General features: G+C 55.4%; 107 protein-coding genes and 1 tRNA gene (2 of these 108 running past the window's edge). 54 read left to right on the forward strand and 54 right to left on the reverse strand.

All coding sequences use genetic code 11. The features are described 5' to 3' along the window. The 4 genes from MJ923_RS02450 to sfsA all read right to left on the reverse strand — a co-directional run. Positions 1–649 carry the 5' portion of a polynucleotide adenylyltransferase PcnB gene (locus MJ923_RS02450; protein ID WP_338092211.1) on the reverse strand. Its footprint begins 629 nt before the window's first position, so only the first 649 of its 1,278 coding nucleotides appear in the window; it begins with the start codon at positions 647–649; the stop codon falls past the left edge of the window. A 260-nt stretch (positions 650–909) separates the two neighbouring features. Beyond that, positions 910–1,794, reverse strand: coding sequence for a tRNA glutamyl-Q(34) synthetase GluQRS (gene gluQRS / locus MJ923_RS02455; RefSeq protein ID WP_420854404.1), 885 nt, complete (start codon positions 1,792–1,794; stop codon positions 910–912). 89 nt (positions 1,795–1,883) lie between these two features. Beyond that, positions 1,884–2,327: an RNA polymerase-binding protein DksA gene (gene dksA, locus MJ923_RS02460; protein WP_126165917.1), complete on the reverse strand. Its 444-nt coding sequence runs from the start codon at positions 2,325–2,327 to the stop codon at positions 1,884–1,886. 153 nt (positions 2,328–2,480) lie between these two features. Then, on the reverse strand, positions 2,481–3,200 hold the full coding sequence (gene sfsA, locus MJ923_RS02465; protein WP_240590234.1) for a DNA/RNA nuclease SfsA: 720 nt from the start codon (positions 3,198–3,200) through the stop codon (positions 2,481–2,483). Positions 3,201–3,399: 199 nt separating this feature from the next. Here sfsA and pepB point away from each other — a divergent pair, with 199 nt between their 5' ends. Further along, the gene (gene pepB / locus MJ923_RS02470) at positions 3,400–4,677 is read left to right on the forward strand and encodes an aminopeptidase PepB (protein WP_240589770.1); all 1,278 of its coding nucleotides are present in this window, start codon (positions 3,400–3,402) and stop codon (positions 4,675–4,677) included. Positions 4,678–4,820: 143 nt separating this feature from the next. On the opposite strand, the gene MJ923_RS02475 is transcribed toward pepB, so the two are convergent. From MJ923_RS02475 to MJ923_RS02495, 6 genes are all read right to left on the reverse strand, one after another. Next, entirely contained in the window at positions 4,821–6,668 is a 1,848-nt protein-coding gene (locus tag MJ923_RS02475) for a GGDEF domain-containing protein (RefSeq protein WP_240589771.1), read from the reverse strand. Continuing rightward, entirely contained in the window at positions 6,655–6,900 is a 246-nt protein-coding gene (locus tag MJ923_RS02480; protein ID WP_240589772.1) for a hypothetical protein, read from the reverse strand. The genes MJ923_RS02475 and MJ923_RS02480 overlap by 14 nt, the downstream gene beginning before the upstream one ends. Before the next feature lie 9 nt (positions 6,901–6,909). Continuing rightward, positions 6,910–7,755 (reverse strand): SAM-dependent methyltransferase, encoded by an 846-nt coding sequence (locus MJ923_RS02485; RefSeq protein WP_240589773.1) that lies wholly within the window; start codon positions 7,753–7,755, stop codon positions 6,910–6,912. 80 nt (positions 7,756–7,835) lie between these two features. Further along, positions 7,836–8,339, reverse strand: a complete 504-nt coding sequence (locus MJ923_RS20880; protein ID WP_420854405.1) for a GNAT family N-acetyltransferase — start codon at positions 8,337–8,339, stop codon at positions 7,836–7,838. Beyond that, on the reverse strand, positions 8,336–9,664 hold the full coding sequence (locus MJ923_RS02490) for a pepsin-like aspartic protease (protein ID WP_240589774.1): 1,329 nt from the start codon (positions 9,662–9,664) through the stop codon (positions 8,336–8,338). The genes MJ923_RS20880 and MJ923_RS02490 overlap by 4 nt, the downstream gene beginning before the upstream one ends. Before the next feature lie 111 nt (positions 9,665–9,775). Beyond that, positions 9,776–10,171 carry a rhodanese-like domain-containing protein gene (locus MJ923_RS02495; RefSeq protein WP_240589775.1) on the reverse strand — a complete coding sequence of 132 codons (396 nt, stop codon included), beginning with the start codon at positions 10,169–10,171 and terminating at the stop codon, positions 9,776–9,778. Between the two features lie 246 nt (positions 10,172–10,417). Here MJ923_RS02495 and MJ923_RS02500 point away from each other — a divergent pair, with 246 nt between their 5' ends. Further along, complete coding sequence (locus tag MJ923_RS02500) at positions 10,418–11,425, forward strand: helix-turn-helix domain-containing protein (protein ID WP_240589776.1); 1,008 nt, start codon at positions 10,418–10,420, stop codon at positions 11,423–11,425. Positions 11,426–11,445: 20 nt separating this feature from the next. Here MJ923_RS02500 and MJ923_RS02505 read toward each other — a convergent pair whose 3' ends face one another. Further along, complete coding sequence (locus MJ923_RS02505; RefSeq protein ID WP_220077406.1) at positions 11,446–12,258, reverse strand: helix-turn-helix domain-containing protein; 813 nt, start codon at positions 12,256–12,258, stop codon at positions 11,446–11,448. 270 nt (positions 12,259–12,528) lie between these two features. Here MJ923_RS02505 and MJ923_RS02510 point away from each other — a divergent pair, with 270 nt between their 5' ends. Further along, a complete protein-coding gene (locus tag MJ923_RS02510) occupies positions 12,529–13,950 on the forward strand; it encodes an aspartate ammonia-lyase (RefSeq protein WP_240589777.1) in 1,422 nt (473 codons plus the stop codon). A 149-nt stretch (positions 13,951–14,099) separates the two neighbouring features. Here the strand turns inward: MJ923_RS02510 and MJ923_RS02515 are convergent, their stop codons facing one another. The 3 genes from MJ923_RS02515 to MJ923_RS02525 form a co-directional block, all read right to left on the reverse strand. Continuing rightward, a complete protein-coding gene (locus MJ923_RS02515) occupies positions 14,100–16,961 on the reverse strand; it encodes a valine--tRNA ligase (RefSeq protein ID WP_240589778.1) in 2,862 nt (953 codons plus the stop codon). Between the two features lie 15 nt (positions 16,962–16,976). Next, positions 16,977–17,432 (reverse strand): DNA polymerase III subunit chi, encoded by a 456-nt coding sequence (locus MJ923_RS02520; protein WP_126165928.1) that lies wholly within the window; start codon positions 17,430–17,432, stop codon positions 16,977–16,979. Between the two features lie 115 nt (positions 17,433–17,547). After that, a complete protein-coding gene (locus tag MJ923_RS02525) occupies positions 17,548–18,168 on the reverse strand; it encodes a TetR/AcrR family transcriptional regulator (RefSeq protein ID WP_240589779.1) in 621 nt (206 codons plus the stop codon). Between the two features lie 111 nt (positions 18,169–18,279). On the opposite strand from MJ923_RS02525, the gene MJ923_RS02530 reads away from it, so the two are divergent. Then, complete coding sequence (locus MJ923_RS02530; protein ID WP_240589780.1) at positions 18,280–19,488, forward strand: MBL fold metallo-hydrolase; 1,209 nt, start codon at positions 18,280–18,282, stop codon at positions 19,486–19,488. 98 nt (positions 19,489–19,586) lie between these two features. Here the strand turns inward: MJ923_RS02530 and MJ923_RS02535 are convergent, their stop codons facing one another. Then, positions 19,587–20,324 (reverse strand): helix-turn-helix domain-containing protein, encoded by a 738-nt coding sequence (locus tag MJ923_RS02535; protein ID WP_240589781.1) that lies wholly within the window; start codon positions 20,322–20,324, stop codon positions 19,587–19,589. 465 nt (positions 20,325–20,789) lie between these two features. Here MJ923_RS02535 and MJ923_RS02540 point away from each other — a divergent pair, with 465 nt between their 5' ends. Beyond that, the gene (locus MJ923_RS02540; protein WP_240589782.1) at positions 20,790–21,542 is read left to right on the forward strand and encodes a gamma-glutamyl-gamma-aminobutyrate hydrolase family protein; all 753 of its coding nucleotides are present in this window, start codon (positions 20,790–20,792) and stop codon (positions 21,540–21,542) included. A gap of 74 nt (positions 21,543–21,616) precedes the next feature. Here the strand turns inward: MJ923_RS02540 and pepA are convergent, their stop codons facing one another. Next, on the reverse strand, positions 21,617–23,125 hold the full coding sequence (pepA, locus tag MJ923_RS02545; RefSeq protein WP_240589783.1) for a leucyl aminopeptidase: 1,509 nt from the start codon (positions 23,123–23,125) through the stop codon (positions 21,617–21,619). 222 nt (positions 23,126–23,347) lie between these two features. On the opposite strand from pepA, the gene lptF reads away from it, so the two are divergent. The 3 genes from lptF (at position 23,348) to MJ923_RS02560 (ending at position 28,378) form a co-directional block, all read left to right on the forward strand. Then, positions 23,348–24,457 carry an LPS export ABC transporter permease LptF gene (lptF, locus tag MJ923_RS02550; RefSeq protein WP_240589784.1) on the forward strand — a complete coding sequence of 370 codons (1,110 nt, stop codon included), beginning with the start codon at positions 23,348–23,350 and terminating at the stop codon, positions 24,455–24,457. Then, entirely contained in the window at positions 24,454–25,512 is a 1,059-nt protein-coding gene (gene lptG, locus MJ923_RS02555) for an LPS export ABC transporter permease LptG (RefSeq protein ID WP_240589785.1), read from the forward strand. The genes lptF and lptG overlap by 4 nt, the downstream gene beginning before the upstream one ends. Before the next feature lie 187 nt (positions 25,513–25,699). Further along, positions 25,700–28,378, forward strand: a complete 2,679-nt coding sequence (locus MJ923_RS02560; RefSeq protein ID WP_240589786.1) for a methyl-accepting chemotaxis protein — start codon at positions 25,700–25,702, stop codon at positions 28,376–28,378. A gap of 25 nt (positions 28,379–28,403) precedes the next feature. Here MJ923_RS02560 and MJ923_RS02565 read toward each other — a convergent pair whose 3' ends face one another. Genes MJ923_RS02565 through MJ923_RS02580 form a run of 4 tightly spaced genes read right to left on the reverse strand, consistent with a single transcriptional unit; the run spans position 28,404 to position 31,224 of the window. Beyond that, entirely contained in the window at positions 28,404–28,916 is a 513-nt protein-coding gene (locus MJ923_RS02565) for an RDD family protein (RefSeq protein ID WP_126165936.1), read from the reverse strand. Positions 28,917–28,919: 3 nt separating this feature from the next. Continuing rightward, positions 28,920–29,171, reverse strand: coding sequence for a DUF2960 domain-containing protein (locus MJ923_RS02570; RefSeq protein ID WP_126165937.1), 252 nt, complete (start codon positions 29,169–29,171; stop codon positions 28,920–28,922). Positions 29,172–29,197: 26 nt separating this feature from the next. Further along, a complete protein-coding gene (locus tag MJ923_RS02575) occupies positions 29,198–29,689 on the reverse strand; it encodes a GNAT family N-acetyltransferase (RefSeq protein WP_240589787.1) in 492 nt (163 codons plus the stop codon). Positions 29,690–29,742: 53 nt separating this feature from the next. Then, entirely contained in the window at positions 29,743–31,224 is a 1,482-nt protein-coding gene (locus MJ923_RS02580; RefSeq protein WP_240589788.1) for a carboxypeptidase M32, read from the reverse strand. A gap of 152 nt (positions 31,225–31,376) precedes the next feature. On the opposite strand from MJ923_RS02580, the gene MJ923_RS02585 reads away from it, so the two are divergent. From MJ923_RS02585 to MJ923_RS02600, 4 genes are all read left to right on the forward strand, one after another. Next, positions 31,377–32,006 (forward strand): OB-fold-containig protein, encoded by a 630-nt coding sequence (locus MJ923_RS02585; RefSeq protein ID WP_240589789.1) that lies wholly within the window; start codon positions 31,377–31,379, stop codon positions 32,004–32,006. A 91-nt stretch (positions 32,007–32,097) separates the two neighbouring features. Next, positions 32,098–33,825, forward strand: coding sequence for a flotillin family protein (locus MJ923_RS02590; protein ID WP_420854415.1), 1,728 nt, complete (start codon positions 32,098–32,100; stop codon positions 33,823–33,825). A 172-nt stretch (positions 33,826–33,997) separates the two neighbouring features. Continuing rightward, positions 33,998–34,558, forward strand: coding sequence for a DJ-1/PfpI family protein (locus tag MJ923_RS02595; protein ID WP_240589791.1), 561 nt, complete (start codon positions 33,998–34,000; stop codon positions 34,556–34,558). 47 nt (positions 34,559–34,605) lie between these two features. Next, positions 34,606–34,923 (forward strand): ribbon-helix-helix domain-containing protein, encoded by a 318-nt coding sequence (locus MJ923_RS02600; protein ID WP_240589792.1) that lies wholly within the window; start codon positions 34,606–34,608, stop codon positions 34,921–34,923. A gap of 90 nt (positions 34,924–35,013) precedes the next feature. Here MJ923_RS02600 and MJ923_RS02605 read toward each other — a convergent pair whose 3' ends face one another. From MJ923_RS02605 to MJ923_RS02620, 4 genes are all read right to left on the reverse strand, one after another. Then, positions 35,014–35,736, reverse strand: a complete 723-nt coding sequence (locus MJ923_RS02605) for a transporter substrate-binding domain-containing protein (protein ID WP_240590235.1) — start codon at positions 35,734–35,736, stop codon at positions 35,014–35,016. Positions 35,737–35,815: 79 nt separating this feature from the next. Further along, a complete protein-coding gene (locus tag MJ923_RS02610) occupies positions 35,816–36,451 on the reverse strand; it encodes a DUF2913 family protein (RefSeq protein ID WP_240589793.1) in 636 nt (211 codons plus the stop codon). A gap of 94 nt (positions 36,452–36,545) precedes the next feature. Continuing rightward, positions 36,546–37,139: a peroxiredoxin-like family protein gene (locus tag MJ923_RS02615; RefSeq protein WP_240590236.1), complete on the reverse strand. Its 594-nt coding sequence runs from the start codon at positions 37,137–37,139 to the stop codon at positions 36,546–36,548. Between the two features lie 240 nt (positions 37,140–37,379). Next, positions 37,380–38,678: a DEAD/DEAH box helicase gene (locus MJ923_RS02620; protein WP_240589794.1), complete on the reverse strand. Its 1,299-nt coding sequence runs from the start codon at positions 38,676–38,678 to the stop codon at positions 37,380–37,382. Positions 38,679–38,949: 271 nt separating this feature from the next. On the opposite strand from MJ923_RS02620, the gene MJ923_RS02625 reads away from it, so the two are divergent. From MJ923_RS02625 to MJ923_RS02675, 11 genes are all read left to right on the forward strand, one after another. Next, positions 38,950–40,179, forward strand: coding sequence for an EAL domain-containing response regulator (locus tag MJ923_RS02625; RefSeq protein ID WP_126165948.1), 1,230 nt, complete (start codon positions 38,950–38,952; stop codon positions 40,177–40,179). A gap of 151 nt (positions 40,180–40,330) precedes the next feature. Further along, positions 40,331–41,284 carry a YbgA family protein gene (locus MJ923_RS02630; RefSeq protein ID WP_240589795.1) on the forward strand — a complete coding sequence of 318 codons (954 nt, stop codon included), beginning with the start codon at positions 40,331–40,333 and terminating at the stop codon, positions 41,282–41,284. 27 nt (positions 41,285–41,311) lie between these two features. After that, on the forward strand, positions 41,312–42,742 hold the full coding sequence (gene phrB, locus MJ923_RS02635; protein ID WP_240589796.1) for a deoxyribodipyrimidine photo-lyase: 1,431 nt from the start codon (positions 41,312–41,314) through the stop codon (positions 42,740–42,742). Between the two features lie 3 nt (positions 42,743–42,745). Continuing rightward, complete coding sequence (locus tag MJ923_RS02640; protein WP_240589797.1) at positions 42,746–43,246, forward strand: nuclear transport factor 2 family protein; 501 nt, start codon at positions 42,746–42,748, stop codon at positions 43,244–43,246. Continuing rightward, positions 43,246–44,007, forward strand: coding sequence for an SDR family NAD(P)-dependent oxidoreductase (locus MJ923_RS02645; protein ID WP_240590237.1), 762 nt, complete (start codon positions 43,246–43,248; stop codon positions 44,005–44,007). The genes MJ923_RS02640 and MJ923_RS02645 overlap by 1 nt, the downstream gene beginning before the upstream one ends. 66 nt (positions 44,008–44,073) lie before the next feature. After that, positions 44,074–45,336, forward strand: coding sequence for an NAD(P)/FAD-dependent oxidoreductase (locus MJ923_RS02650; RefSeq protein ID WP_240589798.1), 1,263 nt, complete (start codon positions 44,074–44,076; stop codon positions 45,334–45,336). Beyond that, the gene (locus MJ923_RS02655) at positions 45,333–46,124 is read left to right on the forward strand and encodes a DUF1365 domain-containing protein (RefSeq protein ID WP_240589799.1); all 792 of its coding nucleotides are present in this window, start codon (positions 45,333–45,335) and stop codon (positions 46,122–46,124) included. The genes MJ923_RS02650 and MJ923_RS02655 overlap by 4 nt, the downstream gene beginning before the upstream one ends. 2 nt (positions 46,125–46,126) lie before the next feature. Continuing rightward, on the forward strand, positions 46,127–47,356 hold the full coding sequence (locus tag MJ923_RS02660; RefSeq protein ID WP_240589800.1) for an SAM-dependent methyltransferase: 1,230 nt from the start codon (positions 46,127–46,129) through the stop codon (positions 47,354–47,356). Positions 47,357–47,374: 18 nt separating this feature from the next. Beyond that, complete coding sequence (locus tag MJ923_RS02665; RefSeq protein WP_240589801.1) at positions 47,375–47,884, forward strand: DUF2878 domain-containing protein; 510 nt, start codon at positions 47,375–47,377, stop codon at positions 47,882–47,884. Next, positions 47,875–48,438, forward strand: a complete 564-nt coding sequence (locus MJ923_RS02670) for a chalcone isomerase family protein (protein WP_240589802.1) — start codon at positions 47,875–47,877, stop codon at positions 48,436–48,438. The genes MJ923_RS02665 and MJ923_RS02670 overlap by 10 nt, the downstream gene beginning before the upstream one ends. Continuing rightward, positions 48,426–48,947, forward strand: coding sequence for a DUF3833 domain-containing protein (locus MJ923_RS02675; protein WP_240589803.1), 522 nt, complete (start codon positions 48,426–48,428; stop codon positions 48,945–48,947). The genes MJ923_RS02670 and MJ923_RS02675 overlap by 13 nt, the downstream gene beginning before the upstream one ends. A 197-nt stretch (positions 48,948–49,144) precedes the next feature. Here MJ923_RS02675 and MJ923_RS02680 read toward each other — a convergent pair whose 3' ends face one another. After that, positions 49,145–49,873, reverse strand: coding sequence for a DUF4097 family beta strand repeat-containing protein (locus MJ923_RS02680; protein ID WP_240589804.1), 729 nt, complete (start codon positions 49,871–49,873; stop codon positions 49,145–49,147). Positions 49,874–50,135: 262 nt separating this feature from the next. Here MJ923_RS02680 and MJ923_RS02685 point away from each other — a divergent pair, with 262 nt between their 5' ends. Further along, complete coding sequence (locus MJ923_RS02685; protein ID WP_126165960.1) at positions 50,136–50,474, forward strand: FKBP-type peptidyl-prolyl cis-trans isomerase; 339 nt, start codon at positions 50,136–50,138, stop codon at positions 50,472–50,474. A 63-nt stretch (positions 50,475–50,537) separates the two neighbouring features. Here the strand turns inward: MJ923_RS02685 and MJ923_RS02690 are convergent. From MJ923_RS02690 to rpsU, 5 genes are all read right to left on the reverse strand, one after another. Beyond that, positions 50,538–50,614 (reverse strand) — tRNA-Ile (locus MJ923_RS02690). A 187-nt stretch (positions 50,615–50,801) separates the two neighbouring features. Then, positions 50,802–52,655, reverse strand: a complete 1,854-nt coding sequence (gene rpoD, locus MJ923_RS02695) for an RNA polymerase sigma factor RpoD (protein ID WP_240589805.1) — start codon at positions 52,653–52,655, stop codon at positions 50,802–50,804. Positions 52,656–52,780: 125 nt separating this feature from the next. Next, complete coding sequence (gene dnaG / locus MJ923_RS02700; RefSeq protein WP_240589806.1) at positions 52,781–54,511, reverse strand: DNA primase; 1,731 nt, start codon at positions 54,509–54,511, stop codon at positions 52,781–52,783. 81 nt (positions 54,512–54,592) lie between these two features. Next, entirely contained in the window at positions 54,593–55,036 is a 444-nt protein-coding gene (locus MJ923_RS02705; RefSeq protein WP_240589807.1) for a GatB/YqeY domain-containing protein, read from the reverse strand. A 6-nt stretch (positions 55,037–55,042) separates the two neighbouring features. After that, positions 55,043–55,258: a 30S ribosomal protein S21 gene (gene rpsU, locus MJ923_RS02710; RefSeq protein ID WP_011758943.1), complete on the reverse strand. Its 216-nt coding sequence runs from the start codon at positions 55,256–55,258 to the stop codon at positions 55,043–55,045. Between the two features lie 234 nt (positions 55,259–55,492). Between rpsU and tsaD the strand changes: the two genes are divergently transcribed. Further along, a complete protein-coding gene (gene tsaD, locus MJ923_RS02715) occupies positions 55,493–56,506 on the forward strand; it encodes a tRNA (adenosine(37)-N6)-threonylcarbamoyltransferase complex transferase subunit TsaD (RefSeq protein ID WP_240589808.1) in 1,014 nt (337 codons plus the stop codon). Between the two features lie 93 nt (positions 56,507–56,599). Here tsaD and plsY read toward each other — a convergent pair whose 3' ends face one another. Beyond that, a complete protein-coding gene (plsY, locus tag MJ923_RS02720) occupies positions 56,600–57,181 on the reverse strand; it encodes a glycerol-3-phosphate 1-O-acyltransferase PlsY (RefSeq protein ID WP_240590238.1) in 582 nt (193 codons plus the stop codon). Positions 57,182–57,446: 265 nt separating this feature from the next. Between plsY and folB the strand changes: the two genes are divergently transcribed. The 4 genes from folB to MJ923_RS02740 all read left to right on the forward strand — a co-directional run bounded on the left by folB (position 57,447) and on the right by MJ923_RS02740 (position 60,280). Further along, the gene (folB, locus tag MJ923_RS02725; RefSeq protein ID WP_240589809.1) at positions 57,447–57,806 is read left to right on the forward strand and encodes a dihydroneopterin aldolase; all 360 of its coding nucleotides are present in this window, start codon (positions 57,447–57,449) and stop codon (positions 57,804–57,806) included. A gap of 2 nt (positions 57,807–57,808) precedes the next feature. Continuing rightward, positions 57,809–58,315: a 2-amino-4-hydroxy-6-hydroxymethyldihydropteridine diphosphokinase gene (gene folK / locus MJ923_RS02730; RefSeq protein WP_240589810.1), complete on the forward strand. Its 507-nt coding sequence runs from the start codon at positions 57,809–57,811 to the stop codon at positions 58,313–58,315. Positions 58,316–58,324: 9 nt separating this feature from the next. Further along, a complete protein-coding gene (locus tag MJ923_RS02735) occupies positions 58,325–59,125 on the forward strand; it encodes an undecaprenyl-diphosphate phosphatase (RefSeq protein WP_126165967.1) in 801 nt (266 codons plus the stop codon). A 339-nt stretch (positions 59,126–59,464) separates the two neighbouring features. Continuing rightward, positions 59,465–60,280, forward strand: a complete 816-nt coding sequence (locus MJ923_RS02740) for a putative RNA methyltransferase (protein ID WP_240589811.1) — start codon at positions 59,465–59,467, stop codon at positions 60,278–60,280. 117 nt (positions 60,281–60,397) lie between these two features. Here the strand turns inward: MJ923_RS02740 and MJ923_RS02745 are convergent, their stop codons facing one another. Together MJ923_RS02745 and MJ923_RS02750 are read right to left on the reverse strand one after the other, a co-directional pair. After that, positions 60,398–60,661 (reverse strand): Lpp/OprI family alanine-zipper lipoprotein, encoded by a 264-nt coding sequence (locus MJ923_RS02745; protein WP_011758950.1) that lies wholly within the window; start codon positions 60,659–60,661, stop codon positions 60,398–60,400. Positions 60,662–60,843: 182 nt separating this feature from the next. Then, positions 60,844–62,115: a multifunctional CCA addition/repair protein gene (locus MJ923_RS02750; RefSeq protein WP_240589812.1), complete on the reverse strand. Its 1,272-nt coding sequence runs from the start codon at positions 62,113–62,115 to the stop codon at positions 60,844–60,846. 196 nt (positions 62,116–62,311) lie between these two features. Between MJ923_RS02750 and MJ923_RS02755 the strand changes: the two genes are divergently transcribed. Both MJ923_RS02755 and MJ923_RS02760 read left to right on the forward strand, forming a co-directional pair. Next, positions 62,312–64,126, forward strand: a complete 1,815-nt coding sequence (locus MJ923_RS02755; RefSeq protein ID WP_240589813.1) for an ExeA family protein — start codon at positions 62,312–62,314, stop codon at positions 64,124–64,126. After that, entirely contained in the window at positions 64,126–65,244 is a 1,119-nt protein-coding gene (locus MJ923_RS02760) for a general secretion pathway protein GspB (RefSeq protein WP_240589814.1), read from the forward strand. Before MJ923_RS02755 ends, MJ923_RS02760 begins: the two co-directional genes overlap by 1 nt. A gap of 83 nt (positions 65,245–65,327) precedes the next feature. Here the strand turns inward: MJ923_RS02760 and nhaD are convergent, their stop codons facing one another. Continuing rightward, positions 65,328–66,575 (reverse strand): sodium:proton antiporter NhaD, encoded by a 1,248-nt coding sequence (gene nhaD, locus MJ923_RS02765; protein WP_240589815.1) that lies wholly within the window; start codon positions 66,573–66,575, stop codon positions 65,328–65,330. Positions 66,576–67,084: 509 nt separating this feature from the next. On the opposite strand from nhaD, the gene MJ923_RS02770 reads away from it, so the two are divergent. Next, positions 67,085–67,282, forward strand: a complete 198-nt coding sequence (locus MJ923_RS02770; protein ID WP_126165973.1) for a hypothetical protein — start codon at positions 67,085–67,087, stop codon at positions 67,280–67,282. A 187-nt stretch (positions 67,283–67,469) separates the two neighbouring features. Here the strand turns inward: MJ923_RS02770 and hemL are convergent, their stop codons facing one another. From hemL to MJ923_RS02785, 3 genes are all read right to left on the reverse strand, one after another. After that, positions 67,470–68,753, reverse strand: coding sequence for a glutamate-1-semialdehyde 2,1-aminomutase (gene hemL / locus MJ923_RS02775; protein WP_240589816.1), 1,284 nt, complete (start codon positions 68,751–68,753; stop codon positions 67,470–67,472). Between the two features lie 30 nt (positions 68,754–68,783). Beyond that, positions 68,784–69,803, reverse strand: a complete 1,020-nt coding sequence (locus tag MJ923_RS02780; protein ID WP_126165975.1) for an aspartate carbamoyltransferase — start codon at positions 69,801–69,803, stop codon at positions 68,784–68,786. A 139-nt stretch (positions 69,804–69,942) separates the two neighbouring features. Then, positions 69,943–71,658, reverse strand: coding sequence for a chloride channel protein (locus MJ923_RS02785; RefSeq protein WP_126165976.1), 1,716 nt, complete (start codon positions 71,656–71,658; stop codon positions 69,943–69,945). A 109-nt stretch (positions 71,659–71,767) separates the two neighbouring features. Between MJ923_RS02785 and MJ923_RS02790 the strand changes: the two genes are divergently transcribed. Together MJ923_RS02790 and erpA are read left to right on the forward strand one after the other, a co-directional pair. Continuing rightward, positions 71,768–72,571 carry a DUF6776 family protein gene (locus tag MJ923_RS02790; protein WP_126165977.1) on the forward strand — a complete coding sequence of 268 codons (804 nt, stop codon included), beginning with the start codon at positions 71,768–71,770 and terminating at the stop codon, positions 72,569–72,571. After that, a complete protein-coding gene (gene erpA, locus MJ923_RS02795) occupies positions 72,564–72,914 on the forward strand; it encodes an iron-sulfur cluster insertion protein ErpA (protein ID WP_126165978.1) in 351 nt (116 codons plus the stop codon). Before MJ923_RS02790 ends, erpA begins: the two co-directional genes overlap by 8 nt. A gap of 169 nt (positions 72,915–73,083) precedes the next feature. Here erpA and MJ923_RS02800 read toward each other — a convergent pair whose 3' ends face one another. From MJ923_RS02800 to MJ923_RS02815, 4 genes are all read right to left on the reverse strand, one after another. After that, positions 73,084–73,500: a hypothetical protein gene (locus tag MJ923_RS02800; protein ID WP_240589817.1), complete on the reverse strand. Its 417-nt coding sequence runs from the start codon at positions 73,498–73,500 to the stop codon at positions 73,084–73,086. 12 nt (positions 73,501–73,512) lie between these two features. After that, entirely contained in the window at positions 73,513–73,887 is a 375-nt protein-coding gene (locus tag MJ923_RS02805; protein WP_240589818.1) for a DUF2750 domain-containing protein, read from the reverse strand. Positions 73,888–74,072: 185 nt separating this feature from the next. Further along, complete coding sequence (gene aqpZ / locus MJ923_RS02810) at positions 74,073–74,774, reverse strand: aquaporin Z (RefSeq protein ID WP_240589819.1); 702 nt, start codon at positions 74,772–74,774, stop codon at positions 74,073–74,075. Positions 74,775–74,938: 164 nt separating this feature from the next. Beyond that, entirely contained in the window at positions 74,939–77,563 is a 2,625-nt protein-coding gene (locus MJ923_RS02815; protein ID WP_240589820.1) for an alpha/beta hydrolase family protein, read from the reverse strand. A gap of 227 nt (positions 77,564–77,790) precedes the next feature. Here MJ923_RS02815 and MJ923_RS02820 point away from each other — a divergent pair, with 227 nt between their 5' ends. After that, positions 77,791–79,896 carry a winged helix-turn-helix domain-containing protein gene (locus MJ923_RS02820; RefSeq protein ID WP_240589821.1) on the forward strand — a complete coding sequence of 702 codons (2,106 nt, stop codon included), beginning with the start codon at positions 77,791–77,793 and terminating at the stop codon, positions 79,894–79,896. Between the two features lie 100 nt (positions 79,897–79,996). Here MJ923_RS02820 and MJ923_RS02825 read toward each other — a convergent pair whose 3' ends face one another. Further along, entirely contained in the window at positions 79,997–81,106 is a 1,110-nt protein-coding gene (locus MJ923_RS02825) for an anhydro-N-acetylmuramic acid kinase (protein WP_126165984.1), read from the reverse strand. Next, on the reverse strand, positions 81,103–82,500 hold the full coding sequence (locus MJ923_RS02830) for a peptidoglycan DD-metalloendopeptidase family protein (RefSeq protein ID WP_240589822.1): 1,398 nt from the start codon (positions 82,498–82,500) through the stop codon (positions 81,103–81,105). Before MJ923_RS02830 ends, MJ923_RS02825 begins: the two co-directional genes overlap by 4 nt. Before the next feature lie 127 nt (positions 82,501–82,627). Here MJ923_RS02830 and tyrS point away from each other — a divergent pair, with 127 nt between their 5' ends. Further along, positions 82,628–83,824 (forward strand): tyrosine--tRNA ligase, encoded by a 1,197-nt coding sequence (gene tyrS / locus MJ923_RS02835; protein WP_240589823.1) that lies wholly within the window; start codon positions 82,628–82,630, stop codon positions 83,822–83,824. A 76-nt stretch (positions 83,825–83,900) separates the two neighbouring features. Here tyrS and MJ923_RS02840 read toward each other — a convergent pair whose 3' ends face one another. The 7 genes from MJ923_RS02840 to gltB form a co-directional block, all read right to left on the reverse strand. Continuing rightward, complete coding sequence (locus MJ923_RS02840; RefSeq protein ID WP_240590239.1) at positions 83,901–84,347, reverse strand: nuclear transport factor 2 family protein; 447 nt, start codon at positions 84,345–84,347, stop codon at positions 83,901–83,903. 30 nt (positions 84,348–84,377) lie between these two features. Then, entirely contained in the window at positions 84,378–85,001 is a 624-nt protein-coding gene (locus MJ923_RS02845) for a trimeric intracellular cation channel family protein (RefSeq protein WP_126165987.1), read from the reverse strand. Beyond that, positions 84,998–85,375 (reverse strand): DUF2721 domain-containing protein, encoded by a 378-nt coding sequence (locus MJ923_RS02850; protein ID WP_126169388.1) that lies wholly within the window; start codon positions 85,373–85,375, stop codon positions 84,998–85,000. The genes MJ923_RS02845 and MJ923_RS02850 overlap by 4 nt, the downstream gene beginning before the upstream one ends. A 141-nt stretch (positions 85,376–85,516) precedes the next feature. Further along, positions 85,517–86,506 (reverse strand): cobalamin biosynthesis protein CobD/CbiB, encoded by a 990-nt coding sequence (locus MJ923_RS02855; RefSeq protein ID WP_240589824.1) that lies wholly within the window; start codon positions 86,504–86,506, stop codon positions 85,517–85,519. Beyond that, a complete protein-coding gene (locus MJ923_RS02860; protein ID WP_240589825.1) occupies positions 86,506–87,198 on the reverse strand; it encodes a 5'-methylthioadenosine/adenosylhomocysteine nucleosidase in 693 nt (230 codons plus the stop codon). The genes MJ923_RS02855 and MJ923_RS02860 overlap by 1 nt, the downstream gene beginning before the upstream one ends. Before the next feature lie 132 nt (positions 87,199–87,330). Then, positions 87,331–88,749, reverse strand: coding sequence for an FAD-dependent oxidoreductase (locus MJ923_RS02865; protein ID WP_240589826.1), 1,419 nt, complete (start codon positions 88,747–88,749; stop codon positions 87,331–87,333). 6 nt (positions 88,750–88,755) lie between these two features. Next, positions 88,756–93,204: a glutamate synthase large subunit gene (gltB, locus tag MJ923_RS02870; protein WP_240589827.1), complete on the reverse strand. Its 4,449-nt coding sequence runs from the start codon at positions 93,202–93,204 to the stop codon at positions 88,756–88,758. Between the two features lie 520 nt (positions 93,205–93,724). Between gltB and mnmL the strand changes: the two genes are divergently transcribed. Further along, positions 93,725–94,690, forward strand: a complete 966-nt coding sequence (gene mnmL / locus MJ923_RS02875) for a tRNA modification radical SAM protein MnmL/YtqA (protein ID WP_240589828.1) — start codon at positions 93,725–93,727, stop codon at positions 94,688–94,690. 229 nt (positions 94,691–94,919) lie between these two features. Continuing rightward, positions 94,920–95,285, forward strand: coding sequence for an Hpt domain-containing protein (locus MJ923_RS02880; RefSeq protein WP_240589829.1), 366 nt, complete (start codon positions 94,920–94,922; stop codon positions 95,283–95,285). Here the strand turns inward: MJ923_RS02880 and MJ923_RS02885 are convergent, their stop codons facing one another. Next, positions 95,286–97,007 carry a GGDEF domain-containing protein gene (locus MJ923_RS02885; RefSeq protein WP_240589830.1) on the reverse strand — a complete coding sequence of 574 codons (1,722 nt, stop codon included), beginning with the start codon at positions 97,005–97,007 and terminating at the stop codon, positions 95,286–95,288. It lies immediately after the preceding gene. Positions 97,008–97,179: 172 nt separating this feature from the next. Here MJ923_RS02885 and oxyR point away from each other — a divergent pair, with 172 nt between their 5' ends. Beyond that, positions 97,180–98,091: a hydrogen peroxide-inducible genes transcriptional activator OxyR gene (oxyR, locus tag MJ923_RS02890; protein ID WP_240589831.1), complete on the forward strand. Its 912-nt coding sequence runs from the start codon at positions 97,180–97,182 to the stop codon at positions 98,089–98,091. A 105-nt stretch (positions 98,092–98,196) separates the two neighbouring features. Here the strand turns inward: oxyR and MJ923_RS02895 are convergent, their stop codons facing one another. Then, on the reverse strand, positions 98,197–99,273 hold the full coding sequence (locus MJ923_RS02895) for an adenylate/guanylate cyclase domain-containing protein (RefSeq protein WP_240589832.1): 1,077 nt from the start codon (positions 99,271–99,273) through the stop codon (positions 98,197–98,199). 129 nt (positions 99,274–99,402) lie between these two features. Further along, positions 99,403–100,077, reverse strand: a complete 675-nt coding sequence (mutH, locus tag MJ923_RS02900) for a DNA mismatch repair endonuclease MutH (RefSeq protein ID WP_240589833.1) — start codon at positions 100,075–100,077, stop codon at positions 99,403–99,405. A gap of 695 nt (positions 100,078–100,772) precedes the next feature. Between mutH and rppH the strand changes: the two genes are divergently transcribed. The 10 genes from rppH to MJ923_RS02950 all read left to right on the forward strand — a co-directional run bounded on the left by rppH (position 100,773) and on the right by MJ923_RS02950 (position 109,371). Further along, positions 100,773–101,291: an RNA pyrophosphohydrolase gene (gene rppH / locus MJ923_RS02905; RefSeq protein WP_126165998.1), complete on the forward strand. Its 519-nt coding sequence runs from the start codon at positions 100,773–100,775 to the stop codon at positions 101,289–101,291. Positions 101,292–101,323: 32 nt separating this feature from the next. After that, the gene (gene ptsP, locus MJ923_RS02910) at positions 101,324–103,558 is read left to right on the forward strand and encodes a phosphoenolpyruvate--protein phosphotransferase (protein ID WP_240589834.1); all 2,235 of its coding nucleotides are present in this window, start codon (positions 101,324–101,326) and stop codon (positions 103,556–103,558) included. Between the two features lie 63 nt (positions 103,559–103,621). Continuing rightward, entirely contained in the window at positions 103,622–104,422 is an 801-nt protein-coding gene (locus MJ923_RS02915) for a sulfite exporter TauE/SafE family protein (protein ID WP_240589835.1), read from the forward strand. 27 nt (positions 104,423–104,449) lie between these two features. After that, positions 104,450–105,256 (forward strand): prolipoprotein diacylglyceryl transferase, encoded by an 807-nt coding sequence (gene lgt, locus MJ923_RS02920; RefSeq protein ID WP_240589836.1) that lies wholly within the window; start codon positions 104,450–104,452, stop codon positions 105,254–105,256. Next, positions 105,256–106,050 (forward strand): thymidylate synthase, encoded by a 795-nt coding sequence (gene thyA, locus MJ923_RS02925; protein WP_126166002.1) that lies wholly within the window; start codon positions 105,256–105,258, stop codon positions 106,048–106,050. Before lgt ends, thyA begins: the two co-directional genes overlap by 1 nt. 120 nt (positions 106,051–106,170) lie before the next feature. Then, complete coding sequence (nhaA, locus tag MJ923_RS02930) at positions 106,171–107,346, forward strand: Na+/H+ antiporter NhaA (protein WP_126166003.1); 1,176 nt, start codon at positions 106,171–106,173, stop codon at positions 107,344–107,346. Further along, positions 107,343–107,726 carry a hypothetical protein gene (locus tag MJ923_RS02935; protein WP_126166004.1) on the forward strand — a complete coding sequence of 128 codons (384 nt, stop codon included), beginning with the start codon at positions 107,343–107,345 and terminating at the stop codon, positions 107,724–107,726. The genes nhaA and MJ923_RS02935 overlap by 4 nt, the downstream gene beginning before the upstream one ends. A gap of 16 nt (positions 107,727–107,742) precedes the next feature. Continuing rightward, positions 107,743–108,651: a transcriptional activator NhaR gene (gene nhaR, locus MJ923_RS02940; protein WP_240589837.1), complete on the forward strand. Its 909-nt coding sequence runs from the start codon at positions 107,743–107,745 to the stop codon at positions 108,649–108,651. A gap of 83 nt (positions 108,652–108,734) precedes the next feature. Then, positions 108,735–108,974, forward strand: a complete 240-nt coding sequence (locus tag MJ923_RS02945; RefSeq protein ID WP_240590240.1) for an FAD assembly factor SdhE — start codon at positions 108,735–108,737, stop codon at positions 108,972–108,974. Further along, a complete protein-coding gene (locus MJ923_RS02950; protein WP_240589838.1) occupies positions 108,955–109,371 on the forward strand; it encodes a protein YgfX in 417 nt (138 codons plus the stop codon). The genes MJ923_RS02945 and MJ923_RS02950 overlap by 20 nt, the downstream gene beginning before the upstream one ends. On the opposite strand, the gene nadB is transcribed toward MJ923_RS02950, so the two are convergent. Then, positions 109,349–110,956 carry an L-aspartate oxidase gene (gene nadB / locus MJ923_RS02955; RefSeq protein ID WP_240589839.1) on the reverse strand — a complete coding sequence of 536 codons (1,608 nt, stop codon included), beginning with the start codon at positions 110,954–110,956 and terminating at the stop codon, positions 109,349–109,351. The genes MJ923_RS02950 and nadB overlap by 23 nt on opposite strands. Positions 110,957–111,143: 187 nt before the next feature. Between nadB and rpoE the strand changes: the two genes are divergently transcribed. From rpoE to lepA, 5 genes are all read left to right on the forward strand, one after another. Next, complete coding sequence (rpoE, locus tag MJ923_RS02960) at positions 111,144–111,722, forward strand: RNA polymerase sigma factor RpoE (RefSeq protein WP_126166008.1); 579 nt, start codon at positions 111,144–111,146, stop codon at positions 111,720–111,722. 52 nt (positions 111,723–111,774) lie between these two features. Continuing rightward, positions 111,775–112,371, forward strand: a complete 597-nt coding sequence (locus tag MJ923_RS02965) for an RseA family anti-sigma factor (protein ID WP_240589840.1) — start codon at positions 111,775–111,777, stop codon at positions 112,369–112,371. 10 nt (positions 112,372–112,381) lie between these two features. Next, positions 112,382–113,320, forward strand: a complete 939-nt coding sequence (locus tag MJ923_RS02970; RefSeq protein WP_126166010.1) for a MucB/RseB C-terminal domain-containing protein — start codon at positions 112,382–112,384, stop codon at positions 113,318–113,320. Then, positions 113,317–113,796 carry a SoxR reducing system RseC family protein gene (locus MJ923_RS02975; protein ID WP_240589841.1) on the forward strand — a complete coding sequence of 160 codons (480 nt, stop codon included), beginning with the start codon at positions 113,317–113,319 and terminating at the stop codon, positions 113,794–113,796. Before MJ923_RS02970 ends, MJ923_RS02975 begins: the two co-directional genes overlap by 4 nt. A gap of 96 nt (positions 113,797–113,892) precedes the next feature. Then, positions 113,893–114,156, forward strand: partial view of a translation elongation factor 4 gene (gene lepA, locus MJ923_RS02980; protein WP_126166012.1) — the start only. Its footprint extends 1,527 nt past the window's final position; only the first 264 of its 1,791 coding nucleotides appear in the window; it begins with the start codon at positions 113,893–113,895; the stop codon falls past the right edge of the window.

The following is a 114,156-nucleotide window of genomic DNA, read 5'->3' on the forward strand; positions in this document are numbered from 1 at the left end:
CCTGCATCATTTGCAGGTTCGCCTGGGCCTTGCCGGCGAAGAACAGCTTGAGCACTTCTTCGTACATGCGCGCAGCGGGAATGTCTTTGAGCAGCGGAGCCAGCTTACGGATAGGTGCAGCTGTCACTTCTTCAATCCGCATCCCCAGCTTGGTGGCAAAGCGCACGGCGCGGATCATCCGCACCGGATCTTCGCGGTAACGGGTTTCTGGGTCGCCAATCAGACGCAGCACGCCATCGTTGAGATCTTCCATGCCGCCGCCATAGCTGCGGATAGAGTAGTCGCTGATGTCGTAGTAGAGGGCGTTAACGGTGAAGTCGCGGCGCTCAGCATCTTCATCGATGCTGCCGTAGACATTGTCACGCAGCAGGCGTCCTTCAGCATTGGCCTTGGAAATCTTGTCGCCCGCTTCGTCGGAGTGGTGGCCACGGAAGGTGGCAACTTCAATCACGTCACGGCCAAACACAATATGGGCCAAACGGAAACGACGACCGACCAGGCGGCAGTTGCGGAACAATTTTTTGATGTCTTCCGGGGTGGCGTTGGTCACCACGTCGAAGTCTTTGGGTTCCATGCCCAGCAGCAGGTCGCGGACACCGCCGCCAACCAAAAAGGCCTGGTAGCCGGCTTTGTGCAGGCGATAGAGCACCTTGAGCGCATTTTCACTGATGTTCTTGCGCGAGATGGTGTGGGCATTTCGGGGCGTGATGCTCAGACTCAGGCCTTGTGCCTGGTCGGCACCCTGCTGAATCGATTCTGTCGTTGGATGCTGCTCACCCTCGGTGAACAGTTGCTTACAGAACTGAGTGATACGGCGAAAAATGGTACACCTCTTGAGCTTAACTAGGGGTTAAAAATCTGGCGGCTATGATAACCCCAAATGGGGTCAATTGACAGTGTGCCGCCGCCTTAGCTGCCGCTGCCAATCAGGATTTCGCGCTGAGTTGGGATGCGGTCGAGGGAAAACGCCAATACCGCCTGTGCCAGCAGGCTGTCAGGGCTGGAAGCATCCGGCACCTTTTGCCCCAAAAATGCCAGCGCCGCGCGCAGTGCCGGCATGGGTGCGGCCTTATCAACAGGCGTGGCATGGTTTTGTTTTGACAGCTTAAATCCCACATCGGCGCAGGCCAGTGGCAGGTGAATATAGCCGGGTGCCTTGAAACCAAACTGGGCAAACAGACTGAGCTGACGGCAGCTGGCTTCAATCAGATCGCAGCCGCGCACCACCTCGGTAATACCGGCGTCTGCATCGTCCATTACCACCGCCAACTGATAGGCATAGAGGCCATCGCTGCGCTTGATGATAAAGTCTTCGGCGGCAAACTCATCGGCCACCACAATCTCGCCCATCAAGCCATCGTGAAAATGATTCACCCGGGCGCGATTTTTGATGCGGATGGCGCCGCTGCCGTGACCAAGGGTTTGACAGCGGCCATCATAAACGCCGCCCATGGCCTGAATTTGTTTGCGGGTACACTGGCAATAGTAGGCGTCGCCACTCGCCAGCAGCGCATCGATCTTGGCCTGATAGGCCTCGGTGCGCAGGCTTTGATACACAAGCTCGTCATCCCAGCAAAGGCCAAAGGCTTCCAGGGTGCGCAGAATGTCATCGGCGGCACCGGCGACTTCCCGCGGCGGGTCTATGTCTTCAATCCGCACCAGCCACTTACCGCCAAGCGAGCGGGCTCGCAGGTAGCTGCCAAGGGCGGCGACCAGGGAGCCAAAATGCAGCGCGCCGGAAGGCGATGGGGCGAAACGACCGATATAGGGGCTGGGGGAGATTGAGGATTGCATGGGCGCGGGGGATGCAGTGTTACTCATGATGTAAGGCGCAGAAATACCAAGCGGGGCCTAAGCCCCGCTCAATTGCATGGTGGTTAAGCTTAACCGGCCATCTGCTTTTCTTTGATTTCGGCCAGCGTCTTACAGTCGATGCACAGGTCCGCAGTGGGACGGGCTTCGAGACGGCGGATACCGATTTCAACACCGCAGGAATCACAGAAGCCGAAATCGTCGTCTTCAATCTTCTGCAGGGTCTTTTCAATCTTCTTGATCAGTTTACGTTCTCTGTCGCGGGCACGCAGTTCCAGACTGAACTCTTCTTCCTGAGCGGCTCGGTCGACTGGGTCGGGGAAGTTGGCTGCTTCGTCTTGCATGTGTGAGAGGGTACGGTCGACTTCTTCGCGCAGCTGGTTACGCCAGGCTTCAAGGATCTTCTTGAAATGGCCCATCTGCTTGTCGTTCATATACTCCTCGCCAGGTTGCTCCTGATAAGGCTCAACACCTGCGATAGCGAGTACGCCAAGTTTTTTAGTGCCTTCAGGCATAACGCATCTCCTGTATTCTTTGCGTTGTTCGGGCGTCAATTAGAACGGCCGCTATCTATATCAGAATAACAACGGGGTGGCAAACTTTTTACCCACGGTTCAGCGAATTCTTTGATGATGTGCGCTTATCCTGAACTTTTCAAATTCTAACGGTTATTTTTCGACGATTTGTGGTTGAAAATGCAAGGGGTTCTCAAGCAGCAGCGACTCACTGTTCATGGTGCAACCATAGGCCAGAACTTCTACACCGGCCGCCATGGCTTGCCGAAGCAGGTCACCGTATTTGGCATCAATGTGGTCGGCGGGTGCCACTGCTTTAATGCCTTGATGCTGCACCACAAATAAAAGTACTGCCCGAAATCCCCGGGCTTTCATTTCCATCAGCTCCCGCAGGTGTTTCTGGCCTCTGGCCGACACAGCATCAGGGAAAAAGCCCATTTCTCCTTCCAGCAGGGTACAGCTTTTTACTTCGATGTAGCAGTCGGCTCTGGTATCTGCGCTGAGTAGAATATCTATGCGGCTGTTTTCATTACCATACTTCACTTCACGGCGAATAAGTTGGTAACCGCAAAGCTCGCTGATTGCACCTGTAGCAATGGCTTCTTCGGCAAGTTGGTTGGCTCGGCCGGTGTTAATGCCAATCAAATGGCCCTTATCGTCTTCGGCAAGTTCCCAGGTGCTGGCGTATTTGCGTTTGGGGTTATCCGAGGTGGAAAACCACACCCGTTTGCCGGGGTAGAGGCAGTTTTTCATCGAACCTGTGTTGGGACAGTGCAGGGTAATTTGGCTGCCGTCACTCAGGGTGACATCCGCCAGGAAGCGTTTATAGCGGGTGATAAGTGTCGCCTCGGTCAGCGGCGCCGGGTACTTCATGGGTTGTCCTGGGAAGTTGAAACCAAGGCCGTGAGTGTACCCCATATTCAGTGCCTTTTGGCGCTTGTGTCTGGCCCCTTGGGGCTAGAGGGCCGATGGGGTACACTGATTGGCAGACTTGGCAAGCCCTCTCGATGGCCGCTGCGGCTCCCGGTTTGCCCGCCACCACGATATAAGAACGACATAAGAAGGATGTAAGATGACTCAAGCAATGCGCGTTTGTCTCACCTCTGAAGCCGCTGCCGCCCACTGGGGCAAAGCCGATATCAGTTTCGAAGGTGACATTGCCCGTATCCACCTGCAGGGGGCAGATACCCTGCGTCAAATCCAGATGGCGGCCCGCAAACTGCGTGCTCAGGGCATCCATAATGTCGCGCTGGACGGTGAGGGCTGGGATCTGAGCCGTCAGTGGCAATTCGCCCAGGGTTTCGTGACTGCCAAGGCTGGCTGGAGCATCGACTGGACCGGCGACGCTGCCACCCGCGATGCGCTGGAGCAGCGTATGGAAGCTGCCCGCTTTGTACGTCAGCTCACCAACGAAACCCCGGAAAACCTGCCGCCGGTGAAGCTGGCGACTCTGGCTGCCAATTGGCTGAAACAGCTTGGCGGCGACAAGGTGAGTTTCCGGATTATCGAAGGAGAGCAGCTTCTCGAAGAACAGTGGATTGGCGTGCATGCGGTTGGCCGCGGCAGCGAGCGTCCACCGGCGATGCTGGAGCTGGACTTCAACCCGCTGGGTGATGACGCCCCTGTGTCTGTGGCACTGGTCGGCAAGGGTATTACTTTTGATTCGGGCGGCTATAGCCTCAAAGCCAGTGAAGGCATGCTTAACATGAAGTGTGACATGGGCGGCGCCGCCACTGTTACCGGCGCGCTGGGTTTGGCAATCAAAAGTGGCCTGAACAAGCGCGTGAAGCTGTTTTTGTGCTGCGCCGAGAACCTGGTCAGCGGCCGCGCCTATAAGCTGGGTGACATCCTCACTTACAAAAACGGCGTGACCGTGGAAGTGGTTAACACAGACGCCGAGGGCCGTCTGGTGCTGGCCGATGGCCTACAGGCGGCTTCTGCCACAGGCGCACCTTTCATTATCGATGCCGCCACCCTGACCGGCGCCGCCGTGATGGCAGTGGGCGGTAACTATAACGCTATCTTCTCACCCGATGCCGCCGTGCTTGAGCTGGCCAAAACCAAGGCCAGCGCTGTGGCCGAGCGGGTATGGCCCCTGCCACTGGATCCATGGCACAAAGACATGTGTCCATCTGCCTATGCTGACACCGCCAACAGCCGCCCTGTGAAAGGTGGCGGTGCTGGCGGTGCGTCCAACGCCGCTGGTTTCCTGTGGCGCTTTGTGCGTGAAGATGCCAAGTGGCTGCACATCGACCTTGCCGGCTCATTCGAAGACAGCGCAGGGGCACTGTGGGCCGCCGGTGCCACTACCCACGGGGTGCTGACCATTGCCGAGCTGCTTAAAGACTAAGCCGCTTTTTACTGACATTGCAAAGTACTGCTGCAGAAATTCAAAGGCCGCTCACTGAGCGGCCTTTTTGTACCTTTACTTAGGCAATGAAATCCTTAACGTACTCAAAGTCTTATTCATTAAGTCTTATTGAATTCACTGTTTCAACGTATCGGGCTGTGCCCGAGTTCCGCATCTGCACTTGTTTGGGTTCGCGCATCGCCAGCCTGAGTCTGCTCCTCGTCCGTCTGGTCAACAGACGCCTCATCATGGTCGCGGCTGTAGGCCTTTACCTGATTACGTCCGGCGCGTTTGGCGCTGTACATGGCTCTGTCGGCCTGGGCCAGCAATTGGTCCAGCGAGTAACCCGCCTGTTGGGAGTCGGTCAGGCCGAAGCTTGCCGTCAGCACAAAGTCATTGCCGCTGGCGCTGGTGTCGCAGCTTGCCAGAGTTCGGCGCAGCTTATCGGCAATCACCCGTGCATGGGCACTGTCGCATTCCGGCAGAATAAGGCAAAACTCCTCGCCGCCAATACGGCCAAATATCTCAAATTCCCGCACCTGTTCGCGGCACAGGCTCGCCACCTGTTTCAATGCCCAGTCGCCGGTGGCATGACCGAAACAGTCGTTAATCCGCTTGAAATGGTCGACATCGAACAGCACACAGCTGACCGGTGCCTTGAGGGTTTGGGCATGGGTGAGGGCGCTTTGCGCCACCTGGGTAAAGTGGCCACGGCTAAGGAGGCCCGTCAGGCTGTCGTATTCGGCTAACTGCTTCAAACGCCTTTGATTTTTTAGAGAATGCCAACCCCAGGTAATAAGCCCCAAGATCACACTCAGGAGTGCGCCAATCATCAACCGGCTATTGAATCTCTCGGCGGTGTCGAGCTGCTGTTGCACTTTGAGTAGCTTGTTTTGCTCATCCAGCAGGGCAATTTTGTTTTGCTGCTCCAGGCTCTGATGCTGAGCCAACTGAAACGCCAGAGTCTTGGTTTTCACCTCGTCCAGGTAGGCTTTGTCGGCCTCGGCATACTTGATATAGGCCTCCAGCGCCGCCTCACTGTTGCCGCGGCTGCTGTGATAGTCAAACAGCACCTTGTTGGCACGGATAAGGGCTTCCAGCGCATTGGCCGCCGCTGGCGATTGGCTCACTGCCAATGCCTGTTGATAGGCCTTTTCCTGCTGCCCCAGCTCCCAGTTGGCCTTGGCCTGCAGGCTTTGGTAAATGGCAATGACAGGGGCGTATTTGGCGTTTAATACTTGCGGTTCGTTTTCATCAAGAAGAGATTTGGCTGCTTGGGGGTGATTGTGTGTTTCCAGCAAATATTGAGCGTATAGGCGAATTATTATTGAAAAAGCTACATTTTCTTTGGCTGATAAACACAGAGAACTACCGCTCTCGAACTTGGCGATTAACTCACTATCTTGTGCATGTGATTTAACAAGTGCTTCAAACATTAATTGCTCGGCAACGCACGCATTTCTCGCTGAAGAAGAGATCCGCTTCAATCGTTCACTATAATCTTGTGCCAACTCATACTGGCCAATTTCGTTGTAAAAAATTCCTGACGTTGCAATGGCCTGAATCTTAATTTCAGAATTATTTACCGTAGCTAGAAGTGACTGCACTTGAGCGAGTGTTTCCAGACCTTCATTCCAACGTCGCTGAATTGCATATGCATTCGTAAGAGTCAGAAGGGATCTAACTTTTATCTCGCCACTGGTAGTTGTTTTAGCGAGAGTCTCAAAGGCGGCCATGCCCAGTGCAAATTTACCCTTAAACGTTAACTCATAAGCTTGTAAATACGACAGGTAGTCCCGCTCATAAGGAGACAAGCTACTCAGGTTATCCGAGGTTTCCAGCAATATGCTTTGAAACTTTTCAGGATCACTTGAACGTATTTCATCGGCAGTTTCTAGCTTTTCAAGCCATGACTCTGCATGTGATACGTTGCTGACGACTTGAAATAAACAAGCCGTCAGTAATAGCAGTAAATATTTAAGCAATGGCATAACTCAACCGGTTTGCTTGAGTATCTTTGTCCTCTTCTTGCTCAGTTTCCTGCTGTTCTTCATCTTCAGCGGGGAACAAGAAGCAGACAATGTCAGGTGTCACATCCAGTTCGGCCTTCAGGGCTTCGATGTCTTTAGCTTCGAGCATGGCGGCGATGTGGGCTGGCAGAGTATCGAGTGACACAGTAGTATCTGTGCCAAGTTTTGCCAAAATTTCAACAGCTTGATTCATCTTTCTTCCTTATGGTGAGTTCGCTTTTTTGCGTGAAAAGGGCAGTACAGTGGCGCCCTGCGGGGTTCCTTGTGTTTGCGTGTTTGCCAGCGCTTGCAGCCGGGCACGCATCTGGCTGTTGGGCCTGAGCGGCTGACTTGGAGGCAGCACCAGAGTCGTGTGGAGCTCAAGCCTGGCCTGGGGCAGGGCACTTAATGGCAGGCGCTCGATTCGGGTGTGATGCAGCGCCGTGGTAGCGGCCTCGTAGAGGATGCACTCATGATTAAGCGGGTAGTCCAGGCTTAAGAGTTCCACTAACAGCTCGCGCTCGGGGCTGCCGGTGGGGCGAATGCCCATGCTCAGGTCACCGGCTAATGCCGGTTGCCACAGCACCAGGAGTGCGCTTGGGTCGATTCGGCGCTGATACAGCATCAACTGGGTGGTTTCAAAGTGTTGGCAGCCGGTCTTGCCGGGGTCCAGCCCCAAATCCGCATAGAGGCAATCTTCGGCGGAAATGCCGGGGATCATCCGCGCCTCAAAGCCTTCGGCGCGGGCTGTGGCAATGGCTTCGTGGGGCGCCTTGGCGAAAATACCGGGGTGGCCATAAAAAGCGCCCACTACCTTTTTACCCAAGCGCACCTCAGTGAGCATGGCATCGACCATCTCGTTGTAGGTGAGGTTACGGGATTTGCCGTCGGCGTAGTGCTGTTGCAGGCTGCGGGTATCCTTGGCTAGCCCTTCAATCCAGAGTTCGGTAAAGCCGTCTGACATGCCGCTGAATACCACATCGGCCTGTTCAATCAGGTTTTGGGCGAGGGGGCTTAGGTGTCCGCCCAGCAAGATACCGGTGCCGACACAGACGAGGCTTCCTGACAAAAGACTTTCCTGAAAGTCCAAAACAAATCATGGGGCTAAATTAACAGGCTGAAAGCAAATTGAAAACAGTGAATTCACACTCACGTCGTCCGAAAGCACTCGAGGTATTCAGTCGATGTTTTACACTGTTTGGGTAAGCTGAAGCCTGTTTTTCTGGTTATTGAATAAGAGGCCTGGTGATCCTGCTGAAATTTTGCGTATATTCCGGTTATTTCACTCAGTTTTAGGCCGAATTCACAGACAGTATTCATGGCCTCGGGAATAAAGCCCTTACCATAAAATGCGGGAAAGCTCAGAGCACCTATCTCCAGCATAGAAGGGTAGTCAGCCTTCATTCGCGTCAACGCTATTATGCCTATGGTTTGGCCACTGACTGACTCGAGAATTTTCCAGCAATACATCTTTGGCGGTGTGGTCGCAGTCTGTTTGAATATGATATCCGCAGTGCGATTAGCCTGTATGTCAGTCATGGGGGCTGAGACAAAGCTCATCACATCCGGGTTAGTGTTCAAGGCCACTATGATGTTTCTGTCGTCTGTCTGGATCGGCAGTAGTGTCAGTCTGGGACTGGTAAGCCTGTTCATTTTGCTGTCCCTTGCAGTGCGTGGGGTTGGGGGATAAATCGAATAACGCCCTGCTCGCCAAGGTCGCGGCGAAACACTACCCGGTAGGGATTGAAAAGCGGCAGTCCAAGTACGCTCTGGGCGGGCCAGTGAGGCAACTGCCCCATGAGTTTAAACACCGCCTTGCCATGGCTCGGGGCATTCACTTGCCAGTAGTGGTGGGCATCCACACCAAGGCAGACCTCTTCGCCATTGACGCCCTCAAATACCAACTCAAGCTTTGGCCAGTTTTCGAGCCTGAGCAGGCTGCTGTCGATGCCCTGTTTTTGCGCTGCAATTATCTGGCTGATATCGCCCATAAAAGCCGAAGTCAGCTGCTTGCTGTCTGGTAACAGTGCCCACAGCCGCTGCATCAGCGGGGTAAAGGCCATCTCAGGCAAGCTGATAAGCGAAGCGCCCGAGTCGACAATGGCATTGCTGGAGCCCCGGTGCAGGTGGGCTGCCTGCGCCGTTGGCAGCGCAATATCGATATCGTTTTGCCAGCGCACCGCCTTTAGGTTGACGTTGTAATAGCGGTCGTGCACCACCTTGAGGTCGACCGCACTGCCATGGTTGGGCGCCGCATCTTCTTCATGGCTGCCCAAAATCAACAGCCCCTGATTGAGGGGATCGGCCGCGAGGCTATCCGCGCAGGCATGCTCGCTCGCCACGTGGATGCTGGAGCGGCGGGTTATCAGGGTAAAGCGGTTGGCGCACAGGCCGCGCTCCTCCATCAGGGTAAAGCAGGTGGCCACGTCTTCTTCAGGCAGTTGCGGCATCAGCGCCTTAAAGTCATCCAACTGCTGTTTAACCAGCGGATGCGCCTCATCGGGAAAGGGCCAGGGGAAGGTGCTGGCCGGATTTATGCCATGGCTTGTGAGATAAGTGGTCAGGTCGTAGCCGCGATTGAGCGGATGATAGGCCATGCCCCAGATGCCATCGGCATCCAAAAAGGTGTGCTCGGTCTCGGCGTGCACCAGTGCCAGCGGGGTGTCGGCCATGGCAAGCTCCCCGGCATGTATGCGAGTGTGCACCACGGCGCCAAGCCAGCCACCGAGGCCGTAATTTACTTCCTGCGCCAGGGTGGTGGCTTTAAGCTCAGTGTCCCTGGTCGCCTGATAACCACTTTCGTGCACCACCAGAGTCGAGCTGCCGGTATCTATGATGAGGTTAACGGGCTGGGCTTCACTGCCGATCGTCAGGCTGGCGGTGTAGCCGCCTTCGGCCAGCAGATTGGTCAGCGGCAGTGCCAGAGGCCTGGCCAAAGCAGGGCTTGGTCTGGCGGTCATTGGGGCATTGTCAGGCACAATAAGGTAACTCTGTAAAAATTCAGTATTTTTAGGAGTTTGCCTTTGTCCTGTGCTGCGGGTCAAGCCCGCAGACAGCCGCTCACAGCTGAGCTGTACATAAGCGCTGAGTCAGTCAGCACTCAGGCTGAAACCCTCATCGAGCCATCCCGTTACTCCGCCAATCATCTTTTTCACCGGCCGGCCGAGGCTGGCAAGCTTGAGTGCTGCCTTGTCGGCGCCATTGCAGTGTGGCCCGGCGCAGTACACCACAAACAGGGTATCGGCAGGAAAGTCTGCAAGGGTCGTTTCATTGATGCGGCTGTGGGGCAGACTGAGGGCGCCGGGCAGATGGCCTTCGCCGTACAGCGCCTCGCCGCGCACATCCAATAGCACAAAGTCCTGCCTCCCCTGAGTGATGGCGTGGTTTACATCCCAGCAATCGGTTTCAAAGGCAAGCAGGGCGGCGAAATGGCTGGCGGCTCGGCTTGGCTCGGCGGCGGGAGGGCGGCTGACAACTGATGACATACAAGGCTCCTTGGTCTTGGGGAATGTTGTCAGTTTGAGCCACCCGGGCATCAATCGTGATTGGCTTTATCGCCATTGTTAGATAGTTTTAAGCCAATGCGTTGCAGGCGACTTGTGTCGCCCGAGTGAACCCCGAAAATAACTGCCGGGGCACCAGGCTTCGACGTTTGGGGTCCCAACCCTTAAACCCCTGAATCCAGATCCCAGAATCCAGATCCTAAAATCTGGAAACCGTAAGGAGATGCCATGCGTTCTGGCGTTGTAAAAGTTGATTCCGCTGCTGCTGGCCATCAGTTGATGATTCTGGTGCCGCCGCAGGTGTCGCTGTTCGAGCTTGGCTGCGCCGCCGAGCTGTTTGCGCTGCCAAGGCCCGAACTGCACCACTGGTATCAAACCAGCTTAATGCGCTGGCACGAGGCGGGCAGCCGTGGGGCCAATGCGCCGATTGAGCCATTGCCCGCCACCGGCGGCCTTGGGCTAAGCGTCCAAAGCGGTAATCGCTTCGATGGGGTCGATACCCTGGTGGTGCCGAGCTGGCCTGTGGATGTGGCGCCGCCCCCATCGCTGCTGATGGCCATACAGCGCTTTTTTGAGGGCGGTGGCAGGCTGATTTCATTTTGCTCCGGCGCCTTTTTGCTGGCCGAAGCTGGGGTGCTTGATGGCAAAGTCGCCAGTACCCATTGGCGCTATGGCGCAGCTTTCAGGGAAAGATTTGCCAATGTAACTGTGCAGGATGAGGTGCTTTACACCTTCGATGGCCGTATCGGCTGCTCGGCCGGCAGCGCGGCGGCGCTGGACTTGGGGCTGGCATTGGTCCGCCACGATTTTGGCCGTGAGGTGGCCAATCAGGTAGCGCGTCGACTGGTGCTGTCGCCCCACCGCAGTGGCGGTCAGGCGCAGTTTGTGCAAACCCCTATGCCAAGCCGCCCCGATGCGTTTGCCGCGACCCTGGATTGGGCGTTATCAAGGCTCGATAACGCCATCAGTGTGGAAGAGCTGGCGGCAAAGAGCCATATGTCGCGCCGCAGTTTTGACCGGCGCTTCAGGCTTGCTACTGGAACCAGCCCCAAGCTGTGGCTGTTGCAGCACCGGCTGGATAGGGCCAAAAGGTTGCTTGAGGAAACCAATCTGGGGCTGGATGCCGTGGCAGCGCAAGCAGGGCTTGGTCAGGCGCTGAATTTACGGCTGCATTTTCAAAAGCAGCTGGGCATTACGCCAAGCCAGTATCGACGCCAGTTTTCCCGCTGTGTATAGGCACAGGCATAAAACGCCAGCTAGAAGCTGTGGCGGGCGCGAAAGTGGCGCTCGCCCGGCGCCATATCGTTTTGAATGGCTTCCAGAATTCGAGGGCTTATCTGGCCGCTGTCGGGGTCTAAGGTGGTGCAAAGCTTAAGGGTTTTGCGGATATCCACCTGATGCCCCAGATACTCGAACACCACCCGGGTGCAACTGGGGATCCGCTCACCGCTGGCCGAGGCGCCAAGGCGCAAACCGCTTAAACGGCCAACCCGACTCTTGAAGGTGGGGATAAGGATGGTCTGGGTCAGCTGGTTGCCGGTGAGTGACTCATAATCCATTAAAAAGATACGGTCCGCCAACAGGTGCGCCATACCGAAATACTTGCTGTGATAGACCTTTTCGCCGGGTGCCTGCTGCAGACGCTCGGTGCGTTGGTAATAGACCTTGCCGCCTTGTTTCTCAAGGCAAATAAGATTGCGCAAAATCTTGCCCGGAAAGGCCATCGACAGGTGGTATTCGAAGTAATAGCCAAGGTATTTATCGAGTCCCTGACTCAGGCTTTGCAGCCTGGCCAGATGCTCAAGCTCCGGCGCCTCGCTTACAGGCTCACTGGGGCGCGGCCGCACCTGAATAAGCAGCTGAAACTGGCTGTGGGGCATAAGGATCTCATGCTCTTCCACCCCGAAGAAATCACACAGGCGCCTGAGGCTATGGGCCGAGGGGCGGTATTTGCCACTTAAATAGCGGTTGAACTGCGGCCGGTTGATATCGAGGCGACGACAGACCTCGGCCACCGAGCGGTAGTAGCTGCAAAGGAGGCGAAGATTTTTGGCAAATTCCTGATGCATGGCAGACCTGTGATTATTCTCGGCGGCAATTGGCGCGCGTATCGCTCGAAACTGTTCGTCCAGTGTACCTAAAAGCGGCAAAGTGCGACAGACTGCGTCAGATGCTGTTTGTCGCTAAAGCTGCGTCAATCAGCGCCAATTTGCATCAGTGCGTCAACTCCCTTATTGCAGTGCAGGCTGCTGTAATAGCGCGGAATAATCAGGCTTGCCTAGAACAAGCCCACTTGAAACAAGCCCTGCTCAAACCGCGTCCGGGAGCGCACACATAATATGGATACACGTATTGAACACGACCTGCTGGGGGATGCCCCGGTTCCTGCCCACGCCTGGTATGGCATTCAAACCCAGAGGGCGCTGGAAAACTTCAGCCTGAGTGGCACTCCCATCAGCGCCTTCCCAGAGCTTATCCGTGCGCTCGCCAGGGTAAAGGCCGCTGCCGCCCGCGCCAATAATGGTTTGGGGCTATTATCTGACACCAAGGCCAGCGCCATTGCCGCGGCCTGCGATGACATCGTTCAGGGGGCGCTGCACGACCAGTTTGTGGTGGACCTTATTCAGGGCGGCGCCGGTACCTCCACCAACATGAATGCCAACGAAGTGATTGCCAATCTGGCCCTTGCCAAGCTTGGCCACGGCAAGGGCGAGTATCGCCATCTGCACCCCAACAACGATGTGAACTGCTCCCAGTCAACCAACGATGCCTACCCGACGGCGGCGCGTCTGGCCATGGTGGAAGCGGTCGAACCGCTCAAGACCGCCATCGAGGCAATTTGCTTAAGCCTTGAGGCCAAGGGCCGCGAGTTTGGCCATATCCTCAAGATGGGCCGCACCCAGCTACAGGATGCCGTGCCCATGACCCTGGGGCAGGAATTTGATGCCTTTGCTGCCAGCCTTAAATCGGACTTAGCCCGCATCGATGATGCCTGTAAGGAGCTTTGCGTGGTGAACCTTGGCGGCACCGCCATTGGCACCGGCATTAACACCCATCCGGCTTACGGCGTGCTGGCGGTGAAGGCCCTTGCCGATATCACGGGTCTGCCGGTGACTCAGGCTGACAATCTTATCGATGCCACCACCGACATGGGCGCCTTTGTGACTTTATCGTCTGTGCTTAAGCGCCTAGCGGTGAAGCTCTCGAAGCTCAGTAACGACCTGCGGCTGCTCTCCAGCGGTCCGCGCACCGGCCTTGGGGAAATCCGTTTGCCTGCGATGCAGCCGGGTTCCTCCATCATGCCGGGCAAGGTGAATCCAGTTATTCCGGAAGCGGTGAATCAGGTGGCATTTCAGGTGATTGGCACCGACATGACCATCACCATGGCCGCCGAGGCGGCGCAGCTGCAGCTGAACGCCATGGAGCCGGTGATTGTTTATAACCTTTTGAATAACTGCGCCTTGCTGACCCGCGCCATCGCCTTGCTCGATAGCCGCTGTATTCAGGGTATCGAAGCCAACGAGGCCAAATGCGAGCAGCACCTGAACACCAGCATCGGCATAGTCACTGCGCTGGTGCCGCACATCGGTTATGAGAACGCCACCCGTATCGCAGGTGAAGCCCTGCTGAGCGGCGCAGGTGTGGCGGAGCTGGTGCGCCGCGATGGGCTATTGAGCGACGATGCCTTAAGCCAAATCTTAAGCCCGGCCGCCATGGTCACCCCGGTGGAGCTGACCGGCCTTGGTGCCAAGACGCATTGATTGAGCGCCGCATTGATTAAGCGGCATTGATCAAACGGTGCACTGATAAAGGCTTTTGACCTCAGTAAAAATTAACCAATAAAAAAAGCAGCCTGAAGGCTGCTTTTTTACTGTTTTTTACGGAGTCAGTGACTTGGTTTTATACCGTCTCAGGCTTCCAGCTTGGCAAGCTCGGCTTTCTGCTCGGTCAGCTTGTCCATGTCGCGTTTGATGTCGGCGGCCTTGGCACGCTCTTTCTCAATCACTTCAGCCGGGGCCTTGGCCACAAAGCCTTCGTTGGACAGCTTGCCTTCGATACGGGCCACTTCGCCGGTCAGCTTCTCCAGCTGCTTGTCGATACGGGCCATCTCGGCGGCAACGTCAATCAGGCCTGCCATAGGAATAAGCAGCTCCATTTCACCAATCAGCTGAGTGGTGGCCATGGGGGCGGCTTCGCCTTCAGCGAGGATGGTCATGCTCTCAAGCTTGGCAAGCGTCCCGAAGAAGGCCTGGTTGGCTTCGATGCGGGCCTTGTCTTCATCGCTTACACCGCGCAGCAGGGCTGACAGCGGCTTGCTAGGAGCGATGTTGAGCTCGGCGCGAATGTTACGCACGGCCACAATCACTTGCTTAACCCATTCGAGATCGGCCATGGCCTTGGCATCTACCTTGGCGGCATCGAACTCGGGGAAGGACATCAGCATCAGGGTATCACCTTCAACGCCTGCCAAGGGTTTAACGCGATCCCAGATGGTCTCAGTGATGTAAGGCATCATGGGGTGCATCAGGCGCAGCAGCTGCTCAAGTACAGTCACCAGGGTATGACGGGTGCCGCGCTGCTCGGCTTCAGAGCCGTTTTGCAGTACTGGCTTGGTCAGTTCCAGATACCAGTCACAGAACTGGTTCCAGGTGAACTCGTACAGGGTGTTGGCGGCCAGGTCAAAACGATAGGCATTGATATGCTCGTCGAAGGTCTTGACGGTTTCCTGGAACTTGCCGATGACCCAGCGGTCGGCCAGTGACAGCTTCATATCACCACCGCCTTGGCCACAATCCTGCTCTTCGGTGTTCATCAGCACGTAGCGGGAGGCGTTCCACAGCTTGTTGCAGAAGCTGCGGTAGCCGTCGAGGCGCTTCATGTCCCAGTTGATGTCACGGCCGGTAGAGGCCATGGCCGCCAGGGTAAAGCGCAGCGCATCTGTGCCGTGTGGCTCGATGCCGTTTTCGAACTCCTTGCGGGTGCTCTTTTCAATCTTGGCGGCAAGCTGTGGCTGCATCATGTTGCCGGTACGCTTCTGAACCAGGGATTCAAGGTCGATACCGTCAATCATATCCAATGGATCCAGGACGTTACCCTTGGACTTGGACATCTTGTTGCCCTGTTCGTCGCGGATAAGGCCGGTTACGTATACTGTCTTGAACGGTACCTGTGGCTTGCCGTCTTCGTCTTTGATGAAGTACATGGTCATCATGATCATCCGGGCAACCCAGAAGAAGATGATGTCAAAACCTGTCACCAGCACGTCGGTAGGGTGGAAGGTCTTGAGCTCTGGGGTTTGCTCCGGCCAGCCCAGGGTAGAGAAGGTCCACAGGGCCGAGGAGAACCAGGTATCCAGCACGTCGTCGTCCTGACGCAGTTTTACGTCGGCGCCGAGGTTATGGTTCTGGCGTACTTCCTCTTCGCTGCGGCCAACGTACACCTTACCGGCTTCGTCGTACCACGCAGGAATGCGATGACCCCACCACAGCTGGCGGGAGATACACCAGTCCTGAATGTCGCGCATCCAGGAGAAGTACATGTTTTCGTACTGCTGTGGCACAAACTTGATGTCGCCGTTTTCCACCGCTTCGATGGCTGGCTGGGCGAGTTTTTGCACCGCAACGTACCACTGGTCAGTGAGCAGCGGCTCAATCACTACGCCGGAGCGGTCGCCATAAGGCACCTTGAGGGCGTGTGGCTCGATTTTTTCGAGGAGACCCAGAGTCTCAAACTCTGCCACGATGGCGTCGCGAGCCTTGAAGCGGTCGAGACCGGCATAGCGCTCAGGCAGACTGGCATCCAGCTCGCTGTTATGGCTGCCGTCGGTATTCAGCACTTCGGCCAGGGCACGGATGGTGGCATCCTGAGTGAGGATGTTGAACATCGGCAGGCTGTGGCGCTTGCCCACTTCGTAGTCGTTGAAGTCGTGGGCTGGGGTGATTTTCACGCAGCCGGTACCGAAGTCTTTATCCACGTATTCATCGGCGATGATGGGGATGCGGCGGTTTACGATAGGCAGAATGATTTCTTTGCCAATCAGTGACGCATAACGCTCATCTTCGGGGTGTACCGCTACCGCGCTGTCGCCGAGCATGGTTTCAGGGCGGGTCGTGGCCACTACCAGATAGTCTTTGCCATCGGCGGTCAGCTCGGTGCCGGCCAGCGGATAGCGGAAGTGCCACATGTGGCCTGCTTTTTCTTTGTTTTCCACTTCCAGATCGGAAATGGCGGTGTGCAGCTTGGGATCCCAGTTTACCAGGCGCTTGCCGCGGTAAATCAGTTTGTCGTCGTACAGGCGCACGAACACTTCCTGCACCGCATTGGACAGGCCTTCATCCATGGTGAAGCGCTCACGGTCCCAATCCACGGAGGCGCCCATGCGGCGCAGCTGGCTGGTGATGGTACCGCCGGACTGGGCTTTCCACTCCCAAACCTTTTCCATAAAGGCGTCGCGGCCGAGATCGTGGCGGCTCTTGCCCTGTTCGGCTTCCAACTTACGCTCAACCAGCATCTGGGTGGCGATACCGGCGTGGTCGGTACCCACTTGCCACAGGGTGTTTTTGCCCTTCATGCGCTGATAGCGGATGAGGGTATCCATGATGGTGTCCTGGAAGGCGTGACCCATGTGCAGGCTGCCGGTGACGTTCGGCGGCGGGATCATGATGCAGTAGTTGCCCTGGCTGGAATCACCGTGTGGCTTGAAGTAACCCTTTTCTTCCCAAACGCGGTAGAGGGCCTGTTCGATGGACTGTGGATTGTATGTCTTTTCCATGGGGATCAGATTTTCTCAAACTAGATTAAGGGGTTGTGTCGCCAAATCCTGAGTGGATGGCTCTATGCCAAGGCCGCGAAGCTCGCGAAAGCGCAGCCGTGCCAGTGCCTTGGTGGCCTCGTCACCGGCGACAAAGTCGATAAAGTGGCCAAAGTGTACCGCAAAAGGCGGTACTTTTTCTGCAAGATTTATCAGAATGCCGCGGTTTTTTGACGGCCCGAGGCGATCGTGACCGATTTCCACCGGCGCGCCGCCCTGAGGCCCTTCACCCTTGAGGTTGTGGGGTACAAAATCGTTGGGGTCAAACTGCCAAAGTTGCTCGTCGATGGCAAAGCTTTGGGATTCATCGTTGCAGTGAATATAGACCCAGGCGCCGCGGCGGTAATGAAACGCCGCCAGACGGCAGGCCAGCAGCTCGGCAGCATCCCTCATTTGGGACGGCGGAAGTACGTAAAAAAGTGCCTGGGTCATGGAGTTTCCGGCTAAAGAAAACGAAAGCCGCATTCTAACTTAGATAGACGCCCGACATAAAGCAGTGCGGCTGATCGGTGTGGGGTGCCAACGTTAATAGCGACCTGGCTGCTGATTAGCGGCGGCAGCTTAAGTATTTGAACTCGAAAAAGGCGGCAATATCGGCGCCAAGGCGCTCAAGCTCGCCCTTGGGCAGCGGCTCACACAGCTGCATCAGTGACGGCCAAAAACACACGCCCTTTATCATGCCGTGCAGCGTCGCTTCCACTTCATCCACATCAAGCTTGGGCAGGGCGCCGGACTTGATGCCTTCAGACAGCCAGCGGCGCAGCGCCGATTCGTGGGTGACCCTACTTTCCAGCTCACATTTGAGCGCGCCGGGGTGAAACATAAAGTGGCCAATGGCGACCCGCACCAGCTCGAGATAATCCGGGTTAGTCATGATGGCTATTTCGGCGTTAAGCACCTCAAGCAGCTGCTCTCCCACGGGGGTGTCTTTGGCAAAGCTCAACTGAATATCGGCATTGGCCGATTGCCACAGCTCGGCAACCAGCTCCAGCACCAGCGCCTCTTTACTGGCGAAGTGGTTATACACGGTGCGTTTGGAAACCTCGGCCACCCGTGCCAGCTCATCCATGCTGGTGCCTTGCACGCCCTGGGTCTGAAACAGCTCCTTGGCGGCGAGCATTATGGCTTCACGTTTGATTTCACTGCGATTTCGCTTTGGTGTTTGCACCTGAGTTTTCCAGTTTGAGTGCTCTTGGTGGGGAAATTTTACACTGAGTAGTTTACTTTTCCAAATTCAAATGTAAACTGCACAGTGTAGTTTACATTTGTCGGAGGCTGTATGAACAGCACAAGCCCAGTGAGTTGCAACAATGAAGTAAGCGGCAACAGTGAAGTGAAGGATAGTGTGGCAATGAACAACTTAGGCAAGAGCCCGGCTCAGAACGATGCAGGATTGGTAAGCGAAGCGGTTTCAATCAATGCCAATGGCCCGGTTCATGCGGGTTGCCCGGGCGCCAAACGGCTCAAAAACCGCTTTGTGAACGGCGAAAAAGCCTATAAATCCGGGTTGTCTGACTTGTTTCGCATCATCGCAGCTTACCTCGGTGCCAAGCGTGAGGCGCCTGTCCCTAAAGAGGCAATCCCGCTTGCGCCAATCACAGCAGCCGAACTTGCCGAACCAAGCCCCAGATTGTATCGGCTTGGGCACTCCACAGTGCTGATAAAGCTTGATGGCAAGTACCTGCTGACCGACCCTGTATTTGCCGAACGCGCCTCGCCGTTTCGCGCCTTTGGTCCCAAGCGTTTTCATCAAAGCCCGATTGCCCTTAAAGACTTACCGGCCCTCGATGCGATTGTGCTGAGTCACGACCATTACGACCATCTGGACAGCGATGCCATCCGTTATCTCGCAAAAACCGAGGCCCGTTTCTTTGTGCCGCTGGGGCTTGGCAAGCGGCTCACTAAACTCGGGGTTGCAGCCTCGCGCATTGATGAGCTCGACTGGTGGCAGTCGGTGCGCCTTGGCAGCATAGAGCTTACGGCAACTCCCGCGCAGCACTTCTCCGGTCGGGGCCTGTTTGACCGGGACCAGACCCTGTGGGCGAGTTGGGCAATTCGAGGGGAGCAGGCGCGGGTGTTTTTCAGTGGTGACTCCGGGTACTTCCCCGGCTTTGCCGAGATTGGCAAGCGCCTTGGCCCATTCGATGTGACTCTGATGGAAACCGGTGCCTACAACGAGCTGTGGCGTGATATTCACATGATGCCGGAAGAAAGTTTGCAGGCGCATCTGGACGTGAAAGGGCAGGTGATGGTGCCCATTCATAACGGCACCTTCGATTTGGCGCTGCACGATTGGTTCGAACCGCTGGAGCGTATTCGGGCGCTGGCCTGGGAGCGGTCAGTAAAAATTGCCACCCCCATTTTTGGTGAGGCACTGAGTTTGCAAACGCCCGGACACGGCCGGGAGTGGTGGAATCTCGCCATGGTTGAGCAAGAGGGCGAAATCCCTGACGTTAACACCCGTGGCGAAATCCTGGATGCACGCTGAGTGTTTCGGCCCAGTCTATCGCCTGGTGCGAGGCGCTATCGTTCATGGGCTGGCTGGGAGCTTCGCAGTGAGCCCCTGCGCGAAGGGATGTGCGCCGATTAGCCTTTGGCCATGCGCCCCAGGCGCCACTCGATAAAGAAGCCAAGCAGGCCGAGGCAAAAACCGAAAACGCCCACCATTCTCAACCAGGCGTTGACGGGGCGGGATATCTTTTTGATTCCGTCGAAGCCAAAGGTGCGTTTACCGCCTCCGACTGCTTCTGTAAAGCGCTTGCCCTGGAAAGTTGCCAGCATGCGGGTCTCAAGACTTTCGCGGCTCATCATCTGGGCCCGTGTTACATCCATTTCCTTGCGGTAGTCCTTTGCGTCAGTGGCGCGCACCATTGCCAAAAACACATCCTCATCGAATATGCCGTTGGGCTCGCCCGCCAGCTCAATGCCGCGCGAGCTGTAAATATGCATATCCTCGCTGAACAGCAACTTGCTCTCACCGGCATAAAATAAGGCGCTGCTGATGGCAACCAACAGGCTTGATGCGAGCAAAATACCTTTGCGCTCGTTCAGCCTGCGTCCACGCTGTTGTTTAAGGTTGTCAGCCACCTCCGGCAGCTGCGCCAAACGTTGCTTATCGGTGCCAAGCAGCGGATCGCTGAGCAGTGTCTCGAGATCTATCCCCATGGCACTTAACAGCCGACTGAGCACGTCGGCAGAGGGCAATGACTTATCGTTTTCCAGTTTTGACAGATAGGACTGCTCAATGCCGATTGCCTCGGCAAGCTGTGGCTGGCTCATGCCAGCAGTCTGGCGGAAGTCTTTGATTTTAAGTCCAAGAGACATAATTTTTGCTCCGTGCAGTGTTAGGAAGGTGCGAACAGGTCTTCGCATCGCTTTGGCGCTGATTGCGAAGACAGTCCCGGCTATCCTTGTTGATTCCTTGCGGAATACGAAGCCGAATATTGGTGAATCAGCGGGAATATTCAATGTTATTTAACCAAGGCGCACATTTTTTATCCTCTTTGCGCCGATATTGGCTTCACCCTGTGCTTATTCCTGCGTGGTTACAGTCTGCTGTTGTAAATAATATATTGTTATACGTTTGACATATTGAACACCTTTGGGCATGCTGGATTTGTGATTGCCGTCCTGAAGAGGACGTTGCAGGTACGGGTTTTGCGCATGTCCTGACCAGTTTTTGCAGTAACAGGCTATGCCCAAAACGCGAACTCAAGCGTTTTGAATATCAGGTGATCTATGCCCTTAAAACAAGAAGTTAGTGGAAGAAAGAACAAGCCGGTTATATTGATGTCTATGGGTCAGCAAGACAGAAATGGCCACCCTTACCAGGTCATGACCCACAAATATATGCAGCCAGTGGTAGAGATTTCAGACTGCATTCCTCTGTTGGTACCCACCTGCTTTGGTGCTGAAGATATTGAGCAATATCTGGATATGGCCGACGGTGTCTATCTGTCGGGTGCCGCCTCCAACATCGACCCAACTCTATATGGTCAGGAAAACCTGACGCCGGAAAAGAAGCAGGATCTGGCTCGGGATCTGGTGGATTTGGCCTTGATAAAGGGCGCCGTGGCGCGTGGATTACCTTTGCTTGGTATTTGTCGCGGCATGCAGGAAATGAATATTGCCTTTGGCGGTGACCTGTACCAGAAGGTGTATGCCGAGGAGCATTTGGACGACCATCGTGAAGATCCTGATACGCCACCGGAAGTGCAATATGGCGAAAGTCACAGCATCACCATGGTGAAGGGAACCTGGCTGCATAAGCTGCTGGGCGACACCATCTCGGTGAACTCGCTCCACGGTCAGGGCGTGAATAACCTTGGTGAGGGCGTTGAGCCTTTGGCCCACGCCGAAGATGGCCTGGTGGAGGCTATTCATGTGCCTTCGCTGCCACAGTTCACCTTGGGCGTGCAGTGGCATCCTGAGTGGAAAGCCATGGAAAACCCTGATTCTATCAAGATTTTCAAAGCCTTTGGTGAGGCCTGCCGTCGTCGTGCCGGCAATGATCAGGATCTGCGTATCGACAAGGCTTCCTGATAATCATGGATTGAACACAACAAAAAAGCGAAGCCGAGGCTTCGCTTTTTTATGTGTATTTTTTGGCGAGAGGCTTATTCGCCCTGTTCTACACCAGCGCGGTTTATCAGGAACTGGCTCAGCAAAGGTACCGGACGACCGGTAGAACCCTTGTTGGCGCCACTGTTCCAGGCAGTACCGGCCACGTCGAGGTGAGCCCAGTGGTACTTCTTGGCGAAGCGCGACAGGAAGCAGGCCGCGGTGATAGAACCAGCCGGACGACCACCGAGGTTGGTCATGTCGGCGAATGGGCTATCGAGCATGTCCTGATACTCATCCCACAGCGGCATACGCCAGGCGCGGTCGCCACTCTGCTCACCGGCGCTCAGCAGTTCATGTGCCAGTGGATTGTGAGAAGAGAACAGGCCAGAGGCGTGTTTGCCAAGGGCAATCACACAGGCACCGGTCAGGGTGGCGGTGTCGACTACCAGCTCAGGGTCGAAGCGCTCAACATAGGTCAGCACGTCACACAGTACCAGACGGCCTTCGGCGTCTGTGTTCAGCACTTCCACGGTTTGGCCACTCATGGTGGTGAGGATGTCGCCGGGGCGATATGAATTACCGGAAGGCATGTTTTCACAGCCGGCCAGAATTGCGACTACGTTCAGTGGCAGCTTCATTTCGCAGATGGCTTTCATGGTACCGATAACGCCAGCAGCGCCGCCCATGTCGTACTTCATCTCGTCCATGGCTTCGCCTGGCTTGAGGGAAATACCGCCCGAGTCGAAGGTCAGGCCCTTACCCACCAGCACGATAGGTTTGGCGGTGCTGTCCACGGCGCCCTTGTATTCCATCACAGTCATGATGGATTCGTTGGCGCTGCCGCGGCCCACGGCCAGGTAAGAGTTCATGCCCAGTTCGGCCATTTGCTCTTCACCGATGGTGGTGACTTTCAGGTTCTCATACACTTCAGACAGCTGACGCGCCTGAGAAGCCAGATAAGCAGGATTACAGATGTTCGGTGGCATGTTGGCCACGTCGCGGCACAGGTGCATACCGGAGGCCACGGCTACGCCGTGCTCAATGGCACGCTCGCCCACGGTCAGTTCGCGGCGGGTTGGTACATTAAATACCAGTTTGCGCAGTGGACGGCGGGTTTCGCCTTTGCGGCTCTTGAGTGCATCGAAGCTGTAGAGGCTGTTTTGGGTAGTTTCTACGGCCTGACGGACTTTCCAGTAGGTGTCGCGACCCTTAACGTGCAGTTCAGTCAGGAAGCACACTGCTTCCATAGAGCCGGTTTCGTTGAGGGTGTTGATGGTTTTGGCAATGATTTGCTTGTATTGGCGCTCGTCCAGTTCACGCTCTTTACCACAGCCCACCAAAAGAACACGCTCACTGAGCACGTTGGGGACATGGTGCAGAAGCAGCATCTGACCGGGTTTTCCCTCCAGATCGCCACGACGCAGCAGATTACTGATGTAGCCTTCGCTGATTTTGTCCAGTTGCTCTGCAATGCCGGACAAACGGCGGGGTTCGTAAACTCCCACCACGATACACGCTGAGCGTTGTTTTTCCGGGCTGCCGCTCTTTACGCTAAACTCCATGAGCACTCCTAGATTCTTAAAGACAAATTTTTATATTTATTGGATAATGCCTGCTTGTGCCCAAATTTGGGCCTAAGTTTCCGCGCCAAGGCCTGATATCAGCGCCTTTTTTCAATGGCGCCTTGCGATGGTATTGGTCAGAAAACTATCAAAAGTAGACAGTTTACATGAAAGTTAGGCTGATACCAGCAAAATGATAAGTTTTGATACCGGATCCTGCCTGTGATTGTATTTAGATATCTGTTCCGAGAAGTTTTCAAGGCACAAATCGCGGTACTTTTGGTGCTGTTGACTATCTTTATCAGCCAGCATTTTGTCCGCGTTCTCGCCGATGCATCGGACGGTGAGTTTCCTGCTTCTCTGGTTGTTACCTTATTAGGGCTTAATCTGCCCTATCTTGCGGTACTGGTGTTGCCGCTCAGTCTGTTTCTGGGGATCTTGCTCGCCCACGGCCGCATGTACGCCGAAAACGAAATGGTGGTTTTCCATGGCGTGGGGGTGAGTGAGTGGTATGTCACCCGGGTCACCCTGCTGCTCGCCGTGCTCAATATGCTGTTTACCGGCTATTTATCCCTGTTTGTTACGCCTTGGGCGGAAGAACGTCAAAATCAGGTGCTGGAAAAGGCCCAATCCGAGGCCGGTCTTGCTGCCCTGGTGCAGGGGCGTTTTCAAACCAGTCCCGATGGCCGCGCGGTGCTCTTTGTTGAAAAGATTGGCAAAGACAACGAGCTGGAAAAAGTATTCGTGGCACAGCTGCCGGACCCAGAAGATGAGCAAGGCCAGGTTAATCTGGTGTCTGCCAAGGGCGGTAAGGTTGTGGAAGATGCCAGTGGCGGTCAGCAACTGAAACTCAGTGATGGCGTGCGTTATCAGGGCTCGCCCAGTCGCCTCGATTATCAGGTGCTGGAGTTTGGCGGCTACGGCATGCAAATCAAAGAGCAGGAAGTGGACGAGCGCAGACGTAAAATGTCGGCCTTGCCGTTGGGTCAGCTGATGGATCAGGACACCCCCGAAGCTGTGGCAGAGCTGCACTGGCGATTGGCGATTCCGCTGGCGATTCCGCTGATGACCCTGATAGCAGTGCCCATGGCGCGGGTGAATGTGCGTCAGGGTAAGTTTGCCAAGATGCTGCCGGCGATTTTGCTGTATTTGGGCTATTTCGGCCTGATGGTAGCTGGCCGCAAGGCGCTGGAAGATGAAGTAGTGCCCGCCTTCCTGGGGATGTGGTGGATACACCTGTCGGCCTTGGTGATGGGGATAATGTTGCTTGGCAAGGAGCGGCCTTTGGGTGCCCGTCTCAGTGGTCGCTTCAAACGGAGGGCCGCCGCATGAGTATTCTTGATTGGTATATTGCCCGGGTCCTTATCAGCACTTCGTCACTGTGTTTGCTGGTGCTGACCGGTCTTTCCGGCATTATCAAGTGGGTTGATCAACTGCGTCTGGTTGGCCGCGGTACCTACACCATGATGGATGCCGGGATATATGTGCTGTTTCTTATCCCCCGTGATATCGAAATGTTCTTCCCGATGGCGGTGCTGCTGGGCGCCCTGATTGGCCTTGGCATGATGGCTGCCAACTCTGAGCTGGTGGTGATGCAGGCCTCGGGTCAGTCGCGGCTGCAAATTACCCTGTCGGCGATGAAGACCGCGGTACCCTTGATGCTGCTGGTGATGGCGCTGGGTGAATGGGTTGCCCCTGCGGCAGAGCAGCGTGCCAATGAGCTTAAGGCCACCATGATTTCCGGCGGCAGCCTGATTAAATCTCACCGCGGTATCTGGGCCAAAGACGGCGACCTCTTTGTGAACATAGGTGAGGTGGAAGACCTCAACACCCTGGGCAACATCACCCTGTATGAGTTCGATGCCAGACAGCATCTCACCCACGTGGTTAACGCCCGTCGCGCCGAGTTTGATGGCAAGGTGTGGATGATGCGCGATGTCAGCAAAACCCATATTCAGGACGATAAAATTACCCGCGATGAACTGGCCAGTGAGCCCTGGGAGTCGACCCTGACTCCGGACAAGCTCAGCGTGGTTTCCGTGAAGCCTGAGTCGCTGTCGGTGCAGGGTTTGCTTGGCTATCTTGAGTATTTGAAGGTCAACACCCAGGATCCGAGCCGCTACGAGCTGGCGCTGTGGCGCAAGCTGCTGCAGCCGGTGACAGTTGCCGTGATGATGCTGGTGGCGCTTTCCTTTGTGTTCGGGCCGCTGCGCACTGTCACCATGGGCGCGCGGGTGCTGCTGGGTGTGGTGGCCGGTTTTGGCTTCTATATCTGCAACGAAATCTTTGGTCCCATGACACTGGTATATCAGCTGCCAGCCTTCATCGGTGCGGGCGCGCCCGCGATTATCTTTGCCGGTGCTGCGGTGTACTACATTCGCCGCTGAGACTTGTGAGCAGGATGAGACTTAACGATGAGGGCGCCGGTTGGCGCCCTCATGCTTTTGCATGAACCTCGGCCCGGATAACGCTTTCCTGCGTTTGATAACTGGGCAATTTCCCGCCTTGTACTAGGCTTTGGCTTATCGTCACTCGTTTAACTTGGATTCTGGTTTCACACAAGGAAGTCGTGCCATGAGTATCAAAGCCAAGCTGATCGCCATAGTCGCCTTGATGACGCTGTTTCTGCTTTTTATCGGTGCCATGGGCATGCGCGGCACCGACAGCATGCATAACTCCCTCGGTACCGTCTATCAGGACAGAGTCGTTCCCTTAAAGCAGCTGAAATTGATTGCCGATGCCTATGCGGTGAGCGTGATTGATGCGGTGAACAAGGCCAATGCTGGACTGATGAGTGCCGAGGAGCTGCGCGCCGAACTGACGTCCGCCAGCACCCTGATTGCGAGCGAATGGCAGGCCTACTCGGCTACCCAACTTACCCCCGAAGAAGCCCGGCTTGCCGATGAGGCACGGGTCTTGTTCCAAAAGGCCGATGCCGCCATGGCGCGCCTTGGCCGCTTCGCCGCCAATCTCAGTGGTGACATCAGCGGTCAGCTCGATGACTTTGATGGCGAGCTGTACCAGGATATCGACCCTATCAGTAACAAGATTGGTGAGCTTATCAGTCTGCAACTGGATGTGGCCCGGGCCGAATTTGATGCCTCAGAAGCGGTTTACGCCGAGGTGCGAACCTTCAGCACTGGACTGATGCTAGCCGGCGGTCTGCTTGCCATCGCCGCCATCTGGGTGCTGTTCAGATTTGTGATTTCACCGCTGCAACAGGCGCTGAGATTGGCTAATGCCTTGGCGAGCGGCGATCTGAATAACCAAATCGATCGCAGCGGCAAAGACGAAGCAGGCAAGCTGCTGTCAGCACTCGGTCAGGTGCAGGACGCCGTGAGCGCCATCATCCATGGTCAGCAGGATATGGCCCGTGCCCACCGCGAAGGCCGGGTCAGTGCCGTGCTTGATCCCAGTCAGTTCGATGGTGCTTATGCCGATATCGCCAGCGAAGTGAACGCGCTTGTGGCCTGTCATCTGGATGTGGAAAACAAGCTGGTGGCGGTCAGCCGTGAGTACGCCAAAGGCAATTTCAGTGTCGATATGGACGCGCTGCCCGGCGAGCAGGCGGCGATTACGGAGGCCTTAGCTGAAGTAAAAGCGGCCCTGCTTGGGATAAGTCGCAACATCAAACAGATGGCCGCAAGCGGAGCCGATGGTGACTTTTCCTGCCGGGTGGATGCGTCCGGTTATCAATACCTGTTTCGGGAAACCATTGAAGATCTCAACCGCCTGCTCGCCACCTGCGATAAGGGCTTTGGCGATATTCGCCGGGTGACAGAAGCCCTGTCCGATGGAGATTTAAGCCAAAGCATCGAGGCCCAGTACCCCGGGGTGTTTGGTGCGGCGGCACAGTCGGTTAATCGCACCCTCGCCAGTCTCAGGCAAACGCTGGGTGAGGTCGATACCATGGTGGCTGCGGCCTGCCAGGGCGACTTTGGCAAGCGTATGGCGGAGCAGGGGCTGGCGGGGTATCGGCTGCGACTCGCCGGACAGCTGAACAGCCTCTCGGCTGTGACCGAGTCGGGACTCAAGGAAATCAACGCCGTGGTCAGCGCGCTCTCTACCGGCCGGCTCGACAGGCGCATGGAGGGCAACTATCCCGGACTGTTTGGCGCAACCCAGGCTGGGGTCAATGGCACCGTGGATGCGCTGGCGGATTTCGTCAATGATATAGACACCATGGTCAATGCCACCGCCCGTCACGGTGATTTCAGCGGTCAGATCCCGCTGGAGGGCCGCTCAGGCTTTTTGCTGGAACTCTCGACCCGTCTTAACGAGCTTGCCCGGGTGACCCGTGACGGTCTGACTCAGGTGAAACGCATTGCCAGCGCCATCGCCGACGGCGAGCTGACCACCAAAGCGTCCGGCCAGTTTTCGGGACTGTTTGGCGAAACCCTGAGCGCTCTCGATGGCACTGTGGTGAGACTGAGCAACATGGTTGGGGAAATTCAGGATGCGGCGGCAACATTGCAGGTGTCGGCGCGGGAAATTGCTTCGGGCAATATGGATCTTTCCAACCGCACCGAGGCCCAGGCGCATTCGGTGGAAGAAACCGTGGCCAATTTCCGCGGTCTCAGCGACAGCATAGGTGCCAACACCGACAACGCGGTGCGGGCAGCGGGTCTTGCCAGTGCCTCGGCGGGGCAGGCATCTCTGGGGGCCAAAATTGTTGCCGACGTGGAAAACACCATGAGCAACATAGGTGAAACCTCGGCCCAGATTGCCAATATCACCGGCATGATTGACTCTATTGCCTTTCAAACCAACATTCTGGCACTGAATGCAGCGGTGGAAGCAGCCCGGGCCGGTGATTCGGGTCGCGGTTTTGGTGTGGTGGCCGCCGAGGTGCGAAGCCTTGCGAGCCGTTCTGCCGAAGCGGCGCGGGAAATCCGCGAGGTTATCGACGCAGCCGCCAGTCGTATCGCTGCTGGCAATGAACAGGCCGCCAAGGCGGGGCGCGCCATGAAGGAAATCGATGACAGTGTACAGGCGGTGGCAGGGCTGCTGGAGCAGATTGCATCCTCATCCCAACGGCAGGGGCAGGGCATGGTGCAGGTGCGGGGCGCTATCGATCAGATAGACAGCGTGACTCAGCATAATGCGGCGCTGGTGGAGGAAGCGACGGCTGCTGCTGCCAGTATGCAGTCGCAGGTTGAACGGCTGGCGAAGCTGATGTCGGTATTTAAGTTGGAAACGACCCAGAAGGCGGGTACCAGGCTTGCTTCGGTACCCGCGGGCAGGTTGGCTTAGCTGTATACCAAGGGCTGAGCAGGGGTTAGCTCATGCCGTGCCAGTTGCGCATTTGGTTGGCTTCTGCCGATAACACCACCACTTCAGAGCGGGTCATCTTGTCCTGCAGCGCCAGTTTGTCGGGATTGATAAGGATAAACAGATTACCCAGGCCAAACAGTGACCATACCAGGCGTGCTGCGGCGGCGATAAAGCTGAGATTCTGGCCGTTGGGATGCTGCACCTTCAGGCGCCAGGCACGCATGCCCAGGGTTTGGCCGCCCTTGGTCCAGAACACCACGTAAAAGCTGGCCACGCAAAACAGGATCCAGGCAAAATTGAGGTTACGATACAGCTCGTTACCGTTCAGCACATCAATCACATGCTCATGACCCGCTCGGTCGATAAGCCCCACATTCACCAATACGGCAAACACCACGAAGCTGACGATACCTGCCAGGATCCACACGGCTGCGGCCAGCATGAGGTCGTACACCATAGCACCCAGGCGACGGAAGAATCCGGCGCGGGGAAAGTTGGCATGTTCATGATTTATCATTGTTTAACCCTGTTCTTCGTCTCGCAGCATGCGGATATCTTTAAATCCCATGCGGGCAAACTCATTCAACCGATAGCTTTTCAGCGCGCCCTTGCCCTTGGCAGTCATAGCGACCTGTTGCTCCATGGCCAGAAAGCGGGTGAGGTCCACCCCTTCGGCTGCGGCCGCGGCTTCGTACATGTCGTGGTATTTGTCGTAGGCAAAGTTAATTACCTTGGCCTGACCCTTGTAGGTGTAGGCAACCTGACGCGCCATTGTATGGTCCTTTCGTTGTGTGAAACTTAACAGGCCTCTTCGAGAGGCAAAATCATGTAGCTGGCATCTTCGCTGTAGCTGCCAAGGCATTTAAGGCTTTGGGTATCGGTAAAACCCTGACGGCGCCAGTAGCTGTCGGCGCCCTGCACCGCTACCAGTGACAGTGAGTTTAGCGACCATCTGCGTGCAACCTGCTTGAGCTTGCCAAGGGCCTTGGTGCCGGCGCCCAGGCCCTGAGCTCTGGCGGAAATGGCCATATCGTGCAAATACAGGGTGTTGGGCAGTGGCAGCTCGGTCAGCGCCTGATAAAGAGGTGGCGGCGTGGCTTCCACCCAAGGGTGCGCCAGGCAGTAGCCCAGTACCTGCCCTTCCTGTTCCATCACAAAACAAGACTCGGGAGACACTTCCCATTTGCTTTTCAGCACATGCAATGGCTCCGGATCCACAGCTTGATAACATTCGTCCTGAATATCGAGGATCATCGGCCAATCTTCGGCCCGTATTGCCCTGAGTTGCATCTGCTGCCCTTTGATAAACCACTGCAAAGGGCGCGATTATACCCCAATGCGCCTTACTCGCCCAGATAACGTTGTCTGAGATGGCGCTCAAGAAAACGGGCATTAAGGGGCTCGCCGGTGGCGGCGCTGATAAGGGCATCGGTCTCAAGCAGTGAGCCTTGCGACCAAATATGCGTATTCAGCCAGGTAAACACTTTCTCGAGCTGACGATTGGCAATAAGGCTATCGAGGGGCCCGAGGCTTGCTTCCATGGCGAATCTCAGCTGGGCAGCATACATGGCGCCCAAGGTGTAACTGGGAAAGTAGCCAAGCTCGCCCAGAGTCCAGTGGATGTCCTGCATACAGCCGTTGCGATAGTCGCCGTCGGTGTTTATCCCGAGCAGTTGCTGCATTTGCGCCGACCAGAAGTCGGGCAGGTCGGCCACGCTCAGGCTGCCATCCACCAGGGCTTTTTCGGCCTCAAATCGCAGCAGAATATGGCACGGATAAGTCACTTCATCTGCGTCCACCCGGATAAGCCCTGGTTTCACCCTGGTAGCCTGATGGATAAGCTGCGCCGGGCTGAAGTCGCGCTTCAGGTGATGGTTGATATTGGGGGTAATGAGTTCAACAAAGGCCTGGCTGGCGCCAAGCTGCATCTCGAAAAACAGGCTCTGGCTTTCATGCACCCCCATGGAGCGTGCAGCGCCGGCGGGCTGGCCTCGAAGCAACAGTGGCAGCCCCTGCTCATAGCGGGCGTGACCAGTTTCGTGGATGATGCCAAGCAGGGCGCCGGTGAAGTCATCGTCGCGGTAGCGGGTGGTCAGGCGCACATCGCCGGGCACGCCGCCGCAAAACGGATGGCTGGACACATCGAGCCGCCCCTGCTCAAAGTCAAAGCCGAGAATTTGCATGATTTCGCGGCCAATAGCTTCCTGCGCCTGAATATCAAAAGGGCCTTCGATAGTAGCCTGTTGCTCGTTGGCCTGACGGCTGCACACCTCCTGGATAAGCCCCGGCAGAAACTGGCGCACCTGGGCGAAGGTGGACTCGATTTTGGCGGCGGTCATCCCGGGTTCGAATTTATCCAGCAGGGTATCGTAGGGGGCAAGACCGGTTGCAGCCGCGCGGTGAGCGGCTTCTTCACGCACCAGTCTCATCACGGCCTCGAGGTTGGGCTTAAACCCTTGCCAGTCATTGTCTTTACGTTGACTGCGCCAGGCGTTCTCGCACTGATAGGCGGCCTTGGTTTTGGCCTCAACCAATGCCTGGGGCACGGCGGTGGCTTCCAGGCACTGGCGCTTCATTTCCCTGAGATTTGCCTGTTCTGCCTGACTTAGCGTTTCATCGGCTGCTGCCGCTATGGCGTCCATCAACCAGGGCGCGGTGCGCATGGCGTGGATATGGCCTGCCAGGGTGGCCATGGCGTCGCTGCGGCCTTCACTGCCACCCATGGGCATCATGGTGGCCTGATCCCAATCGCCCAGCGCGCTGAAATGCTCGAAGTGGGCAATTTGGGCAAAGTGTTTGCTAAGTGACTGGTAGTGTTGGCTCATTGGAGGATCTCTGCAGAAAGAATAGCGCCATGATAATCCATCTCCCGGCCGCGGGTAAAAACACTTGGCAAAGACTCAGGCTTTGATATGCTCGTCCCTTGTTAAATACAAAGTTGTAGCCATGGAACAGCATTCTGTACAAGGAGTTGATAATGCTTGGCTTTTTCTTTTCTGATGCCAACCTTCCTTTCAGCATAGTCCTGACAGTTATTTTACTGCTCGGGATTATCGAAGCGCTTGCGCTGGTGACAGGCTTAAGCTTGATGGGGATGCTTAAAGACCTGGATCTGGCCGATGTTGATGCCGATGTGGCCGGTGGCGGCTTGACCGGACTTTTGGGCTGGCTGTGTCTCAATCGCTTGCCGCTGCTCATCTGGCTGGTGCTTGCCATGACCTGCTTTGTCATCGCAGGCTTTACCCTGAACTTTTTGTTTTCGGGGGTACTTGGCTACTTCCTGCCCACCTGGATGTCGGTGCCTCTGGCGCTGCTGGCAGCCGCTTTGGGTTGTCGCTATCTGGGCTCACCGCTGGCACGATTGCTGCCAAAAAATGAAACCAGTGCCGTCTCCATTGACGACCTCAGTGGCTGCATTGCCACTATTACCCTGGGCCGGGCGGTCAAGGGCAATCCTTCCGAAGCCCTGGTGCGCGACCGCTATCAACAAAAACATTATGTGCTGGTTGAACCCGACGAACAGGAGTCGGAGTTTATCCAGGGCACCCAGGTAGTGCTGCTGCGCCGGGAAGGGCGCGTGTGGGCTGCCAGTAAATTCGATCAATAATAATCAATAAGTTGCTGTAAAAATACGTTGCTGTAGATAACAAGGAAGCTACATGGAAAACACTCAATATTTTGCCGACAGTGGCACCTTCATGTTCGTGATGGCCGGTGTGGCCGTGCTCGGCCTGCTGGTCATCGGGCTGATTTTTGCCAAGCTCTATCGCCGCGCCACCAAAGAAACCGCCTTCGTTCGAACCGGTTTTGGTGGTGAGAAGGTGGTCAAGGACGGTGGCGCCATAGTGCTGCCGGTACTGCATGAAACCATCCACGTGAATATGAATACCCTGCGCATTGAAGTGGAAAAGACCCAGAAAGATGCGCTTATCACCAAAGACCGCATGCGGGTGGACGTGAAAGCGGACTTCTACCTGCGGGTGGCGCCCCATGCCGAGGGCATTTCCATGGCGGCGCAAACCCTGGGTACCCGTACTACCCGGGTGGAAGAGCTGAAAAAGCTGATGGAATCCAAGTTTGTTGACGTGCTGCGTGCAGTTGCCGCCGAAATGACCATGACCGAGATGCACGAGCAGCGCGCTGACTTTGTGCAGCGGGTGCAAAACAACGTGGCCAACGACCTTGAGAAAAACGGTTTGGAGCTGGAGTCGGTGTCCCTGACCGGCTTTGACCAGACTGAGCTTGATTTCTTCAATGAAAATAACGCGTTCGACGCTGAAGGTCGTGCGCGTCTGGCCAAAATCATCGAAGAAAAGCGCAAGGAAACCAACGATATTCAGCAGGAAAACCGCATCAAAATCGAGATGAGAAACCTCGAGGCGGAAAAAGAGTCCCTGGAAATCAAAAAGTCGGAAGAAGAGGCCAAGCTGGTGCAGCAGCAGGCGCTGGAATTTAAGCGCGCTGAGCAAAAGGCGGAAATTATCAAGCAGCGGGAGCAGAAGGCCCGTGAAGAGCGCGAAGCTGAAATCGCCAAAGAGCGTGCGGTAGAAGCGGCCGAGATTGAAAAGACCCGCGAAATCGAAACCCGCGAAATTGAAAAGCGCAAAACCATCGAGCAGGCTCGCATTCAGCAGCAGCGCGACATCGAAGTCTCCGAGCAGGAAAAACAAATCGCGGTAGCCGCCAAGTCGGAAGAAGAGTCCGCCGCCCGTGCCCGCGCCGCCGAAGCTGAAAAGCTGAAAGTGGAAAAAGAAGAAGCGGTTATTACCGTGCGTCAGGTAGCCGAGGCCAACCGTCGCAAAGAAATCGAAGTGATTGACGCCCGTAAAGAAGCTGAGCGTGAGGCCGTGGGCGTTACCGTTCAGGCCGAAGCGGAAAAGCGTGCTGCAGAAGACCGCTCGTCTGCCATCCTCACCGAAGCCCGTGCCAATGCCGATGCCAAGAAGCTCAAGGCTGAGGCCGATGAGAAGGTGTATGCGGTGGAAGCAGCCGGTAAGCAGGCCCTGTACGAAGCCGAAAACGTGCTGCGCGACGAACAGATTGAGCTGCAAAAGTCGCTTGCGATTCTGCGCGCCCTGCCGGAAATTGTGGCCAATGCGGTTAAGCCTCTGGAAAACATTGAAGGCATTAAGATTTTGCAGGGTTATGGTGCAAATGGTGCCACTTTGGCTAACGGCGAAGGCGCTGCCAATGGCGGCATTGCCGAGCAGGTGACTCAGGCGGCACTGAATTACCGTGCCAATGCGCCAGTGGTGGATGCCATGCTGCGTGAGCTCGGGCTGGTGGACAAAGACAAAGGCGGCCTGAACGATTTGCTCACCGGCAACAATGTCCTGACCACCCAGGCAATGCAGGTGGTGGAGCAGGCCAAGGTGCACCTCAATGGCCACCAGTCAGAGGTGAAGCTCGACGAGCCGCGTGACTAACCCCCCTGGATTAAACCCAAAACAAAAAGCGCCTGCGGGCGCTTTTTTTATGATGGTTTGCCTTTGGGCCTTGGCTTAATTGCCGCCGTAGTAGTGGGCTGTTACCCGCCTGCAGGTGGCTTGCGTATCTTGGGTGGGGAACCCAGTCCAATTGAAGCTTCGGGAGTTAACTATGGCCAGAGTACTGATTATTGCCGGTGATTTTGTGGAAGATTATGAGCTGATGGTGCCGTTTCAGGCGCTGCAGGCCATGGGGCATGAGGTGATTGCCGTGTGTCCCGATAAACTCGCGGGCGAGACCATTAAAACCGCCATCCACGACTTTGAAGGCGACCAGACCTACACCGAGAAGCCCGGCCATAACTTTACCCTCAATGGCAGTTTTGCCGCTATCAAGGGTGAAGATTTTGATGCCCTGCTGATCCCCGGTGGCCGCGCACCGGAATATTTGCGTTTAAACAGCGCCGTGGTTGAGCTGGTACGTCATTTCGACAAGGCTGCCAAACCGCTGGCAGCCATTTGCCATGGTGCGCAGCTGCTGTGTACTGCCAACGTGATCCGGGGCAAAAAGGTATCGGCGTATCCTGCCTGCGGTCCGGAGGTCAGCTTCGCTGGCGGTGAGTATTGCGATATAGCAGTTACGGATGCCATTACCGATGGCCATTTGGTGACGGCGCCCGCGTGGCCGGCTCACCCCGAGTGGCTGAAACAGTTCAACGCACTGCTGAAATAAGCTCCCGGCCTGTGCTAACGTGGCTACAGGCTTAAGGGAGATAAGTGATGTGTGAAATTTATTCCGGCGCGGAGCCTGAACTGTTTGAGCTCAGGACCCGCTCAATCCGTATCGATGGGGTGGTAACCAGCATCCGGCTGGAAGCTGTTTTCTGGCAGTTGATTGAAGAGATTGCCGAGGATGCGGACATCAGTGTGGCCGTGTTCCTGACCCGCATTTACCGCGAAGTAATCGCCCGGGAAGGCAAGGTGAATAATTTTGCCTCACTGCTGCGGGTGGCCTGTACCACCTGGCTCAATCAGGGCAAGCGCCTGGTGCTGAGGCAGTCGCAGCCGGATTACAGCGAACTTGAACTCCATGACTGAAAAGCCCGGCATTGACGCCGGGCTTTTTGCTCAATAGCCATCCTGTTTATTCGTCCCGGAATGCAGTCGTATTGGGTAAACGACATCATCTCAGTTGCTGCTGTGCTCGCTGGTCTCCAAAGTATGGGTGTACTTGTCTATCAGCCCATCTATGGTGCCGTCAGCCTTCAATGCGGCAATGGCGCTGTTAATGGCGGGCAGTAATTCGGCGCGCTCCTTTCTTAAGCGAAACACCAGGTCGCCGGTTGAATGCTCTGCGGCCAGGGCAATCGGCAGCCCTAACTTGGCTGACCAATAGAGTGCGGTGTAATCGCCACTGATGGCAGCCTGGATCCGCCCCCTGTGCAAGGCCTTAATCAGCTCCTGCTCCGACTTGAAATCCGCCCGGATAAAGTCGCCATCATCATGGTACAGATACCCCATTACGGTACCGATTTCTTTGTCTTTGATATTGGCAATGTCCATCCATCGGCTCTGGTGTTTGGGCAGGGTGATAATGCGCTCTGTGATGGTCATTATTGGGTCTGATTTTACAAACAGTGGCCCAAAATCCCCATGTTCGAACCAGCTGGGGCTGACAATATCGAAATCCAGCGTGCCCTTATCCAGCGCCTGGTTGGTGCGGTTGGGTGGCAGGGGAATGTTTTGCCCCTGAATGTGGGCATGGGCCAACAGCTTGGGCAATAACTCGGAGATAAGCCCCGGGCTCTCGGGGTTATTGGGAATGTAATAAGGGTACCAGCTGCTTGAGCCGGAGACGCTGTATTTCAAAATGGGATGAACAGGACTATTTGCAAACGCGAACACCGGCATCAGCAGAATGCAGAGTAACAAAATGCGATTCATCCACAAGGCTCCTGTCAGAAGTACTGTATCCGACTCTACGCCTTTGTTAATGATTTGTCAGCAGTGCCAGTGATGGAAGCTCGTTGTCCGGATACAGCCGGTATGCCTTGTGATGTTTAATCAAAGAGGCTTTTTTATCGCCTAATGTCAGCATCAACCCATGTTCAAACGCGAGCCTGGCCAGCACCTGTTCGTTACAGCGAACATACAGGCTGATAGGCTTGATAAGCTCGCCGTCGCGGATGTTGGCCTGATATTCGTCGGCGCAGACAATCATGGATGCCTGACCATCGGCATCGAGTTTAAGTTTGGTTTTAATCGGGGTGTCGCTGTAAACGATAAAGTCCTGCTCACGGGCGGCATCCAGCATAGATGCAAGCGCACTGCCAAGGGCGGTTGGCGATTGCATCAGCGCTGTGTACTGACTGCGAATGCGCTCCAGGAGTGAGGTAAGGTTGGCATCGGCGCCCAGGCTTCGTCCCTGGCGTACCCACTGGGTGAGATCGTCGGCGATGCATTTGGCGTAGCGTTTGTCTTTCAGGGCCTGAGCCATCCAACTGCACAGAAAATGGCTTTGCTGGGCGGCGGTGGCGTGGCTGCTACCGGCGCTGGAGGCGGCGAGGGCATCCAGGGCATCGCTGGCCATACTAAGCAGGGTTTGGTTATAACCGGGAGTCGACATAGGCGTATCCAAATTGAAAAGGCGGCCTATTTTAGGAACAGCGACTCCCGGCTGTAAAGCGGCTATTGCACTTAGCCGCGCCGGCGGAGCGGGGTTACTGAATCGTCAGCTCTGCGGCGGTTAAAATGAGCTTGGGCGCAGGGCGTACGCGGAAGTTGGGATTCACGTACTGAAAGTGGATAAGGCCTTCTTTATCGGCGATATACACCGCAGGAACCGGCAGCACCAAACGCTCATCCCCCTCGGGGGTTTTGAACAGTGGGTTTTCAAGCTTCATACGGCTCAAATAGGTTTGGGTGGTTTTCTCGCTGGTGAAAAACGCCAGACCAAAGGCCTTGGCCGCTTCCATGTTGGCATCCGACAACAGCAGGTAGTCGAGCTTGCGCTCACCCGCTGAGGCGGCAAGTTTCTCCGGGCTGTCGGGGCTTATTCCCACTAGTTGATAGCCAAGTTCAATCAGCTTGGGCTCGATTTCTTTCAGCTGTCCGAGCTGATTATTACAAAATGGGCACCAACCGCCGCGATAGAAAAAGAATACCGTGGGTTTGCTCTCGGTGAGGGCTCTGAGGCTGACGGTCTTGCCCTTGCTGTCGCTGAGGCGAACGTCGGGAATGGTTTCACCGTTGAGCAGCGGCGAGACGGACACTTCATCGCTGGCGATAGGATTGGCTGAGGCAGGCATCAGCATACCGAGTGATAACACACCTGCAAGCAGGCTGGAGTTGAGATTGGCTAAAGAGCCAAGGCGGCTTGCCAGACGGCGAAGCGGTTGGGTTAAGGTGCGCATGTAAAAATCCCCTGGGCATGGTTTGTGTTTGCCCAAAAGACCGGCGCTGGCTGGCAAGAGTTTCAGCAGACGGGAAAAAAGCATCCGCGGAAAATAAAAAAGCGGCCCAAGGCCGCTTTTTTATTATAATTTATCAGGCAGTTACTTAATTTTCTTGTCGCTGCCTTTTGAGCCTACCTTCACCTTCACGCGGCGACCGGCCATGCTCTTTTCGGCGGCCACCTGAGCGATGGCATCGCTCTCAACCCGGGTCTTTTTGGCAAAGCTGCGACGCTTTTGCAGTTGCTTGAGCAGCAAGTCGCGGTTTGATACTTCGTAGCCCGGCATTACGATGCGCTTGAGGCGCTGACCGATAAGCTTTTCAATATCGGCCAGGGTGCGCTCTTCTTCGCGGCTGACAAAGCTGATGGCAACACCACTCTTTCCTGCGCGGCCGGTACGGCCCACTCGGTGCACGTAGTCTTCCGGCAGGAAGGGCAGGTCGTAGTTCACCACGTATTCAAGGTCGGGAATATCCAGACCACGGGCGGCTACTTCGGTGGATACCAATACCCGCAGTTTGCCTTCTTTAAAGTCTTTCAGCGCCCGGCGACGGGTGCCCTGGGTCTTTTCGCTGTGGATCACCGCGGCAGGAATGCCGTCCAGATTCAGCTCTTCTGTGAGCTTTTCACAGTCTTCGCGGGTGGCAGAAAACACCAGTACCCGTTGCCAGTTTTTGCGGCCAATGAGTTCAGACAGCAGCTCGCGCTTGCGGCGCTGCTCGACCGGATAAACCACCTGGCTCACAGTAATAGCAGCCGTATTGTGGCGATCGGCGGTCAGCACGCTGTGCTTTTTCATGATCTCATCGGCCAGCTTGCGCACGCCGCCAGAGAAGGTGGCTGAGAACATCAGCGTCTGACGCTCTTTATTAGCGGCCTGAATAAGCTTTTGAATATCGGCGATAAAGCCCATGTCGAGCATACGGTCGGCTTCATCCAGAACCAGATATTCAATGCTTGCCAGTGACAAATTACCCGCCAGCAGATGCTCAAGCAAACGACCCGGTGTGGCCACTATGATGTCCGCTCCCTTACGCAGTTTTTGCGCCTGGGTATCGGTTTTGCCGCCACCGAACACTGTCACAATCGACAGTTCCAGATAATGGGCATAGGCCTGGATATTTTTGGCGATTTGCTCGGTCAGTTCGCGGGTTGGAGCGAGGATCAACGCCCGAGCTTTGGTGGCTTCCAGCGGCTTGGGGTTCTCAAACAGCTTTTGCAGAATAGGGAGGGCAAAGGCTGCGGTTTTGCCGGTGCCGGTTTGGGCAGAAGCAAGCACATCCTGGCCACGGCGTACCGGTGGAATAGCGAGTCGCTGAACCGGAGTCATGGTCTCGTAGCCGCATTCGGCAACGGCCTTCAGAATTTCGGGTGCAAAACTGTAAGATTCGAATTTCATGGTCTTTCCTGGGCGTAAACAGACGATTAACAAGGCGTTTTACGTAAATCCCAGCCTTGGTCGGAATATGCCTTTTCACAAAGGGGCGCGAATTATAGCAGATTTTTTGTTCCCGGCTCGCCCTTTTATCAAGCCTGAGCGTTTGACTTGCCGGGGGGCTGAACTAGGCTTTGCTGTATAAGGTACAGCGTACCTGTTCGTGAGTTCGGGTTTCATGGAAGAAACTGTCCATTCCTGTGGCCCGAGAACAAACCTACAGCGGAGCCGCAGCATGTCGTTAAACGTTCTTATCATTGATGATTCCCTCAGTTGTTGCCAACTGCTTGCCAGCTATTTCAACGCACTTAATGTAGATCAGGTGGATTACTGTCACGACGGTGCCCAGGCGCTGGCCAGGTTGTCGGCTCATCGCGATATGTATCAAATTCTGGTTGTTGACCTGCATATGCCCTGTATGGATGGCATAGAACTGCTGGGGAGGCTGGCACGCCAGGGGTTTCGTGGCGGCGTGATTATCGCTTCCGGCATGGAGAGCCGCATTATCGAGGCGGCGTCTCAGGTGGTGATAGGCTCAAGGCTCAGGTTGCTCGGGGCACTGATGAAGCCTGTGTGTCGCACCCAGTTGCAAATCTGCATCGAACGGCTGCTGATGATGTCTCCTGAACTCGCCAGTCCGAAGCGGCCGATGGAGCTGAGTTCTCTTCGCCAGTCGATTATGCACCGTAAGGTGGTGCCCTATTATCAGCCCCAGGTTGAAATCAGCAGTGGGCGCATTCAGGGCTTTGAGGTGCTGTGCCGGCTTCAACAGGGGGAGCAGCTTAAATTGATGACCCCGGACACCTTTATTGAACTGGCTGAGCAAAACAATTTGCTTAATGCGGTGTCGGAGCAGCTGATCTCCGCCGCGTTAAAAGAGTGGGGCGAAATTGGCCGCCATCCAGATTGCAGCTCAGCCCATATGTCCATCAACCTGACGCCGCGGCAGTTGGGGCAGAGCTACTGGCCAACCAGGCTGCTTAGTTACTGTAACAAGTGGGATATGGACATGAACCGGGTAACTGTTGAAATAACTGAAAATCAGGCACTTGATAAACAATCCCAACACTCGAGTATTTCCCGCTTGCGGCTGCATAATTTTGGTGTAGCCATAGATGACTTCGGTACCGGCTACACCAATTTGTCGCAGCTGTGCCGCTTGCCAATCAGCGAACTCAAGCTGGATATCAGTTTGGTCAGGGGGATCCATATGGATCCGCTGGCGCAGACCATTCTTAAGTCACTGCTCGATATCGGCAATCAGCTGGGGGTCAGTGTGGTTGCTGAAGGGGTGGAAGATCCAAAAGATTTCGCCTTCCTGGAAGGGATCCCCAATCTTATCGTACAGGGCTATCTTGTGTGCCGCCCCAAACCTTTTGGCGAGCTGATGCGCTGGCTCAATGTGCGCCACAAGGTTGATAGCAGCAACAAGGTGGTTCCCCTGCCAAGCGGGCTGACCCATTAGGCCAGCCCTGCTTTTTCAGACTGGTTTCAGCCGCCAAACGGTGCTTTCCAGACACTATTCCCGCAGGGCGTACCGCGGATGAAAAGCTTTCCCTTCAGTGATCTTTTTTTCCTGCGCTGCGTATTACAACAAAAATGCCGGGAGAGACATCATGAACGCATTCAATCCAGACAAAATTCAGATTGGGATCAGCGCCTGTTTATTAGGTCAACAGGTGCGTTTTGATGGCGGCCATAAAAATTCCGCCTACTGTCAGCAAGAGCTGAAGCAACATTTTGAGTTCGTGCCTGTTTGCCCCGAAATGGCCATTGGCCTGGGCGCGCCGCGCAAGAGTATCCGTCAGGTACGGATTGGCACCGAAATCCGGGTTCGCAGTGGTGATGGCACTCTGGATGTCACCGACGCTTTAACCGAATTCAGTGAAAAAAAGAGCGCTGAGCTTGGCGTTTTGGGCGGCTTTTTGTTTTGCAGCAAATCGCCTTCCTGCGGCATGGAGCGGGTAACAGTGTACAAAGCAGATGGCACCGGCGGCTCGAAAGAAGGCACAGGGGTATTTGCCCGCGCGCTGATGAACCGCTTCCCCCACTTGCCGGTAGAAGAAGAAGGTCGACTGCATGACATGGTCATTCGCGAGAATTTCTTCACCCGGGTTTACGCCTTCCATGACTGGCACTGCATGCGCTTAAAGGGGCTAAGTCGCAAGGCGCTGACCGACTTCCATGCCCGCTACAAATATCTGCTGCTGTCACACAGCCCGGCGATTTATCGCACCCTCGGCCCTTTGCTGGCGGGAGAGGGGGAGCTTGATGCCGTGGCTGATGCTTATTTCGATGGCTTTATGATGGCGCTGGAGCATAAGGCGAGCCGCCGCAACCACACCAGCGCGCTGCAGCATATTCAGGGATACTTCAAAAAATTCCTCTCAGGCAGCCAAAAGGCCGAGCTGACCGAAGCGATACTAGCCTACCGTCAGGGACTGCAACCGCTGTTGGTGCCCATTACTCTTATCCGTCATTACCTGCGGGAACACCCCAACGACTACATAGCAGCTCAGGTGTACTTGAATCCGCACCCGGATTCCCTGCGTTTGCGATATGCTTACTGACAAGATACTGAAAAACGGAAAAAAAGAATGAATACACTTGTCTGGTTCAGACAGGATTTGCGCACCCTGGATAACCAGGCGCTGACCTTGGCGTGTGAGGAAGCCAAGGCTCGTGGCGGCAAGGTTTATGCGCTCTTTATTGCCAGCCCTGGTCAGTGGCAACAACATGATATGGGGCAGCGTCAGCAGCGTTTTTTGCTGGCAAACCTTAACGCGCTTGGCGAGGCGCTTGCCAGACTGGGTATTGAGCTGTCCTTGCTGAAGGTGGATTTCTTTAATCAAACCGCGGCGGCGCTGAAGGCATTCTGTAAGGCCAATGGCATTTCCACTATTTTTGCCGGGGCACAAATCGAGATTGATGAGCGTCGGCGTGACCAGGCCTTGCTGGACAAAGGTTTTGTGCTGCAACTGACCGACGAGCATTGCATGCTGCCGCCAGGCAGCGTAGTCACCCAGGGGCAGCGTGGTGAAGGCGGTGCCATGTATCGGGTGTTTACGCCCTTTGCCCGCCGCTGGCGTGACATCGCCGCTTCCCGCCCATTGTGGCCCACCCCGGCTCCCGAGGCTGTTGCCGAGCCGGTAGCGTTTTCCCCTTTTGCGTTTTGGGGCAACCATGCTGTCGCTGACCCGGCGCTCGATAGCTGGCCCGCAGGCGAGGAAGCCGCCCTTGAAAAACTGTCCCGTTTTCGTGAGCTTGCCATGGCCCGCTATGGTGAGCAGCGTGATTTTCCTGCCATCGATGGAACCAGCAGCCTGTCGCCTTATCTGGCGCTTGGGGTAATTTCGCCGCGTCAGTGCCTGGCCGCGCTGCTGCAAGACTTTCCAGATGTGTTTGTAAACGAATCCTCGCCAGGTCGCACCTGGCTCAATGAGCTGGTGTGGCGCGAGTTCTACCGTCATTTGCTGGTGGCCTTTCCTGAGCTCTGCATGGCGAAGAATTTCAATACGCTTGGCGATGGCATTCGCTGGCGAAATGATGAAACTGAGTTTGAGGCATGGAAAAATGGCCGCACCGGTTACCCGCTGGTAGATGCTGCCATGCGGCAACTTAATCAAACCGGCTGGATGCACAATCGCCTGCGGATGGTGGTAGCCAGCTTCCTTACCAAGCATTTGCTTATCGATTGGCGCTGGGGTGAACGCTACTTCCGCGAGCAGCTTATCGATGGCTGCCTTGCTGCAAACAATGGCGGTTGGCAGTGGGCTGCCGGCACAGGTTGTGATGCCCAGCCCTACTTTCGCATCTTTAACCCTATGAGTCAGTCGGAAAAATTTGATCCCGACGCTCGCTTTATCCGTAAGTACTTACCAGAAATTGCGCAGTGGCCCACCAAGTCGCTGCATCAGGCAAGTGGCCCTGGTCTGTTTGATACCAGTGGTTACCCGGCGCCGATCGTTGAGCATGCCAGTGCCCGCAAACGGGCGCTGGAGGTGATGGCAGTGATGAAGAAGGGCTAGGGAATGAATGCAGGTGTGCACAATCCAGGTGATAGCAGTGCGTTTGAGCAGCGTCAGCAGACGAGCGACATGAGTCTGCCCGTGTCGGCGCCAATCGAAAAGCTTATCAGCCTTTATCAAAAGCTCGGTGCCAACAACCTCGAATTGCTTGATGAGGTGTACGGCGCTGGGGTGGTTTTTTGTGACCCTATGCACCGCGTCGAAGGGCTCGCTGCGCTGAAAGCCTACTTTGCCAATCTGTATCAAAACCTTGGCAGTATCGACTTTGAGTTTCATCGGGTGATGGATGATGGCAGGCACGCCATGCTGGTGTGGACCATGACGTTCACCCACCCCAGGCTCGCCGCTGGCAAGCCTATCAGTGTGGAAGGGGTAAGCCAGATTGACTACTGCGACAAGGTGGACTTCCACCGCGACTATTTTGATGTGGGCGCCATGCTGTACGAACATATTCCCGGGCTTGGCGCCTTGGTGCGGCTGGTTAAACGCAGGGCGGGCAAGTGATGACAACACTTTGTGGTCGGGTACTGATTACTGGCGCAAGCTCTGGTATAGGGCGGGCATTGGCGCTTGAATACCTTAAATCCGGCTGGCAGGTCATTGCCTGCGGTCGTGACAAGGCCCGTCTGGACGCCATGCTGAGCGCACATCCGCGCTATGCCAGCCAGCTGTCCTGTCTAACTTTTAATGTCTGTGACAGGCTTGCCTGCCTTGAGGCCGCTTCGGCGCTCGATGGCGAGCTTGATCTGGTCATTCTCAATGCCGGTGGCTGCGAGTATATCGATAACCCCAGGGCCTTCGACGGCAAGCTCTTCGCAAGGGTTATAGAAACCAATCTAATTTCAGTCGGTTTCTGTCTGGAAGCCTTTTTACCGCTATTGGCTGCCAAAGGTAGGGTTGCACTGATGGGCTCGAGTGCGGCGCTGTTGCCACTGCCCCGGGCCGAAGCCTACGGCGCCTCCAAGGCTGCACTGGCGTATCTGGCCAGTACCTTGCGGCTGCATCTGGCACGAACTGGTGTGGGCGTGTCCCTGATTGAGCCTGGGTTTGTGCGCACGCCGCTCACCGATAAAAACGATTTCCCGATGCCGGGGCGGATTGAGGTTGAAGACGCGGCGCGCCGTATCGTCAGCGCGCTCTCAAACGGGAAAGACCGGATCCAGTTTCCGCGCAGACTGCTGTGGCCGATGCGGCTGCTTGCTTTGTTGCCAGATGCGCTCTGGGGGCTGATTGCCAAAGGCAGTGTCAGCCGCCAGTCGGCCTGAAATAAGCCTTGGCGTGATATCCGATGTGGCCCATTTGGGCGTTAGTATTCAACACTGGAACATAAGATGAAAAGAATTGCCGTTATCGGCTCGGGAATATCCGGCCTCACCACTGCCCATTTGCTTTCAGGCCAGTATGAGGTGAGTCTATTCGAAGCCAATGATTACCTCGGTGGACACACGGCCACCGTGGATGTGAGCGTCGATGGCAAAGATTACGCGATAGATACCGGCTTTATCGTCTTTAACGACCGCACTTATCCCAACTTTTTGAAGCTTCTGTCGCGGCTTGCTGTGAATCCTATGCCCACTGAAATGAGCTTTTCGGTGCAAAACCTGGACAGCGGCCTTGAATATAACGGCCATACTCTGGCAACTCTGTTTGCCCAGAAGCGTAATCTGCTTAATCCCCGTTTTTGGGGCTTCCTGAGCGAAATCATCAAGTTCAATAAGCTTGGTAAGGCCTGTATTGAATCCGGTCAATTCCCCTGCAACACCCTGGGTGAGTTTCTGACACAAGAGCAGTTTTCCGAATTTTTCGCCCGCCACTACATATTGCCCATGGGCGCGGCTATCTGGTCATCGAGCCTGGATGATATGGCGGCGTTCGAGCTCAAGTTCTTCCTGCGTTTCTTCCACCATCATGGCCTGCTGAATGTCAGCGACCGCCCTAAATGGTACGTACTTCAGGGCGGCTCACGCAGCTATATTCCGGCGCTGGTGGCGCCCTTTGCCGAGCGCATACATCTCTCAACCCCTATCACGGCGGTAAAACGCCACGAAGATGGGGTAGCGATTGAGATAAATGGTCAGGACTGGCTCGATTTCGATGAGCTGGTTTTGGCCTGTCACAGCGATCAGGCGCTCAGGTTGCTCACCGATGCCACCGAGACTGAGCGCGACGTGCTCGGGGCCTTGCCGTACAGGCGTAACGAGGTGGTGCTGCACACCGATACCCGGCTGTTGCCAACGCGCAGGGCAGCATGGGCCAGTTGGAACTATCGCCTCGATGAAGACAATCAGCGTCCAGCGGCCGTGACGTACCATATGAATACCCTGCAGCGGCTGCCTGCCGGTTCGCCGGACTTTATGGTCACCTTGAACCAGACTGACGTCATCGCCAAAGACAAAATTCTGCGCCAGTTCAACTATGCCCACCCGGTGTTTTCCTCGGCCGCCATGGCCGCACAGGCGCGCAGAGCGGATATCTGCGGCAAGCATCACACCCATTTCGCCGGCGCCTATTGGTATAACGGCTTCCATGAAGATGGTGTAAGAAGCGCATTGGATGTGTGCCAGCGTTTTGGTGTCAGCCTGGAGAGCGCATGAACAGTGGCATCTTTTTTGGCCATGTGAGTCATCAGCGGCTGGGGGAAGTGCGCCACAGCTTCAGTTACCCCATGGCTATGTTGGTGATGGATTTGGACGAGCTGCCACGGCTGGCAAACCTGAGTGGCGTATTTGGTCTGTCGTGGTTTCGGCCGCTGCGATTTCGCGCTGAAGACTACCTGATTGCGAATGGCCCTGCTGAGTCAGCTCGCAAACATACCGGCCCGGAGCAAGCGGTGCTGGCGCTAAAACAAAGGGTGCTCGCCAAAGCCCGTGATCTTGGTGCCCAAGGCGAGCTTAATCGAGTCGTGTTTGCCGGTCAGGTGCGTCATTTCGGCTTTTATTTCAGCCCTGTGAACTTCTTTTTTGTTTGTGATGGCAATAAGCAGCGCTACCTGCTGGCGGAAGTGAGCAATACCCCCTGGAATGAGCGTCATTGCTATCTGGTTGATATCAATGAAGCCCATGACAAGGGCCAGGCGCTGAACGACAAGGTGTTTCATGTTTCGCCCTTTATGACCCTGGATATGCGCTATCGCTGGCAGGTCGAGGTCAATAACGAACGCTTTCACCTTCAAATAGATAACGAACGTGAAGGTGGCGAGCGACTGTTTCGCGCTGGTTTGCAGCTGCGCGGTCAGGCTTTTGATAAGGCCGGCCTAAAATGCTTTTTTAAACGTTTTCCAATGCTTACAGCTTACATCCTGTATGGCATTTATCGGCAGGCCCTGAGCCTGTTTCGAAAAGGTGTGACTTTTGTGGCCCACCCCGGGCCGGTGGAGAAATAACCATGGACAATACCGCAGTTGCCAATAAGAGCACTTCATCGACTCTGGAATCTATGGCTCAGCGTATTCTGCTGACCGCACTTAAAGGCTTGTCTTACGGTGGCCTTCGATTGATTTGTGATGGCGAAACCCTGGTGTTTGGCAGCCATGAGGGGCCTCAGGCGGTGATCCATGTGAAGTCGCCAAGGTTTTTTCGCGAAGTGCTGCTGTCAGGCTCAGTCGGGGCGGGTGAATCCTTTATCGACGGCCACTGGGATAGCCCGGATTTGACCGAGGTTGTGCGTCTCTTTGCCGCCAACCTGCCCTTGCTGGACCGGCTGGAGAAGCGCTTTGCCTTCCTCTCAGGAGTCACCAACCGTATCAGCCATCTGCTCAGCCGTAACAGTATTGAAGGCTCAAAGCGCAATGTTCTGGCGCACTACGATTTGGGCAATGCTTTGTACGAGTGCTTCCTCGATAAGTCGATGTTGTACTCGTCTGCCATCTACCCCGACGTCAACGCGACTTTGGAAGCGGCGCAGCAGCACAAGCTTGCCACCATCTGTGAGCGCCTGAAGCTCAAGCCAGGCATGGAGCTTTTGGAAATTGGTACCGGCTGGGGCGCGCTGGCTATTTACGCGGCCAGCCATTACGGGGTGAAGGTGACCACCACCACCATCTCGGATGCGCAGCACGACTATGCCCAAGCGCGAATTCGTGCGGCCGGGCTCGAAGGTCAAATCACATTGCTGAAAAAAGACTATCGGTTGCTGGAGGGCAAATACGACCGTCTGGTTTCCATCGAGATGATTGAAGCTGTGGGACACGAATACCTGCCGGGGTTCTTCAGCAAACTTGAAAGCCTGCTCAAAGACAACGGTTTGATGTTGCTTCAGGCGATTACCATCGCAGACCAGAGGTACGAGAGCTACCGAAAAGGCTGTGATTTTATTCAAAAATACATCTTCCCTGGGGGCTGCTTGCCCTCAGTCAGCCGGATGGCAACCCTGCTGGCACAGCGGACCGACATGGTGATGCTGAGCCTGGATGATATTGGTGAGGATTACGCCCGCACCCTCAAGCACTGGCACGAGAACGTTGACCGTGAGTTGCCGCAAATTCGCAGCCTGGGCTACGATGAACGCTTCATCCGCTTGTGGAAATTCTACCTGAGTTACTGCGAAGGCGGCTTCTGGGAGCGCACCACCAGTTCGGTGCATCTGGTGGCGGCAAGACCTGGCTGGCGCCCTTAAAAATCAAAGGAGCCCCCTATGACCCGGCAATGGTTTTTGCTTGTCAGTGCAGCCATTTACACCGCCGCATGGTGGCTTGCTGTGCTGTGGCGCGGTGAGGGACTGATTTGGCTGTGTTTATTAGTTTTGGTGCATTTTGCCCTGAGCCCAACACGGCTTAAGGACTTCCAGTTGCTGCCTCTGGCGCTGATTGGCATGACCATGGACACCCTGCTGATGTACTCAGGCCTGTTCCAATTCAGCGCCATGCCGGTGTGGCTGATGTTGCTGTGGCTGCACTTCCTGCTGGCGATGGGGCATTGTCTTGCCTGGCTTGGCAATCAGCCGCTGTGGGTGCAGGCCTTTGCCGGTGTAGTGGGAGGTGCGGGCAGCTACATAGCCGGAGCCGAGCTTGGCGCCGTGGTCCTGCCCCTTGGCAACCTGCTCACCTTTTTGCTATTGGCGCCCCTCTGGGCTGCTGTAATCCCCGGCTTCTTTTGGCTGCAGCAGCGGCTGCCAGGCAATGGAGACTACGCATCATGGCGATAACCTCGGCCGTCAAGGCCATCAGATCCCCTTCAAGGCCCAAGCTGCTGATAGCGCTGATGATGATAACGCTCAGCGCCTTTGCGGCAGCTGACAGCGCTTCAGGTCCCCTCGATGGCATGAGCCGGGTGGGCAAAGGCAAGATGAACTGGCTGTGGCTTGAGCTCTACCATGCCAGTCTCTATACCCAGGATGGTCGCTATCAGATTGGTCGCTATCCGCAGGCGCTTGAAATTCAATACTCGCGGGACATCAAAGCCAAAGATCTGCTCGATGCTACCGGCAGTGAGTGGCAAAAACAGGGGGTGGATGAGGCTCAGGTCCAGTCCTATCTGGCGAAGCTTGCGCCTTTGTGGGTGGATGTGCAGCGCGGCGATACCCTGCTGCTGGTGGCGAACGATGAAACTCAGGGCGAGTTTTTCTTTAACGGCCAATCCCTTGGCAGCGTGAACGACAGCGGCTTGATGCAGGCCTTTTTGGGGATTTGGCTTAGAGATGACACCAGCGAGCCCAGTCTCAGGGCACAGCTTTTGGGAGAGACCTCATGCGACTGCTAGCATTACTGCTGTGTGCAACCCTGCTTTTGGGCTGCGAGAGCGCCGACATCGACGATTACCGCGGCGTAAATAGCGAGCTGAAGCTGGATAGATTTTTCGTGGGAGACCTCGATGCCCATGGCATGGTGCAAGACATCAGTGGCAAGGTCACCCGCCGCTTTGTGGTCACCATGCAGGGGCGACTCGACGGCAATCGCATCATCCTCGAAGAAGACTTTGTGTTTGATGATGGCGAAAAGCAGCGCCGGGTATGGCAGCTCGAACCACAGGGCGGTGGTCGCTGGCTTGGTCGTGCCGATGATATTTTAGGTGTCGCCGAGGGGCAACTGGAAGGCTTTGCCCTGCGCTGGCGCTACGATATGCGGCTTAAGGTGGATGGCAGCGAGGTTGAGGTAGCTTTTGACGACTGGCTCTATCTGATTGATGAAAACACCCTGCTTAACAAGAGTGATATCAATAAGTTTGGCATCACCGTAGGTCAGGTGACCCTGGTTATTCGCAAGCGTTAAGGACCTGGCGCATTCTTTTTGCGCCTGTTACTGCGATTGATTGCCCTTCAGGGTGTTGGAAACAACATCATGGCATCAGTAGATGCAGTCGAGAGCTGCGCCTTGTCTGAGGCAAAGCAAGCAGCGAAAGGGTGGGCCGAAACGGCCAAGGCAAGCCCTGGACCGCTTCAGCGCCGGGAAGGTGGGTTCAGTGAGGGTTAGGGAAGGGTGACACCTTCGCGAATGTTCTTGCTGGTGACCTGGCCTGAGCCAGTTGAATGCAGCAGCAGACGGCCTGCGTCATTCACCTCGATGTCGCCGGAACCATCGGTGATTTCAACCTGTTCCTTCACCTGGCTTACTTCAATATCGCCAGAGCCATCTTTGATACTGACATTGCCCTGAATATCAGATACCTGCATATCGCCGCTGCCGTCGGTTATTTTCACATCCCCCTGAGTCTGGCTAAGCCAAATACCGCCGGAGCCATCGTTGATGGTGACTTTGTTACCGCCCTGGATCCTCAGGTCGCCCGAGCCATCGGTGAGCTTGATATCGCCGTCAAGGCCGCTGATTTCAATATCGCCGGAGCCATCGGTGAGTGACAGATTAAAGCTGGCAGGCACTTTTACTGTGAGGTCGACGTAGGGCGACTTGCCAAACTTAGAGACCGAATCAGGGAACTTCGCCACCAAATAGGCGGTATCGCCACGCTTTTCCAGAGTCAGCTCCGGGGCCTTGTCGCTGGGGTTGTAAACCATGGCCACAACTTCAATGCTGCTTGAGTCTGCCGAGGTTTCCAGGACAAATTTACCGGCGCCGGTGCTGGCATTCAGGGTCGAAAGCCCGGATGTTGGCAGCGTGAGTTCACGGCGCTCTTCATCGGCAGTTGCCAGAGCTGAAGACATGGCCAGCGAGAGGGCGATAACGGAGAGGCTGAGTTTCATGGTGAAGTCCTTGTTCTTAATCTGTTGTCACTGTGTGGGATATTGGTTAGCACAGGCTGTGCCAAGTTTTATGCGCATGATTTTAAAGGGTAATTTATTTTGGTGGTTGGCAGCACTCAATAGCGGACACTAAAATCTGGCCGATTTCACCATTTGTGGACGCTAAAAACTGTCCGCAGTGTCCGGCTGTGTCCGCTGTCTCCGCTTCAGTTAAGGGACTGTGGTAAACTCAGGCCTTTACAGGTAAACGAGTAGATAGAGCATGTCTGAACTTGTGATTGAAGATGTGGTAGAAGGCGAAGGCAAGGCCGCGGTAAAAGGCGCGCTTATTACCACCCATTATCGGGGCTGGCTTGCTGATGGCACCGAGTTTGATTCGTCCCATAAGCGTGGTCAGGGATTTCAGTGTGTGATTGGTACCGGCCGGGTAATCAAGGGCTGGGATCAAGGAATAATCGGCATGAAGGTTGGCGGTAAGCGCCGCTTGCAGGTGCCGGCGCATTTGGCCTATGGCGAGCGCCAGATTGGCAATATGATCCCGCCCAACTCAGATCTGACCTTCGAGATTGAGTTGCTGGAAGTACTGACCCGGGATGATTAGCGTCGACCGCGAAAAACAGAAATAAAAAAGCCCATGATGACATGGGCTTTTTTATTTTGAATTTGGTGGCCCCTCACGGACTTGAACCGTGGACCTAACGATTATGAGTCGTGTGCTCTAACCAACTGAGCTAAGGGGCCTTGCTGTTTTGCCGGGGGCTTTACCCCAAGCGGTTTGCAGTATACGAAGTTTGCCAGGGCTTGTCACGGGGCAATTGGAGCAAAATTCCAGCTTGATGTTCAATTGGTTAATGGGTAATCAGCCTCGGTTGTTGCCCGGAAAAAACAAAGCCACCCTAAGGTGGCTTTGTGTGCCTTGCGCTGACTATCAATCGTCGAGGAACGACTTGAGGATCTCAGAGCGGCTTGGGTGGCGCAGCTTGCGCAGTGCCTTGGCTTCAATCTGACGGATACGCTCACGGGTTACGTCGAACTGCTTACCCACTTCCTCAAGGGTGTGGTCAGTGTTCATGTCGATACCGAAACGCATACGCAGTACCTTGGCTTCACGGGCGGTCAGGCCAGCCAGCACTTCGTGGGTAGCTTGCTTGAGGCTCTCGCTGGTGGCGCTGTCCAGTGGCAACTCGAGGGTGGTATCCTCGATGAAATCCCCCAGATGCGAATCTTCATCGTCACCGATTGGGGTTTCCATGGAGATAGGCTCTTTGGCGATTTTCAGTACCTTGCGGATCTTGTCCTCAGGCATGGCCATGCGCTCAGCCAGTTCTTCAGGGGAAGGCTCGCGGCCCATTTCCTGCAGCATCTGACGGCTGATGCGGTTCAGCTTGTTGATGGTCTCAATCATGTGCACCGGAATACGGATGGTACGGGCCTGATCCGCGATAGAGCGGGTGATGGCCTGACGGATCCACCAGGTCGCATAGGTCGAGAACTTGTAACCACGACGGTATTCAAACTTGTCCACCGCCTTCATCAGGCCGATGTTACCTTCCTGAATAAGGTCGAGGAACTGCAGACCACGGTTGGTGTATTTCTTGGCGATAGAAATTACCAGACGCAGGTTGGCCTCAACCATTTCCTTCTTGGCACGGCGAGCCTTGGCTTCACCTATGCTCATGCGGCGGTTGATGTCTTTGATGGCTTCGATAGACAAACCGGTTTCCACTTCAATGGCTTCCAGCTTGCTGCGACAGCGCTGCACGTCGTCTTCAACCAGTTTCAGATCGGCTGAGTATGGACGACCGGCTTCAATTTCTTTGTGGAACCAGGTCAGATCGGTTTCGTTACCGGTGAAGAGCTTGACGAAGTTCTTCTTCGGCATCTTGGCCTGTTCAACACACAGCTTCATGATCAGACGTTCCTGAACACGAACCTTGTCCATCATCTCGCGCATGCTCTTGACCAGACGGTCAAACTGCTTGGGCACCAGACGGAATTCTTTGAAGATTTCACCCAGCTCGAACAGGGCTACGGTGGACTCAGGGTGAGCACGGCCTTTGACTTCGATGATTTTCAGGGCGTTGTCGTAGGCAATACGCAGGGCAGCAAAGCGCTCACGGGCTACTTCAGGATCTGGACCCTTGGCACCGTCGTCGTCGCTGCTGTCGCCATCTTCGTCTTCGTCTTCTTCTTCGTCCATATCGTCTTCATCTTCCAGCTCTTCTTCTGAAAGTTCGGAACCGATATGGGTCGCAGTGGGGCCTACGTCTTCTTCGTTGGGATCAACGAAACCAGAGATGATGTCAGACAGACGGATCGCATCGGCTTCGAACTGGTCGAATTGCTCGAGGATCATGGCGATAGCCTGTGGGTATTCGGCCACAGAACTCTGAACAGTGTTGATGCCTTCTTCGATGCGCTTGGCGATAACGATTTCGCCTTCGCGGGTCAGCAGTTCAACGGTACCCATCTCACGCATATACATACGCACTGGGTCTGTGGTGCGGCCAAGCTCACTTTCTACTGTGGCAAGCGCCGCAGCAGCTTCTTCGGCTGCATCTTCGTCAGTGTTGTCCTCGGACATCATCATGTCATCGGCATCCGGCGCTTCTTCGAATACGCGGATACCCATGTCATTGATCATCTGGATAATATCTTCGATCTGGTCTGAATCGACCATATCTGCAGGTAAGTGATCATTCACTTCTGCATAGGTTAAGTAACCTTGCTCTTTACCTTTGGCGAGCAACAATTTGAGTTGCGACTGCGGAGTATGATCCATAGATATCATCCAATTTGGGTAAGTGTTACAACGATGGCGGCTGTGGCCGAGCCACAAAGCCGCGCAAATCGTCAATTATAGCCATCTGCCTATGCCTGTGCCAGAGGGGCGGGCGGTTTTTTGCCCTAGTTCATGCCCTTCATCACGACGATAAGCTTTTGGAGTTGCAGCTTTTCTTCCCGGGTGAGGTCGGGCTTGATGCTGAGCTCCTGGTAGCGCTGCTCAATATATTGATTATTGAGCCATATCAGCGCTTTGCGAAATTCCTGTGCCACATTATCTTCGGCTATCTGGTGTTCCCACTGGGCCAGCTTGGTTAGGGGGCTCCAGTGCTCGGTTTCCCGATAGTGTTCCAAAAGTTGCGCTGTGGTCAGCGCCTTGTCCCGGGTCAGTTCGAGCAGCTCTATCAACAGCCCAATTCCAGTCATTCGGATATGGGCCAGAGCAGGTTGCAGTGCCAGACCATGACCCAGCTCGGGGCTTTGCACCAACAGGGCTATCGCCAGTCGCAGCGGCGTGCCGCGTCCTTTGAGTCCCTTTTGGGCCATCACCTTTGCCCCGCCGGTTTGACCGCCAATGCCGAGCTTTTTCTTTAAATCCTCACTGCTGTTCATACCCAATTTGTGGGCAAGGTTTTCAAGCAGCAGATTCGTCAGCACCGGGTCTTTAATTTTTTCAATCAAGGCAATGGCCTGCTTGGCCAGATTACCTTTGTCGGTACCGTATTTCTGCGACAGGGTCTCAAACAGATATTCGGCCAGCGACTGTGCGTTTTGAACGCGAACTTCGAAGGCGTCTTTGCCTTCCTTGCGGACTTGTGAGTCCGGATCTTCTCCCTGAGGGAGGAACATAAATTTTACATTGTCACCGGGTTTGAGCAGTGGCAGGGCTGTTTCCATGGCCCGCCAGGCAGCTTCATTGCCGGCTCTGTCGCCGTCGTAGCAACAGATCACTTCTTTGGCACTGCGAAGCAGCAGTTGGAACTGTTCGGCTGTGGTGGATGTTCCCAGCGACGCCACGGCATAGTCAATGCCGTATTGTGCCAGTGCCACCACGTCCATATAGCCTTCGACAATCATCACCCGTTCGGGGTCGCGATGCCTTTGCTTCAGCTCATAGAGACCGTAGAGTTCCTGCCCCTTATGAAATATGGGCGTTTCCGGCGAATTCAAATATTTTGGTGTGCCGTCACCCAGCACCCGGCCGCCGAAGCCGATGACCCGCCCGCGCCGGTCGCGGATTGGGAACATTAAGCGATCGCGGAAACGATCGTAACGCTTGCCACCGTCATTCTCGATAAGCATGCCGGCGGTGAGCAGTTTGTCCTGAGCATCCTGGCTCTGGCGGTAACGGCCGAGCAAACCGTCCCAGCCATCGGGCGCAAAGCCGATGCCGAAATCTTCGATAACCTCTTTGGACAGACCGCGAAATGCCAGATAGTCTTCCACCTTCTGCTTGTCGGCATGTTGGCGAAGCTGTGTCTGGTAGTATCGGGCCGCTTCTTCCATCAGCTGGTATAAATCGCGGGCCAGCCCTTCATCCCGGCGCGGGCCTGTGCCCTGTTCCCGGGGGACTTCCAGCCCCAGCTGACCAGCCAGGTCCTCAATGGCGTCGACAAAGTTCAGCCGGTCGTACTCCATCACGAAGTCGATGGCATTGCCGTGCGCGCCACAGCCAAAACAGTGATAGAACTGCTTATCTCTGCTGACAGTAAATGAGGGTGATTTTTCGCTGTGGAAGGGACAACAGGCAGAGTAGTTCTTACCTGCTTTTTTGAGCGGCACTTTACGGTCGATAAGCTCGACTATGTCCGTTCTGGCTATCAGATCATTGATGAAATCACGAGGTATGGCCACGTTGCTTGCTTCAATTCCCCAAAAGCTCAGTTAAACAAACAAGCCGTGCAAATGCACGGCTTGTTCATACACATAAGTCGATTATTGCAGTTTGGCGCGGATCTTCTGGCCTATGGCCCCCAGATCGGCACGTCCTTGAACTTTCGGCTTAAGTGCTCCCATTACTTTACCCATGTCCGCGATGGAGGCGGCTCCGACTTCGGCGATGGTTGCCTCAATCAGTGAAGCAACTTCGTCTTCACTCAGTGGGGCTGGCAGGAAGGTTTCGATAACCGAAATTTCCGCCGCTTCGACCTCAGCCAGATCGTTGCGACCCGCAGCCTCATATTGGGCAATCGAGTCGCGACGCTGCTTAACCATCTTGGTCAGGACAGCCAAAACTTGCTCGTCATTCAGCGTCTCGCGTGTATCCACTTCGATCTGCTTGATGGCGGCCAGTGCCAGACGAATAGTACCGAGGCGAGCCTTGTCTTTGGCGACAAGGGCCTTTTTCATTTCGTCTTTAAGCTGCTCTGTCAGGTTCATAAGGGATTAGTATAAACGTACGCGACGTGCGTTTTCGCGAGAAAGCTTCTTGGCCAGACGCTTAACCGCAGCGGCCTTGGCGCGCTTACGGGCAGTAGTTGGCTTCTCGTAGAATTCACGAGCACGCACGTCGGCCAGGATACCTGCTTTTTCACAAGAGCGCTTGAAACGACGCAGAGCTACGTCGAATGGTTCATTTTCACGTACTTTAACGATTGGCATACGCCATCACCCCTTAGGTGTAAGTTGCATTGGATTGGTCATGCCCGTTTTGGCCACAACTTCTCCAAGTAAGGATTAAAATGGTGCGGAATTTTAAACCGAACCCGTATTTAATGTAAAGCCCTACCCGCCTTAAAAAGGATCGCAACAGGATCTGAAGCGCGGCTTTACTGGTGTAATAGTAGCTTAGCAGGTAGAATTGGCCGCCCTTTTATGCGGAGGTAAAGACGGAAAATGCGGGTTCTGGGAATCGAAACATCCTGTGATGAGACAGGTATTGCCATCTATGACGAAGAGAAAGGCCTGCTGGCCCACACCCTCTACAGTCAGGTAAAACTGCACGCCGATTATGGCGGTGTGGTACCCGAGCTGGCGTCCCGTGATCATGTCCGCAAGATAGTCCCGCTTATCCGCGAAGCCATGAAACGCGCCGATACCCGCATCGAGGATCTGGATGGGATCTGCTACACCAAGGGCCCTGGGCTGATTGGTGCCCTGTTGGTGGGGGCCTGTGTGGGGCGCTCGCTGGCGTTTTCCTGGAATTTGCCCGCCGTGGGTGTACACCATATGGAAGGGCATCTGCTGGCACCTATGCTGGAAGACGATGTGCCCGAGTTTCCGTTCGTGGCATTGCTGGTTTCCGGTGGTCACTCCATGCTGGTCAAGGTTGATGGCATAGGTCAGTACGAAGTGCTGGGCGAGTCCATCGACGATGCGGCCGGTGAAGCTTTCGATAAAACAGCCAAGTTGATGGGCCTTGACTATCCAGGCGGTCCGAGGCTTGCCAAGCTGGCCGCATCCGGTCAGCCTGCCAACTACAAGTTCCCGCGCCCCATGACCGACAGACCCGGACTGGATTTCAGTTTCTCCGGTCTGAAGACCTTTGTTGCCAACACCATTGCTGCCGAACCTGACGATGAGCAGACCCGCGCCAATATCGCCCGCGCCTTCGAAGAAGCCGTGGTGGATACCTTGTCTATCAAGTGTCGCCGCGCGCTCGAGCAAACCGGCTACAAGCGCCTTGTTATTGCCGGTGGCGTGAGTGCCAACGTGCGTCTGCGCGCAGGTCTGGCGGAACTGATGGATAAACTGGGTGGCAAGGTGTATTACCCCCGCGGTGAGTTTTGTACCGACAATGGCGCCATGATTGCCTACGCCGGTCTGCAGCGCCTGAAAGCCGGTCAGGTTGAAGATCTGGCGGTAAAAGGTCAGCCCCGTTGGCCGCTGGACAGTTTACCGGCGGTATAATTCAAGCCGTTCAAGCTCAGGCTAATTGCTCATATCAAAATGGCGCCCTCGGGCGCCATTGTTATTTTTACCTTTTGCAGGCACCTGCCGAGCTCAGTCTTTGGGCTTTTTCTTGCGTGATACTTTTGACTCTTCGCCTTTGAGCAAGCGGTTAATGTTGTCTTTATGGCGGATAAGGATCAGAGTCGAGAGCATGGCCACTGGAATGGTAAACCTGTCATCAAGCCACCAGGTGTACACGGGGGCGAGCAGGGCGGTCGCAAGCGCAGCCACCGATGAGTAGCGGGTCAGCAGCAGGGTCAGCACCCAGGTGGCAATCAGCAGTAATGTCAGGTAGCCATCGATGGGCGCAATAGCGCCATAGGCGGTAGCTACACCTTTGCCGCCTTTAAAGCCGAAGAAGACAGGGAAGATATGTCCAAGACAGGCGGCGATGGCAATCACCCCCAGCCATACCGCATCGATACCCAGCTTAAAGCCGATATAGGCGGGCACGGCGCCTTTGAGCATATCAAACAGCAGTACCATGGCCGCCGCACTGGCGCCACCGATGCGCAGCACGTTGGTGGCACCGGGATTGCCCGAGCCCTGAGTGCGGGGATCCGGTAAGCCGCGCAGCTTGCAAACCAGCACGGCACTGGATACTGAGCCTGCCAGATAGGCGCACAGGATCATAAAAGCCGTCAATGCAAATTCGCTGGTCAAATTGGTTTCCTTACGCGTCTTAAGGTATTATCGCCGCCAGTCCCCGGACAGCGAAATATGTCCGGTGATGGACTCGATTCATTATTGGGCACGCATGCCGGTAAATATTGATTCTTAAGGCGTTATCCTAACGCCCTTGGCGCCAATGAGAAAGAGCAATCCATCGATTGCCCTCATCGGCGAGCGGATTATACCGGGAAAGCGGGCCAAAGCTTGTCAGACCTCAGGAAATACCATGGATAAAGTGCTGATCCGCGCCCTGCGTATCGATACTGTGATCGGTATCTACGATTGGGAAAAAGCCAGGCAGCAGACCTTGCTGCTGGATTTGGATATGGCGTGGGATATTGCCCCCGCAGCGGCAACCGATGATTACAGCCACGCCCTGTGCTACGAGACTGTCTCAAATCGTCTGACAGCCCTTATCACCGAAAAGCCCATTGAGTTGATTGAAACCGTGGCCGACATGGCCGCCCGCTGTGTGATGGATGAATTCAATGTGTCCTGGGTGCGGGTGAGAGTGATGAAACCCGGCGCCGTGAAAGCGGCCGAAGCCGTGGGCGTTGAAATCGAGCGCCGCACCGGGGGGCGCTGAGCATGGCCCGGATTTATATCAGCGTCGGCAGTAACATAGAGCCGGAAAAATACTTAAGAAACGCCCGCACAGCCCTTGAGGCGCAACTGGGGGCGCTCAGCCTGTCGCCTGTGTATCAGTCGGAGGCCGTGGGCTTTGAGGGCGAGCATTTCCTCAATATGGTGATTGGTGCCGACACCGACCTCGATATCGCTGCTCTGGTTGCCCTGTTCAAGCAAATTGAGCTCGATAATGGCCGCAAGCCCGGCGCCAAAAAGTTCAGCGCCCGGACGCTGGATCTGGATTTGCTGCTTTATGGCGCCCGGGTTTGTCAGGCGCCGATTGAATTGCCAAGGGCCGAAATTCTGCACAATGCCTTTGTGCTCTGGCCTCTGGCCGATATTGCGCCCGCTGAGGTGCACCCGCTTGCCGGACGAGATTACCAGTCCCTTTGGCAGGCGTTTGATAAACAAAGCCAGCGCCTGTGGCCGGTGGCATTTTCCTGGGATAACGACTCCCTCAGCCAATAAAGGAATATTATGGATACCTTGCAGGTCATCATTCTTGCCCTCATCCAGGGCCTGACCGAATTTTTGCCCATTTCCAGCTCGGCGCACCTGATTTTGCCGGCGCAGCTGTTTGGCTGGGAAGATCAGGGGCTGTCGTTCGATGTCGCTGTGCACATAGGCTCGCTGCTGGCGGTTGTGATTTATTTCCGTAAAGAAATCGTCGCCATGCTCACGGCCTGGCTTGCCAGCATCTTTAAGGGCAAGCAAAGCGACGACAGTAAACTGGCCTGGTGGATTATCCTCGCAACCATTCCCGCCGTTGGGGTGGGATTTGCCGCAAAAGATCTGGTGGAAACCCACCTGCGCGGCCCCGGCGTGATTGCCGTGACCACAGTCATCTTTGGTCTGCTGCTGTGGTTTGCCGATCGCATTGCCAAAGATGAGCTAACCGAATACCAGACCGGCTGGCGCAAGGCACTGCTGATTGGTATTGCCCAGGCCATGGCGCTTATTCCGGGTACTTCCCGCAGCGGTATCACCATTACCGCAGCGCTGATGCTCGGCCTTAAGCGCGAGGCGGCGGCCCGCTTTAGTTTCCTGATGTCTATTCCAGTGATCCTGGGCGCGGCGCTGCTGATGACCAAGGATATCATCAGCGAAGGTCATGCCGTTGATTGGCATGCGCTCGGGCTGGGAGTGGTGTTGTCCTTTGTGGCGGCCTATACCTGTATTTATTTCTTCCTTAAAATTATCAGCCGCATGGGCATGACGCCCTTTGTGATTTATCGCCTGGCCCTTGGGGTATTCCTCTGTGGGTTTATCTTCCTGTAACAGGGAGCCCTGAGTCCGGAGGCGGCGATGGCCGCCTCTTTTGTTTAAGGGAAGGTGCGAACAAGTCCCGTGCTTGCTCTGCGTGAGCTTACAGTGGATAGATGCAAGGCACAGTTTGCAGCGAATGGCCTTAGTCCTTCGCAAGAACTGTAACGTCGCAGATACCGCTGTAAGCCACGCCCTGCGGGGCTTTGATAGCAACACCATTTCAGCGTTATTCAACTTCAGCAGGACGGCGGGGGCGCCCAGCCATGCTTTCAGTTAAATGCCTTGAACTGTCGTCGCTATCAAAGCCAGAGCTGTGCGAGGACTTATTCGCACCTTCCTTAAGGAGTTCCAATGCAATTTCAGTGTCCACTTTGCCGCCAGCCGCTGCACGCCCATCAAGAGTCCAAAGGATGGTATTGCGATGGAAAACATCACTTTGACCGTCATGCCATCGGCTACTGGGATTTTTTCCCAACCCGTAAGCCCAAAAACGCCGAAAGCCGCGACACCCTGAGAGCCAGACAATTTTTGCTGACATCGGGCATCTACAACGCCGCCATCGAGGCGCTGGCAAAGGCGGCACGTCAGTATTCAGCCATCGATGCGCCAGCGTGCGTGCAGCAGGGGGCCGGCCATGCCTGGCTTGGCAAGCAGCTCAAGGCTGCGCTGGATGAACAGGGTTGTCAGGTGTCGCTGTTCAGTCCGCTGGAGGCCGAAAACGAAGCCTTTGCTGCCGCCAAGGCGGGTATGGAAAACGTGTGTTTTACCTCGCTCAAAGGCCTGCCATTCGCCGATGCCTCGGCTGATATGGTGTGGCTGCTTGAAGCGCCGCTGAAGGGCAAAGAGTGGCTTAGAATTCTCAAGCCTGATGGCTTGCTGCTGATGTTGGTGCCGGGGCCGCGTCACTTATGGCAGTTGCGGGAGTTTGTTTATCCCGGGCTCGATGAAAAGCCGTTTTCGCTTGAGTTGCCGCAAGCCTTTGAGCTGCTGGCAGAAGAGGCTGTGTCCTGGCCTTTAGCCATTCAGTCACAGGATGCGATGGTACTGATGGATATGGCGCCCTGGGCATGGCGGGTTAAAGAAGGCATGCGTAAAGCCATTGCCAAGGCAAGCTTCGAGGCGCTGGAGATGGATTTCAGAATTATCGTGGCCCGAAAAAAAGCCTGATGGCATTGCAGTGAACACTGATGGGTCTGTGCCTGGCACCGGCCCATTTTTTTATGGCAAATTTTGGGCAAAAAAATACCGGCAACGCCCGAGAGCATTGCCGGTACCAACATAACATTACTTCTTGTAAGAAGAAGCTACGTTGTCCAGACGGTCGTTAGCGCGCTTGGCTTCAGCTTGAGCGTCCATAGCAGCAGCTTTGGCAGCCTTGGCATCTGCAGCGATCTGGCCTTGCTCAGACTTCAGAGCACTCACGTCAGCAGACAGTTGGTCTACTTTGTTGCTCAGGTTGGCAACGCTTTCTTCCAGAGCGGTAGTGTTGGCACAGCCACCCAGCAGAGCAGTCATGGCAACACCGGCGATCAGCAGTACTTTTTTCATGAAAACATCCCTTAAGATAGGTTGGATTTGACATTTCAGCTGCCTGGCAACTGAAGCCGGCTAATTATGTCATAGCCATTTTTTTTTGCTACGAATATCCATCGATTCGCCCAATTACCTTATCGAAAATTCAGTCAATTGCAAGTTTCAAGTCCTGATTTTGTAAGGATTGAGCAGAAATTTCACGACTTTGGGTCAGAATTTTTCACGGGTAAAGCTTTTGGTTTAAATTGGACAGAGTTTTTTATCAAACTTATTTCCGCCAGCCGCCTTTTACTTAATTCCGTTCGGATTTCAGCGCCCTTAAAACCGGCGTCAATTATTCCACGAACGTCAACTTTTAATGCTCCTTCGAAGCAGGCTTGCAAATAGGCTTTTTGAGGATATTCGGCCTGCTCAAAACCGGTTCTGCCTTTCAGATCGGCCTCGCAGGCAAGCAGTACCCATTCCAGCCGTTCTCCCTTGCGCCACAGATCCAGCTTGTCGAACAGCTTGAGTATGGTTTCGGCCCTCAGTTCAAAGGCATTGTGGATGTTTTGATGCTCGTCGCTGACCCACAGCGCCAGATCCCGGTAGTCGCCGGGTACCCGTAGCCGCTCACACAGGGCCTTGATGGGTTTCAGTCCCTTTTGACCGTGGCCATGATGTTTGGGCCAAAGCGCTTTTGGGGTCAAGGCTTTGCCCAGATCGTGTACCAGCGCGGCAAAGCGTACGGCGCGATTGTGAGTAAGCCTGGCGGCTTCACGCAGTACCATCAGGGTGTGGATGCCAGTATCGATTTCCGGGTGCCATTTTTCAGGTTGGGGCACACCAAAGAGCGCATGAATTTCAGGGAACAGCACTTCCAGCGCGCCGCAGTCTTTGAGCACCTCAAAAAATACCTCTGGCCGCTCGCAGCCAAGTACCTTGTCGAGCTCCTGCCATACCCGCTCGGCGGTCAGATGCAAAAGCTCACCGTTTTGGGCAAGTTCCCGCATCAGCGCCAATGTCTCGGGGGCAACACTAAAGCCCTGTGGCGCAAACCGAGCCGCGAAGCGTGCCACCCTCAGCACCCGCAGCGGGTCTTCCACAAAGGCGTCTGAGACATGGCGCAGCTGACGCGCCTCAAGGTCAGACATGCCGCCCCAGGGGTCGTGAAGCTTGCCCTCATCATCCATGGCGATGGCGTTGATGGTCAGATCGCGACGCTTAAGATCTTGTTCCAGAGTCACCTCAGGGCTGGCGTGGCAGACAAAACCGCCGTAGCCAGAGCCTGATTTTCTCTCGGTGCGGGCCAGAGCATATTCTTCCTGGGTTTTGGGGTGTAAAAACACCGGAAAATCGCGTCCGACCTGACGAAATCCGGCTGCCAGCATCTCATCGATACTGGCACCCACCACCATATAATCTCTGTCTTTAACCTCAAGGCCGAGCAAGCGGTCGCGCACTGCGCCGCCAACCAGATATGTTTTCAATGCGTTAATTCCAAAAGCTGGTTTGTTTTAGCTTAACACGGCGCGGCGCGCTTTCGTGATAGCGCCGAGGCTCCCGGGCAGAGTTTTTGACTTTACCCGGCGCTGGCATTACCTTGGCTGCACTGCGCAGGCCGGTAACCACATACAGCAAGAATATAGGGTGCGCGGTACGGCTTATTAGGAGGAATAGCAAGGCATGTACAAGGCGTTTTATGGGCTCAAGGATAACCCGTTTTCCATCGCCCCCAATCCCAGTTACCTGTTTTTAAGTGACAGGCACAGGGAGGCGTTGGCCCACCTGACCTACGGCCTTGGTGAAACCGGTGGCTTTGTGCTGCTTACCGGTGAAGTGGGCACTGGCAAAACCACTGTGTCCCGCTGCTTGCTGCGTCAGCTGCCCGAGACCACAGATACCGCCTTTATCCTCAATCCGGCGCTGACCGAACTTGAGCTGCTGGCTACCCTTTGCGATGAGCTTAAAATTCCCTATGGCGAGTCCCCAAGCCTGAAGCAACTGACCGACCTTATAAGCGGCTTTTTGCTTAAAAATCATGATGCCGGCCGTAATACCGTATTGATTATCGACGAAGCCCAGCACCTGAAAGCCGAAGTGCTGGAGCAGCTGAGGCTGCTGACCAACCTCGAAACCGATACCAAAAAGCTGCTGCAAGTGATTTTGATTGGCCAACCTGAGCTGCAACAACTCCTCAAGCGCCAGGAACTTAGACAGCTTGCACAGCGCATTACTGCCCGTTACCACTTGCTGCCCCTTACCGCCGAAGAAGTTGGTCTCTACGTGCAGCACAGGCTGCAGGTGGCGGGTCGGTTTGAACCTTTGTTCAATGCCGCCGCCATCAAGGCATTGCACGATGCCAGCGGTGGCATCCCGCGGATCATCAATCTATTGTGTGAACGTGCCCTGATGGCAGGCTTTGCCCGTAGTCAGGTGCCCATCAATAAACAGATGGTACGTCAGGCGGCAGTGGAAGTCTTGGGGCTGGATGAGCCCAAACACCACTGGTACGAACGCCCGGTGGTCATTGGCGTTGCGGCAGCGCTCACCTTTGGCGCCGCGCTCTACGGCTTTAATCATTTAGGGAGCGCCGGCTCGGCCGGCGCTGCAAATTTTCAAGCCAGCGATAGCGCTGGAGGCCTGCCAACTGCCGCTATGGCATCTGTGCCGCAGACCTCGCAGCCTGCTGCGAATACCGGCGCGCAAACCAGTGCAGCATCGGCATCGACTGAGCAGAGCGCTGCGGTCGCCCTGCAAGCACAGTCGAAAGAGCAATCTGGCACCCAGAGTGATCAGGGCCAGACTATTGAATCTACACCGGTTGCCCGTGCCACCGATGCCACAGCACAGCTGGCCGAGCTCGAGGCCCGTCAGGCCAGGGTTCGTGACCGGGTACTGGGTGAGGCTGTGGCTCAAAGCCGCAGACTGGATACCGCTTTTGCGGCACTCTTTGGTGCCTGGGGACTGGCGCCGGTGCAGGATCTGAGTCCCTGCGAATCGGCCCGCGAACAGGGACTGTCGTGCTTTCAGCAGCAGGGCTCCTGGTTCAATCTGGTTAAGCTGAACTACCCGGCGGTGGCCTATATGATGGACGATGCCGGCGCTGAGTTTTTTGCCACTGTGATTGAGCGCGATGGTGATGAACTGCTGGTGCAGTTGGCTGAGCAGCAACTGTGGGTGAACCGCGACTGGTTCAACCGCCATTTCACCGGCACCTTTGAGCTGTTGTGGCAGGCGCCTTCTTACAGCCCACGGGAAATCAGTGTTTCATCGCCGCAACCCGAAGTGCAGTGGCTCGAAAATGGCCTTGCCCGGGTGGAAAATGCCACCCCACGACTGGTGTCCCAGTTCGATGCCGAACTCGAGACTCGCTTGAAAATATTCCAACGTCAACATGGGCTTAAGGCAGATGGCATTGCCGGCAGCCAAACCCTGGCACAGCTTAATCTGTATTTGAGTCAGGAAGGTCCACGGCTGGTGCAGGGAGGACGTTACTGATGTCCATCTTGCTCGATGCGGTAAGTCGCAGCAAACAGCAACACGAAACCGAGTTTGACCCGATTTCGAGCCCGAGGCCGTTGTATTCGGCACCCGCCGCTAATCGCCGACTTGGGAAGGAGTTACTGCTGCCAGGGGCGCTGGCCGTCGCCATCGCTGCAGCTTGGGGTGTTAATCAGTGGCTGATGCCAGCCCAGGCGTTGCAGCCCGTGATGAATTCACCGCTGAGCCAGGCCGTTTCGGACAAGGCACAGGTAAGCCGCCCGCAAATGGTTGCGACGCAGCCGGCTTCCGGGCAAGCCGCTCAGGCGCTTGTCAGTCAGGTCTCATCGCCGCAAGCCTTGGAGTCTCAGGGCAGCTTTGAGGCAGATGGGGTGCGTCTTGCCGGGAAATCGGCGCTGCCTGCGCCTGTGAATCTGTCACCCGCCGCAAACTATAGCGCCGGGGTCAATGCACTCTTGCAGGATCCTAACGCCGGGCTCAGTTATGAGGTGGCAGAAGAAACCGCAGAAGCCAGAGCGGCACGCTTGGAAGCCCTGATGGCCGCCGGTGTGACCGACGAGCAGCGGCGCGCCTTTGATGAAGTGATGCAGGTAGAGGAGCCGAGCCCCCGCCAGGTGCTTACTCAACGGCAAACTGCCACGCCGCCAAAAGAGCAGGGCGTGGCAGCACTGCAGGCCGAAGTCGATAAAGCTGCCGCCGAACTTGGGCTGCATCGTGTTGAGCCCAAGCCGGTTTCGCCAAGCCAGGCACCTCAGCAGAGCAAGCCGCTCAGTGGTGATGCTCTGGTACAGGCCTTTGAAGCGGCGCTGAAAGAGGTGGAATATTCCCAGTCTGTCAATCAGGATGTGACCCCACAGCCGCTGTCTACAATTCCCAAAACCTCAGATTATCCGCGCTATGGCGACCTGCCTGCCGGACTGCAACTCATGGTGCCTGAATTTAATATCATGGCCCATGTGTACTCCAACGATCCAGCCCAGCGCTGGCTGAATGTGGATGGCAAGGAGCTGCAGGAGGGGGACAGTATTCAGGGCAAGCTGCGGATTGTGGAAATTCGTCCAAGAGACGTGGTGCTGGATATCGAAGGCACCGCCTTTAAGGTGCCCGCCATTTAACGGCTAGGCATCAGCAAGCATTAACAAACACCAGCAAACAAAAAGGCGCCCAAGGCGCCTTTTTTTAGCTAAGCATCATGCGGTTAGCCGTAGAACTGGTAGGCAATCAGCAGCGTCAGGGCGTAGCCGACGGCGTAGGACAGCAGCAGTGAAGGCACGTACTTGAGGTAGGTCACGAAGGTCAGTTCCTTCACCTTGCTCATGGCGATGATCCCGGCGGCGGAACCAATGACCAGCAGCGAACCACCCACGCCCACCGCATAGGTCAGGCCCAGCCATTCAGGCGTCGACAGCACAGGCTCTGCTTTCAGCAGCGCCGCGGTCAGAGGCACGTTATCCAGAATCGCCGAACCCATACCTGTGACGAAGTTGGAGATGTTGGGGTCGTGCATGGCGTACACCTCGGTCAGCAGCTCCAGGGTGCCGATTTCTTTAAGCATGCCCACCAACAGCAGGATCCCGAGGAAGAACAGCAGGGTGTCGTATTCCACCTGACGTATGTACTCGAGGATCTTGGTTTCTTCTTTATCGGAGCGAATGGTGTGGCCCACCAGGAACATCACCGACAGACCGGTGAGGAAGGTGAGAACCGGCGGAATACCAAAGAGCACGTTCAGCACCATGGTCATGATGATGGTGATAAAGAAAATGGCCGCAATGGCAATATCCACCGGCTGATAAGCACGATTGATTGGGGTGGTGCTTACTTCGCCCTTGGCGTTCATGGAGAACAGGATTGCCAGCAGGAACACGCTCGCTGCGGCGGGGATAAACAGAATCAGCAGCTCGGAGATATGTACGTGGCCAGAGAGGAAGATCATCAGGGTGGTCACGTCGCCGGTAATAAGGGCTACACCGCCAGAGTTCACCGCAAAGATAATCAATACTGCCATTCGGCGACGCATCTGTTTATCGAGCTTGAAGGTGGTAAGCAGGCCAAGGGATACCAGGGTGGCGGTCACGTTATCACAGAAGGCCGACAGCACCAGGGCAAACAGTGCCACCTGGATCATCAGCATTCGCACCGACACCCGCTGCGGGAAGATTTTCTGCACCATAATCTGGATCATGCCTTTGGCGTTCAGATAGGCCACAAAGGTCATGGTCGACATCAAAAACAGCCACAGAGTGGCGATTTCCAGCAGGTTTTCGTTAAGCTCGTGGGCGACCAGCTCGGTGTGTTCACCGCCACCGGCAGCCATAAACAGGGCAACCCAGGACACACAGCCTAAAAACAGGGTGGTCTTGGCTTTGTTGAGGTGAGTCACCTCTTCAAAAATGATACTGAGCAATGCCAGTACCGCCAGAATAATCAAAAAGGTATGGAGCATAACGCACGTCCTGCTGCAGATACGGGTTCGTATTGGGCCCCGGCTGAGGGCCAAAATGCCGGATTAAATCAAGGAATGATTAAGCCGGCTATGCTAAAGCCGCCTCGGGCGTGCGGATCAGACCATAACCGCTGGGATAACGCAACCGTTAGCCTCTACACAATTAGTCGGGGTCTTGTGATCAGTGTCACGCAAAATTGGCAGCAATGCCGAACAAGATCCTGAACTCATCCGATGTGTCAGCAGCTTATGCTGGATGAAAAACTGAGCAGTGACGCACTCGGGCAGATCTGCTGCATGTGCGCGCCGGAAAAAACTTTATTTTTATTTTTCCGTCGTTTGCTAAAGGGTTGTTCGTTCGGTAAAAATTGCTTATTCCAATCGCAGCAAAATAGCGCAAAAATGACATAAATTTGTCATCGTCAAAATATTGACTGAACAATAAGTGAGCGGTAAATTGTGCCTCCAATAATCAATAAACCACTAGCTGTAGTGGGGAGGCGCTGAGAATGCAATTTTTGCTGAAGAGCATTTTGCTGTTGGGAGCCTTGGTCTGGCTGATTGTCAGCGCCAAGACCCTACTGGCTCTCGGGGTGATGGAGAACCCTTCGGTTGTGAAGGACCATTTGCTGGTGTTGGTGCAATTGGTGGCCGCCTTGCTGATCCTGCGAAGCCTGACCAGTAAGAGTAAGCGAGACAGTTACTGAAGCCTGTACCGGCCTTGTGACCTGCAAGCCAAACATGCGCTCATAAAAATAAGCTGACTGATACCATCGGGCTTATTTGAAACCAAGTGCTTGAAAACGCTTTGAAAAACTCTTAAAAACAAATTCTCAAAAAACAAAAAGGACGCCAATCGGCGTCCTTTTTCGTGTCAGCAGAAGCTCTGCTGCGTTACTTCATCTTCGCCAGCACGCGGTCAGCGGCGGCCAGGGTTTCTTCAATTTCTTTGTCACCGTGGGCCATGGACAGGAAGCCTGCCTCGTAGGCGCTCGGAGCCAGATACACACCTTCATCCAGCATGCCGTGGTAGAAGGCGCGGAAGTGGTCCATGTTGCAGCGGGTCACCTGGTCGAAACGGGTGATGTGCTGCTCGTCGGTGAAGAAGAAGCCGAACATGCCGCCAACGTAGTTGATGGCCATTGGGATGCCGTGCTTGTCGGCCGCAGCCTTGAAGCCTTCGGCGATGCGCTTGGTCTTGGCGGCCAGCTCTTCATACAGGCCGTCGGCGCACAGGGCGTCGAGCTGCGCCAGACCGGCAGTCATGGCAATCGGGTTACCTGAAAGAGTACCGGCCTGATACACAGGGCCAGCCGGTGCCAGATACTGCATCACGTCTTTTTTGCCGCCAAAGGCGCCAACGGGCATACCGCCGCCGATAACCTTACCCAGGGTGGTGAGATCCGGGGTCACGCCATAGTGACCCTGGGCGCCGCTTCTGGAGACGCGGAAGCCAGTCATTACTTCATCGATGATAAGCAGGGCGCCATACTTGTCACAGAGGGCGCGCAGGCCTTCCAGGAAGCCAGGCACTGGTGGAATACAGTTCATGTTGCCGGCAACCGGCTCGATGATGATACAGGCGATGTCTTCAGGATACTGGTCGAAGAAAGATTGCACCGACTCCAGATCGTTATAAACAGCAGTCAGAGTGTGCTTGGCGAAGTCTTCCGGAATGCCCGGTGAGCTTGGCTGACCCAGAGTCAGGGCGCCGGAGCCTGCTTTTACCAGCAGACAGTCGGCGTGGCCGTGGTAGCAGCCTTCAAACTTAAGGATTTTGTCACGCTTGGTGTAACCACGGGCCAGACGGATGGCGCTCATGGTGGCTTCGGTGCCTGAACTCACCATACGCACCTGGTCCATCGAAGGCACCATCTCGATAACCTTCTCGGCCATGATGACTTCAAGTTCAGTCGGCGCGCCGAAAGACAAACCATTGTGAACGGCTTTGAGCACCGCTTCGCGGATAGCAGGGTGGTTGTGGCCGAGGATCATCGGGCCCCACGAACCCACGTAATCGATATAGGCCTTGCCGTCGGCATCATAGATGTATGCGCCATCGGCTTTTTCGATAAAGCGAGGGGTACCGCCCACGCCATTGAAGGCGCGCACCGGTGAGTTAACGCCACCGGGAATGGTTTTTTTAGCCTGTTCAAACAAGGTTTCGGAACGGGTCATGTATCAATCCTTTAAGTCAGTGGCCGACGCTTAGAAGTCAGCCTTGCGTGAATACCAGTTAACCGGACACTCGTATTTTTCCAGCTGCTCATCTACCCCAAGGGTCAGAGCAAACAGCGCCATGCGAATGAGCAGCCCGTTATCGGCCTGGCGGAAGATGGCCAGGTTAGGATGGCTGTTCAAATCGTTATCCAGCTCATTGGCCTGGGCGCGTGAGTCCCGTGGCAGTGGATGCATGATCACCGTATTGGATTTGCAGTGCTGGGTGTAGATGCTGCGGTTAAGGCGGAACTTGCCGCGATACTTGTTGGCTTCGTCCTGAGACGGGAAGCGCTCTTCCTGAATGCGGGTCAGGTACAGAATATCGGCCTGGTCCAGATTGCCTTCCAACTGATCGGTTATTGTGACCTTGTGACCGGCATTTTCAATGTCGGCTATCACATAATCGGGCATTGCCAGTTCTTTGGGCGAAATCAGGGTAAAGCTGACGTTCTTGTACAGGCACAACAGGCGCGACAGCGAGTGCACTGTGCGGCCAAACTTAAGGTCACCTACCATGGCGATGTGCATACCATCGATGCCCATACCGGCGTGGCTCAGTTCCTTCTGGATGGTGAACAGGTCCAGCAGTGCCTGAGTCGGATGCTCGTTGGGGCCGTCGCCGCCATTGATCACCGGCACCCGGCTGCCTTCGGCAAACTCTCGCACCGAGTAAGCATCGGGGTGACGCATGGCAATCACGTCAGAATAGGTTGAAAGCACCCGGGCGGTATCGTACAGCGACTCACCCTTGGACAGCGACGAAGATGCCATACCCACGGTTTCGGCCACCCGGCCACCCAGCAGGTTAAAGGCACAGCCAAAGCTGACCCGGGTACGGGTGCTTGGCTCAAAAAACAGGTTGCCCAAAATCGCACCATCCAGCACCCGGGTACGCTTTTCCCGTAACGCATAGGGCGTCATACGCTCGGCAACACTGAAAATGGTTTGAATGGAGTCCAGATTGAACTGGTTTACTGAGAGGATGTGAGATCCCTTGAACTGAGTCATCAGCCGGCTTTCCAATTGCTGCGGACCGGAGCGCACAAGGGCGATTCCGACCCTGGGTTATGTAGGGTTTGGCTGAGGCGCAACTATAGCAGAAGGGCGCACGCTTTGAAATGGCGGCAGCTAAATTACCTGCGGGTTATCACACCTGACCGGAACGGATTTCCTGCTGCAGCTTGGTCCAGCTGATCACCCCGACAAGGTTATCTTTATCTCCTTGATAAATATAAACTTCGCCAGTTCGTTTCGGTGAAAGGATCTCGTAGGCTTCGTTGAGGGTTGCGGTATCCGGCAGTCCCTGCATCGGTTGGCGCGACAAGGTAGTGCTGTCTTCGAAGGATTGCATCTCGAGGCGCAGCATCTGAATTTCGCCCTCAGCGCTTCGCACCATCACCGGACGACCCTCGGCGCGTTTCATCACTTCCAGCAGCAGCTCATCATCGTTTTTCACCACCACAAAGCGCCTGTCCATCAGGGCGCGCACGCCGGTTTTTTGCAGCCCCTGATTCACCGGTGGCACCTTGTAGCCAAGGCCCATGATGTCCAGCTGACGGAAAAACACCGACTCGGTTTGAAACCACTGATAGGCGACCAGGAAGGCCGGAATGGTGACAAACATGGCTGGCAGAATAATGGAGGCATCGTTGGTGAGCTCCAGCAGCGCCACCAAAGCTGCCAGCGGCGCGCTTAAACATACCCCCATCATGGCGGTCATGCCAATCACGGTATAAAGCCCCACATAAGGCGCAATGGAGGGGAACAGCATGGCACTGATAAGCGCCAGAATGCCGCCAAGCAATGCGCCTATGCCGTAAAGGGGGCCGATAAGTCCGCCGGGAATACCCAGGCCAATGGCGGCTATGGTGGCGGCCATCTTGCCAATCAGCACGGCTATCAGCAGCAACAGGCCGGGGTTTTCGGCAATCACCGCATTGATAGCCAAATCCCCTGAGCCCAGCGCCTGGGGCAGGGCGATGCCGATGATGGTGGTGATGCTGCCAGCCAGCAGCAACCGTACTATTAATGGCCAGTGCTGGCCGGTGGCGGTGACTTTCAGTAAGGTCCAGTTAAAGGCTGCGGCAGCCAGCCCAAGCCCCAGGCCACCCAGCGCCAGCAGTGGATAGTGGTCCAGCGGAATATGAATAACCTGAATGCTGTCGTACTCATGCACATTGCCAAACACCAGCTGGCTCGACACCGCGCCGCAGATGGCAGAAATCATGATGGGAAAGAAGTAGTGGATTTTGTATTCCCGCACCACCACTTCGAACACAAACACCACCGCCGCCAGCGGGGCGTTAAAGGTGGCGGCGATACCGGCGGCAATGCCACTGGCGCACATGATGCGCACGCTGTTGTCAGGGAGTTTGAATTTTTCGGCCAGCACACTGGCACTGACGGCGCCCAGGTGGATAGCCGGGCCTTCGCGGCCGACAGAGAAATTGGTGGCAAGGGCAAACAGCGCCTGGAAGAACTGACCCGGGGCCGATTGCAGCGGGATTTTGCCGTAATGCATCTTGAAGCGGTGCAGCACATAGGCAATACCCATCCGCCGGTAACGTTTGGAGCCAATGGTCGCCACCAACCAAATCAGCAGCGCGCCGAGTAGCGGCAGCAGTGCCCGCCAGTCATAGACCACATCGTTGATGTCCATGTTCTCGACACCCGTGTAGTGGTTGGCTCCCTCCAACATCAGCCGGAACACAATAATCACCAGCGAGGCGATGATGGCGAAACACAGCGCCAGCGCACAAAGCTGCAAGCTGATCCGCGCCTCGGACAGCTTGTCTCTGAGTTCAGTGTTAACATACCTGTGGGTGAGGCGGCGCATCGCCTCGAGCCGGGTCTTGATCTTCATGCCTGCCTTGTGGCCTCGGGCGCTGGCCTTTGCCCTGCCTTAGCTGCTATTCTGCCCCGTCTCCGGACTGTTCCGGAGCCTTTTTGTTCGACTAAGAGGCTGTTATTCAATGGCGAATTATCAACGTTGGCTCGATCGGCTGCAAGTGATGGAGCGCAAATTCCGCCCTTCGAGCTGGTATTTATTTTTGTTGATGCTGGTCGCTTTTTTGCTTGGTGCCCTCAGCTACCATCTCACGCTGTCGCTGGATCAGCCAGTACTGAATTTGGGCGGCGGTAAAAGCAAACAACTGGCCGAGCAGCTCAATAAGCAAAATCAGCTGCTGGCGAGCCGTACTCTGGAGCTGTCGCTGGAAAAAGAAGCCAACAGCCAGATGCAGGCCATGTTTGCCGAGCAGGCCACCAAACAGCGTGAGCTGGAGCGGGAATTGGCGTTTTACCGTGCGGTAATGGCCCCCAATGAAAACGCCGAAGGGGTGACTATCCACGGGATGGAGCTGCTGCCTGCGGCGGCCGACGGCCAGCAGCGTATCAAGGTGGTGCTCACCCAGTTGCAAAAGCGTCGGCAAAACATCAAAGGCAAACTGGAGCTGACGTTCACGGGACTGGTAGACAACCAGCCGTCTAATCTGGCGCTGGAAGATGTTGGGGGCCAGCTGGAACCCTTTGATTTTCGTTATTTCCAGGTGCTGGAAACGCCGGTTAGCCTGCCTGAAGGCTTTCAGCTGACCGGCATCAAGGCCAAACTGAAAGTCACTAAAGGCCAGCACAACAAGGCGGCACAGGCCGAACAGGAATTCAGCTTGCCAATGCTCACGGGTGAGACAAAAGAGCCCGGTATAATACTTGAACAAAATAGTCAGGTAACGGATAATTCCGACCAGCAATCTGAAGTACGAGGTAGTAATGACTGAACAAGCTGACGTAGCCATGCCCATCTCTTTCACCGATGCGGCCGCTGCCAAGGTTAAGGCCCTTCTCGACGAAGAGCAGAATGACGCCCTGAAACTGCGTGTGTATGTAACAGGTGGCGGTTGCTCTGGCTTCCAATACGGTTTTACCTTCGATGAGAAAGTGAATGAAGGCGATTTCACCGTTGAGAAACAGGGCGTGCAGCTGGTGGTCGACCCCATGAGCCTGCAATACCTGATGGGTGGCGAAGTGGACTACACCTCAGGCCTGGAAGGTTCACGTTTCTTTGTGAAAAACCCCAACGCGACCACTACCTGTGGTTGTGGTGCCAGCTTCTCGGTATAACCCCGACAAGCAGGGCAAGCCCAGCGGCTATCCAGCCAGCCTGAATGATTGGCTGAGATGCAGAGTAAGAACTGAGTAAGCCGCTGAGTAATAAGCCGCTGAGTAAGAAAGATAAATAGCAAAAAGCCGCCCAAGGGCGGCTTTTTTCATGGCTTGGCGTCAGCAGGGCTCAGCTCATCAGGTTGAAATTCTGCGCCCGGTTAAAGAATTTACCCACCTTGGGGGTAAATACCAGCCAAACCTGCAGGGCACAAAAGCCAATCAGTACCGCGAAAATCGCATAATCTGAGGCTTCAAAAGGCAAGCCAGCCACATTCAGGGTGTTGGGGCCTGTGGCCACATCATCGCCCTGATCCAGAATAAACGGCAGCAGGCTCACCATGCCAAGCTGCACCAGGGTGTAGCCGCGCAGGAACCATAATCCGGCCTTTTGGCGCGCAAACACCGCGACAACCATCAGCAGGGTGAGCAGACAAAACAGCACGCCCTGTTTAGCGACCAGACCACTGGCGGCGGCAGCAACATACAGCAACATCAATACGATAAGGCGTTTTGGCATCGGGCTGTTGGTGGTGATGTCAGTCATCTTGGCTCCGGATTAGTGGCGGGTTTTTGGCTTTAAACGGTTTTCCAGTTCCCAGGGCGGCACAACAACGCCCAAATCATCCTGTACCGGGAACACGGCAACCAGCAGCTCGTCATCTTCCATGCCGGTCACCCAGCGCTCCAGCCACTCGTTCAGCGGAATGGCCAGCGGCTCGCAGTCTTTCCATTCATCCACGGCCCACAGGGCAGCGGCCTCTTCGGTTGGCCACATTGGAATGCAGTCTTCATCTTCGGTGGTCAACATAACGCAACCGTCCGTATCCTGCAGGGTCCAGATTTCCTGATTGGCTTTCACCTGTTCAACCAGGTAGTCGTAGCGGGCATCCGGGTTCAGGGTGGTGATTTGCGCCAGCGTCTTTTTGCTCATGGGTAACACTCTCATTGGGGGGCCTTGGCCCGTGCAACGCCTGCGTATTGCCCAGGCGCTTAATGGCGGCATGGTACCACTTGTGGCCAGGATGCAAAAGAGCACGCCTTGGTGGCCATTGGCAACTAGCGGCCAATAAAAAGCGCCGCAAAGGCGGCGCTGGGTGAGCTGCGCTAAAGGCGCTGTCAGTTCGCACTCTTGTCATCAAACATGCGATAGATGAAACCGGCGATGATGGCACCTGCGATAGGCGCAACCCAGAACACCCACAACTGCGAGATAGCCCAGTCGCCTACAAACAGCGCAGGACCGGTGGAACGGGCAGGGTTCACCGAGGTGTTGGACACAGGAATGCTGACCAGGTGGATAAGGGTCAGGCCAAGGCCGATAGCGATTGGCGCAAAGCCTGCGGGCGCACGCTTGTCGGTGGCGCCGAGAATGATGATAAGGAAGAAGGCTGTCATCACGATTTCACTGGTCAGCACCGCCGTCAGGCTATAGCCGCCGGGGGAGTGTTCACCAAAACCGTTGGAGGCAAAGCCGCCGGCGAGGGAGAAGCCATCCTGACCCGAGGCAATCAGGTACAGAATGCCGGCACCGGCAATGGCGCCTGCCACCTGAGAGGCGATATAGGGCAGCAGTTCAGATGCCGGGAAGCGGCCACCGGCCCAGAGGCCGAAAGACACCGCCGGGTTGAGGTGGCAACCTGAGATATGGCCAATGGCAAACGCCATAGTCAGCACGGTTAAACCGAATGCCAGGGCGACCCCGACAAAACCAATTCCGAGTTCCGGGAAGGCCGCTGCCAGCACGGCGCTGCCGCAACCGCCCAGAACCAGCCAGAGGGTGCCGAGAAACTCGGCCAGCATTTTCTGTGTCATGTTCATCGCAAATCATCCTTAGAAGTGGTGCCGGTGGCACAGGAGCTTTTTATGTAGCGCACTGACCGGATCCTTTTGGGCTACCGCTTTCCGGCTGTCCTATGATTGCCACCTGCGTGGCAATCGAGGTATCAGTCTTTAGTTTGATTTGCTGTTAATGGTGATAAAAATCAGTGGTTAATATTATCATTCTGCTGATTGTTGGCGGTTTTTTCTGTGTGACTTGCGGATTTTTTGGAGACTGAGCGAATAAGTTGCTCCTGCTCCCACAGCAGATGCTGCAGCGATTCCTTTGCCCGGTAACTGTGGCCTTCAAAGGGCAGGGTCACCAGCCTGACGTTGCCGCCCAGAGTAGATACCGCATCAAAGAGGCGGGTCGACTGCATCGGATAAGTGCCTGAGTTAGTGTCGGCTTCGCCGTGGATTAACAGTAATGGCTCGTTGATTTTATCCGCCACATTAAAGGGCGACATGGCCTGATACAGGGATTGCGCCTGCCAGTAGCTGCGCCGCTCATTCTGAAATCCGAAAGGAGTGAGACTGCGATTGTAGGCGCCGCTGCGGGCAATGCCTGCGGCAAATAAATCGGTATGCGCCAGCAGGTTGGCCACCATAAAGGCGCCGTAGGAATGACCGCCAATCACAATCTGGCTGCCATCACTTATTCCACGTGCTTTGAGAACCTGCACCGCCGCCTCGGCATTGGCGGTCAGCTGCTGGATAAAGCTGTCGTTGGGCAGCGCCTTGCCTTCACCAATAATGGGCATGGAAACCCTGTCGAACACCGCAATACCGCTGGCAAGCATGGCGCGGGCGCTGCTGGCCGACACCGTGGGGTACGCCAGCGGGTTGAAGCTCAGCTGTCCGGCCACGCTGTTATCACGAAACTCCCTTGGATAAGCCCAGATAAGCACCGGCAGCGATCCTTGTTCGGGGCGGTATCCTGCGGGCAGATACAGGGTGCCGGAAAGCCGCTGGCCATCGGCGCGCTCAAACAGCAGTTGCTCGCGGCTGACGCCTTCAAGCCAGGGCTGACGCTTGCCAAGTTCTGTTAAAAAGCGCCGCTCGCCGCTGGCCGGACGGGTCCAGTACAGGGCGGGGGGACTGTTTGGGGTCTCGTGACGAATCAGCAGGGTTAAAGGCGCAAGGGAAATAACCTCTTCTACCTGCTCAAAGGCGTCAGCCTCACTTTGCCACAGGAGGCTGCTGTCTTCGCCAACCCGGGTTTGCTTGAGGAAAGGACGCATGCCGCTGTCAGAGTAACCCAGACCATAGTGCAGCAGGGCGCCATTTTGGGTGGTGAGTACATGCTTACCGGCTTGCCAGTGGCTGTGCAGGGTGCCGGGATCGCGGTACGTATCACGGCTGCTGATTTGATACCAATCCTGCAAAGTGAATGGGGCCTTGGCGGTTGCTGGCGTCAGCAGGCTGCGGCGGATCTGCTGCTTGCTGCGACGATATTGGGTGATCAGCAGCTTGTCATCGTCGCGCCATTGCAGGCTGCGAATGGGCCAGGGCGTGTTGCCAACCAGTGTGGGTTGGGCGCTAAAGGGTGGCGGCAGCTGCCAGATGTTATCGCGCCAACCGGTATTGCTGTCTTTCGGGTCTTTGCTCTGTTTATCCGTTTTACTGCCTGGCTCACTTTGCGCCCACACCAGATTAGCCTCGCCCTGCCAGTGCAGCAGGCGTGGATTGGGCGCTGGATGTTCATCATCGTCACCTTCGTTTTCACTGCTGCGACTTTGCAGCTGGTAGCGAATATCGCCGCTGCCAAGGTCAATCACGGAAAAAGTCTTGGCAAAGCCGCGATAAGGCACCCGCAGCGAAAATGGCTCACGCAGCTCAGTGATAAGCAAAAAACGACCATCGGGCGAGGGGCTTGCATCAACAATGGCTCCGGGTGCACCTATGTGGCTCACTTCCCCCAGCGGTGATACCTGTGCAAGCTGGGTGCGGATTTGGGCGGCGAAACGGGCCTTGTCGGCGGCGTTTTTCAACAGGTTTGTGTGGGTACGTTTGGCGGCCTGCCCGGGCTGACTTTGCTTAATGGCGGGGGTAATGCTGATGCCCGCATCCGAGTGGCTGCCTGCTGTCAGCGGCAGTACCACGGCCGAGCTGTCTGGCAGCCAGACATAATCAACCCCGAGGCTGAAGTTGGGTTTTAAATTCGGCTGAGCGCGAATGGTGCCCAGGCTCAAATCGATAAAATGCAGCACCGCTCTTTCCCGCGCCAGACTCACCAGCGCAAGTTGCTTGCCATCGGGGGAAAATTTGGGCGCTGTTATCGGCATTAAGGCCGCGAGTCCCGGCAGCTGCAACTGGCGGGTGCCATCGGTGCTCATCAGACGCATATCATCGTAAAGGCTCAGGCGGCCGGGCAGGGCGCGCTCGGCATCGATTTCAGCGCCGGCAAGTTTCAGCAGTGGCCGTGCAAGCTCAGTTACTGATGGCGCGCCCTGGGGTGTTGCCAGCAGCAGCCATTGATTGTCGGGCGATACCAATACCCTCGCGGTTTTGGGCTGACTCACCACAGCGGCAAGCTGGTCGCTCGGCATCTGATAGCCTGTAAGCTGAGCGGCGGCCTGGTTGTGCTGGAATGCAGCGCCGCCGCTCCCGTCGAATTCGTTGTCGATATCCACCGCTGAGGCCATGCCTATGGGTAGCCACAGGCTCATCAGTACGGCAATCATGTTGGTAATGGGCGCCGAGGCGCGGTTAAGCCGACGAGATGCAAAAAAGAGTGCAGCAGGCCTTTTGGCTGTGACAATCGCTGTGGTGGACGGTGAGCGGCGCATGGGAGTCAAACCCTGATAAAAGCAATAAGATGAAAAGGTTGTAAAAAAATCCAGCGGTTGCAGCAATTGCCCCGGCCTCGATTCTTGCTTGTTTCTATCTCTATTTAATCTCTATTTCTTTTAAAAACATAAGTTTGAAAATAGAGCGTGAGTGTAATTTGCCTTGTAACAACACCGCAGGCAAATTTAGAATACTTGTTATAACACAAGACCCTGATTGGCCGATTATGAGCGAGACCATACAGAGCGTTTTCCACCTTGGTTACTGCCGGGTGGATGTCAGCGACAACAGCTTGAGCTTTCCAGCCCTGCCCGGAGAGGAGTGCGAGCGTATCACCCTGCAGCCCAAATTTATTGAGGTGCTCGCTTATCTTGCCCGTCAGTATCCCAGGGTTGTGACCCGGGATGAGCTGATCACCCATATCTGGGAAGGCAATGCCTATGTGGGCGAAAAAGCCCTGACCAACGCGGTGTGGCATTTGCGCCAGCAACTGGCACGGCTGGAAGGCGGCGACCCGATTGAAACAGTGCGTAAGACCGGTTACCGGCTCTGTATTGCGCCTGAGTTTGAGAGTGTGACTGAAGACTTGCAGCTCACCTTAAGACGGCGGGTGCAGATGCTTGGCAGGGGCTTGTCACTGGCGCTGCTGAGCCTGGCAACCCTGGTGGCAATATTTGCTAATCACTGGTACCGGGACTCACTGCATCGTCCGTTTGGGGTCGAGCGTCTCACCAGCGATGGCGGTTCTGAGCGCTTTCCGGCGGTATCGCCCAACGGTCGTTTTTTGGTGTATGGCGGCCAGCAACCGGGCAAAAATGGCAGCCTGTTCCAGCTTGAACTCAATGAGCCCGATGCCAGCCCGCGCCAACTTACTTCCTCTGCCAGCGATGAGCTGCGGGCCGTGTGGTCCAGCGACAGCAAGTCGCTTTATTATCCAAGCGAATCAAACGGCGATTGCCATATCACCCGCATGGCTTTGAAAGATGGCACTTTTGAATCCCTTGCGCCCTGCACCAGCGTGACCACCGCCATTGAGATTTCCCCTGATGGCGACACCCTGGCGTACATTACCCAGCAAAATGATGACAGAAGCTCGGGCATATACCTGCTGAAACTGAACCAAGAGGGAGCCAAACCGCAGCGGCTGTCCTGCGATGTTGATTGTCCTTACCGCGACCGCGATTTCAGTTTCAGCCCCGATGGCAAGTACCTCGCCATCGCGCGCCGCTTTGGCGATATTTCGGAAGACATTTTTTTACGAACCCTGAGTGATGGCACCGAGCGGCGCCTGACTCAGGGCATTGAAGATATTCGCGGATTGTCCTGGCATCGTGATGGCCGCAGATTGGCATTCAGCACCGAAGAAGCCGGCAATCGTGATGGCTTTGTGCTGGATGTGCAAAGTGGTGATATAACCGCGCTGCACGTGGATGGCCTGAGTTACCCAAGATTTGTGCCCGGTGAGGATGAGCTGGTGTTTTACCACTACGACAATCATCGCCAGTTGGTGTCGCAGCATCCTTTTGCCAAGGTGCCACAGGCGCCGTTTCCGATGATTTACGGCAACTTCAGCCAGCGCTATGTGGATTATTCGGCCGAGGCCGGTCGGTTGGTGTTCGTCTCTAACGAGTCGGGTCACAATGAAATCTGGACCTCGGATGTGGACGGCAACCGAAGGCAGATGCATACCGAGCTGCGGCGTCAGGCCACGTCTCCGGCCTGGTCCCATGATGGCACCCGCATCGCTTTTATCGCCGCCGATACCAATCACGAAGGCAATAAGCTGCATGTGCTAGATACCCGCGATAACAGCATTCTGGTGATTGCCTCGCCCTACATTAACCACGGCAGACCCGAATGGTCCGGTGATGACAGCTTTTTAATGGCCAGCACAGTGGATGGCCTGATGCGTTTCGAGTTCGATAACCGTGCGCCTGAGCTGATGAAACCCTCGATGCTGCGACGGTTGCAGGTGCTGGGGGATTGGCTCTACTTCAGCTACAGCGAAGGCCCCAAGGGATTGTGGCGTATGCCATGGCGGGGCGGCGCAGTGCCTGAAAGGGTACTGGCATCGAAGGAGATGTATGACGGTTACAACTGGACTGTGACTGAAACCGGGGTGTTTTTCAGGATGCGCCGTTCGGGTGCCACGCTGCTGGGATTCCACAATTTTGCCAGCGACGAGACCAGGCCCTTCCTCGAGCTGCCGCCCAACAGCATCAGCCGTCAGGAAAACATGGCCTGGATAGCCGACAAAGAGAAGCTGATCCTGGTGTCCTGGAACTACCCGCGTCGTGATGTGATGTTGCTGCGACACCCGGCGTTGCAATAGCCTGGCTCAGATAACAGCAATAAAAAACGGCCTTTTGGCCGTTTTTTTATTGTGTGCTCATTCGGTCTGCATGGCTTTGAGCTGCCAAGGCTGATACTGCTCAGGCGGCAGGGAAGCGGGCGCCGAGCACGGCTTCGCGGCTTGCACCTGTCACTGCGGGCAGATTCGCAGGCTGCCCCCGATGATGACGCTCGGCAAGCCAGGCAAAGGCGATGCCTTCCACCCACTTGGGGTCGACACCAAGCGCCGAGGTGGTTTGAATACTGTAACCCGGCAGCAAGGCACCCAAACGGCGCATCAGAGCGGCGTTGAGCGCGCCGCCGCCACAGACATAGAGCTCGCCTTCCCAGGAGAGCTTATACACGTCCTGAGCAATGCTGCGGCAGGTTAAGTCCAGCAAGGTCGACTGAATATCTGCCTCATCCAGATTGGCAAAGTTCTCCAGTTGCTGCTCAAGCCAGGCGCCATTGAAAAGCTCCCGGCCGGTGCTCTTGGGATAAGAGAGCGCAAAATAGGGGTGTGACAGCAGCTGTTTAAGCAGCTTTTCATCGGTGGTGCCGCTTTCGGCAAATTCACCGTCCATGTCGAAGGGCTGCTCTTTCACCTGTTGGATCCAGGCATCTATCAGGGTATTGCCCGGGCCGGTATCAAACCCAAGCACAGCATCGGCATTACCCGGCAGCCAGGTAATGTTGGCGATGCCGCCGATGTTGAGAATGACCCTGCACTCACCTTCCTTGGCAAACACTTGCTGGTGGAAGGCTGGCACCAGGGGCGCGCCCTGACCGCCAAGGGCGATGTCTTTACGGCGAAAATCGGCAATCACGTCTATGCCGGTTTCGGCTGCGATGGTGTTGGGGTCGCCAATTTGCAGGGTAAAGCCGACTTCGAGGTTTGGCATATGGCGCACGGTTTGGCCGTGGCTGCCGATGGCCGTCACCTGGCTTTTATCAACCCCGGCATTGGCCAGCAGGGTATTCACTGCTTTGGCAAACAGGCTGCCAACGCTGCGGTCGAGTCGGCCCAGGCGGTTGATTTCGTCCTGCCCCGGCTGACACAGCCGCTGCAAACCCTTGAGCAAATGCTGTGGAAAGGGCTCAGTATGGGTGGCGATAAGCTTGGGTTCGGGACCGGCAAAGTCGACCAAAACGGCATCGACACCGTCCATGCTGGTGCCGGACATGAGTCCGATAAACAGGGATTGGCTCATGGTGTTTGGGTTACCTCTGGCGCCATGGCCAGTTGCTGTTGTTTGTTAAAGGCAATTTTCGCCATCAGATCCTTGCTGATGCGGCTGAATTTACCCAGCTCTTTCTTGCCGATGGACTCGGCCTTGGGCAAGTTAACGGTGCGCGGATTGCGGTGTACCCCGTTAACGATAAATTCGTAATGCAGGTGCGCGCCGGTCACCCGGCCGGTTTTGCCGAGGGTGCCAATGATCTGTCCCTGTTTCACCGAGTCGCCTTTTTTCACCTTGCGTTTGTTCAGGTGCAGGTACTTGGTGGTGTAGGTACCGTTATGGCGGATAAACACATAGTTGCCGTTGTATTGGTTGTAACCCGCTTCAATCACCTTGCCCGAGCCTGCCGACTTAATCGGGGTGCCGATGGCGGCGACATAATCCACACCGCGGTGGGCTTTGACCTGGCCGGTAACCGGGTGCAGCCGCTTGGGGTTGAAGTTGGAGCTGACGTATTTGAAGTCCACCGGCGAGCGCAAAAACGCCTTGCGCATGCTCTGGCCTGATTCGGAATAGTAGTTGCCGTCATCGTAACGCACGGCTGTGTATCTGTGGCCGTCGTTGATAAATTCTGCCGCAAGAATAGCACCGTTTCGGACAAACTTGTCATCGGCGTAGTGCTTCTCGAAGAGCAGTGCAAAGCTGTCGCCTTTTTGCAGGTCCTGGGCGAAGTCGATGTCCCAGCCAAAGATAGTGGCCAAATCCATGATTTGTCCGGGATTCAGCCCGGCATCCACGGCGGCGTTCCAGAAGTTGCTGCGAATATTGCCCTGGGCAAAGTCGGTGCGGGTCGACAGCTGTTTCACATCGAGGGATTCGCTGTAGCCGTTATCGCTTTTGGCAATCATCAGGGTGGTGATGGCATCGATACGGTAGCTCAGTTTTACCAGTTGCCCCTGATCGTCCTTGGCAATCAAGATTTCTTCGCCGGGCATGATTTTCAGCAGGTTCTTTTTGGCTTCCGGCAACCGGGTAATTTCATAGACATCACGGCTGCTGAGACCCGCGCGCTGAAACAGCGCCGCCAGGGTATCGCCTTTGGCTACTTCAAAGTGTTCCACTTCCAGAGAGGGTTCCTGGCTGGTGGCCGTGGCCTTGATAGCGCTGGCCGCTGGCTCAGGCTGGCTTTCGCCATTGGGCGCGGCAATATCAACCTCGGAGGGTTCGCCGGCGGGCGGCGTGGGCACGCGCTGGGACAGTGGCAGGGTAAATGCCATATCGGTGCTGGCTTCGGGAGTCTGGCGCGATGCCTGGGCATCTTCAGAGGGGAAAAACAGGGTAACTGCGGTTAACAGTACAAGAATACTCAGAACAATCTGGTGCTTTTTGGGAAGCAGTTTGAATAGCGTAATAACCTTTGTCATTTGACCCGGGTACCAATTCCCTGACTCTATAAACTGAGCCTAGTGTACACACTTTCATTTGCCCAGGCTAACAAGTAACATAAGTCTCTTTGATTGAATTCGGATACTGACAGAGGTAGCTGCCAACATGGCTGATTTGGACCAGGTATTAGCAGAAATTAAACGGGGCACAGATGAGATCCTGCTTGAAGCGGATCTGCTGGAAAAACTGAAGGAAGGTCGTCCGCTTCGGGTGAAGCTGGGTGCCGACCCAACCGCTCCCGATATCCATCTGGGCCACACGGTCATTCTCAACAAGCTGCGCCTGTTTCAGGAGCTGGGCCACGAGGTGATCTTCCTGATTGGTGACTTCACTGGCATGGTGGGCGATCCAAGTGGTAAAAACAGCACCCGTCCGCCGCTGACCCGCGAGCAGGTATTGGCCAACGCCGAAACCTACAAAGAGCAGGTGTACAAGATTTTGGATCCGGCCAAGACCCGCATCGAGTTCAACTCCAGCTGGCTGGAAAAACTGGGCGCAGCCGGGATGATCCGTCTGGCCTCGCACCAGACCGTTGCCCGTATGCTTGAGCGTGACGACTTTAAAAAGCGTTACGGCAGCGGTCAGCCGATTGCTATTCACGAATTTATGTATCCGCTGCTGCAGGGCTGGGACTCGGTTGCACTGCAGGCCGACGTTGAGCTTGGTGGTACTGACCAGAAGTTCAACCTGCTGATGGGCCGTGAGCTGCAAAAGGCCGAAGGCCAGAAGCCACAGACCGTTATCATGATGCCGCTGCTGGAAGGTCTGGACGGCGTGAAGAAGATGTCCAAGTCGGCTCACAACTACATTGGTGTGAGTGAAGCGCCGGACGAAATGTTCGGTAAAATCATGTCCATCTCCGATGAGCTGATGTGGCGCTACTTCGAGCTGCTGTCATTCCGTCCGCTGGGTGAAATCGAGCAGTTCAAGGCCAACGTGGAAAGTGGTGCCAACCCACGCGATGTTAAGATTGAACTCGCCAAGGAAATCATTGCCCGTTTCCACGACCAGGACGCTGCCGACAAAGCGCATCAGAACTTTATCGATCGTTTCCAAAAAGGCGCTATGCCAGAGGATATCGAAGAAGTGACGCTGGAAGCCGGTGAAGGTATGGCGATTGCCAATCTGCTCAAAGAAGCCGGTTTGGTGGGCTCAACCTCTGATGCCATGCGTATGATTAAGCAGGGTGCAGTGAAGATGGACGGCGAAAAGCTTGACGACACCAAACAGGTGTTCGAGCAGGGCCACAGCGCCATCTTCCAGGTAGGTAAGCGTAAGTTTGCCAAAGTGACTCTTAGCTAAAGTGACTCTTAGCTAAAATTACCCCCACAATAAAAACGGGCGCTCGCAGCGCCCGTTTTTGATGCCTGAAAAGCGACTACTGCACCGACAACTGGTCGGCCATGGTCTGGTAGTCGATAAGGTCAGTATGCTCGGTCACCCTGTGATTACGCATATCCAGCCTCAGAGTCGTTACCGCGGGTACGGCTACGTCGATGATTTTGCCCGGTTTGCCGAACTGTTCACCCGGCCCTTTAAAGCGGTAGTTACCAATCATCACCACCAGCGAGCCTGAGTTATACATGTGCTCGATGCTGAAATTGTATTCCAGCACCCCGGCATGGGCGCGTTCGAAAAACTCGATAATGAAGCGGCCGCCCTTGTACTTACGCCCGGCGGTACGGTCCTGAAACACGCTGTCGCGGTTGTAGAAGCTGGCAAGCTTGTCGTAGTCGTGCTCAGTGAGCGCCTGAATGTAGTTCACTGCCATTTGCTGCTCCTGGGGCATCTCGCCAGTGCTGGCAGCAGCCCCAAAGCAGAACATCCACAGCAGTAACCCTATCTTTCGCACACGTCAGTCTCTCTTGGTTTTCAGGTCAAAGGCTGGCAATGACAGATGCCAGCGAATAGCCGCAAGCCTTAACATCAATGCACTCAACATCGACAGCCACATGGCCGTTTTGGCATTCATGCCCAGTTGCAGGCTCAGGGTGTAGGCGATGCCGCCAATGATGGAAGCGGTCGCGTAAATTTCGGTGCGAAGCACCATGGGAATTTGGCGACAAAGCACATCCCGGATAATGCCGCCGCCTACGCCGGTAATCAAGCCCATGATAACGGCCGACATGCCGTTTAAGCCGAGGCTGAGCGCCTTTTGTGCACCGATGAAGGTAAAGAGTGCCAGCCCCAAGGCATCCGCAATCGGCAGGGTGTACTGGGGCACCTTGCGCGGACGGCGGATAAAAATCAATGTAAACAGCACTGTAGCCAGGATCACTATGACGTAGTTGGGATCCCTAAGCCAAAACACCGGCGTGGCACCGATGATGGCATCACGGATAGTGCCGCCGCCCACGGCAGTCACTGCCGCCAGTACCGTTACCCCAAAGGGGTCCATGCGATGCCGCCCGGCAGCCAGGGCACCGGTTAAGGCAAATACGGCTGTGCCGCACAGGTCAAAAAAGTAAATCCAGCTCATTTGCTCATCTCTTTCAGGTGAATATTGAGGGCATCCACCGAGATGCGGATTTCAATCACCGACAGGATCAGCGAATAAAGCAGCAGGAGCAGGCTGGCGCCAAAGATAAGCGAGCCGGTTTTATTCATGCCGACATAGATAAAAATCATACAGAGTACGCACAGGGCAAAGCTGGTAACGCCCGCCTCCTGCATTCTGCGGATAATCACGATGCGCTTTTTCAGGTTTTCAATTTGGCTTTTATGCACCGGTTTGTCATCGCTGGAGAGGCTGCGGATCAAGGCCGCCAGCGAAAAGAATCGATTGGTGTATGCCAGCAGCAACAGGGAGATAGCTGGAAACAGCAGCGCTGGAGTTGTCAGCGATATGTGCAGATGTTCTAACAAGATTGATGTCCGTTACCGAATTGAAAATGACTGAGCCATAAGGGGCGACATTATAGTGTCAACTTGGGCAAGGTGCTAACAATCCTCATGCAGCCGACGCGGGATTTACTTCCACCCAATAGCGCTAATCTACAGGGTTTGCAGATACCTGAGTACCACCCAGGCGACGGGCATAAATACCAGGAACAAAAACCAGGTAAAACAGGCACGGTTGGAAAGCTTAATGGCATCGCCAATATTGGCAGCGCCCGGCAGAGGTCCTGCGCCTACTTTCTCGATGGCGACGCGACTGCCATGGAACTTCTGCGGGCCGCCAAGCTCGATATTCAGCACAGTGGCTGCTACATAGGCGCTGCGAATGGCATTGGACAGGGGTTGCCAGCGTCTGTGGCTGAAAAGGGCGCCAAGGCCCGCTGGGCCACCCTGAATCGCCAGGCTCAGGCTCCACAGCCAGGAAGGGATATACAGCAGCACCGACACCAGCAGGTTGATGGGGGCGCAAAAGAAGCGAAACTTCGGCACCATGGGCGGCCACACCAGTTCGAGCTGTTTGAGCATGCGAACCAGCAGCACCATGGGAGCGCCGGCAATGGCAAAGAAAAACACCGTCGAGGCGGTGCCGTAGATGGGCGCTGTCACCAGTTTTTCAATAGTGGCTTTGGCAATCCCCACTTCGGACAGCTCGGCAGTATCCCGGGAAAGGTACTGCCCCAGCAGCTTTTTTGCCTGCTCCTTGTTGCCGTGGGCCAGGGTGCGGTGCACCTCATCGGCCACCTGGACAAAACTTGCATCCGACAGGCAAAGGTAGAGGATCAGAAACTCGAAAAACCACGGAAAGGCGGCCATATCCAAAAGAAAGGTCACAATCAGCCAGAACGGCAGGACCAGCAGCACGGCGGCCATTACGCCGGCAATCATTTGCTGCCTGGCGCCTCGCTCGGGGTGATTGACCTTGTGGGCCAGCTCTTTGGCCAAAAAACCAAACCACACCAGTGGCTGCATTTCACGGGGCAGGGGGGCCAGTCTGGCCAGCGGCAGGGCGCACAACAGGATAAGGAAACCCTCAAACAGGGCTCCATCCAGAGCGATTAGCTGGTTTACAAACTGGCCGTTGGTCATTAAAGACCCTCGATAAGCGCCATGACCATCAGGGCGGAGTGATGCCCTGCTTTCACCAAGTATGAGTCGAAATCGACCGGACTGTCATTGTTGGCATTGTCAGACAGCGAGCGGATCACCACGAAGGGGGTGCCGAACTGATGACAAATCTGGCCGATGGCGGCGCCTTCCATTTCACAGGCGGCCATGGTGGGGAAGTCGGCGCGCATTTTAGCGGTACGGACAGGGTCGCAAATAAAACTGTCGCCGGTGCAGATAAGGCCTTCAATGGTCTTCACTTCACCGAGGCTGGCAACGGCGGCCTTGGCGGCATTGACCAAGCGGGCGTCACTGACGAATGCGGCTGGCTGCTGGGCCATTTGACCGATTTCATAACCGAAGGCGGTGACATCCACATCGTGGTAGCGCACTTCGCTGGCAATCACCACATCACCAATGGTCAGGCTGTCAACAAAGCCACCGGCAGAGCCGGTATTGATAACAAAATCAGGTGCAAACTTGTCGATAAGCAGGGTGGTGGCGAGTGCCGCAGCAACTTTGCCGATGCCGGAGCGGGTCACAATGACCTGTTTGCCGTGCAGTTCACCCTCGGTGAACTCGATGCCGGCGATGGTGCTGGACTTGGGGGAATTGAGTGCCGCAATCAGGTGGGCAACTTCCGGCTCCATGGCGCCGATAATACCGATTTTCATAACTTGCCTTTGAGCGTGTATAGGGAATGGCAGTCAATATACCACACAGGTATGACTGGTATACAGGCTCAAAAAAAGCGCATCCTCAGGAAGACCTTTCGGATGCGCAAGACACAAGCAAAGGGTGCCGGATCAGGCGGTTGCCGTCTCCAGGAAGTTGAGGATCCCAAGCGCCGCGTCGCGGCCTTCGGCGATAGCGGTTACCACCAGATCTGAGCCGCGCACCATATCGCCACCGGCAAACACCTTGGGGTTGGTGGTTTGGAATGGATTGTCGGCCACCTTGGGCGCCTTGACCCGACCCTTGTCATCGAGCTGGATGCCAAAGTCGGCAAACCAGGGGGCAGGGCTTGGCTGGAAGCCAAAGGCGATGATGATGGCATCAGCCTCAAGCAACTGCTCGCTGCCGGGGATGGGCTCGGCGCTGCGGCGGCCATTGGCATCGGCTTCGCCCATTTGGGTTTCCACGCATTCGATGCCCGCCACTTTGCCGTTTTCGGTCTTGATGGCTACTGGCTGGCGGTTAAACAGGAAGTTTACTCCTTCTTCGCGGGCATTTTGCACCTCGCGGCGGGAGCCAGGCATGTTTTGTTCGTCGCGGCGATAAGCACAGGTCACCTGGCTTGCACCCTGACGTACTGCGGTGCGCACACAGTCCATGGCGGTGTCGCCGCCGCCCAGTACCACCACCTTCTTGCCAGCGAGGTTGATGTAGGGGTTTTGGTCGCTCTGCTGGCCGAGCAGCTCCATGGTGTTGCCGATAAGGTAGGGCAGAGCCTGAAGCACGCCGTCGGCGTCCTCACCGGGCAAGCCGGCCTTCATGGCGCTGTAGGTGCCCATGCCGAGAAACACGGCGTCATAGTCTTTCAGCAAGTCACTGAAGGCGATGTCTTTGCCAACGGTGACCCCCAAACGAAACTCGATACCCATGCCTTCGAGTACCTGACGGCGGGTTTGCATCACCGATTTATCCAGCTTGAACGAGGGAATACCGTAGGTCAGCAGGCCACCGATCTGCGGATACTTGTCGAACACCACCGCCTTGATGCCGTTGCGGGCGAGAATATCGGCACAGCCAAGACCGGCAGGGCCGGCACCGACAATCGCGACCTTCTCAGTTCGAGGTGTGACCTTGCTCATATCCGGGCGCCAGCCCTGGGCGATGGCGGTGTCGGTGATGTACTTTTCCACATTGCCGATGGTCACGGCGCCGAAGTCGTCGTTCAGGGTACAGGCGCCTTCACAGAGTCTGTCCTGAGGACAGACCCGGCCGCAAATTTCTGGCAGGGTGTTGGTTTCGTGCACCAGATCCGCCGCTTCCATAATGCGTCCCTGCTTGGCCAGTTTGAGCCAGTTGGGGATGTAGTTGTGCAGCGGGCACTTCCATTCGCAGTAAGGGTTGCCGCAATCGAGGCAACGGTCCGCCTGCTCATTTACCTGGCCTTGAGTAAAGGGCTGATAAATTTCAATAAACTGCGTAGAGCGCAACTTGATTGGTTGCTTGGATGGATCCTTGCGGCCCACTTCAATGAACTGAAAATCGTTACTCATAGTGCATTATCCCGCTTTTACTGCCAGTTCAGGGTTTGGCTTTTCCAGCTTAAGCAAGTCGGCCACCGCCACGTTCTTGGGTTTCACCAGCACGAAGCAATCGAGCCAGTTATCGAAGTCGCTCAGGATGGCCCGGGCGTGTTCGCTGCCGGTTTCGGCCACGTGCTCTTCGATCAGCCCCTTAAGGTGCTTCTGATGGATAACAGACTCCACCTTCTGGGTGTCGACCATCTCGGTATTCACCCGGCGGTTAAAGCGGCCGAACTGGTCGAATACATAGGCAAAACCACCTGTCATACCCGCACCGAAGTTCACCCCGGTCTTGCCGAGTACCACCACAATGCCGCCGGTCATGTATTCGCAGCCGTTGTCACCCAGACCTTCCACCACGGCGACGGCGCCGGAGTTACGCACGCCGAAACGCTCGCCCGCCTGACCTGCCGCAAAGAACTTGCCGCCGGTGGCGCCATAGAGGCAGGTGTTACCCACAATGGCGGTGCGCTCACTCTGGAAGGCGCTGCCGATAGGCGGATAGATAGACAGCTTGCCGCCGGACATGCCTTTGCCGACGTAATCGTTGGCATCGCCGCACAGGCTCATATCTAGGCCGGGGGCATTCCATACGCCGAAGCTTTGACCGGCGGTGCCGTTAAACGACAGGCTGATTGGCGCCTTGGCACCGCTGAGGCCCCACTGGCTGGCGATAACCCCCGACAGAGTGGCACCCACAGAACGGTCGGTGTTGTTGATGCTGTAGGCCGCGCTGAAGCTCTCGCCAGCGGCCACGGCCGCTTCGGTATCTTTCACCAGACGCTGGTTCAGCTCGCCATTGTCGGCGGGCGGGTTGGTTTCCAGCCAGGTGCGGGCAGAACCTTCGCGCACGTCCGGCTGATACAGGATAGGAGACAAGTCCAGACCATGTTGCTTCTCGGTCTCGCCCTGAAGCGCCTGCAGCCATTCGCTGCGGCCCACCAGATCTTCAAAGCGGCTAACGCCCAGCCTGGCCATCCACTCACGTACTTCCTCGGCCACGAACTCGAAGTAGGTCATTACCCGCTCGGGCAGGCCGTGGTAGTGGTTGTCTCGCAGGTTCTTGTCCTGAGTCGCCACGCCGGTGGCACAGTTGTTCAGGTGGCAAATTCGCAGGTACTTACAGCCAAGGGCGATCATGGGCACAGTGCCGAAACCGAAGCTCTCGGCGCCCAGCAGCGCAGCCTTGATAACGTCTGTGCCGGTCTTGAGACCACCATCCACCTGCAGGCGAATTTTGTGTCTCAGGCCGTTTTCCACCAGAGATTGATGTACTTCGGCCAGACCCAGCTCCCAGGGGGAGCCGGCATATTTCACCGAGGTGATGGGGCTGGCGCCCGTGCCGCCGTCATAGCCGGATACGGTGATCATATCGGCGTACGCCTTGGCGACACCGGTGGCAATGGTGCCGATGCCTGGTTCAGACACCAGCTTTACGCTCACCAGCGCCTTGGGATTGATTTGCTTCAAATCGAAAATCAGCTGCGCCAAATCTTCAATCGAATAAATGTCGTGGTGTGGTGGGGGCGAAATCAGGGTTACACCGGGGCGTGCATACCGCAGACCGGCAATCTCAACACTCACCTTATGGCCGGGCAACTGGCCGCCTTCGCCGGGCTTGGCGCCTTGAGCCACCTTGATTTGCAGCACTTCGGCGTTAACCAGATAGTGGGCGGTGACACCAAAACGACCAGAAGCAATCTGCTTGATGGCAGAGTTTTTCTCGGTGCCGAAACGGCGTGGATCTTCACCACCTTCACCTGAGTTGGAGCGGCCACCAAGGCGGTTCATGGCAATGGCCAGCGCCTCGTGGGCTTCCGGACTCAGAGCGCCGATACTCATGGCGGCGCTGTCAAAGCGTGGATACAGTGCCTTGGCTTCTTCTACCTTGGCCAGTTCAATGGCGGCGTCTGTACCTTTTACGCTGAAAAGGTCACGCAGCATGGCCACCGGGCGCTCGTCCACCAGGCGGGCGAACTCTTTGTATTTGCTATAGTCGCGGCCATGGAGGGAGGCCTGCAGGGTGTTAACCACATCCGGGTTGAAGGCGTGGTATTCGCCACCTTCCACGTACTTGAGCAGACCGCCCTGGGGCAGTGCAACATGGGGGCGGAAAGCTGCCAGATGCAGTTGCTTCTGATCCTTGGCCAGATGATCGAAACCAACGCCTTCGATACGGCTCACCACGCCTTTGAAGCAGAGTTCAATCACGTCACGGGCAAGACCGATGGCTTCAAATTGCTGGCTGCAGCGATAAGAGGCCACTGTGCTGATCCCCATCTTGGACATGATTTTGCGCAGTCCCTTTTCGATGCCGTAACGGAAGTTCAGCATCAGGGCGACCATGTCGTCGGCGTCGTTGCGCTTGGCCATATCAGCGATTGATTCATACACCAGATAGGGGTAGATGGCCGTGGCACCAAAGCCCAGCAATACCGCAAAGTGGTGTGGATCACGGGCTGACGCGGTTTCAACGATGATGTTGGTGTCGCAGCGCAGGCTCTTGGACACCAGCATCTGCTGCACTGCACCCACGGCCATGGCGGCCGGGATCACCTGACGGTTCTTGGCCACTGCGCGATCTGAGAGTACCAGCAGGGTGGTACCGGTACGTGCCAGGCGCTCGGCATCGTCAGTGATGCGACGAATGGCGTTTTCCAGGCCTTCGGCCGGATCGTAGTTCAGGTCGACAATATTGGCGCGATAGTAGGCTTTATCGAGCGACATCAACTGGTTGAAGTCGGAGTACAGCAGTATCGGAGAGTTGAACATCACCCGGTAGGCATTGCCCGTGGTTTCGTTAAACAGGTTTTGCTCACGGCCAACGCAGGTGGCCAGCGACATCACGTGCTTTTCACGCAATGGGTCGATAGGCGGGTTGGTTACCTGGGCAAACTTCTGACGGAAGTAGTCGTACAGGGAGCGCTGCTTTTTCGACAGCACTGCCATGGGAGTATCGTCGCCCATGGAGCCTACTGCTTCTTCGCCCTGACGTGCCAGAACCCAAATCACCTGTTCGAGTTCTTCACGGCTGTAGCCAAACAGTTTTTGATACTGCAACAGGGTGTCACGGCTGAATTCGCTGGCGCCGTGCTGCTCGCCGGTCATCTCTTCGGCCGGTTTCAGGGTGCGGCTGTTTTTCGCCATCCACTCCTTGTAGGGGTGGCGGCGCTTGAGGTCGTTATCAATCTCAAATGACTGGTACAGACGGCCGTTAAGGGTATCGAGCACCAGCAGTTCGCCTGGGCCCACACGGCCTTTTTCGACCACTTCATCGGGCTGGTAGTCCCAAATGCCTACTTCTGAGGCCAGGGTCAGGATACGGTCTTTGGTGATCACATAACGTGATGGACGCAGGCCGTTACGGTCCACGGCGCAGGCAGCGTGGCGACCATTGGTCATCACAATGCCGGCCGGGCCGTCCCAGGGCTCCATATGCATGGAGTTAAAGTCGTAGAAGGCTTTCAGCTCTTCGTCCATCTCTGGGTTACTTTGCCATGCGGGCGGGATCAGCAAACGCATGGCGCGGTACAGATCCATACCACCGGAGAGCAGCATTTCCAGCATGTTATCCAGTGAGGACGAGTCTGAGCCGGTTTCGTTTACAAAGGGCGCGGCCTGCTGCAAATCGGGCAGCAGTGGCGAGTTGAATTTGTACGCGCGGGCACGGGCCCATTGACGGTTGCCGGTGATGGTGTTGATTTCACCGTTGTGCGCCAGGTAGCGAAATGGCTGTGCCAGTGGCCACTTGGGCGAGGTGTTGGTTGAAAAGCGCTGGTGGAACAGGCAGATAGCGCTTTCCAGACGAATGTCAGCAAGGTCTGGATAGAAGGCTGGCAGATCGGCGGGCATCATCAGGCCCTTGTACACAATCACCTGACCGGAAAGGCTGGCCACATAAAAGTCGGGGTCGGCAGTCATTTGCTGCTCGAGGCGACGACGGGCCATGTATAGACGACGTTCCAGATCCTTTTCACGCCAGCCGATGGGGGCGTTGATCAGCACCTGCACAATGCGGGGCAGGCTGGATTTGCCGATATCACCCAGCACGTCCGGGTTTACCGGCACTTCGCGCCAACCGGCAATGCACAGGGTTTCTTTTTCCAGCTCACGCTCGAGCAGGAAACGGGTAGCGGCGACGCGCTCTTCATCCTGGCTTAAAAAGAACATGCCCACGGCAAATTTACGGGAAAGGTGCCAGTCGTTCTCGGCGGCAATGGCCTCAAAGAACTTGATGGGCAGCTGCATGAGCAGGCCACAGCCGTCACCGGTGCGACCATCTGAGGCAATACCGCCTCGGTGTTTCATGCGATCCAGTCCCGTAATAGCAGTACGCACAATGCGATGACTGGCCTCTCCGTCCATCTGGGCTATCAGACCGAATCCACAATTGTCCCGCTCAAAACTGGGATGATACAAGCTCATACAAATCCCCCACCTAAAACCTCTGATTGATACTGCTCGGGGAACCACGCAAAAAACATTGATAGATATGCACCCGAATTTCCCAAATTATCCCGAGAATTTACAAAGGTCAAACCTAAAGATTGCATAAAACATGGGTAAAAAATCATGTTTCATACACTTTTGATAATTGCTTTACGTTAACGTCAACTGATAAAGTTGATGTATAACATTATGAATAATAGGAATTTTAAAAATATAGCATTTTGCGCTTTACCAAAATGTAACAAAATGAGCGATTGTTTTGGCTTTGGGAATAGTGATTTTTTTTGCAAATACAGTAATTCGCTTTTGTTACATCTGGATTGATTAACTATTCAGAAAGCGTGATTAAGATCCACTTTTCGGTGCATTGGGTGCGAATGTGTATCACAAAAAGGGATTAAATCGACTGCGATTGACCTGGATCCGGATCCTGCCAAGGGGAACCGGCTAGAGTGCCGGCTTATTCTTTGATGTGTTCGAATTAGCGGAGTTTGGCGTGGCCCAATCTGTATCTGTGTCTCCAGGCCTTGATGCACTGGTGAATACCTTTGGCAATGATTGTCGGCAGCGTTATGGGCGCCGGGTGCGAAAACTGACCCTGGATGCGCACTTCACCTGCCCAAACCGGGATGGCAACCTCGGCATTGGTGGCTGCACCTTCTGCCATGTGCCTTCTTTTAACAGTGACGATGGCGAGCGTTATAACATCAGCTCGCAGTTAAAACGGCAAATGGCAGGGCGCCAGGATGAGCTGTTCTTCATTTATTTTCAGGCTTATACCAGCACTTACGATGAAGTTTCGGTACTGAAAGCCCGTTATGACGAAGCGCTGTCGCTCGGTAAGGTGGCCGGATTATTTGTCGGCACCCGTCCGGATTGTGTACCCGATGAGGTGCTGGATTTGCTCGGCAGTTACCGTGACTGCGGTATTGATGTCTGGCTCGACCTTGGTTTGCAGTCTGCCCGCGATGACACTCTGAGACGGATTAATCGTGGCCATGGTTTTTCCGCGTACGAGGATGCGGTGCTGCGCGCCCGCGCCAGGGGAATTAAGGTTTGTACCCATCTTATTCTGGGGCTGCCGGGCGAAAGCCATGATGATTACCTCTTCAGCCATCGCCAGGTGCTGGAGCTGGGCGTGGATGGGCTTAAGTTACATCCACTGCACATTGTTGAAGGCAGCACCATGGCCAGGCAGTGGCGTGCCGGTCGGCTGGCGCCCCTGTCACTGCCAGACTATGCCCACAGTGCCGCGGAGCTTATTCGTCGCACCCCCGCCAATATCATCTATCACAGGGTAACTGCCCATGCCCGTGCACCACTGCTGCTGGCGCCCGACTGGTGCGGCCACAAATGGTTGGGACTGACGGCCATCACCGAACGTTTGGCCAAACTGGGAGGTCAGGGCAGTCTCACCGACAGGCCTTTCATCGCCGTGACTCAGTCTGAGATTGCCTGCTGAAAATCGGCTGATAGCGGCGACAGAATGGCTATCTTCTTGACCCTAAATCGAAAGTCTACATTTAGGGTGTGAAGTACGGTAAACGGTTAAATATATGTTAAAAGCAGGAAATATCCAACGAAGTCAAACGCCATACGGTTGCACAGCGGGGCAGAGAGGGTATTATGTGCCATAGCATCGCCGGTAAACTCGCCGGTTTAAAACTTCACTGACTGTTAAGGGGGCCTTGATGGCAACTGCTGAACTGGACAAGATCCTGGATCTCAATACGCTGGAACAATACTGCAGCGCTATCGGTGCCGGGACCCTGCTCAAGAGTGTGGTACTGTTTGAACAGTTGATGCCCGAGTATGTGGGCAATCTGGTGAAGGCAAAGGAAGCAGGCGATAAAGACACCCTGTGTTCTGAAGCACATAAGTTTAAAGGCGCAGCCGGCAGTGTGGGCCTGAAGCGTATCCAGCAATATGCTCAGCTGTTGCAGCACGGCGAAGACACAGCCTGGGAAGCCGGTCACAATGAATGGCTGCAGGCCATTTCAAGCAATGCCTTTGATGACCTAGCTGCACTGAAAGATTTTCTGCAATCCAAAGCCTGATCAGGCTTTCATCGGGCGCTCATCCTTGACCACATAGGGCTTGGAGGGCGCCAGTTCGATTCTGTCCCTGCCGTTTTGCTTTGCCCTGTACAGGGCTTTGTCCGCATCTTCAATCAAGCGGCCTTCGTTTTGCTGATAGCTGTGTACAGTCGAGGCAATACCTATGCTGACGGTACAGTGGATCTCGCCCTGGGCGGTGGTCACCGGTTTTGAGCGGATATTGTTGAGGATAAGCTCGGCAATATGCAGTGCCCCTTGCCCGTGGGTGTTGGGCAAAATGATGGCAAACTCCTCTCCGCCATAACGGCAAATGGCGTCCGATGGGCGTTTCAACACGTAATAAAAGCGCTTGGCAACCGACTTGAGCACTTCGTCTCCCACTCTGTGACCATATTTGTCATTTACATCCTTGAAGTGATCGATATCGATAAGCAGCAGGCTTATGGGCGTTGACTCCCGCGCGCTGCGGGCCATTTCGGCGCTGAAGCGCTCATCGAAAAACTGCCGGTTGCGCAGGCCGGTAAGAAAATCGATGGCGTTTTTCTCCTGCAGCAATCGGTGTTGCAACTCCAGTTCCCGATATTGGTTTTGAAGCAGGTCAAACTGCTCGGCGAGCAGGTGAGACTCCTTCAGCCGCACAAGATCCTTGAGTGTGGCCTTGGAATTGGCGCTGCGCGCCATGGGCTGCATCAACTGCTGGCACAAATATAGAAATACCAGTACAGACATCAAAAGCGGCTGGGCGGCACATAGCGCAAAGTTTTCAAGCTCCGGCCCTGACGACAGGCTGGTGGCGAGGGTGCCTACCATCAGTTGCACTCCAGCCAACAGCAGCCATTGCCCCTGATGCTCAACCATCAGTAGTTGCAGCAGCGACAAAGCGCTCAACAGACAACCTATCAGCAGCACAGGTAACACCAGCGGCAGCGCAAATTCAACGCTTCCAAGGGCGGCAATGCCAATACTTAGCCCACACAGTGTCTGCATTATTAGCATTTTCTTCAGGCTGGTGGACAACTGCTCGTGCTGGAACAGGCGGTAGTTGGCACAGGCTTGGGCAAGTGTGAGGGCAATCGGCCAGAACGGCGGTGTTGGCAGCAACGCTGAGGGCGGCAGCATCAACAGCAGCAGCGGAATGGAGACCAATAAAGGCACCGCCGCCAGTGGCGTACGCAGCTGCGGCAGTAAGCTCATCAGCCCCAGACACAACATCAGCGTGAGCTGGGCGCCGAAGATTAGCAACAGGATGCTGCGCTGAACCTGATCCCAATGTTGCCACCAACTGCGCTTCCAAAGCGTTTGCGGCAATTGCTTCCCTTGCAGGTAAAAGGTGACTGACTCACCGGGGTCAAGGGTAAGCGCCAATTGCCTTACCGGCATAGGGGCGGGCAATTGCTCCAGTGGCAGTTCAGAAACGCTGCCAGAGCTGTGCCGTAACAGATAAATTTTGGCCGGCGGGACCCACAGTGGTTGGGTGAGTACCCAATGGCTCACGTCATCGGATTGATTTTTAAGGGGGAGCTGTTGCCAAGGCAATTCGTGGCCATGACTGTCGAGTTGTGTCGGTAAGTTGAGTGACTCGAAGGAAGCTAGTAGCGGCGTTTGATACAAGGGGGCAAGGGGTAATTGGCGGTTGGCATCAGACAGGGTTATTCCCTCACCCCAAGCGGATAAGAGCGGGAACAAGAGCAGGAAATACAAAATCCCTTTCAGCCCTGACATCGGCGGATCCTTCAATTGCCAATCCGGAAAAGTGTAGCTCATTGGGGTGTAGTGACAAGGGATTGGGCAGATATTGCTCACATAACTGTACGCAGGTCTTATGCGCACTCAGGGTTCCTGTGTTACAGTTGCTTGGTAGTTTCAATCCATTCGTGCGGTGGTAATCGAAAAAATGAAACATCTCCCCAGCCTCAAAAATCTCTACTACCTGGTGAATTTGTATCAGGAACAAAACTTTAATCGCGCCGCCAAGGTGTGCAATGTCAGCCAGTCGACGCTCTCAAGTGGTATTCAAAACCTTGAGGAGCAGTTGGGGCACCAATTGATTGAGCGCGACCATAAATCCTTTATGTTTACTGCCATTGGCGAAGAGGTGGTGGGGCGTTGCCGCAAAATTCTGACCGATGTGGACGATCTGGTTGAGCTGGTGCGCAATCAGGGCGAACCCATGACCGGCGAGATCCGCTTGGGCTGTATTCCCACCATAGCGCCGTTTTTGCTGAGCCGGGTGGTGCGCCACTGCCAACAAAACTACCCGGAATTGGTGCTCTTACTGAAAGAAGACACCACCGAGCGTCTGCTTGATGCCCTCGGCAAGGGCGAGCTGGACTTATTGCTGCTGGCGCTGCCGGTGGACACCAGTGGTTTCCACAGCATGAAGGTGGGGGTCGACCCGTTCAAAATGGTCGTGCATGGCGACCTTTCTCCGGAGATCCATGAGCCTATTGATTATCAGACTCTGCCGGATGAGAGTATCTTTTTGCTGCAAAGCGAGCACTGCATTACCGGGCATGCCATCAGCGCCTGCCAGCTTGGGGACTCCAACAAAATTAACCCGTTTGCCGCCACCAGTTTGCACACCCTGGTGCAGATGGTAAACAGCAAGCTGGGTACCACTTTCCTGCCGCAAATGGCGATTGATGCCGGTATCCTGAACGATACCGAACTGCAGGTAATGGACCCACCCGGCAGTTCGCCTTATCGCGATATTGGCCTGGTGTGGCGTCAGACTACCAGCCGGATCCGTACCTTCCGAACCCTGGGGCTGGAAATAGAAAAACTGCTCAGCAAGGAAAGGGTGTGAGCCTGCGCTAATTACAAATAAAAAGGCGACTCTCAGAAGTCGCCATTTTTTTGCAATGTGATTGACCAGCTAAGTAAGGCGCAAGTGTTTCGGGGCTGAAGACATTTAGCCGACACGCCTTGGCGTCACGCCGAATACTTCAATAGAGTGCTGCTTGCCCTTAAGCTTAACCGGCCCCAGAGCGGAGAGGTTATAACCGCTGTCTTCGGTTTCAAGTCTTGCCGCCAATGCACCGGAAATCAGCATCCGCTGTCCCAGTGGATTACATTGATCCTGCAGGCGCGCCAATGTGTTCAGTACGTCGCTGAAGAAACTGATCTCCTGCTTTTGCACCCCCACCACGGCTGCCACCACCTGACCACAGTGTGCTGCCGCCTTGAACTTGGGCACAAAGCCATAATGTTCTTCAAAATATTGCCGTTGCCAGTTGAGTTGCTGACTGAATTCCCAATAGATGTTCATGCAGCGGTCGTTCTTCACCCCTTCATGCAGCGGCCAGTGGATAAGCACCGCATCGCCCATATAGCGGTATATTTCGGCTTCATTGCTGGCCACTGTATCGGACAGCAGGCTGAAGCTGTCCTGGATTAGGCGGCTGAAACGATAGTCGCCAAGGGATTCGGCGTGAGTGGTGCTGGCTACCATGTCCAGATACAAAAACAGCCGCTGCTCGTACCTTGGTTTGTGATATTTGCCAAGGCCGATATTCAAAAGCACCCGCGGACCTACCAGCAGCGCCATTTGCTCGATAAAGGCAAGTCCCAGCCGCACCACCACCAAATACACAATCAATGCCTGGAATGAGGGACTGTAGAGCACATGCACTGTGAGCATCTGCCGCAGGGTGGTCATGTGGTTTTCAATCGCCCACATATTCAAAAACTGAGTGATATAGGCGAGGGTGGTGGCGCCAAGCAGCAAAAACAGCCCCTTGAACAACACCGAGAATAAGTAAGGCAGGCGATTGATGGCGCTGAAATCGGCAATCAAATTCGACATCCAATGCAGGCTGCCAAAAATAATCCCCATGTAAATTGCGAGGGTCGCAAGATCGGCCGAACCTACGGCCCATTGAGGCAGATCCTGAGTCTGTGCGTATCGAAAGAAGACGAACGCGGCCATGGCAATGCCCCAGGCCAGGATGGCAAATAACAGCTTTTTAGCCTGACGACTCGCTCTCACGGTAGCTTCAGTATCCGAAGTTATAAGGTATTACGAAGAATGAGCTAGTGTATAGAAAACCTGTGCCTCATTACCAGCCCTTGGCGTGATCTGAATCAATGCTTGGGGCGATATTGGCGTGATTGGCTACTATTCGCCAAATGCCTGGCGCAATATGGCCTGAGTGAAGTTGGTTTTCAGGTAAAAGCCCCGGGGATTGGTGAGTCCGACAGTGCCATCTTCCATAATGCATTCGGTTTTGGCCGCGGCGTTGGCGGCCTTGGGACGCAGTTGCAGCACTTCACCGTGGCGAGCGGTAAGACCAGTCACTTTGCCGATGGCAATCAGTTCCATGATTTCCTCCCAGTCTTGCCTGAGCTGCTCGCTCTCGGTCATGGAAGGGCGCCACAGCACGGGGGTGCCGATACGCCTGTCTGTCAGCGGAATGCTTCTTTCGCCCTCGACCGGGATCCACAGCACCTGCTCCAGCTTATGCTTCACCAGACTCTGCTCCCACTTGAGGCCGCCGACATCCATCAGCGGTGCCACGCACACATAGGTGGTTTCCAATGGCTTGCCACGGCTATCGATGGGAATGGTTTTAAGCTCAACACCCAGGTGCAGAAAGTCCTGCTCCGGGCGGGAGCCTGCCAGCGCACCCAGCTCTTGCTCAATTAACTGACCAATCCAGCCTTTATCTCGCCTTAGATTGGCCGGAACCGGCCAGCCTAGACCTGCTGCCAGTTGGCCAAGACTTAACCCCGCCATCTGGTGGGCGCGATCCAATAGTTCTTCCAGGCTTTGAGGCGAACGGGGGGCATTCATGGGGCGGATTCTACGCCCTTTGGGGATAAGATCCAACTTGGCTATTTTTTGTTCGCAAATTCAGCTTGGATAAGTTTTTTCTGACTTTGCTTATCTAATGCCATGTAAAATAAAGGTATTTATCTTTGTGTATATCGTATTATCCTCAGCCGTTAAAGTTACCCGCTGATTTCCCCGACATTCCCCACAAATTTATCCACAGAATTATGGGATAACTGGGATAAATCCAGCCCATTACCCCAGCTAAATATCACTGTCAACGAAAAATGTGCGCTATTTTTATGGTTGCAATGGGGCGAATCTGCCTTGGCTTGTGTATAAAACTGACAGTATTCCGCAGTTATTTAGCCTTCATCATTGGCTGGTTTATTTTTGTTCGATCTGTGGTTAATTACAGCAGTTGTGAAACGATCATTTTGCATAAGTCATATAAAATAGTCACTTAGAAGGCGTTTATGAAGAAAGTGATCTTTGCCGATCTGCACTAATAATGAACATTTTCACGGTTTCCTTCGACTTGCCTACAGAGATATCCACAGTTTTTGTGGATATGATCCCGTTTTAATATAGCTCTCTGTTGATAATCGCAAAAAGGACTGAAATTTATCCAAAGGTGGCGCAGAAATAGGGGTTTGCTGCCAGCTTGGCTTTGTGAAACAATCCTTCTATTACGATTTGTGTATTTTGGAGTCCATGTGATTGATAGCGACGGCTTTCGCGCAAATGTGGGCATCATCATCTGTAACTCTTTCGGCCAGGTCATGTGGGCCAGGCGATTTGGACAACATTCATGGCAATTCCCACAGGGTGGGGTAGATGACGGTGAAAGTGCCGAAGATGCCATGTATCGTGAGCTGTATGAGGAAGTTGGCCTCAGGCCTGAGCATGTCCAGATCCTGACCTCTACCCGTTCCTGGCTCAGATACCGTTTGCCAAAACGTCTGGTGCGTCAGGACAGCAAGCCCGTGTGTATCGGCCAGAAGCAGAAGTGGTTTTTGCTGATGCTCAAGAGTCCGGAAAATGCCATTAACCTGAATTCATCTGGTCATCCTGAGTTTGATGATTGGCGCTGGGTCAGCTATTGGTATCCGGTGCGCCAGGTGGTGTCATTCAAGCGGGATGTGTATCGCAAGGTAATGAAGGAGTTCGCGCCCACTGCGCTGGCCCTGCAATCCCGCGAGCCACCCAGAGGCAAACGCAACAACAGACGTTAATCAGCGCGCCGACAGTCAAGGGGGATCTGCCAGTGCTCAACACGCTCAGGGATATTACGCAGTCAGTCGCTTCGGCTCATACGCTGGAGCTGGCACTCGAATCCTTGGTGGCTCAAACCAAGGCCGCCATGGAGACCGAGTGCTGCTCTGTTTATATCCTCGAGCAGCAGCAACTGGTGTTGTCCGCTACCGATGGCCTTGAGAAAACCGCCGTTGGCCGGGTGCGTATGCCGGTCAGTGAAGGTTTGGTGGGTCTGGTTGCCGAGCGCGAAGAAGCCATTAACCTGGCTGATGCCCATCTGCACCCCAGATTCAAACTCTTCCCCGAAGCCAATGAAGACGAATACCGCGCCTTCCTTGCAGCTCCCATTATCTATCAAAAACAATTACTTGGCGTAATTGTGGTGCAGCAGGCCAAGGCCCGCCAGTTTAATGAAGGCGAAGAAGCCTTCCTGATGACTCTGGCGGCGCAGCTTGCGATGGCCATTCGCGGTCTGAAACGGCGGGCCGAAGTGCACTCGCTGGATGAGCAGGTACTGTTTACCGGTACCAGTGCCTCACCTGGGGTGGCCATTGCCCATGCGTTGGTGCTGGGCGGTGAGATTTCGCTGCAGCAGCCGGATATCAAAGTAAATGATGTCGCAATCGAAGCCGAGCGCCTTAAGCATGCCATCGGTCGCAGCCGCGATGCACTGACTGCGCTTGCCCAGCGTTTCGATGGCGATCAGGACGACGAGCTGAGCTCTATTTTTACCTCGCTGCAATCGCTGCTCGAAGACATGAGCCTTGGCGGCGAATATCAGCGCGAGCTTGCCAGTGGCTGGAGCGCCGAATCGGCGGTCAGTCGGGTGTCGCTGCGTTACATCGCCCAGTTTGAGGCAATGGAAGATGGCTATCTTCGTGAGCGGGCAAGCGATATTCGAGACCTTGGGCAGAGGGTGCTGCGGCAACTGATTGAACCTGGTCGCATGGCGCTTGACCCGGACAAGCCGGTGATCCTGGTGACTCGTGAAGCCGATACCAGCATGTTGGCCGAGTTTCCGCGCCAAAAGCTGGCGGGCATAGTGACAGAGCTTGGCGGGGTGAACTCCCACGCCGCGATTCTGGCCCGAGCCCTTGGAGTGCCCGCCATTATTGGTGTTGAGCAGGTGCTGCAGGCCAACCTTGATAAAAAGCAGCTGGTGCTGAACGCCAGTCGCGGGCTGCTGATGGTATCGCCATCGCCGTCGGTGGTGGATGAATACCGCAATCTTATCAGCGCCCAAAAGGCGCTGGCACGTCAGTATGCCGAGGAGCTTAACGAGCCCGCGGTCACCAAAGATGGCCATCGCATTCATTTGTACCTCAATGCAGGGCTGATGAGCGGCGTTGCCAGCGAAATTGCTGATGGCGCCGATGGTATTGGCCTGTATCGCACCGAAATCCCATTTATGTTGCAGCAGCGCTTCCCCTCGGAGTCCGAGCAGGTCAAGGTGTACCAGACGGTGTTGCAATCGGCAGCAGGGCGCCCTGTGGTCATGCGCACCCTGGATGTGGGGGGCGATAAGCCATTGCCGTACTTCCCGATTTCTGAAGAGAACCCCTTCCTTGGCTGGCGGGGGATCCGTTTGTCGCTGGATCATCCAGAGCTGTTTTTGGTGCAGCTGCGGGCCATGATGCAAGCCGCCGGTGATGGCGATAACCTGAAAATTCTGCTGCCGATGGTGAGCAGTATCGATGAAATTGATGAGGCGCTGTTGTACCTCGAACAGGCCTTCAGTGAGCTTCAGGCCGATGTGAATCCGGCGCTGAAGCGGCCACCGATTGGGGTAATGCTTGAGGTGCCGGCATTGCTGTTCCAGCTTGCTGAGGTGGCAAAGCGGGTCGACTTTGTCTCTGTGGGCAGTAACGATTTGACTCAGTATTTGCTGGCGGTGGACCGTAACAACCCCAGGGTCAGCAGCCTGTTCGACTCCTTTCATCCCGGCATTTTGCGGGCGCTTAGACGGGCACTGGTTGACTGTCGTCAGCTCAATCTTGAAGTCAGCGTCTGTGGTGAGCTCGCCGGTGAGCCCATGGGCGCGCTGCTGCTGGTGGCCATGGGGTACGATCAGCTTTCGATGAACCAGGGCAGTTTGGCGCGGATAAACTACCTGCTGCGGCGGGTGGAGCGTGCTGAGCTTGAAGCCTTGCTCGAGCTGGTGCTGCAGATGTCCAATGGTCAGGATGTGCGTGAATTGGTGCGGGAATATCTGGATAGCCGCGAGCTTATTTCCATCCTCGGTTAGGGTCGCGTCCCAGGCCGTAATGCTTTAAGCTATCTGGCCATTGAAGAATCACAAGGTTTTGCCGTGGAACAAGTCATCTGGGTGATAGGCTGGTGTGTGCTGCTGGGAGCCTTTGTTGGCTTTATGGCTGGACTGCTGGGGATCGGCGGCGGCCTGATGATAGTGCCTGCGCTGCTCTACTTACTGCCAAGCGTGGGTTTCGGCGCCGACTATCTGCCCCACGTTGCTATCGCCACGTCACTGTCGGCGATTATTCTTACTTCGCTTTCCTCCGCCAAGGCCCACCATGGCCGCGGCAATATCGACTTTTCACTGCTAGAAGTGCTGGCTCCTGCGGTGCTGCTTGGTGCACTGGCCTCCGGGTTTGTGTCTGAACGTATTCCGGCGGAGCAGCTGCGTCAGGCCTTCGCAATTTTTGTCATCCTGATGGCGCTGCAAATGGCCTATCCGTTCAAGACGGAGTCAAACCGCAGTTTGCCATCGGCGGCCGCCTTGTTTGTCATCGTGTTTTTTATCGCCCTGATTGCCGGCTTGATGGGTATTGGTGGCGGTGTCTTGTTGGTGCCGCTATTGACCTTTTTTGGTGTTGCCATGCGCACCGCCGTCGGCGTGTCGGCCGGAACCGGCCTGTTGATTGCGCTCTCCGGCAGTACAGGTTACGTGATTGCCGGCTGGAATGCTCAGGGCATGCCCGATTACACCTTGGGTTACGTTTATCTGCCCGCGCTGGTTGGGATTGTCTGTACTTCGGTGCTGACCGCGCCCCTTGGCGCCAAAGCCGCCAGCAGCTGGCCAACCGCTATCCTGAAGAAAATTTTTGCGCTGCTTCTGACCATAATTGGACTGCGCCTGGTGGTGGGCTGACGCCACACCCACAAACCCGAGTATGTTATGCCGCTGACGTTTCCTGATATCGACCCTGTGATTGCCCGTTTCGGGCCGTTTGAGCTTTTTGGTCAAACCTTCGAGCCTGCACTGCGCTGGTACGGCATGATGTACCTGGTGGGTTTTTTGGCTGCACTGTGGCTTTTGAATCGCAAGGCCGACCAGTCCGGCGGTGTTTGGAGTCGTGAGCAGGTATCCGATCTGCTGTTTTACGGCTTCCTTGGGGTCGTGCTCGGTGGCCGGATTGGCTATGTGGTGTTTTACCATTTCGACCTGTTTATGGCCGACCCCCTGTATCTGTTTAAGATTTCCGAAGGGGGCATGTCTTTCCATGGTGGCCTGATTGGGGTGATTAGCGCCATGGTGTACATTGCCTGGCGTCAGCGTCGGCCCTTCTTTGCCGTGGCTGACATGGTGGCGCCTGTGGTGCCCATAGGCCTGGGGGCTGGGCGCATCGGCAACTTTATCAATGGTGAGCTGTGGGGACTGGTGTCGGATGTGCCCTGGGCCATGGTATTTCCAACTGGCGGCCCCGAGCCGCGCCATCCCTCGCAGCTGTATCAATTTGCACTGGAGGGGGTTGCCCTGTATCTGCTGCTGTGGTGGTATGCCAAGCGCACAACCAAGGTGGGGGCGGTTTCCGGGATGTTTTTGCTCGGTTATGGGCTGTTTCGAATTTTGGTGGAAACCGTGCGTCAGCCCGACGCTCACCTTGGCTTATACCTCGGTTTTTTAACCATGGGACAAATTCTTTCATTGCCGATGATCCTCTTCGGCCTGTATTTGATTTTGCGTAAACAGGAAGCGCGCTGATGAAGCAATATCTCGATTTAATGCAGCACATTCTCGATAAAGGCACCGACAAGAGTGACAGAACCGGAACCGGCACCCGCTCGGTTTTCGGTTATCAGATGCGCTTTGATCTTAACGAAGGTTTCCCGCTGGTCACCACCAAGAAATGTCATCTTCGCTCGATTATTCATGAATTGCTTTGGTTTTTGCAGGGTGACACCAATGTTGCTTATCTGCATGAAAACAAAGTGAGTATTTGGGATGAATGGGCCGATGAGAACGGCAACCTTGGTCCGGTATATGGCGCTCAGTGGCGCAGTTGGCCAACCCCTGATGGCCGCCACATCGACCAGATAACCCAGGTGATTGAGCAGATTAAATCCAACCCTGACTCACGTCGTTTGATTGTGTCGGCCTGGAACGTGGGTGAACTCGACAAGATGGCACTGGCCCCTTGCCACGCGTTTTTCCAGTTTTATGTGGCCGATGGCAAGCTGAGCTGCCAGCTGTATCAGCGCTCCTGCGACGTGTTCCTGGGCTTGCCATTTAACATTGCCAGCTATGCCTTGCTGACCATGATGGTGGCGCAGCAGTGCGATCTCGAACTGGGGGATTTTGTCTGGACCGGTGGCGATACTCACCTGTACAGCAATCACATGGAACAAACCCAGCTGCAGCTGTCCCGTGAACCACGTCCGCTGCCCACCATGACCATAGCGCGCCGCCCCGAGTCGATTTTTGACTACCGCTTCGAAGACTTCGAACTCAGCGGTTATGACCCTCATCCCCACATCAAGGCCCCTGTTGCCATCTAGTTGATGAAACTTTCGTCTGATACCTCGGAAATATCGAGGTATCAGGCAGAAACTTACGATTATGTTTGTTAATCTGATTTCGCTACACTCAGGACATTAGGTTTCTTTGGGAGTAACGAAATGGATAAGGCTATTCGTAATTTTTTGAGCCAGGAGTCTGCCGGTGGCATCTTGCTGCTGGTGGCCGTTGCACTGGCCATGTTGCTCGCCAACTCGCCGCTTTCCGGTCTGTATCAGGGGTTTCTTAACACCGAGATGCAGGTGCGTTTTGGCGCGTTGGACATCAATAAGCCATTGCTGTTGTGGATTAACGACGGCCTGATGGCACTGTTCTTTTTGCTCATTGGTCTGGAAGTTAAACGTGAGCTGCTGGAAGGCGCGCTGTCGAGCCCGTCCAAGGCATCGCTGCCTACCTTTGCCGCCATCGGCGGTATGTTGGTTCCGGCGGCCATTTACCTGTTCTTCAACTATGCCGATCCTGCAACCAAGGTAGGCTGGGCCATTCCGGCCGCCACCGATATTGCCTTTGCGCTGGGGATCATGGCGCTGCTGGGTAATCGCGTGCCCGTGGCGCTTAAGGTGTTCCTGCTGGCGCTGGCCATTATCGACGACCTTGGCGTGATTGTGATTATCGCGCTGTTCTACAGCACGGATCTGTCGATGCTGAGCCTTATCATTGCCGCCGTGGCAGTGACCGGCCTGGTCGCGCTGAACCGTAAGGGTGTTACTGCCCTCGCACCATATGGCGTGCTTGGTATCATCCTGTGGATCGCGGTGCTTAAATCCGGTGTGCACGCCACTCTTGCTGGCGTGGTGATTGCCTTCTGTATTCCGCTGCGTGCAAAAGACGGCAGCTCGCCCTCAGAGCATCTGGAGCACAGCCTGCACCCCTGGAGTAATTTCCTTATTCTGCCGGTGTTTGCCTTTGCCAACGCCGGTGTGCCGCTTGGCAACATGGGGCTGGACAGCCTGACATCGCCCGTGCCTGTGGGTATTGCGCTGGGCTTGCTGCTGGGCAAGCCGATTGGTGTGATGGTGTTCAGTTATATCGCCGTCAAACTGCGTTTGGCTGAGCTGCCTCAGGGCATTGGCTGGCGCCAGATTGCACCTGTGTCCGTGATGTGTGGTATCGGCTTTACCATGTCGATGTTTATCGCCTCGCTGGCCTTTGAACATGGCGGCGAAGCCTATGGCGACCTGGCGCGTCTTGGCATTCTGCTCGGCTCGTTGTTTGCAGCCGTAATCGGGTACTTCTGGTTGTCCAAAGTACTGCCTCAAGCGGGAGAAAAAGCATGAAGATCAAATTAGTCTCTGTTATCGCCCTGTCTCTGGTGTCTGGTGTTGCGGCCGCCTCATCGCTGGATACCTGTGTTAAAGACAGTAAGAGTGAGGCCTGCCAAAGCTATCTGGGTGGTGTGGTGGATGGCGCCTTGATGTACAAAACCAGTGCCCTTGGTGCCAGACCCGAAACCAATGGCTTTGAGAGCCGGGCGCTCAAGTACCGAGGCGGCAGCCGCTTTCAGGATGCCAACCGCCGTTTCTGCGCCGACCGCATCCCTGATCGGCAGGTATTGCTCGAGGGGCTCACTGAAGCGGTGAACTCAGGTGAAGTACAGGATCAGGCCGGGTTGACCCAGGCCATGTACAGCCTGCTCGATTGCCAGCGCCTTAAGTAAGGCTGCCGGTTAACTGATGCAGCACCTCAACTATAACCATCTGTATTACTTCTGGATGGTGCAAAGCAAGGGCTCGGTGGCCAAGGCCGCCGAAGCCCTGTGCCTGACCCCGCAAACGGTAACCGGCCAGATAAGAGCGCTGGAAGACCGTCTGGGGGGCGCGCTTTTCAAACGGGTTGGTCGCCAGCTGGAGCCCACGGATCTGGGTGAGCTGGTGTACCGCTACGCCGACAAGATGTTCAACCTGAGCTATGAGCTTCTGGATATCCTCAATTACCGCAAAGATGCCGCCATGTTGTTTGAGGTGGGCATTGCCGATGCGCTGTCCAAGGCACTCTCCAGCCGGGTGCTTTTAAGTGTGCTGCCTACCGACGGCACCATGCGTCTGGCCTGTTATGAAGCGACCCACGAGAGCCTGATGACCCGCCTGCGGGAGCACAAGTTGGATATGATTTTGTCTGATTGTGCCGGTGAGTCGCTCAAATACCCGGAAATCCTCTCCAAAAAGCTCGGTGAATGTGGCGTGAGCTTCTTCTCCGCCCGTGAGTACAGTAAGCCCTTTCCCGCCTGTCTTGAGCAGGACAAGCTTTTGATCCCCGGCAAGCGCACCAGCCTTGGCCAGCAGCTGCATCGCTGGTTTGCCGAAAAGAACCTGACCGTGAGTATCCTCGGTGAATTCGATGATGCGGCCATGATGAAAGCCTTTGGCTTTTTTGGGCAGGGGATTTTTGTGGCGCCGTCCATCTACCGGCAGGACATCCTTGGCCATGGTATGCGGTTATTGGGGGAAACCCTGGATGTGCGCGAGGAATACCACGTGATGTTTGCCGAACGGATGATCCAGCATCCGGCGGTTAAGCGGTTGCTGGAAACCGATTTTATCGATCTGTTCGGCGGCTTCGACAGTCAGGTGCAAAAGTTCTGAGCCGCTGGTCAGGGCCCCGCCAATCCTGCTAGACTTAGCCGCAGTTTTTCCGAGGTTTAAGGACGCATCAAGTGACTGAAGTTATGAGTATCGCCAGGGTTCGCTGGGCCTGTCGCCGCGGTATGTTGGAGCTGGACGTGTTGTTTCAGCCCTTTGTTGAAAAGCACTACCAAGCCTTGAGCGACGCCGACAAAGCGACATTCGTGCGTTTGCTTGAGTGTGAAGACCCTGAGCTGTTCGCCTGGTTTATGGGCCATGAAATTTGCCAGGATCCCGAGCTTGCCGCCATGGTGGTTACGGTTCGTGGACGCGAGGCGCCATAGATTTTCGCTTAAGGCCTCGCGGGATCAGTACTTCAGCCTGCTGATCCTGTGGGCGCTTTTCCTCACCAGCCTGCTTGCCTGGCCTGCCGATTTATCCTTTCCATTTCGCTTGTTACAGTTTGGCGCTCTCGGCCTTATCTGCTTCTATTTTTTGTATCAGTTGCTGAGCCTTAAACGCTGGCAGTGGCAATTCAGTGTGGATGCTCTGGGCTGCCTTGAAGATGAGCGTGGCAAACACAGCTTAAGCCACCAGTGGGTAACGCCTTTTGTGTGTTTGATTATGCTAAAAAATCAAGACGGCGTGCGCCGTCTTGAATGGGTGTTTGCCGATATGCTCGCCGATGGCGACTATCGCGACCTGTGCCGCTTACTCATCAGCGCTCGGGGCTTAGAATAGTCGGGCCTGAGTGCTCAAGCTTATCGGGGTGGTCGAGGTTGCAGTGCAGGCCGCGGCTCTCTTTGCGGGCCATGGCGCAGCGGATGATGAGTTCCGCTACCTGCACCAGATTACGCAGCTCAAGCAGGTTATTGCTGACGCGGAAGTTGGAGTAGTACTCCTGAATTTCCTGCTGCAACATGGTTACCCGTCTAAGTGCCCGCTCCAGGCGCTTGTCGGTGCGTACAATGCCCACATAGTCCCACATAAACAGACGCAGTTCGTGCCAGTTGTGGGCGATAACCACTTCTTCATCTGAGTTGCTCACCCGGCTTTCATCCCAGGCAGGCAAGGGGCCCGGCATAGGAATTTTCCCGATCAGGCTTTCGATATCCATGGCGGCAGCGCGGGCAAACACCAGGCATTCCAGCAGCGAGTTACTGGCCAGACGGTTAGCGCCGTGCAGGCCGGTGTAAGCCACTTCCCCAATCGCATACAGACCGTTGAGATCAGTCTGGCCGTGCAGATCAGTCATCACCCCACCGCAGGTGTAGTGGGCGGCCGGCACAATTGGAATAGGCTCTTTGGTGATGTCCAGCCCCAATTCCAGGCAGCGGCTGTGAATCGTGGGGAAGTGCTTGATGATGAAGTCGGCTGGCTTGTGGCTGATGTCGAGATACATGCAGTCGACACCCAGGCGCTTCATTTCATAGTCGATGGCGCGGGCAACAATGTCGCGGGGAGCGAGTTCAGCGCGCTCGTCAAAGTCAGGCATAAAGCGGCTGCCGTCGGGGCGACGCAGGAAAGCGCCTTCACCGCGCAGGGCTTCGGTCAGCAAAAAGTTACGTGCTTCGGCATGGAACAGGCAGGTGGGGTGGAACTGATTAAATTCCATGTTGGCTACCCGGCAGCCCGCACGCCAGGCCATGGCAATACCATCACCGCTGGCCACATCCGGGTTGGAGGTGTACTGGTACACCTTGGAGCTGCCGCCGGTGGCGAGCGCCACAAAGCGGGCTTTTACGGTTTCAACCTGCTCGAGACTGCGGTTCCAGACGTAGGCGCCCAGCACCCGGTTGCCGGTACGGCCCAGCTTGCGGGTGGTAATCAGGTCGATGGCGTTGTAACGCTCCAGCACCTGAATATTGGGGTGCGACGCTGCCAGTTCCTGCAGTGTGGTTTGCACCGCTTTGCCGGTGGCATCGGCGGCGTGCAGAATCCGTCTGTGGCTGTGGCCGCCTTCACGGGTAAGGTGATATGGCTGGGCTTCGTTGGTGATGTTCTCTTCTTTATCGAAGGGCACGCCACATTCAATCAGCCACTGCATGGCGGCTTTGGCATTTTCTGCGGTGTAGGTCACAACCCCTTCATCGCAAATGCCAGCCCCGGCGACCAGGGTGTCGGCCACGTGGGACTCAATTGTGTCATCCTCATCGAATACCGATGCGATACCGCCCTGGGCATAGTAGGTGGAGCCTTCGCTGAGCGGACCTTTCGAAATCAAAATAACCCTTGCTTTTTCAGCAAGATGGAGAGCCAAGGTCAAGCCAGCGGCGCCGCTGCCAATAACCAGAATGTCTGACTGGTGTTCAACTGCTTGTTTCATCGGGTATCATGACGGATTCAAATGTCCCGCTATGATAAACAATGTTGGGTCTTTAGGGTACTTGCCCCTGTCGGGGATTTTTTAATAAAAATCGCAGAACTTTTTCAAGATACGCTGGTCTACATAGGTAGTTATGATTCGAGCGACTGAAAAATCAGTGTTTTAGATTTGGGAGAAGTCGGCTCGGATGAGTGGACAAAAAAGCGATCAAGAGCTCGTAGAGCTGGTTCAGCGGGGAGATAAAAACGCCTTTAATCTGCTGGTATTGCGATACCAGAGCCGGGTGATAAACCTGATATCAAGGTATGTGCGTAATCAGGCCGATGTGGCCGATGTCGCGCAGGAAGCCTTTATCAAAGCTTACCGGGCACTGGCCAACTTCCGTGGAGAGAGTGCGTTTTATACCTGGCTGTACCGCATCGCGGTCAATACGGCGAAAAATTATTTGGTATCTCAGGGGCGCCGTGCGCCTGCCAACGATGTAGATGCCGAGGAAGCCGAATATTATGACGGCAGCGATGCATTAAAAGAGTTTGCCTCACCGGAGCGACTGATGTTGTCCGACGAAATCAAACGCGTGGTGTTTGAGACGTTGGAAGAGTTGCCCGAGGAGTTGAAGATGGCCATTTCCCTGCGTGAGCTTGATGGTATGAGCTACGAGGATATCGCTAACGTGATGGAATGCCCTGTGGGCACCGTGCGTTCGCGGATTTTCCGGGCAAGGGAAGTGATAGACAGGAAGCTGCAGCCACTGCTGGAATCCTGAGGAGCCCAGGCTCCATCAGCCATGTTTTACACCCTTTAGAGAGACATGAGTAATGGAAAAGATTGGACAGGAATGGGTATCTGCAAGTGTTGATGGCGAAACTGATCGCCAAACCCTGGCTGAACTTGCCGCAGATACAGATTCTCGCGCCCAGTGGCAGCGTTATCATCTGATTGGCGATGCCATGCGCGGTGATATGCCTGAAAGCCTGCATCTTGATTTGTCTTCCCGTATCGCTGCGGCGCTGGAAGATGAACCAACTATTCTGGCTCCACAAACTGAAACCATTGAAGATGCCCAGCCCAGGAAAGCCACTGTGGTGCCATTTATGCGTCAGATTGGTCAGTACGGCATTGCCGCTGCTGTGGCGCTGATGGCCGTGGTTGGGGTGCAAAATTATCAGGCTGCCGACGAAACTCAGCCAATGCCGGTCTTCAACACCCGTCCGCTGGTGGGCTCTGCCACGCCAGTTAGCCTGCAAACCGGTCCTGTGGTGAACCAGAACCAGGGCTTCAGTAACGATCAGGTTCTCGAGCAGCGTCGTCGCATTAATGCCTATTTGCAGGATCATATGTTGCAGCAGAGATTGAACAGCGGTGTGGTTGTGGACGACAATAGCGAGGTGACCCCAGTTCCAGTTAATCGCTGAAGGAGTTAGCTTGCGATCCATTCTCCTGGCCCTCGTGGCCTTAGTCCTGCCGGCTGCGGCCGAGGACCTCTCCGCCAAAGCCTGGCTCGAATCTATGAGCCGGGCGCTCAATCAAGAACAATTCAAGATGTCGGTCATTCATTTGCAGGCCGATCATATCCGCCCTTTGGTGTACCTGCATGGCAAGGTTGCCGATGAGGAAGTTGCCTTTCTTGAACACTTGAATGGCCCTATTAAAAATGCGGTCCGTATCGGCCATACAGTTACCTTTATTGAGCACGATCAGCCCGCCTTCAGCGTCAATGCCGATCGTATTCAGGGGTTGTGGCCTGCTGTGTTTGCCGGGAACATTGCCGACATTGAGGCTGGCTATCAGTTTGTGCTTGGTGGCCGCAGTCGTATTGCCGGGCGTCCGGGGCAGCTGATCCGGTTTATTCCCAACGATCCGCACCGCTACCCGCTGCAGGTTTGGGTCGATATGGAAACCTTCCTGCCACTGCGCTACGAGCTGCTCACTGAAGAGAAAGAGCTGCTTGAGCAAATCATGGTGGTGGAACTGATAGTACTTGAAGAACCCGCGCCGCTGCTGGTGGAAGCCGCCAAGCAGGACTGGCCGCCGGTAATAAGCCAGCTGGACCGCCACGATGGCCAGAACTGGACTTTCTCCTGGCTGCCGGAAGGATTCCGCATTGTTGCGCGGGATCATCACCGTCTGATGGGCTCTCAGGAGCCGGTTGAATATGTGGCACTTACTGACGGTGTGGCCAACATTTCAGTGTACGTGGGCCGCGCGGGGCAAATCCCCATGCCCGATGAGCTCATGACCCGTAACGGTCTGGGGCTGGTGACTGAAAAAGTGGGCAACGCCGAAGTGGTTGCTGTGGGCCGGGTGCCGATGGCGACCCTAAGCCGTATTATTCGCAGTCTGGCGCTGGATAACCCCTCATGATGGAAGAACTGGCCCGGGTCATTCGGGTCGAAAATTCAGGTTGGGTCAGGGTCGAGGTGGAAGTCAAAACCGCCTGTGGCAACTGCGCAGCCAGCGAAAACTGTGGCACTGGCGCTATTGCCAGTGCCTTTGCCGGTAAAACCCAGCAGTTTGCCATCAAAAGCGCCGAAGCCTTCGAAGAAGGTGAGCTTATTCGCCTCGGCCTGCCGGAATCCAGCCTGCTGAAAGCTGCGGCCTTGGTGTACTTGCTGCCACTGGCCGGTTTGCTGTTGGGAGCCTTTGGCGGCAAGTTGGCTGGCTCAGCCTTAAGCTTTGGCAGTGAAACCGCCAGTGTGGTGTTTTCACTGCTTGGCGCCATTCTTGCCTGGCTTTGGGGCAAGCGGCTTGCCAAAAATCTTGAGCGTCAAACACAACCTGTCATCCTCGCCCGTCTGGGCAAAGCTGTGGAACCTACTTGCCTGACCAAAGCAGTCTGACTTTCCTGCGGATCAGATTGGTATTGCCCCCGTAATCGGGTACAATTTCGCACCTTTGATTTTGTCTTCCATTTTTAGTTTGGTCATTACCGAAGAATGAAACACATTAGAAACTTCTCCATCATTGCCCATATCGACCACGGCAAGTCCACCCTGTCTGACCGTCTTATTCAGGTTTGTGGTGGTCTGACGGACCGTGAGATGGCCGAACAGGTCCTTGATTCCATGGATCTTGAGCGTGAGCGCGGCATTACTATTAAAGCCCAGAGTGTGACTCTGGACTACACCGCTAAAAATGGTGAGACCTATCAGCTGAACTTTATTGATACCCCTGGCCACGTGGACTTCTCCTATGAAGTA

The sequence above is a fragment of the Shewanella zhuhaiensis genome, assembly GCF_022484835.1.
Taxonomy (GTDB): Bacteria; Pseudomonadota; Gammaproteobacteria; order Enterobacterales; family Shewanellaceae; genus Shewanella; species Shewanella khirikhana.

Excerpts from the sequence above, each read along its gene's own strand:
- gluQRS (WP_420854404.1), bottom strand. The coding sequence starts at position 1,794 with ATGCAATCCTCAATCTCCCCCAGCCCCTATATCGGTCGTTTCGCCCCA.
- dksA (WP_126165917.1), bottom strand. The coding sequence starts at position 2,327 with ATGCCTGAAGGCACTAAAAAACTTGGCGTACTCGCTATCGCAGGTGTT.
- sfsA (WP_240590234.1), bottom strand. The coding sequence starts at position 3,200 with ATGAAGTACCCGGCGCCGCTGACCGAGGCGACACTTATCACCCGCTAT.
- pepB (WP_240589770.1), top strand. The coding sequence starts at position 3,400 with ATGACTCAAGCAATGCGCGTTTGTCTCACCTCTGAAGCCGCTGCCGCC.
- MJ923_RS02475 (WP_240589771.1), bottom strand. The coding sequence starts at position 6,668 with ATGCCATTGCTTAAATATTTACTGCTATTACTGACGGCTTGTTTATTT.
- MJ923_RS02480 (WP_240589772.1), bottom strand. The coding sequence starts at position 6,900 with ATGAATCAAGCTGTTGAAATTTTGGCAAAACTTGGCACAGATACTACT.
- MJ923_RS20880 (WP_420854405.1), bottom strand. The coding sequence starts at position 8,339 with ATGAACAGGCTTACCAGTCCCAGACTGACACTACTGCCGATCCAGACA.
- MJ923_RS02495 (WP_240589775.1), bottom strand. The coding sequence starts at position 10,171 with ATGTCATCAGTTGTCAGCCGCCCTCCCGCCGCCGAGCCAAGCCGAGCC.
- MJ923_RS02500 (WP_240589776.1), top strand. The coding sequence starts at position 10,418 with ATGCGTTCTGGCGTTGTAAAAGTTGATTCCGCTGCTGCTGGCCATCAG.
- MJ923_RS02505 (WP_220077406.1), bottom strand. The coding sequence starts at position 12,258 with ATGCATCAGGAATTTGCCAAAAATCTTCGCCTCCTTTGCAGCTACTAC.
- MJ923_RS02510 (WP_240589777.1), top strand. The coding sequence starts at position 12,529 with ATGGATACACGTATTGAACACGACCTGCTGGGGGATGCCCCGGTTCCT.
- MJ923_RS02515 (WP_240589778.1), bottom strand. The coding sequence starts at position 16,961 with ATGGAAAAGACATACAATCCACAGTCCATCGAACAGGCCCTCTACCGC.
- MJ923_RS02520 (WP_126165928.1), bottom strand. The coding sequence starts at position 17,432 with ATGACCCAGGCACTTTTTTACGTACTTCCGCCGTCCCAAATGAGGGAT.
- MJ923_RS02530 (WP_240589780.1), top strand. The coding sequence starts at position 18,280 with ATGAACAGCACAAGCCCAGTGAGTTGCAACAATGAAGTAAGCGGCAAC.
- MJ923_RS02535 (WP_240589781.1), bottom strand. The coding sequence starts at position 20,324 with ATGTCTCTTGGACTTAAAATCAAAGACTTCCGCCAGACTGCTGGCATG.
- MJ923_RS02540 (WP_240589782.1), top strand. The coding sequence starts at position 20,790 with ATGTCTATGGGTCAGCAAGACAGAAATGGCCACCCTTACCAGGTCATG.
- pepA (WP_240589783.1), bottom strand. The coding sequence starts at position 23,125 with ATGGAGTTTAGCGTAAAGAGCGGCAGCCCGGAAAAACAACGCTCAGCG.
- lptG (WP_240589785.1), top strand. The coding sequence starts at position 24,454 with ATGAGTATTCTTGATTGGTATATTGCCCGGGTCCTTATCAGCACTTCG.
- MJ923_RS02560 (WP_240589786.1), top strand. The coding sequence starts at position 25,700 with ATGAGTATCAAAGCCAAGCTGATCGCCATAGTCGCCTTGATGACGCTG.
- MJ923_RS02565 (WP_126165936.1), bottom strand. The coding sequence starts at position 28,916 with ATGATAAATCATGAACATGCCAACTTTCCCCGCGCCGGATTCTTCCGT.
- MJ923_RS02570 (WP_126165937.1), bottom strand. The coding sequence starts at position 29,171 with ATGGCGCGTCAGGTTGCCTACACCTACAAGGGTCAGGCCAAGGTAATT.
- MJ923_RS02575 (WP_240589787.1), bottom strand. The coding sequence starts at position 29,689 with ATGCAACTCAGGGCAATACGGGCCGAAGATTGGCCGATGATCCTCGAT.
- MJ923_RS02580 (WP_240589788.1), bottom strand. The coding sequence starts at position 31,224 with ATGAGCCAACACTACCAGTCACTTAGCAAACACTTTGCCCAAATTGCC.
- MJ923_RS02585 (WP_240589789.1), top strand. The coding sequence starts at position 31,377 with ATGCTTGGCTTTTTCTTTTCTGATGCCAACCTTCCTTTCAGCATAGTC.
- MJ923_RS02590 (WP_420854415.1), top strand. The coding sequence starts at position 32,098 with ATGTTCGTGATGGCCGGTGTGGCCGTGCTCGGCCTGCTGGTCATCGGG.
- MJ923_RS02595 (WP_240589791.1), top strand. The coding sequence starts at position 33,998 with ATGGCCAGAGTACTGATTATTGCCGGTGATTTTGTGGAAGATTATGAG.
- MJ923_RS02600 (WP_240589792.1), top strand. The coding sequence starts at position 34,606 with ATGTGTGAAATTTATTCCGGCGCGGAGCCTGAACTGTTTGAGCTCAGG.
- MJ923_RS02605 (WP_240590235.1), bottom strand. The coding sequence starts at position 35,736 with ATGCCGGTGTTCGCGTTTGCAAATAGTCCTGTTCATCCCATTTTGAAA.
- MJ923_RS02610 (WP_240589793.1), bottom strand. The coding sequence starts at position 36,451 with ATGTCGACTCCCGGTTATAACCAAACCCTGCTTAGTATGGCCAGCGAT.
- MJ923_RS02615 (WP_240590236.1), bottom strand. The coding sequence starts at position 37,139 with ATGCTGATGCCTGCCTCAGCCAATCCTATCGCCAGCGATGAAGTGTCC.
- MJ923_RS02620 (WP_240589794.1), bottom strand. The coding sequence starts at position 38,678 with ATGAAATTCGAATCTTACAGTTTTGCACCCGAAATTCTGAAGGCCGTT.
- MJ923_RS02625 (WP_126165948.1), top strand. The coding sequence starts at position 38,950 with ATGTCGTTAAACGTTCTTATCATTGATGATTCCCTCAGTTGTTGCCAA.
- MJ923_RS02630 (WP_240589795.1), top strand. The coding sequence starts at position 40,331 with ATGAACGCATTCAATCCAGACAAAATTCAGATTGGGATCAGCGCCTGT.
- phrB (WP_240589796.1), top strand. The coding sequence starts at position 41,312 with ATGAATACACTTGTCTGGTTCAGACAGGATTTGCGCACCCTGGATAAC.
- MJ923_RS02640 (WP_240589797.1), top strand. The coding sequence starts at position 42,746 with ATGAATGCAGGTGTGCACAATCCAGGTGATAGCAGTGCGTTTGAGCAG.
- MJ923_RS02645 (WP_240590237.1), top strand. The coding sequence starts at position 43,246 with ATGACAACACTTTGTGGTCGGGTACTGATTACTGGCGCAAGCTCTGGT.
- MJ923_RS02650 (WP_240589798.1), top strand. The coding sequence starts at position 44,074 with ATGAAAAGAATTGCCGTTATCGGCTCGGGAATATCCGGCCTCACCACT.
- MJ923_RS02655 (WP_240589799.1), top strand. The coding sequence starts at position 45,333 with ATGAACAGTGGCATCTTTTTTGGCCATGTGAGTCATCAGCGGCTGGGG.
- MJ923_RS02660 (WP_240589800.1), top strand. The coding sequence starts at position 46,127 with ATGGACAATACCGCAGTTGCCAATAAGAGCACTTCATCGACTCTGGAA.
- MJ923_RS02665 (WP_240589801.1), top strand. The coding sequence starts at position 47,375 with ATGACCCGGCAATGGTTTTTGCTTGTCAGTGCAGCCATTTACACCGCC.
- MJ923_RS02670 (WP_240589802.1), top strand. The coding sequence starts at position 47,875 with ATGGCGATAACCTCGGCCGTCAAGGCCATCAGATCCCCTTCAAGGCCC.
- MJ923_RS02675 (WP_240589803.1), top strand. The coding sequence starts at position 48,426 with ATGCGACTGCTAGCATTACTGCTGTGTGCAACCCTGCTTTTGGGCTGC.
- MJ923_RS02680 (WP_240589804.1), bottom strand. The coding sequence starts at position 49,873 with ATGAAACTCAGCCTCTCCGTTATCGCCCTCTCGCTGGCCATGTCTTCA.
- MJ923_RS02685 (WP_126165960.1), top strand. The coding sequence starts at position 50,136 with ATGTCTGAACTTGTGATTGAAGATGTGGTAGAAGGCGAAGGCAAGGCC.
- rpoD (WP_240589805.1), bottom strand. The coding sequence starts at position 52,655 with ATGGATCATACTCCGCAGTCGCAACTCAAATTGTTGCTCGCCAAAGGT.
- MJ923_RS02705 (WP_240589807.1), bottom strand. The coding sequence starts at position 55,036 with ATGAACCTGACAGAGCAGCTTAAAGACGAAATGAAAAAGGCCCTTGTC.
- rpsU (WP_011758943.1), bottom strand. The coding sequence starts at position 55,258 with ATGCCAATCGTTAAAGTACGTGAAAATGAACCATTCGACGTAGCTCTG.
- tsaD (WP_240589808.1), top strand. The coding sequence starts at position 55,493 with ATGCGGGTTCTGGGAATCGAAACATCCTGTGATGAGACAGGTATTGCC.
- plsY (WP_240590238.1), bottom strand. The coding sequence starts at position 57,181 with ATGATCCTGTGCGCCTATCTGGCAGGCTCAGTATCCAGTGCCGTGCTG.
- folB (WP_240589809.1), top strand. The coding sequence starts at position 57,447 with ATGGATAAAGTGCTGATCCGCGCCCTGCGTATCGATACTGTGATCGGT.
- folK (WP_240589810.1), top strand. The coding sequence starts at position 57,809 with ATGGCCCGGATTTATATCAGCGTCGGCAGTAACATAGAGCCGGAAAAA.
- MJ923_RS02735 (WP_126165967.1), top strand. The coding sequence starts at position 58,325 with ATGGATACCTTGCAGGTCATCATTCTTGCCCTCATCCAGGGCCTGACC.
- MJ923_RS02740 (WP_240589811.1), top strand. The coding sequence starts at position 59,465 with ATGCAATTTCAGTGTCCACTTTGCCGCCAGCCGCTGCACGCCCATCAA.
- MJ923_RS02745 (WP_011758950.1), bottom strand. The coding sequence starts at position 60,661 with ATGAAAAAAGTACTGCTGATCGCCGGTGTTGCCATGACTGCTCTGCTG.
- MJ923_RS02755 (WP_240589813.1), top strand. The coding sequence starts at position 62,312 with ATGTACAAGGCGTTTTATGGGCTCAAGGATAACCCGTTTTCCATCGCC.
- MJ923_RS02760 (WP_240589814.1), top strand. The coding sequence starts at position 64,126 with ATGTCCATCTTGCTCGATGCGGTAAGTCGCAGCAAACAGCAACACGAA.
- nhaD (WP_240589815.1), bottom strand. The coding sequence starts at position 66,575 with ATGCTCCATACCTTTTTGATTATTCTGGCGGTACTGGCATTGCTCAGT.
- MJ923_RS02770 (WP_126165973.1), top strand. The coding sequence starts at position 67,085 with ATGCAATTTTTGCTGAAGAGCATTTTGCTGTTGGGAGCCTTGGTCTGG.
- hemL (WP_240589816.1), bottom strand. The coding sequence starts at position 68,753 with ATGACCCGTTCCGAAACCTTGTTTGAACAGGCTAAAAAAACCATTCCC.
- MJ923_RS02780 (WP_126165975.1), bottom strand. The coding sequence starts at position 69,803 with ATGACTCAGTTCAAGGGATCTCACATCCTCTCAGTAAACCAGTTCAAT.
- MJ923_RS02785 (WP_126165976.1), bottom strand. The coding sequence starts at position 71,658 with ATGAAGATCAAGACCCGGCTCGAGGCGATGCGCCGCCTCACCCACAGG.
- MJ923_RS02790 (WP_126165977.1), top strand. The coding sequence starts at position 71,768 with ATGGCGAATTATCAACGTTGGCTCGATCGGCTGCAAGTGATGGAGCGC.
- erpA (WP_126165978.1), top strand. The coding sequence starts at position 72,564 with ATGACTGAACAAGCTGACGTAGCCATGCCCATCTCTTTCACCGATGCG.
- MJ923_RS02800 (WP_240589817.1), bottom strand. The coding sequence starts at position 73,500 with ATGACTGACATCACCACCAACAGCCCGATGCCAAAACGCCTTATCGTA.
- MJ923_RS02805 (WP_240589818.1), bottom strand. The coding sequence starts at position 73,887 with ATGAGCAAAAAGACGCTGGCGCAAATCACCACCCTGAACCCGGATGCC.
- aqpZ (WP_240589819.1), bottom strand. The coding sequence starts at position 74,774 with ATGAACATGACACAGAAAATGCTGGCCGAGTTTCTCGGCACCCTCTGG.
- MJ923_RS02815 (WP_240589820.1), bottom strand. The coding sequence starts at position 77,563 with ATGCGCCGCTCACCGTCCACCACAGCGATTGTCACAGCCAAAAGGCCT.
- MJ923_RS02820 (WP_240589821.1), top strand. The coding sequence starts at position 77,791 with ATGAGCGAGACCATACAGAGCGTTTTCCACCTTGGTTACTGCCGGGTG.
- MJ923_RS02825 (WP_126165984.1), bottom strand. The coding sequence starts at position 81,106 with ATGAGCCAATCCCTGTTTATCGGACTCATGTCCGGCACCAGCATGGAC.
- MJ923_RS02830 (WP_240589822.1), bottom strand. The coding sequence starts at position 82,500 with ATGACAAAGGTTATTACGCTATTCAAACTGCTTCCCAAAAAGCACCAG.
- tyrS (WP_240589823.1), top strand. The coding sequence starts at position 82,628 with ATGGCTGATTTGGACCAGGTATTAGCAGAAATTAAACGGGGCACAGAT.
- MJ923_RS02840 (WP_240590239.1), bottom strand. The coding sequence starts at position 84,347 with ATGTTCTGCTTTGGGGCTGCTGCCAGCACTGGCGAGATGCCCCAGGAG.
- MJ923_RS02845 (WP_126165987.1), bottom strand. The coding sequence starts at position 85,001 with ATGAGCTGGATTTACTTTTTTGACCTGTGCGGCACAGCCGTATTTGCC.
- MJ923_RS02855 (WP_240589824.1), bottom strand. The coding sequence starts at position 86,506 with ATGACCAACGGCCAGTTTGTAAACCAGCTAATCGCTCTGGATGGAGCC.
- MJ923_RS02860 (WP_240589825.1), bottom strand. The coding sequence starts at position 87,198 with ATGAAAATCGGTATTATCGGCGCCATGGAGCCGGAAGTTGCCCACCTG.
- MJ923_RS02865 (WP_240589826.1), bottom strand. The coding sequence starts at position 88,749 with ATGAGTAACGATTTTCAGTTCATTGAAGTGGGCCGCAAGGATCCATCC.
- gltB (WP_240589827.1), bottom strand. The coding sequence starts at position 93,204 with ATGAGCTTGTATCATCCCAGTTTTGAGCGGGACAATTGTGGATTCGGT.
- MJ923_RS02880 (WP_240589829.1), top strand. The coding sequence starts at position 94,920 with ATGGCAACTGCTGAACTGGACAAGATCCTGGATCTCAATACGCTGGAA.
- MJ923_RS02885 (WP_240589830.1), bottom strand. The coding sequence starts at position 97,007 with ATGTCAGGGCTGAAAGGGATTTTGTATTTCCTGCTCTTGTTCCCGCTC.
- oxyR (WP_240589831.1), top strand. The coding sequence starts at position 97,180 with ATGAAACATCTCCCCAGCCTCAAAAATCTCTACTACCTGGTGAATTTG.
- mutH (WP_240589833.1), bottom strand. The coding sequence starts at position 100,077 with ATGAATGCCCCCCGTTCGCCTCAAAGCCTGGAAGAACTATTGGATCGC.
- lgt (WP_240589836.1), top strand. The coding sequence starts at position 104,450 with ATGCCGCTGACGTTTCCTGATATCGACCCTGTGATTGCCCGTTTCGGG.
- thyA (WP_126166002.1), top strand. The coding sequence starts at position 105,256 with ATGAAGCAATATCTCGATTTAATGCAGCACATTCTCGATAAAGGCACC.
- nhaA (WP_126166003.1), top strand. The coding sequence starts at position 106,171 with ATGGATAAGGCTATTCGTAATTTTTTGAGCCAGGAGTCTGCCGGTGGC.
- MJ923_RS02935 (WP_126166004.1), top strand. The coding sequence starts at position 107,343 with ATGAAGATCAAATTAGTCTCTGTTATCGCCCTGTCTCTGGTGTCTGGT.
- nhaR (WP_240589837.1), top strand. The coding sequence starts at position 107,743 with ATGCAGCACCTCAACTATAACCATCTGTATTACTTCTGGATGGTGCAA.
- MJ923_RS02945 (WP_240590240.1), top strand. The coding sequence starts at position 108,735 with ATGAGTATCGCCAGGGTTCGCTGGGCCTGTCGCCGCGGTATGTTGGAG.
- nadB (WP_240589839.1), bottom strand. The coding sequence starts at position 110,956 with ATGAAACAAGCAGTTGAACACCAGTCAGACATTCTGGTTATTGGCAGC.
- rpoE (WP_126166008.1), top strand. The coding sequence starts at position 111,144 with ATGAGTGGACAAAAAAGCGATCAAGAGCTCGTAGAGCTGGTTCAGCGG.
- MJ923_RS02965 (WP_240589840.1), top strand. The coding sequence starts at position 111,775 with ATGGAAAAGATTGGACAGGAATGGGTATCTGCAAGTGTTGATGGCGAA.
- MJ923_RS02975 (WP_240589841.1), top strand. The coding sequence starts at position 113,317 with ATGATGGAAGAACTGGCCCGGGTCATTCGGGTCGAAAATTCAGGTTGG.